Genomic DNA, 100,697 nt, shown 5'->3' with positions numbered 1-100,697 from the left:
AATCGTACTAAATTTAATTTGGGGCTTTGGGAAAGCAAGACCAAATCAGGTTTTTCATTATTAACATAAACCGAAGAGCTATCTACAATTAGAATCCTTTTACCTTGAAAACACAATACATTTTTTAAAGGCATAAATTTAGAATTACTACAATGCAACCCTCTACTATAATCTAAAATCAAATCTTTATTACCTACTGAGTCATGACTAAATAACTGGATTTGATTGCCTTTTTTCGCTCCAATTAAAGTCTGCTTACTATTAAAAATGACTAACTCTTCAACTTTATTGTTGTCCCATTTTGTATAAATAATTGCTATTTGAAGTAACATCAAAACAATCATAGCATTTCGAAAAGCAAACCATTTCAATTTGTAGATCCAATAAATAAAACTTAACAAAACCAAATAGGACAAAATAGTCATACTACTAGTAAAAGAAATATTTTGGATAATTCCATCTTCAATTTTCGCAATTAATGCGATATATTCATTCATCAAATGAATAATAAAAGAAAGAAATTTACCCAAAACTAAAGCAAATGGTTTAAAAATAAAATTTAAAACTAAAGTAATACTACCAAAAATTAATACCAAACTAGCTATTGGAATAACAATAATATTAGCTAATAAAAAAAGTAAAGGCAATTGATGAAAATAATATAAACTTAATGGTAAAACTCCAATTTGTGCTGCCAAAGAAACTAAAACTATATCTATAAAATAAACTCCAACTCTATTCTTAGTAAAATAAAACTTTTCATAATAAGGCTGAAATAACAAAATTGAAATTACTGCTGCATAACTCAATTGAAAACCTACATCGAAAATAAAATTAGGATTAAAAATCAATAAAACTAGTGCAGAAATTGCTACTGCATTGAAAATATTAGTCTGTTGATTAAAGTAATTACCGAAACTTATAAAACTAAACAACGTTACAGCTCTTGTTACTGAAGCTGGTAAACCTGTTACAAGTGCAAAAATCCATAATAACCCAAGAATTAAAAGCAATCGAACTCCTTTTCCATATTTAAATTTATCGATTGGTTTTAAAACAAAAGCTAAAAACAGATACAAAATACCAATATGCAATCCAGATATAGCTAAAATATGGACTACACCTGATTTTGAATAATTAGTAATAGTTTCCTTATCTATAAAATTTCGTTGTCCAAATAGCAATGCATCTATAATTGACTTTGTACTCGTATCAAAATGATGATAATCAAAACTAAAACTGAGCTTATCTCTTATTTTTTGTAAGTAATAATCAAAATTTTTGATTGTTCCAATACGTTGAATATCTCCTTCTTTACAAAAGACTTGATGATAAATATTTTGTTTTTGCAAATATTCTGAATAATCAAATTGATAGGGATTTGTTGCTTTTAAAGTGGGAAGTATTGGTTTATGAATCACTATTTTCTGACCAACTTGCAAAGCTTGATTTGTATTTGATTGATACAATAAAATTTTACCAAAACTAGATTCTAAATTACACTGTGAAACTTCAAATATATATTTCTTAAATTTAGTACTAGGTTTTAAAACAGTAGAAATACTTCCTACTATTATACTATTATCAATTTGAATTACATTTGAATAATGTTTTTTATAATGTGTGTCAATATGAAAATAATGAGATAACGCCCCAAAACAAATCATTAGCAAATAAGACACAATTCCAAAAGTGACATCTTGAAACCACTTCATTTTGGATCTAAAAAAAACTATTACAAATAGTACAAAAAAAGAGAAAAAAGAAAGATATAATAGTGCTATATCAAATTTTAAAAAATGATTTATTATGATCCCTAGTGCATATGAAGCAGTTAAGGTAATTACTGGAAACTTAAAAAACTTCATATCTTTGAATCAAATCAATACTTCAAAACTCTATTTATTTGGGCAAATGTTTTACCATAGTAAGCATCAGATGTTGAAGAAACAATAACTCCTTTCTTAGTAGACGAATGAATAAACTTGATTTCATTTGGTAAAACTTCTACAATTATACCTACATGATTAATTACTGTTTTCCCATTAGTTTTAAAAAAAATCAAATCTCCTGGTTGTGCTTCTCTTGTACTAATCATTTCTCCGTGTCTAGACATATCTATGGAAGTTCTTGGCAATGAAACATCATAATTCCCATAACTACTAAAAACAAGACCCGAACAATCCATGCCTGTTTTAGTTGTACCTCCAATTCTATATTTTACACCTAAATTTTCTAAAGCTAAATCAACAATTTCGTTTGCCAATGTATTTTCACTTTTTGAAACTCTTGTGTAAGTTGTGTTATCATATTCATTCTCATCTTCTTTATCGAAAGATTCATTTACAAGAGCACTTTGTTTTTGGTTAGTGTTCTTGTTTTTTGGATAAGAATAAACTCCTTTTTCAACAGCTTCCTTTTTAGAAGTAATAATATTCGATTGAGTTTTACAACTAATAATAGTAATAGTAAGAATAAGTAAACAGGTAATTTTTTTCAAAATAAAGCTTTTTTTGCGAAAATAAAGATTATTTCCTTATTGATGAAACAATTAATTGGGCTGTTTTTTCGCTGGCACCAACTCCTCCTAATTTTTCTTCTAAAATAGTATAATTTTCAATCATTTTCCCTCTTTCTTGACCAACAATAATTTTATTTAATTCTATTTTTAAATTTTTAGAATTAAACTCGTCTTGGATAAGCTCTGTCACTACTTCCTTATCCATAATTAAATTCACCAAGGAAATGTATTTTAAGGTAATAATTCGCTTTGCTATTTGATAAGACACCCAACTTCCTTTATAACAAACCACTTCAGGCACTTTGAATAATGCCGTTTCCAAAGTTGCTGTTCCTGAAGTTACTAACGCAGCATGAGAAACACTTAATAAATCATACGTTTTATTAGAAATAAAATGAACATTTTTCCTCTTTAAAAAAGGAGCATAAAATGAAAAATCTTGACTTGGTGCTCCTGCAATAACAAACTGATAATCTGGAAAATCTTTTACTATGGATAACATTCCAGATAGCATTTTTATAATTTCTTGTTTTCTACTTCCAGGTAATAAAGCAATAATAGGTTGATCACTTAATTTGTGCTCTGTCTTAAAAGCTTCTTTATCTACACCTTTTCTATTATGAATAGCGTCTATCAAAGGATGACCAACAAATTCAACAGGAAATTGATGCTTCTTTTCGTAAAAATCTTTCTCAAAAGGAAGGATAACATACATAAAATCAACATCTCTCTTAATTGCTTTTATTCTATTTTCTTTCCAAGCCCAAATTTGAGGTGAAATATAATAATGAGTTGGTATATTTCTCTCTTTAGCCCAAGTAGCAATTCGCATATTAAACCCAGGATAGTCGATAAAAACAATAACATCTGGGCTGAAGTTTTCAATATCTGCTTTACAAATTTTAATATTATTTAAAATTGTTTTCAAGTTTAAGACTACTTCTAAAAAACCCATGAAAGCCAAATCACGATAGTGCTTTACTAAAGTTCCTCCCACTTTTTGCATTAAATCACCACCCCAAAAACGAATTGTTGCTGTAGTATCTTCTTTGTAAATTGCCTTCATTAAGTTCGAACCATGCAAATCTCCTGAAGCTTCTCCTGCAATAATATAATATTTCATATATAAAATATAGATTTAGTCTCTCTAAAAATTAAACAAACTACAATCAATCAAAGTATCATTTGAAAAAGTTAAAATCCAAATTTTACTATAAACTTCTTCATTTAATTGGTTGAATTTTTCTTCCCCAATTAATTGATTAACTAACTTTGGAATCGAATTTGAATGTCCAACTATCACTGATGTTTTGCCTTGCTCTTTCTCTTGTAAATATTTTGCAAAAGCTAAATCTTTAGGATCATATTCTTCTATTTCAAGATTTTTATTCTCTGCCAATTTAGCTACAGTCATTTTCGTTCTTGTGTAAGGAGAAGAAAAAATTTTATCAATTTTTATATCTAAAAACATAAAACCTAATCGTTCAGCCCTTTTTTCACCTTCACTAGTTAGTTTAGGATCTTTAGTACCGTCAAGTACTTTTTCTGCATGACGTAACAAAATAATTTTAGTGACATTATTTTTTCCAATCTCAGTTTTTTTAATATCATTTTGAGCTGTTAAAAAAACAAAAGAAAACAAAAGAAAAGTTAATAATATATTCTTTTTCATTTTATAAAATTAAAGTGATAATAACTAATAAAAACATTGCTAAAACAACTCCTCTTGCCATAATATCTTTATTTTTCTTCAACAACAAAAAGAATATCAATAAATTTGGCACACAACCTAAGGTAATTACTTTGCCAATCATTCCAGCACTTTTCATAACCTTAAAACCCTCAATAAAACCTTGTTTTGTGAAGATTTGAAGTGCTATAAAAGTTCCCAAAAAAGCACCTAATAAACCAATAAGTAAGCCTATAAAAATATCTTTTTTCTGTATCATAAATCCCAAGAATTAAGTTTTTGTATTGCATGATGTGCCGTTAAGTCAAATTGAACTGGAACAACAGACACATAGCTGTTTTTTAAAGCCCATTCATCAGTATCTTCTCCTTTGTCTTGGTTAACAAATTCACCTGTCAACCAAAAATATTCTTTCCCTTGAGGATTTGTTCTTTTATCAAATTTTTCCACCCATGTGGCCTTAGCTTGTCTACAAATTTTAATCCCTTGAATGGATTTTTCATCCGTTTTAGGAAAATTCACATTTAAGACTACTCCATCTGGTAAACCATTTTGTAAAACGGCCATTGTAATTTCTTTTACATAATCCCTAATAGGTTCAAAATCTGTGCTCCATCCATAATCTAAGTGTGAAAATCCAATAGCTGGAATTCCTTCTATACCAGCTTCTACAGCTGCGCTCATAGTTCCAGAATAAATTACATTAATAGAAGAATTTGAACCATGATTAACACCTGACACACACAAATCTGGCTTGCGTTTTAAAATTTCATGTACTGCCATTTTAACACAATCCACAGGAGTTCCTGAACAACTGTACTCATGTTCTATTTCATTATCTAAATTAACTTTGTCAATATGCAAAGTATTATTAATTGTAATCGCATGTCCCATAGCACTTTGTGGACTATCCGGAGCAACAACGATCACTTCTCCAATCTCTTTCATGACACTTATTAAAAATCGAATTCCTGGAGCGACTATGCTGTCATCATTAGTCACCAAAATAAGCGGTTTCTTCATGTATTTTTTTTGCTAATTTAAAAAATTTAAATGGAAAGTAATATTTCCAAACTTAAAATTAAAAAATTTAGTTAAAGTGAAAAAAATGTTTTAAATTGCAGGTTAATGGCATGATTTTTTATGTACATTAGTAGAAATTTTTATTGATGACCCAAATTGTTGATTTTATGAAAAGAAATTATAAGGTTATTTTGCTAATAACTGCCTTATCCGCAGTTTTATGGAGTTTTATACCTACCAAAAAAACTGAAGATCCAGAGAAAGACAAATTACTTTTGGAGCTATTGACTTATGTGTTAGAAAAAGGACATTATAGCCCTGTAGAAATTAATGACACTTTTTCAAAAGAAGTATACGACAAGTACATAACTGGAATTGATCCCACTAAAAGATTCTTTTTAGCTAGTGATGTTAAAGAATTTGATCAGTACAAGCAAGTCATTGACGACATGATTAAAACAAAAGATTTATCATTCTTCTATCTGACTAATACTCGATTACTAAAAAGAATTTCAGAATCTAAATCGATTTATAAATCTTTATTAGCAAAACCTTTTGAGTTTTCAAGTGATGAAGTAATCGATACTAATTATGAAAATCAATCTTATGCTAAAAATGAAAAAGATCTAAAAGAAAGATGGCGTAAGCAATTAAAACTTTCTTTATTATCTACAATAACTGACAAACAAAAGTTAGAGCATAACAAAAAAGAAAAAGATCCTAATTACAAAGAGAAAAAGTTTGATGACATAGAGAAGGAAGCTCGTGAAAGTTCATTAAAATCATTGGATGAATACTTTGACTTTATTGAGAATGAATTAGACAGTAATGATTGGTATTCCATTTTTATTAATTCAATTGTAGAACAATTTGACCCACACACTTTCTATTTTTCACCAGAAGAAAAAGACAAGTTCGACATAAGTATGAGTGGTAAATTCGAAGGAATAGGTGCTCGATTACAAAAGAAAGAAAATGCTGTTGAAGTATCAGAGTTGATTTCTGGTGGACCAGCATGGAGAGCTAAAGAACTAGAAGCAGGAGACGTAATTCTTAAAGTAGCACAAGGAAATGGAGAACCCCTTGATATTGCTGGGATGAGATTAGATGATGTTGTCAAAAAAATTAAGGGAGCAAAAGGAACTGAAGTTCGTTTAACTGTTAAAAAAGTCGATGGTTCAATATCTGTAATCTCTATTATAAGAGATGAAGTAGAAACCGAAGAAACTTTTGCAAAGTCATCAGTTGTTGAAAAAGACGGATCAAAATATGGAATTATTTATTTACCTAAATTTTACATTAGTTTTGACAATAAAGATAATAGAGATGCTTTTAAAGATGTTGCTATAGAAATAGAAAAGCTTAAAGCACAAAATGTTCAAGGCATTGTAATGGATTTGCGAGGAAATGGTGGAGGCTCTTTGGAAACCGTTGTTAATATGACTGGTTTATTTATAGAACAAGGACCAGTTGTTCAAGTAAAATCTTCAGATAGAAAAAAAGATATTCTTTCTGATAAAGACCCTGGCGTACAATGGACAGGTCCATTAGTAGTAATGGTGGATAATTTTTCTGCATCAGCATCAGAAATTTTTGCAGCTGCAATACAAGATTACAAAAGAGGAATTATCATAGGTAGTAAACATACTTATGGAAAAGGAACAGTTCAAAATATAATTGATCTTAATCAATTTGTAAGAAGCAATTCTTTTGGAGATTTAGGTGCTTTAAAGACAACAACCCAAAAATTCTACAGAATTAATGGAGGCTCAACTCAAAGAGAAGGCGTTCTAAGTGATATTGTAATGCCAGACAGATTCGCTTATTTAGATATGGGTGAACGTGATGAAAAAAATGCTTTAGCTTGGGACAAAATTGATGCTGCTGACTATAATCCAATTTTTTCTGGATTTGAATCTATTATTTCTAAAAGTAATGAGAGAATTGCAGGTAATGACTATTTCAAACTAATTGACGAAAATGCTAAATGGATTTTTGAAAGAAAAGACGATAACACTTACGATTTAAATATCAATAAATTTAAACACAAGATGGAATCAAACGATTTGAAACTTAAAAAATTCAAATCATTATCAGAGTATAAAAACAATCTAACATTTACTTCTTTACCTGATGAAACAGCCTTATTTAAAACGGATTCAATTTTAAAAGAGAAAAGAATTCGTTGGCATGAAGAGTTAGGAAAAGACATCTATGTTGATGAAGCATTAAATGTTTTAAATGATTTAGATCTAATTGGACTTCGAAGTGTTGTTTACACTAGAAACAAAAAAGGGAAACTTGAAAAAATAGATTAAATTTCAATTTATTATAAATAAAAAAATGAGGTTAAAAACCTCATTTTTTTATTTATAATACTTAATTACCATCCCATATAATAATCAGAATTTATCCAAATAGGACGAACTAATCCATAATGTTCTTCAAGCATTTTTTCAGCTTCACAAAAAGCACCTTCAACCCAACCTTGTTGATCTGAATAAGCTTCTCCTACAATATGTATATTCTCTCCCAATAGTGGTTTACGCATATATGGCATAACATCTTTTACAGAAAAACCTGCTTTCCAAGCATGATATCCTGCCCCAAAAGGATTGTCTGTCCAGTCTTTAAAATAGGTCACATAAGGCTCAGGAATAACAACACTATCACCATGCAATTCTCTCAACTGACTCATTAATTCATTAACCATCAATTTTGAAGCTTGCACATCATCTAACTTCTTAAGTTCTTTTAAAGAAGCTGATTTAATATTTTTTACTTCAAATAAAACCTCATTATCCGATAATGCTTTCCAGAATGTTTCTGTTTCCATATCTCCATAACTACCTAAGAGCATCGAATTATTATTGGTTTCATCCGTTCCAAAATAATAACATTGACGCATTGGCAAATCGGTAATGGAATGCCCCGAATCGATTCCTAATGATTTCCACCAAGGCTTTTCAAAACCCATTAATATCTTAAAAGAAGGCTCTTTAATAACAGAGCGAATATTTTCATTCAGCTTTTGATGTTTGTTTACATTGAAAAAGAAATTATTCTGATTTAATAATTCTAATGACTTTCTAGGCATTGCTAAAATTATTGAATTGGCATAAACCTTCCATTCTATATTCCTTTTTAAATTTAAGAAAATCAACTCATATTTATGAGTATCACTATGTAAATGCTCATTGTTAAATGTCAATAATTTATTTTCAGACCAAATACAAGCTCCATTATTATCCATATAAGTGTTTGCCAAAGCATAAGCAATACTATCATACCCTTCCTTAATCGTTTTATAGACAGGATTATCTGAAAAATCTCCTATCATATACGGAAAAGCTTCAGCAGCATTCCAATTGATAGTGTTTGAATAATAGCCTCCAGCATTTGCTAAAAAAACATATCCTTCCTGAGAAACTTGATCTTTAATTAAATTCCAAAACCCTAAATCATTTACTTTTTGTTTATTGTAAGGAGAACTTTCAAAATTATATATCAATTTTGGCTTTATATCATCCCAATCTTCACTCGTTAGTTCAAAAGAATATACATATTCAGAACTTCCCTTAATTATTTTGCTCCCATACTTTTTAGCAACCCACGGATCTGCCATTAGAACTTCATAAATAATTTTATTAAATAATTGATCCGAACTAAAACCTAAATCATCTTCATTTAAATAAAATCTTGTTTTTAATTTCTCCCCTTTACTTTGCTCAACTTGCCATGCATTTTGTTTAAGTTCTTGCTTTCTCAAATACATCAATAAATCAGCAGGATTTCCCATTGGAAAATTAATAGGAGTCATATTAGCCTTTAAAACTTTTTTTCGTTTATCTATATTTTTTTCAGTCAAAGGACACCCTTCAATCAATGTTGTTACAATTTCCTGAGAAGTTAAATACCTCATGCCTCCTAATTCTCCCCAAAAATTCATTCCAGGCATAATAACCGATTCCAACCTTCCTCCTATTTTTGCATTCATATCGAACACATGAACATCTTTTGCTTCATATTTTTTATCTTCGGTCAGTCTAAATGCAGAATATAATCCTGAAGTTCCTGCTCCTATTATAGCAACTTCTAATTTTAAATCTGGAGTCATACCAGAATTTAATGGTGTATTTTTATTCATGTTTATAAAATTTTTTGTTTGTGTTTATTTCATTCTTTTAAAATAATTTCCTCCTAACTTAAAAGGAGTTATATCAAAATCTGTTTTTCCATCCAAAGCTAAATCTGATAAAATTTTACCAAGATATGGAGTAAATTTAGCAGCCCAACCTGTTACATAAATCACTATATTTTTATAATTAGGCACATAATTAGGAGCAAAATCAATTAGTAATTCTTTATTTGGAATAGTACTTAATGCTACTAAACATGTTGAAGTAAAATAAGGTTTTGGATCTAAACCAGTCATGTGCTTTTTAATCCAATCTGACGTATAAGCTAATTCATATTCGTTTGGAATTAAAGTACGTTCATTAGGTTTATTTAAAGATTTCATTACAAAATCTGGTGCAACTCTTATGTAATCTGGCTGATCCCAGTCTGTTTCTGGAAAACCATAAAATTGATTTCCATTAAAACCTTCTGCATTTTGGAAAACAAACCAAGTTGGATATTGAATAGTAGGATCTGTTTTTTTAAAATAAGCCGAAGACATATTCCAATAAGTTGCTTGTACATTAAATCCTAACAAATTAGTAGCACTATTCATAAATGGCCCTGGTGTAAGTGCAATTTTCTTTGCAATACTAATTCCTTTTGGTGTTTTTACTTGAAACAAATCACCTATTTCTTTAATTTCGATTACAGGAGACTCATCTTGTAATGTAGTATATTTATTCCTTACACATTCGTCATACAAAGTTTGTATAGTTGCTTTAAAATCAATACTAGCTCCATCTTTTTGAAACAAACCTGTATATTCTTTAGGTAAATTTTTAAAATGAAACCGTTTCTCTATTTCTTGAGCCGTTAAAGACTCATAAGGCACATTAAGTTCTTTCAATGCTTTTTCTGCTTCCGCTATATTACCTTCTGTAGAATGCACAGCTGGATCTCCAAACCATAACGTTCCTACTCTATCCAGAAGTGTTTTGCGAGTATACTTTTGTAATTCATCCCAATAAGGCTCTGAATCCAATGCCATTTGTACCATATATGTATCAGGATAAGGAATTCTAAATTGTCTTGAAATTCCTGCAGAACTCCCTAATTGGTTTTTAAATGTAAACTGTTCTAGAACTAGTGTTTTAGACCTTCTTTTATTTAAATGAAATGCTGTAGCAAGCCCCATAGCTCCACCACCTATTACAATTACATCATAATGATTTTCATTTGCTCCCATGTCTTTTCTTTATTTAACTCAAATTTCTAAATAAAAAATCACATGATATAGCGTAGAAATACCTGTTTTATCAGTTATTGCATTCTAATAAGGCCAATTTTTAATTTGCCACTTTGTAAAAAGAGTAGTAAATTCAATAGCTTTTTGTTTTTCTAATGTAACAGCTTCAGGGTTAAATGCTTCTAATTGAAGAATCATCTGTTGGTAGATTTCTTTAAGCTGAGTTGCTTTTTTAACGTTAATAATAGGGTTGTTTTTTGGATTAAAAGAAGTGATCCATTGTAATTCTTCCCAACTATTTTTTATACTTAATAAACAAATTTCGGTACCTTTTGTCTTTTCACCAATCCTACAATACAACTTACCTAACGCAAAGGCATATTGTTTAAAAGGTATTGTTTTATCTGGGAACGATATCATACACTTATCTAAAACCTGCTTAGCTTCCTTACTTTTACCTTCTTCAATTAAAGCTTGTGCAAGAAAATAATAATTCCTTCTCACTATAACTTGAATATATTCCTTACTTTCCGATTTAATAAATAAATCCTCATTATTTAAAGCTTTCAAAAAAATCTCATCCTTCAAAATACTATTCCCTTTTTCTACATCAACAATCTTGGGATTTAAATTTTTATTCGTTCTAGAAATTGGCACCAATTGTTCAACAAATCCTTTATGAATTAAATTATTTTGCAACCCAATATAATGTTCATTATTCCCGTTTACTAAAAAACAAATGGGTCTATCATTTATATTTTCTTGGATAAGACTTAACACTACTAAATCATTTAATTGATAAAAGTCTTTTGTATTTTTCCATATTATCTTAGAATTAAAACTAGCATTTAATTTATCTAAATTAATCGAAGAAAAAACTGTTTTTGTGGTATCAAGAGTAATAGAAAATACATTCCCAGGAATATAATGTTGTTGTTTCCCATTCCAGTTAATTTTAGTCTTTTCATCATTTAAAAATTGAAATAATGATTCTACATCAATAGGCTTATCTGTTTCATTCTTTAAAGGAAAAAGTTTAGGAGTTCCTTCTCTATAATTTCCCTTAAAAAAACTCATTTTAACTACACTTGAAGACAGACTCTCAAATTTTAATTTATCAATGTAAGAAGCTATATTTAATTGATCATAATTAATCACTCTAACGTCATTTCTAAAATTTTCAACTTCTTGTAAATACCATAAAGGAAAAGTAAAATTATCCCCATTAGTAATCAAAATTGTGTTTTGGGGACAAGAATTCAAATAGGATTTAGCCAAATCATGAATAAAAGTATCGTTACTTCTTTGATGATTATCCCAGTTTTTAGCTACTAATTGTAATGGAGAAAAAAGCATAACAACAATTAAAATAATAGCTATTCTTATTTTTTCGGATTTAATTTTACTTAACCATTCATTTAAAGTTATTACAGAAAGTCCAATCCAAATTGAAAAAACAATAAATGATCCTAAAAAAACATAATCACGCTCTCTTATTAAAATACTTTCCGGTAAAGGATTTAGATAAATAGTAATCCCAATACCAAAGGTTAGAAAAAATACAATTGTACTAATCAAATAGACTCTACTTTTTCTCAATGACCACAATCCAATTATTCCTAAAATAAAAGGTAGAAAATAATAAACATCATTACTTTTATCTTTATTGTATCGCTCTGGAATCACACTAGAATCTCCTATTCTGCTCTTATCTATAAAGTCAATTCCACTTTGCCAATTGCCATTAAGAATAGTTCCAGTTCCTTTTATTTCATTTTGTTTTCCAATGAAGTTCCAATACAAATATCTCAAGTACATCCAATCTACTTGATAATTTTTAAAAAAAATCAAATTCTCGCTAAAAGTAGGTTTCAACAATTCCATTTCCTTTCCCCTAACAGGATAAACAACTTTTTCCCCTTTAATTGTTACCCAATTTGAATATTCAGAAACACTAACTGGCTTTTGACTATACATTCTAGGAAAATACATATCAAATTCATGGGCATAATTTATCTTACTAAACTTACCATCATCTACAATTTCATATTTTCTTGAATCTGAGTTATAAGTATAGATTAAATCATTGTTTAAAAAAGGAAAATCTTTATCTAAAGGAGCATTAAAAACTTTTCCTTTGATTAAAGGAATATTATCAACACCAAACTGTTTGGCTTGGATGTATTTCAACAATTCATTAGTAGATTCCATTTGATTTGAAAAAGGAGTAATCGTATTATTTCTCATTATTGGCATCAAATAAGAACTAGTTCCTGTAGCAAAAAAAAGAACAGCTAATAAAAAGGTATTTAATGTCGTATTACCTTTTTTATAGGATTGAAATAAACCAACAAAAATAACTACTAAAAAAAGTACCATTAGAAAAATCAAACCAGAATTTACTGGCAAACTATAAGAATTAACCAGCCAAATATCAATTTTTGAGGCTATCTTTAAAAATCCCTGAATACCAAACGAGTAAACAAACAAGAATAGAAGAATACTACCACAAAAAGTTCCTAGAATATATTTCCAATCTAAACCTTTTCTTTTATGAATATATAAAATAGATAATGGAATTAAAATAGCTAAGTTTATCAAATGTACACCAATTGAAATTCCCATTATAAATACAATAAAAAGCAATAGTTTCCTACAATATATCGATGAATTTGATGTGTGCCATAAAAGCATCAAGTAAAATGATAACACTAGTAAGAAAGTAGATAAAGTATATACTTCAGCTTCAATTGATGCTGACCAAAAAGTATCTGAAAAAGCCAAGGTTAAAGCACTAATTATTCCTGAAATTAAGGCCACCAAAATATTATTAGAAGAAAGATTCAAAACTATTAATTTAACAATTTTATAAACAAATAGAATTGTCAAAGCTCCGAAAAAAGCTGAAATTAAATTAGACACCAATGCTGCCCATGAAACTGGAAAAAACAATAGTATAAAGTTACAAAGCAATGTATAAAAAGGAGCTCCAGGTGGATGTGAACTTTGTAAATGATAATTAGTTGTTACAAACTCACTACTGTCCCAAAAAGTAATTGTTTTAGAAACCGAAAAAGTATAAATTACAAATACAAATACAAAAAGTAATAGCTCTATTGCTTTTTCAATTTTTTTCATAGGAAACTCAAAATGATTTTAACGCAATATAATAGTTTTATCATTAAAAAAAAGAGCTTTTCATCGATTTAATTTTCATTTAATATAATAAAGTTAAATTTTTATTAAGAATTGTTTAGATTTGTTAAATTTAAAAAATGAGAAATATGAGAAAAAAACTACTATTTTCAGTTTTTTTGGGACTGTTAACGTTCAACTTTTTACAGGCTCAAACACTAAATGAAGTACAAGGAACAGGCTCTGGAATATCTATTACTTCGGGCGACTACAACACCATGTATGGTGATAGCACTGGAAGCTTTTTAACTAGTGGTTCTGGAAGTGTTTTAATCGGCTATCAAGCAGGTAGAAGTGTAACAACCAGCGAATTTCTAGCAATCGGTTATCAAGCTGGTTATTCAAATACTACTGGTTTTGATAATACCTTTATAGGTTGGCAAGCAGGATTTTCAAACCTTACGGGAGGAGACAACACATTTATTGGTGCGGAATCAGGAGAAAATGTCACTACTGGATATGACAATACTTTTGTAGGAGAAGAATCTGGTACAAATACTACAACAGGTTTTGAGAATGTATTTATAGGAGAAGATGCTGGTTATAGCAATACTACTGGACACAGAAATGTGTTTGTGGGAAACGAATCAGGAATTTCATCAGATGTAGGTTATAGAAATACAGGAATTGGAAATGAATCCTTAAGTGATGTCGATGATGGACACCACAATACAGCTGTAGGAGATTCTTCAGGAATAGATGTAGGAGACGGTATTTACAACACTTTTGTGGGAGCAGCATCTGGAGTTGCCACTGAATACGCAGATTATAATACTTTTATAGGAGCTCAATCTGGTTGGGATAATAACCGTACTAATAGTACTACAAACGCAAATCACAATACTTACGTTGGATATTCAGCTGGTTTTACAAACAGAGAGGGGCAATATAATGTAGGTATGGGATCACGTGCAGATTTTGATAATACAAATCGTTCAAACGATATTTTTATTGGTTATGATGCCACACCAAGTAACAACAATGTATTAATGATTGGTAACAGAGCTTTTGCTGATGGTCAATATACTATTTCGCTAGGCCATGATCATGATACCAGAGGAGATTATAGTATCGTTATGGGTAATGCTGCTGATGTTGAAGCTGCTGGAGATTATGTGGTTGCTATTGGTAATGCTATAGATGTAGACAATATGCAGGTAACCGCCTTAGGAAGTAACGTAGTGGCTCAAAATGATGGGGCTATTTTGTTAGGTTATGGTGCTTCTTCTACAGATCCAAGTGCTTTAAACCCAACGAACAATATTGCCATAGGTTATAATGCCAATGTACAAGGTTTTAATGCTGTAGCGATAGGTAACGCAGCAACCGCTGTAAATGACAATACTATGGTGTTAGGTGGTGCTACCAATCCATTAAGTGTAGGAATTGGAACAGATACTCCAAACTCGAATGCCTCTTTAGAATTAGCAGATACAAATAAAGGTTTTAAGATTAATAGCTTAACGAATGATCAACGCACTACACTTGGTAGTAGTCTAGGAGGATCTGATGAAGGGATGATTGTATATGATAATGAAGACAATAGAGTTTACACATGGACAGGTTCAGCTTGGTATAATCTAAGTGATGGCGATGATTTAGGAAACCATAGCGCTACAACAGCATTGGATATGAATAGTAAAAACATTGATGATGTAGGTAACATTTCTCTAAGAGATGATAAAATTATTACGCTTGATTCAGACGGCAACTCGAGTATATTTAAATTTCAAATAAAAGAAGTTGTTGGAGTTGAAACAGAAAATGCATACGGCCCTATTACATCAAGTGGGGGTAGTTTAAGATTCAACGCTCCTGATTATAGTAATTATGGTTTTACTTGGGGTGCAGAAGGTCAAGCTCCAATAGCAGCTTTAAATACTGAAGGTAAATTACAAATAGCAAACAGTTTAAATATTGCTGGAGCTTATGAATTCCCTATTGTAGATGGCACAACGTCTCAAGTACTGGTTACTGACGGCTCTGGAAATCTATCATGGGCTGACCAAACAGATAATCAAGAATTAAGTTTGTCAGGATCTACTTTAAGTATTTCTGGTGGTACAAATACAGTGGATTTATCTTCTTTAAGCGGAACAGACGCTCAAGATTTAACTTTAAGCGGTAATAATTTAACCTTAACTAATGATGCTACTTCAGTTGATTTAAGTGGCTATTTAGACAATACAGATAATCAAGAATTGGCTTTATCTGGTTCTACTTTAAGTATTTCTGGTGGTACAAACACAGTAGATTTATCTTCTTTAACTGGAACTGATGCCCAAGACTTAACACTTAGTGGTAACGATTTAACCTTAACTAACGATGCTACTTCAGTTGATTTAAGTGGTTATTTAGATAATACTGATAATCAAGAATTAGCTTTATCTGGCTCTACTTTAAGTATTTCTGGTGGAACTAATACAATTGACTTATCTTCTTTAAGCGGAACAGACGCTCAAGATTTAACTTTAAGCGGTAATAATTTAACCTTAACTAATGATGCTACTTCAGTTGATTTAAGTGGCTATTTAGACAATACAGATAATCAAGAATTGGCTTTATCTGGTTCTACTTTAAGTATTTCTGGTGGAACTAATACAATTGACTTATCTTCTTTAAGCGGAACAGATGCTCAAGATTTAACTTTAACTGGTAATATTTTAAGTTTAACAAATGATCCTTCAATTATAGATTTATCGGCTTATGTTAACACTGATTCTCAAAATCTTACTTCTGCTACTTTATCAGGAAACACTTTAACTATAGCTATTGAAAATGGAGCTTCAGTAAATGTAGACTTATCTCCTATTTTAAGTACATTGCAAACAGAAAACACAAACCAACAAACACAAATAAATGATATTTTAACTCGTTTAGATGCAATTGAAGCTTGTGCTTGTGGTGGAATATTGGCAGGCCCAACTCATAATGGTAACAAAGTATCAGGACCTATCTTATATCAAAATATTCCAAATCCATTTAATAGTACTTCGGTTATCAAATATTACCTTCCTTCAGAATCTGATAATGCAAAAATCATTTTTACAGACATGTTAGGTAAAATAATTGAAAAAGTAGACTTAAATGAAACAGGTGAAAAAGAGCTAAATATAAATACAAAAGGACTTGCAGCTGGTATTTATAATTATACTCTTTTTATAAATGGTAAAAAAATAGACAGTAAAAAAATGGTAATTAAATATTAATTTACAACCATAAAGCTATTATAGACTAAAAAGCTTCAGATTAATCTGAAGCTTTTTTTATTTTTACGTTATGAAAATAATCGAAATTGACAAACTAAATACCTTATTAATTCTAATTTCATTTGTATTAGCATATATATTCCCTTTTGAACTCTTTATAATTGTTTATGCTATTCTAGGTCCATTGCACTACTTTACTGAAATAAATTGGATAAAAGAAAAAAACTATTTTGTAACTAGTAAAAAGTGGATCTACTGTATTCTTATCTTTTCTCTACTTATTTCTTTACCTGGAATTTTGAAAACACCCCTATTTGAGTCTTTTAAAGAATTATTAATTATCAAAAGCTTAAGAAATAATCTACCCAAATTCAACAATCATTTCTTCTTATTAGCTTTATTTTTAGCCTTTAGCTTCCTGTTTTTTAAAAAAAGAAAACAACAAATTTTAATTTTTCTGCTAGGAGTGGTTGCTGCTTTATTAGTACATCAATATTCTTTATATCACATTATAATAGGTATTTTACTTCCTACAATTATCCATGTTTATGTTTTCACAATACTATTTATGTGGTATGGCAATTTAAATAAAAAAAGCACTTATAATTATCTCAATATAGGATTAATGATTAGTATACCGTTTATTTTAATCTTTATATCAATCGATAACAGTAGCTATCAATTTTCAGAAACTATGAAGTCTATATTTATTGATAATTTTTACAAACTAAACACCTCAATTTTAAATTTTCTTGGAGTTGAAACTAAAAACCAATTATTTTTCTATGAAATTGTAAATTTAAAAATTCAGATTTTTATAGCATTTGCTTATACGTATCATTACCTTAATTGGTTCTCCAAAACGACAGTTATTGGTTGGCATAAAAAGATTACCCAAAAGAAATCAATTTTAATACTTTTTTTATGGATACTATCTATAGGAATATATTTATATGACTACAATATTGGTCTTTCAATACTATTATTTTTAAGTTTACTGCACGTTATCATGGAGTTTCCCTTAAATATTTTATGTCTAAAAAAAATAATTCAATCAATCTTTAAACCAAACAAATTACTACAAAAAAAATAAGGCATCTTTTGCAGAAACCTTACTTTTTATTAAATTTTAATTGTCTATACAATTCTTTCTTTAACAGATATAGTTATTCTGAGAAGGAATGTAGCAACATACTTTTGCTCCGTTTACATAAATAAAACTTCCGTCACCACCACAACGCTTTTCTTCACGAATTGGTCCAATTATTCCTCCACTAATCTCTTTTTGTTCGTTTTTTGTTAACTCTTGTGCACCACTTAATTTTAAGATTTTTTTTAACATGATAAAGTTTTTTAAAAAATTATACTTATAGATTCAATCATTTTAAGACACTTGAATCTTATGTCTTTATTTAAAAAAATAAATTTGCTAATTGTAATTAATCAAAAATAAATCCCATTTAAAAAATAGAGTAACTTTTTTAACTAATCTAAGTGGTTTTAGAAGTAATAATTCTGCATCAAGTAATGTAAGTTATAATTAATAAAATTATTATAACGGACACTAAATTAGTATTATTTTCTCATTTAAAAAAATAAAAAATTAATCCAGCAATATCTTTTAACATAACAACAAAAAATGTTTAAAAATATAACAATTGTTCGTTGATTTGTTAAAAATCTTTAACTACTTTTGTTTTATTAAATTAATAAAAGCTATTGTTATAGCTTAGCTAGTAATGACTTAATTATGAAACCAGATTTATTTCAAGCTCCAGATTATTATCAGTTAGATGACTTATTAAATGAAGAGCATAAACTTGTTCGTGACTCAGCTCGTGCATGGGTTAAAAGAGAAGTTTCTCCAATAATAGAAGAATACGCTCAAAAAGCTGAATTTCCTAAGCAAATTGTAAAAGGATTAGCAGAAATAGGTGGTTTTGGTCCATATATTCCAGTTGAATATGGTGGTGCTGGTTTAGACCAAATTTCTTACGGACTTATCATGCAAGAAATCGAAAGAGGTGATAGTGGTGTTCGCTCTACATCTTCTGTACAATCTTCTTTAGTTATGTATCCTATTTGGAAATATGGTAATGAAGAACAACGCATGAAATATTTACCAAAATTAGCCACAGGAGAGTTCATTGGTTGTTTTGGACTTACAGAACCAGATCATGGATCAAACCCAGGTGGTATGACTACTAATTTTAAAGATATGGGAGACCATTATCTTTTAAATGGTGCCAAAATGTGGATTTCAAATGCGCCATTTGCTGACATTGCAGTAGTTTGGGCTAAAAACGAAGAAGGTCGTATTCATGGATTAATTGTAGAACGTGGTATGGAAGGTTTTACAACACCAGAAACACATAATAAATGGTCACTTCGTGCCTCTGCAACAGGAGAGTTAATTTTTGACAATGTTAAAGTACCTAAAGAAAATTTATTACCTAACAAATCTGGACTAGGTGCTCCTCTTGGATGCTTAGATTCAGCTCGTTATGGTATCGCTTGGGGTGCTATTGGCGCTGCTATGGATTGTTATGACACTGCTTTACGTTATGCAAAAGAGCGTATTCAATTTGATAAACCTATTGGCGCAACACAATTACAACAAAAAAAACTAGCAGAAATGATTACTGAAATCACTAAAGCTCAATTATTGACTTGGAGACTTGGTGTATTAAGAAATGAAGGTAGAGCAACTTCTGCCCAAATTTCTATGGCTAAAAGAAACAATGTTGACATGGCAATACATATTGCTAGAGAAGCCAGACAAATGCTAGGAGGAATGGGAATTACTGGTGAATACTCAATCATGAGACATATGATGAATTTAGAATCGGTTATTACCTATGAAGGTACTCACGATATCCATTTATTAATTACTGGAATGGATATTACAGGCTTAAATGCTTTTAAATAATAGAAGAATAAATAAAATTAATACAAAATGCTTCGTTATTTCGCGAAGCATTTTTAATTTTGGAACATTATTTGCAATCTATTATAAAATAGATCTCGTATATAATTTAAAATACTGTATTATGGAAACCCAAATTATTAACCACAGAATCTTACCTTTTAAAGAACAATTACTTCAACATTCTTTATACAACGAAATAAAAACTGTTGAAGATTTAAATTGTTTTCTGGAAAATCATGTTTTTGCTGTATGGGATTTTATGTCTTTATTAAAAGCCCTTCAAAACAAATTAACTTGTACAACTACTCCATGGCTTCCAGTAGGCAACCCAGAAATTCGTTATTTAATTAATGAAATAGTTGTTGCAGAAGAAACTGACATCGATCAAGAAGGAAATAGAAAAAGTCATTATGAGTTATATCTAGAAGCTATGAGTGCTCTAGGTGCAAATACATTACCTATTAGAAACTTTCTAGATGATGTTGAAACTACAAAAAATATTTTTGTTTCAATTAAACATAGTGAATTGCATCCAAATGTTAAAGAATTCTTAGATTTTACATTTAGAGTCATAGAAGAAGGTGATTCTCATCAAATTGCTGCTGTCTTTACTTTTGGTAGGGAAGATTTAATTCCAGAAATGTTTACAGCCATTTTAAAGCAATTCCAAGTAAACTTTCCAGGCAAAAACCTCTCTAAATTAATCTATTATTTTGAAAGACATATAGAGTTAGATGCTGATGAACACGGTCCAATGGCTATGAAAATGATTGAAGAGTTATGTGGTAAGGATGAGAAAAAATGGCAAGAAGTAGAAGACATCTCTACTTTGGCACTTCAAAAAAGAATCGGACTTTGGAATGCAATTGAAGAGACCATTCTAAAAAAAATGGAACTTATATAAATTTATTCCTAAATTTTATCTAAATAGATTACCAAATAAAAAGAACTGTAAAAAATACAGTTCTTTTTATATAAATATTAAAATACTGTATTAGCATTACCTAAAAGTACACTTGTAAAGAATCGCAACCAAACGGTTGAATTAATAAAGCTTAGCAATTCAACAAAAAATAACCTATTTTTGGGTAATTTCAATTTTATTTTTTGAAATATATTTTACAAATTCTAAATTATTGCTTGCTATGTCCTCTCAAGAGAGATTAAATAAAGCTTATAAAGAAGCAAAACGTATTTCATTTAGTAATATTGATAAATTCATTTTGTTTAGTGACTGTCATCGTGGAGACAGTAGTTTTGCAGATGATTTTGCGAATAATAGGAATATTTATTTTCATGCATTACAACATTACTTCAAAGAAGACTTTACATATATAGAATTAGGAGATGGTGATGAACTTTGGGAAAACATGTTTTTCAAAGATATATTTGAAGCCAATAAAAATGTATATCAATTACTACAACAATTCTTTTTTGAAAACCGTTTACAAATGATTTATGGCAATCATGATATGGTTTACCGCAATGAAAATGTTGTTAAGAAAAATTTATATGAATATTTTGATCAAAGAAAAGGAGAAAAAGTCCCTTTATTTCCCAATATAAAGTTTCATGAAGCTATAATTTTAGAAAACCTAGATAATAATAACCAAGAATTGTTTTTAACTCATGGACATCAGGCAGATTTTATGAATTACGTTGGTTGGAAAATTAATCGTTTTTTAGTTCGAATTCTTTGGAAACCTTTGCAAGTTTGGGGTATAAAAGACCCTACTAGTCCTGCAAAAAACTATGTTGAATTAATTAAAGTAGAAAAAAGAATAAAAAAATGGATTGCTCATAATAACAACAAAATAACCATCACTGGTCACACTCACAGACCAAGGTTCCCCAGTCCAATTGAAAATGCATTGCACTACTTTAATGACGGAAGCTGTGTACATCCTAGAAGTATTACAGGAATTGAAATAGTAAATGGAACCATCGCTTTAATCAAATGGTTTATAGACACTAAAGAAGATGGTACCCTACAAATTAAAAAGGAATTTTTAGAAGGACCTTGCCAATTAAAAGATTATAAAAATTAAAAAGGCTGCCTTAATTTACATTAAAAACAGCCTTCAACTAATAAAAAATAACGCAATTTATATAGTCTTCAAAATCCCTTTATCATATAGCAAAGGTTTCCATATTTTGTAGGTTGATCCAATCAAAATAATATTTGCTATCAATAAAGCAAATGTTTGAATCAATTCACCAATTTCATGACCTTCTAAAAACAAGTGAAATAAAAATATATTAACCGTTAATGGTAAAGCTATTATTGCTCCAATTCTTGAGAAAACTTGACTTACAAGTAAAATTCCAGCTAAAAACTCCATGATACCAAGAAATTGCCAAAAAAAACCTGATTGCTTCATTCCAAAAATATAATTTTTTATTTTTAAGACCTCTTCATTTGGAGCTACTTCTTCTCCTTTTTGTACTTTTTCAATAATCTCTGTTGGCTTAGAACTTGGCTTAAATTTACCTAAACTTCCATAAATCATAAATCCACCAACATATAGGTTTAAAATAAGAATTAAAATTTTTATTACTTTCATGTTATTTTAATATTTCATATTTAAAAACTGGATAACCTCTTTCCCCATTATCATTAGTTAAAGCTAAAAATATTAATTTATAAAAATTACCCTCAACATCTTTTAGAATATAAAAACGATCATCCTTTATACTAGGCAAAGAACTTGGGCCACCTCCATTTCTCCATGAAGAACCTATTATTCTTTGATCTGTTAATGAAATAGTAAATTTTGATTGATCAACATTGGATAATACAAAGTTTTCAAATTCTAATTCTGTTTGAGTAGCATCCGTTGCTAAAACTTCATAAACCTCTGTACCTCCTAACATGTTAGTAGAAACAAAATCAGAAAAATAATAAGTAATACTAGAAGTTCCAAATGGATAATAATTAGTAAAACCTGTAAAATTTAAATCCCATTGATTTTTCTTAGGTTGAACATTTACTGTTTGACCATTATTCAAGCTAACAAATACAAAATTATACTCGCTATCTTTTGAAATAGTAACAGACTGAGCAGTAGTAGCATCTAAATTAGCATATTGCAACACATAATCGTCTCCTTGCTTAGTAATTCTAATCTTCTTCCAACCACGAGCATCTCCATCTGTTGAAACCGAACCCACGGTTGGAGTTGCTGTCCCAACTTCATAACCTAAATTAACTAAATATACTTTGTTTTCTTCATTATTTGATGAAATTGCTGCAATTGCAGTTCCTTCTCCTTCTCCAGTACCTTGTAATATTCCAGTTGGATTATCGACATATCCCATAGTGGAATAAGTTGTATAACCAACAGCTACAGCTGCATCCTCACTTTGAACTTCTGAAATATCTGTTGAAGTAGTCTGCTTAACTGCCATTTTAATTGAACCGTTTATGATAACTCTGAAGTCACTACCTGTAGAAAAACCTAAATCCCATGAATCTCTTAAAATTGCTGTTTGTTGATTTGTACTTAAATCTATATAAACTTGGTTTTGTTGATTTGGCCCACCTAATGAAGGAGAAACTAAAGCTTCTTCTATAGGACTATTTACTTGTCCATCTGTATTTTCTGTACTAGAATCATCACTTGAACATGATGCGAAAAATAGTGCTATTAATGATAAAAAATAAAATTGTTTTTTCATGGTAAAAAATTATGGTTATTAAAAATTTAAATTATATGTTAGTTTAAAAAAGTAGCTTCTTCCGTAGGCTAATAAAACTTGAGAAGAGACTGCATGACCTGCTCCTTGATTTAAATTGGATTGATTTACATTATTTATATTTAGAAGATTTCTAGCTCCAATTGTTAGCTCTATTCTATCTTTATAAAATAATTTTCTAACAGATGTATCTAACCAACTATAAGGCTCAATTTCCGACAAAACATAACCATCTGTAGTTGATATATACTGTTGTGCTTTACCTGTAAATTTATAGTAAGTTGAAAAGGTAGTTTTCCATTTTGGAACTGTGTAAGATATGCTTGAATTCAAGTTAAAATTATATAAAAATTGATCGTCTGATGCAAATTCTAAATTTTCAATTTTTCTTGAAATTCCAGTTAAAGAGCCACCTAAAGAAAACTTCCAATTTTCTGATTGAATAGCATTCGTCAAGGCAAAATTTATACTTTTAAACTTACTTATATTAATGTATTCATAAATAGGAGTTGCTCCTTCAAAGCCTGTTAATGCACTTGTTATTCTATCATCAACATTAAGATAACTCACCATAAAGCTAGTTTTCAAATCTATTCCTGAAGTTAAATCAATTTGTTTTTTTATACTTGCTTCATAAGAAGTACTTGTCTCTGGAATTAAATCTTCATTTCCAATAAAATAATGTCCGTCAAAAATAATCTGACTATAAAGTTCGCTAAAAGTTGGTGTTCTATAAGATTTACCAATAGATGCTCTTAGTTCATATCTATTTGGCAGTAAAAGACGGTTCCCTAAAGAAATCGCATATTGATTTTCAAATAAAGATTGAACTGAATACCTTACACCTGGTCTGAAAGAAAAAGATTCTGATATTTTAATTTCAGAAATGGCAAAAAAATCAATATTATCAATATTCTTATAAACGTTTTTTTTCTGATTATCTTCTTCATCTACAATTGCAAAACCTCTATTTTTTACTGCTTCGTAGCCTAATTGAAAATCAACTTTTTTGTTTTTAAAAAAATTACTTAATGTTCCTATCGAATAGAGAATTTCCATAGATTGATCTTTTTGCTTTATAGTATTCGATTCAACATCATCTGAAATATTATATCGATATTCTTCAATTTCTCTTTTTTGATATTGATGTGAAAAGGAAATATTATAATTAAATTGATTAAATAATTTTCCAACGGCATTTAAGTGATGGTAAAATCTAGTGGAATAAAATCGTTCATCATCCCCATATTTGTAAGAGCCATACTGAGAATTAAAACCCGATTGAGCTGCAGTATCATAGAAATTTATCACTTCATCAAGCCACTCAAATTTATAGAATACTCTAAATTGATTTTTTTTGTAGGAAAGCAATACATTGTTCTGCCATTGTTCTTTTGGCAACCAATTATAACCTCTAGTTCCATCATTAATTGTATACTCTTTTCCGTTTCTATCTCCCAGAAAACCTCTGAAATCATTTCTATTTGAACCTATACTTACAAACCAATTGTCTGTTATATTATGGGAAATTTTAAGATTTTGAATATGTCTTCCTTCATCAAAAAAAGCAAATTCTTTTCCTACAGTTTCCTCTTGAACAGTTGCAATTATATTCCATTTCTCATTAGTTGATTTTTTTGTAATGATATTTAAAATGCCAGAAACAGCATTCGCACCATGCGTAACACCCATCGAGCCTTCAATAATTTCAATTTGCTGAATATCATTTAAGTTAATCTGAGAAAGGTCGGTGTTATTTCCTAGACCACCTTCGTTTACTAAAGGTATATTATCAACCAATATTTTAAAATATCCAGCATCTAAACCAAACATGGAAACTGTTGATTTTCCTGAGCTACTACTTGGTCTAACTGTAATATTTATGTACTGATTTAATATATCTCCCAGATTATTTGCCCCTAAATTAGCAATATCTTGTGCCGAAATTACCTTAACATTATGCACCGATTTTTTTAAAGATTGTGGTTCAATTTGTGCTGTAAGCACCACTTCTGTTAGTTCATTTACTTTTAAAGAATCTACATTTATTTCCTGTGAAAAAAACGGATTTGAAAAAATCATTAAAGGCAAAAGAAAAAGGAAATTTTTCATTATTTAGAATTAGTCTTAATAAATTTATTTTGCAAATATATGTGTTATTTTTATTTATTCTAAATTAATTTAATATTTTTGTACCAGAAATAATTTAACTAAAATCATTATTATGAAACAAGCGTTCGCAATCTTACTTGCATCTATCTCATTGTCTGCAACTTATTCACAAGACAAAAAAGAAGACATTCAATCCATTAAAAAAATGTGCGGTTGCTACGAAGTAGAATTTAATTTTACTGAGACTTTTCAGACATCTAAAGACACCACCCACAAACCATCACCAACTAAAAAAGATCATGGGTTAGAATGGGTAGAACTGGTTGAAGATTCTCCAAACAAATTAGTTTTACAACATTTATTAATTGTAAATGATGAAATGATTATTAAACATTGGAGACAAGATTGGCTATATGAAAACACCGAATTTTATCATTTTTTTAAAGATAAAACATGGAAATATGAAAAATTGAATCCAAAAGATGTTAAAGGACAATGGACTCAAAAAGTGTATCAAGTTGATGATAGTCCAAGATATGAAGGCACAGCTACTTGGATTCACAAAGACGGAAAAGACTATTGGATGAATGTTACTGATGCACCATTACCGAGAAGAGAACATACTATTAGAAAAGATTATAATGTATTAGAACGCAGAAACATTCATGAAATAACTAAATATGGTTGGTTACATGAGCAAGATAATAGAAAACTAGTTCGCGATGAAAAAGGGAATGATACAGAAGTTGCTCAGGAAAAAGGACTAGATTTATATGTAAAAGTAGCAGATTCTAAATGTGTTGCTGCTCAAAAATGGTGGAAAGAAAATGGAGCGCTTTGGAAAAACGTAAGAACAAAATGGCAAACAGTTTTTGATCAAGACAAAACTATTGAAATGGAAAAAAGTGTTAACAATAAACCTTTATTCTCTCACTTATTTGATTTAAAACCAACAGCAACTAAAGAAGAAACAGATAAAATTATTGATTCATTTGTAAAATAAAAATCATGTGTAAACATTTTAAATACTTAACAAAAAATAAAAATGGCTTTTTAGTTTATTGTGCTACTGCTAAAGCTTACCAACTTTCCTATAAAAATTTAAATTTTAATCTAACAGATTATGAACTGGATGGATTGGTTAAGTATTTAAAATCTATTGATTGTGATTATTGGGAAAAGGAATATCAAAACTCAATTTATGAGAAGAAAATTCCAATTCCTACTTTACAAAGTAACTTCATGATTTTATTAGAGAGAAATGAAGTTTATGAATTACTAAATTTACTTGATATAAATAAGAAAACAGGATTTATTTCATTTTCAGATATAAATTACCCCATACATTTAAACTAAAAAAAGCGAGATTTAAAAATCTCGCTTTTTTATTTATTGTTCTGGTGCTATTTCTATTTCAAGTCCATCTAAATCTTCTGTGAGATGAATTTGACAACCCAATCTACTGTTTTCTTTTACATGATAAGCTTCTGACAACATCGCTTCTTCATCGTCATTACGTTCTGATTTCAAAACATCATTCAAGACATAACACTGACAAGATGCACACATGGCCATTCCTCCACAAATACCAATGGTTCCCTCTTCAGCTAGTTCATATGAACGAATTAACTCCATCACATTCATATTCATGTCTGTTGGAGCTTGAACTTCGTGTAAAACACCGTTTCTGTCAGTTATTTTTATGGTAACGTCTGTCATTAGTCAATAGCTTTTACAACTGCTTTTTCCGCTTCTTTACGCGTTCCATCAAAACCATCCACACCAGAAACAGTTGTGTATTTTAGCACATATCTTTTACCAGGGTTTAATCTGTTATAAACACTTTGGCACATTAAAGTCGCTTCGTGAAAACCGCAAAGAATTAATTTCAATTTTCCAGGATAAGTATTCACATCTCCAATAGCATAAATCCCATCAATATTGGTTTGATAATCTAGCGCATTGTTTACTTTAATAGCATTTTTCTCAATTTCAAGTCCCCAATTTGCAATAGGACCTAATTTTGGAGTTAACCCAAATAAAGGAATAAAATAATCACACTCCACATTCATTCGAGCACCATTAATCTCTACATCTAAAGATTCTATTCTTTCACTTCCTTTAAAACCAACCACTTCGGCAGGAGTAATCAATTTTATTTTCTCTGCTGATTTTAATTCTTGTACTTTTTCTACAGAATCTAAAGCTCCTCTAAATTCATTCCTTCTGTGTACCAAAGTGACTGAATTAGCCACATTTGACAGAAAAATACTCCAATCTAAAGCAGAATCTCCTCCACCAGCTATTACAATGTTTTTTCCACGGTATTTTTCTGGATCTTTTACAAAATAATCTACACCACGGTCTTCTTTTTCGTAAAATTCAATATCTTTTAGTAATGGTTTTCTAGGCTCAAAAGTACCCAAACCTCCAGCAATAGCAATAGCTTTTGCTTTATGTTGCGTTCCTTCTTTTGTAATAACAATAAATGTTCCGTCTTCTTGTCTTTCTATAGTATTTGCTGTTTCTCCTAAAGTAAAACCAGGTTCAAATTGTTTTATTTGTTCCATTAAATTGGTGACCAAATCACCTGCTAATACTTCTGGGTATCCAGGAATATCAAATATGGGTTTTTTAGGATATAATTCAGCTAATTGACCACCAGGTTGTGGCAAAGCATCAATAATATGACATTTTAATTTTAATAGGCCTGCTTCAAAAACAGTAAAAAGCCCAGTAGGACCTGCTCCTATTATAAGTATATCTGTTTCAATCATTTTTTTTAAATAGGTAGTACAAAGGAATAATAAATAAAAGTCAAATTATATGATTTTTATCAGTTTTACCTTTTCATAATTAAGCAATATTTTCTACAGTTTCAATTTGTGGGACATATTTCTTAATTGTTGTCTCTACACCTGCTTTCATAGTACTTATACTTAAACTACAACTTGTACATGCTCCTTCTAAACGAACTTTAACATGTTTATCATCGATAACTTCGACTAATGAAATATCACCTCCATCAGAATTCAAAAAAGGACGAATCTCATTTAAAGCCTTTTCGATATTTAGTACAATTTCCTCTTTATTCATTTTTATTTTCCTTTAACAGCAGAACATCCTGCCATTGTAGTTATTTTTATCGCTTCAGTAGCAGGTAAATTATCATTTCTATTGACCGTTTCCTGTACTACATTTCTAGCTAAATCTTCAAATGCCTTCTCCAAAAGTGTAGCCGTCTGTAAAGCAGCTGGACGTCCATAATCTCCTGCTTCTCTAATACTTTGTACTAAAGGAATCTCTCCTAAAAATGGCACGTTTAAATCTGCTGCTAGATTTCTTGCTCCTTCTTTACCAAAGATATAATATTTATTGTTAGGTAATTCTTCTGGAGTAAAATAAGACATGTTTTCTATAATTCCTAAAACGGGCACATTAATACTCTCATTGGCAAACATAGAAACTCCTTTTTTAGCGTCTGCGAGTGCAACTGCTTGAGGTGTACTAACAACAACTGCACCAGTTATAGGCAATGATTGCATAATAGACAGATGAATATCACCAGTTCCAGGTGGTAAATCGATTAACATAAAGTCAATTTCTCCCCAATTGGCATCAAAAATCATTTGATTCAATGCTTTTGCAGCCATTGGACCTCTCCAAATAACAGCTTGATCTGGTTTGGTAAAAAACCCTATAGATAGAATCTCAACACCATAACTTTGAACGGGTTGCATTTTTGATTTACCCTCAATTTCAACCGAAATTGGTTTTTCATTTTCTACATCAAACATAATTGGCATAGATGGTCCGTAGATGTCAGCATCTAAAACACCTACCTTGAATCCCATATTTGCTAAAGTAACAGCTAAATTTGCAGTAATAGTTGATTTACCAACACCTCCTTTTCCTGAAGAAACTGCAATAATATTACTAATTCCAGGAATAGCTTTCCCTTTAATTTCATTAGGACTTTCAGGCTTTTGTGGAGCTTCAACTTTAATATTTACTTTAATTTTCGCTTTTTCATATACTTTTTCATGAATCACTTTCATGATATCTACTTCAGCTCTTTTTTTGATATGTAACGCTGGTGTAGCTAAAAGAACATCTACTACAACCTCATCTCCAAAAGTGATTACATTTTGAATAACACCACTTTCAACCATATTTTTCCCTTCACCAGCAACAGTTATCGTTTCTAAAGCTTTAAGGATTTCTTTTCTATCTAACTTCATCTCATTAAGAGTTTATTAATTTTGTATTCGATGCAACGCTTAAAAAAATAGAATAATTAATTACGTTCCATTTGAATCTCTTTCTTTTTCAAATTCTTATTAAGACTGAATTTGAATTGCAAAGATAGTTAGAAGTTTAAAAGTGTGAAAGCATTAAAGTTTAAAGTTTTCTTATAATTAAATAGTTCGAATTTATAGCTTTACCATTCATAAGTGATTGTACTGTATAAGATTGATTTTAACTGTTGCAAATTGAAGCTGAAACTTGTTTTTCAATAAGTTATACTCCGATTGTAACAATTGATTCTTAACTGTTGATAAAACAACAGCATCCATTTTTCCTGCCTCATATTTTGATTGAGCCGTTTTATAAGTTTTTTCCGAAAGCAAGTTAATAGTTACTAATTTGTCTTCTAATTGTATTAATTGTTCTTTCTTTTCCTGCTCAATTTTAACTTGTTGGTTAATTTTAATTTTCTCTTTCTCAACAACTAATTTTGATTTATCACTCTCAAGTTTTAATGCTTTTACATTTTTTGAATTACGAAATCCATTAAAAATAGGGATACTCAAAGCCAAACCCACTTGTTGATTTTTATTGTCCGTAAGTTGATTATTAAAACTATTTACAATTACATTTGGCTGATTTAAAGGTTTGTAATAAAAAGTTGAATAATTGTAAAAAGCACTTAACGAAGGTAAATTATTCCCTCTAGCTTGCTTTATTCTTTTTAAATCTTGTTTGTACTTTAAAGTGGCTAATTTTAAATTTGGATTATCCATTATATTCGCTATTTCTAATTCATTTGAATAAGGAAATAACTCTATATTCTCAACAGTTATAGTTTCACTATTTAAAAGTTGAAACAATTGCTTTTTTTGAATTTGCAATTCTTGTTTTGTTGTTAAAATTGTTGCCTGTTCTTGAGCTACATTCAGTTGCATATCATACAAATCGCTCTTTGGCTTGCTTCCTAAACTTTCTTCTTTTTGAACTCTATCTAGATTCTGCAGAGCATTTTTAAACTGTGCTTCCTGTATTTTTAATAACTCTTGACTGTATAACGCAGTAAAATAACTTTCCGCAATTTGCAGTTGGTATTCATTTTCCAGCACTTCTTTTTCTACATTAGCTAGTTCAATATTTAGCTTTGTAAGTTGTGAAGTTGCAATAGCATTAAAATCCAGCAAATTCATTCTAGCACCTAAAAAAAAGTTATCATATTGAATATTAGAACTTACTCTTCCATTAGTTGAAGGGTCAATAGTTGAACCAAAATTATAACTTTGATTCACATCAAAACTCACAGTTGGTAATAGCTTATTTACAATTGAATTATGACTTTTTTGAGTTCGCTTGATTTCAATTTGTTTGATTTTTATTTCCAAACTATTTTGCAAACCAACTTCAATACATTTTTCTAAAGTCCAAATTTCATTTTGCGAATTGGCACATATACTCCAAAAGAAAATAAAAGCGACAATCTTACTCATATTTTAAATATTTTAAAACATCAACTTTTGTAGCTAAATAAGCTCTTGAGAGCACTATTCCTAGGGTTAAAAACAACAAAACCACAAATCCTATTACAAATGGAATCCAAGAAATTGAAATTCGAAAAGCAAAATCTTCTAACCAAAGGTTTAACAAATAATAGGCAGGAAATAATGCTATTAAAAAACCAATGACACAAAATACTATATATTGCTTAGACAATTCTTTCAAAAGGACATTTGTTTCAGCTCCAAGTGTTTTTCGAATGGCTATTTCTTTCATTCGTCTCTGAATGGAATAACTAGCTAATGCAAATAGTCCGAAAAGAGCAATTAATATTACCACTATATTAAGTAGTGAAAATAAATTTTTCATTTTAATGAATTTTTGAAAAGTTCTCGCATAACTTTTATCTACAAAATCATAACTGAATGGATATTCTGTTTCCACATTTTTAACCCAAAATTTTTCAATATTTGTAATAGTTTGCTCCAAATTTTCTGGTTCCACTTTTACGTATATAGTATTCACATTTTGAAGCATCCAGTCTATCGTTTTAAAATGAAAGAAAGACATAGGTGGAATTTCAGCTTGCGGACCATATAAATGAAAATCTTTCACCACTCCAATGATTTTTAATTTATTTCCATTCCATTCAATTGTTTTACCAATAGGCTCTTTTTCATGCATCATTTTCAGAGTTGTTTCATTAATCATCATTGTGTTTATTGTATCTGATGCAAATTTTTCATTAAAAGACCTTCCTTGTACGATTTTTGTTTGCATCATTTCAAGCATACCAAAATCCACAGCCATATTTTGCCCTTGAATGGTAGCCTCTTTATATCTAAAACTTGAAGATGAAGTAGCTCCATTTCCAAATTTAAAAGCTCCTGTTGAGACTTGTTTTACTCCTTTAATTTTGGAAATCTCTTGTTTTATAGTATTGTATCTTGTGATTAATTTCTGTTGGTAATTTTTCTCTTTGTAATCATATGGATTTCTATAGGCAATTTCAAGAACTTGTTCTCCTTGAAATCCTAAATCTTTATCCAACATAAATTGCACTTGTTCATAAACAATATAAGAACCTACTATAAAAAAAGTAGCAATTGAAAATTGTAGAATTAGCATTCCGTTTCTTAACCATATTCCGCTTTTACTTCTGCCAAAATTTCCTTTTAAGACTTTTAACGTATCAAAATTAGATACATAAACAGCAGGGAAAATACCAGCAACAAGTACTGTAACTAAAAATATTAAAATAATTTGTACATAAAACTGACTGCCGTGAATAAGTAATTCTTTTTCTAAAAAAGCATTATAAAGAGGCAATGTTAATTCTACTATCACTAAAGAAATAATAATTGCAAAGAGCACCGTAATGACAGTCTCAAATAAAAATTGTTGAATAATATTATTTTTTGTTGCCCCAATAATCTTTCGCACTCCAACTTCCTTAGCTCTTTTAATTGCATTTGCAGTGGCTAGATTGACATAATTTACTATAGAAAGGAGTAAAATTAAAAAAGACAAACCTACTAAAATAAGGACCATTTGATAATTCCCATTTCCTTCAGGATAGCCATGTGCTTTTGAATGCAATCTTGCAGTAGCTAAGGGTTCTAAAACATTAGAAATAGTTCCATATAACTTGGTATATTCCTCTACTGAAATACCTTCGTCTGCCGCTTCTTTAGCAATTTTATATTTAAAAAACAATTGGTCTAATGCTTTTTCAACTTTAGCTTTTTGAGCAGGATCTTTAAGTTTTAGTAGCAATCCAAAATTAAAATTACCCCATTGATCTGCATTTGCTTCTAATTGTTTATCAATTATATTAGTAACAGCTTCTGGAGCAATTGATGACTTTTTATTGATTTTATAAACACCTCTTACTACCAAAGTTCTACCAGAATACAGCACTTGTTTTCCCATTGGTTCAGCGTTGCCAAATAAGCGTTGGGCAACTTCTTCTGAGAGTGCAATACTAGTATTGTCCACTAAAGCCGTTTTGCTGTTTCCTTTAGTAAATTCGAATGGAAAAAATTCAAAGAAATTCTTTTGCCCATCGAATATTTTTTCAATTAATTCTTTTTTCCCTTTGTAGGTTATCATTTCATTATAATACCAAGTGTTAAAGTAACAATGTGATTCTACCTCAGGTATTTCCTCTAAATATTGCTCTAAAGGACTTGCTGTATAACCCCAAATAATATCATTTCCTAAGTCACTAATCACCTGATGCACCTTATTCTTTTCAGGGTTCCATTCATTATAACTCTGCTCGTCATTCCAATATAAGGTTGCAAAAATTAAACCTGCAATTCCAATACTCAATCCTAAAATATTTAGAAAAGTAAATAACTTATTGTTTTTTATATGATAGATAAAAAGATTTGTCCAATTTTTTAACATAATGATTCGTTTTTTGATTTTTTACGTTGCGTTCCATAAAATTTGGCTTCACATCGATTGATGATTTTGATGCTTATTTGTTTTTAACTGAACCCGAAGAACTTTCTTCTTTTTTAACTGCTGATGGATTTCCAAAATATTCAATCGAAGCACTTGATGTAGCTTTTGCTTCAATTGATTTTGTAACTTTTATGGAAACATCAGCTGAAGAACTTGCTCCAATAATGGCTTCTTCAACCATAAAATCTTTTAAATTACAATCAGATGAACTACTTGCTTTTACTGAAATTTTTGTAGCTTTTCCTGATAAATTTACATCGCTTGAACTGCTTGACTCAATTGCAGCTGAAGTTGCATCAATTTTGCCTGTAAAATCTCCACTTGAAGAAGCGTCAATGGTTAAATTTGTACAATTGAAATTCCCTGAAATACTTCCTGAAGAACTAACTGCAATATCTAAATTTGAACTGGTATTGGTGTTTTCAATTTTAATATCAGCAGACGAACTTGCTTTAATTGCCTCTAAATTTGGTCCAGAAATCGTGATTTTTAGTACAGCAAATTCAACTCCGTTAATCCAGTTTACATTTTTACCTTTTGAACGTTTTTTACTGTTTTTTTCCTTTTTATAGTCTGATGTGTCTACAAAAAGCTTTAATGTTCCGTTTTCAGCTATTGCTTTTATATATTTTAAATTTTCTTTTTCGTCAGTTTCTACTTTTACACTTTTAGTATTCGAAACAGTGTAAAAAACTTCAATAGCATTTGACACTTGTAATTTAGAAAAATCACCTACTGTTCTATTTTCTGAAACTTGGGCAAATGAAATTAAACTAATTAAAAAAGCGGTTACCGTTACAATTATCTTTATCATGATTTTATTTTTTTAAGAAATTAATACATCCACGTTTTTACTATTGTTCTTCTCTGAAAGAATGATTCCGTCTTTCATGAAAATGGTTTTTTGAGAAAAAGAAGCGTCATAATTAGAATGGGTTACCATTAAAATAGTGGCTCCTTGAGCATGTAAATCGGTTAATAATTCCATTACTTCATTTCCATTTTTAGAATCTAAATTTCCTGTTGGCTCATCGGCTAAAATTATCTTTGGATCGTTGATTAATGCTCTTGCTACAGCAACACGCTGTTGTTGTCCTCCAGAAAGTTGTTGAGGATAGTGTTTCAATCGGTGCGAAATACCTAAACGCTCAGCCATAGCTTTCACTTTTATCTTTCTTTCAGAAGCCGCAATATTATTATAAATTAAAGGCAATTCTATATTGTCATAAACCGATAGTTCGTCTATAAGATTAAAATTTTGGAACACAAAACCAATATTTTGCTTTCTTACCTTTGATTTTTCTTGTTCTTTAATGCCTATCATTTCTTGATTTAGTAATTGATAACTTCCACCTGTTGCACTATCTAAAAGACCTACAATATTTAAAAGTGTTGATTTTCCACTTCCTGAAGGTCCCATGATAGTTACAAATTCTCCTTGATTGATTGTGATTGAAACCTCGTTTAGTGCTTTTGTTTCTACTTCTTCCGTTTGAAATACCTTTGTAAGGTTTTTAATTTCTATCATTTTTTAATAATTAGTCGTGAATAATTAGTGAATAATTTATTTTTCAATATTTAAAATTTGTACTTCATTGTAATCCTTATAAGTTGATGTAATGACCTTCTCGTCTTCTTTTAAACCTTCGATTACTTCATAATATAAAGGATTTTCTCTACCTAATTTAATGTTTCTTCTTTCTGCTTTGTTTCCGTTTACCACAAAAATCCATTTTCCTACTGTATCTTGGTAAAAACTCCCTTTTGACAGCAAAGTTGTTTTTGTTTTCTCAGAAAGGTTAATTCGTACCCCGAAAGACAATCCTTGGTTTAATTCTAAATTTTCATCTTTAACAAAGTTAATCTCTACAATAAAACGACCATTTTTCACTTCTGGAATCACTTTTCCAATTTGCACCTCAACCGTTTTTCCATTGAAATCTATTGTTCCTTTTTGACCAATAGCAACTCTGTCTAAATAAAATTCATCCACATCAGCCACCAATTTGTAACCTTGCATAACATCTATAGTTCCAATACTATTGCCTTGCGTGAAAGTCTTTCCTAAAATAGGTTCAAATGAAGACAATCGTCCTGAAAGTGGAGCTGTTATTAAAAAATTGTTTTTGTTTTTTCTCAAAATCGATAAACTTTGACTCATAATTCCAATAGACTGATTTAATTGTCCAATTTGAATTAAGTTGGCCTGTTTTTCTTTGGTCACACTTTGTTTTATAATACTCATTCTTTCTTTTTGAAAACGATAATTCTCTTGAGTCACTTTCCATTCATTTTTGGCAATAATTTCTTGTTCAAATAACTTTTGATTTAAGTTATATAAATTTTCAGCATCTAAATAATCATGTTCAATAGCAATTAAATCTTTTGCTAAGTTTAATTCTTGATTTCTTAAATCTAACTTAGCTTTGTTCAAGTTGTTAATTTGTTCTATAATTGACGTTTCTTGTTGCATATAAGTCAATTCTGTATTTGGATTATACAATCGAACTAAAGGTTGTCCTTTTGTTACCATATCTCCATTTTCAACAAAAATTTCTTGAACTGCTCCACCTTCAATAACATTGACCAACATGGAATGCAAAGGCGTTACTTTAGCTTGAAACAAAATAAAATCTTCAAAATAATCGTTTTCAACTTTTTTTATTGTTATTTCTGATTGTTTAACATTATATGTTCTCTTTTTAATCATACCACTGAAAATGAAATAACATAAGAGTAAAATTATTGGAATAACTAGAAGGAGCTTCTTTTTTTTATTATTTTTACGATTGATGATAGTGTCCATTATTGTATTTTTCTATTAATATGGGGAATTTCATGCCATCATTTTAATATTCACAAAACACTACATTTCAATTGATTGCAATTATTAAAAAACAACAACTGTCCGATTTTGAACACCTTTTGTACGAAACTGAACACTAGATGAAAAAAACACAAGCCGAAATTTTAGTTATTGATGACCAAGAAGACATCCTTTTCTCTGTAAGAATGTTGTTAAAGAAACATTTTGAGGTGATTCATACTCTAAATAATCCTAAAAATGTAATTCAACTTTTAGCTGATCATAACATTGATGTGGTTTTATTAGATATGAATTACCGTATCGGTTTTGAAGATGGGAAAGAAGGATTATATTTTCTAAAAGAGATAAAAAAATTAGCTCCAAAAACCATTGTTATTCTAATGACTGCATTTGGAAAAGTAGAAACTGCTGTGGAAGGATTAAAATCTGGTGCTTTTGATTATGTTTTAAAACCTTGGGATAATGATAAATTACTAAATACCGTAAAAAAAGCAGTAGAAGAATCTAGAAAATCAAAGACAAAAAAAAATCAAAATGATATTATTCCAAATTATTTCATAGGAGCTTCACAAAACATTAAAAAAGCATATGAACTAGCTGATAAAGTAGCCAAAACTGATGCAAATGTCCTTATTTTAGGTGAAAATGGGACTGGTAAATTTGTGTTAGCACATCATATTCATTTAGTTTCCAATCGAAAAACAAACCCTTTTGTACATGTTGATTTAGGTTCATTAAACGCTACTATTTTTGAAAGTGAATTATTTGGTTATGCCAAAGGAGCCTTTACTGATGCGAAAGTGGATACTCTAGGACGATTTGAAGCTGCTCAAAACGGAACCATTTTTCTAGATGAAATTGGTAATATTCCTATTCAACTTCAATCAAAATTATTGCAAGTTATTCAAACTAAAACAATCACAAGATTAGGAGAGTCTAAACCTAGACTTATAGATGTTCGCATTATAACAGCAACTAATTTAGATTTAAAACAAGCTGTTTCAAACAAGGACTTTCGAGAAGATTTATTTTATCGCATCAATACGATGGAAATTGTTTTGCCTCCATTACGAGAACGATTTTCAGACAAAATTCCATTAGCTCATTTTCTCTTAGACAAAATGAAAGTTAAATATGAGAAAGAAGAAGTTGTTTTTGACGAAAAAGCATTAGAACAAATAGAAAAACATGCTTGGAATGGGAACATTCGTGAAATGGAAAATCGAATTGAAAGAGCCATTATTTTATGTGAAAATAATACTATTAAAACGACTGATTTAGACTTAGAAATTATAAGCTCCTATAACGAAAATCAAGAGGAGTTACCCCTTTCTGATGTTGAAAAAATGACCATTGAAAAAGTATTGACAAAAAACGAATTTAATATCAGTAAATCAGCTGAAGAGTTAGGTTTATCTAGAGCCTCTTTGTATAGAAGAATAGAAAAATACAACATTACAACTCCTTAAAATGTTAGGATCAATTAAAATATACAATCAATTATTTATACGATTAGTTATTATTCTGATGGGGTTTGGATTTACCACTTACCTACTTCAAAAAGATCTATTCTACACTTCATTGTTTGTAGGATTATTAGTTTTATTATTAACAATAGAACTTTATACATATCTTAAAAATGCTTTTCAGTTTTATGACAAAACCATTCAGGCCATTCTACAAAGTGATTTTTCTGCTGATTTTTCCAAACACAAGTCATTTTCAAATTACAAAAATCTTTTTAAATTATACGAAACTTTAAAAAACAAACAAAATGAGCAAGTTTCTAAAGACATCATTTATCGTTCTATTTTAAACAATGTCGAAACTGGTATTTTAATTTTGCAAAAAGAAAATGAAGACTGGAATATCTTCTTTATGAATGATTATTTTTCCAGTCATTTTGAAGCTCCAAAAGTTAGCAAATGGTATTATTTAAAAAACCAATTGCCTTCACTTTGTAAAATAATTGAAGAACAAGGTTTTAGTGAAATAAAAACATCATTACAAATTAGAGTAAACAAGAGAGACAGTCAAACTTTTGTAATGCAATCTTCACGAACTAAAACTTACAATCAAGACTATTATGTGGTTTTATTGGATTCTATTCAAAAAGTAGTTGAGAAAAAAGAAAAAGAAGCTTGGATTAATTTGATGAAGGTAATTTCTCATGAATTATTGAATTCATTAACTCCTATTCGTTCACTTTCACAAAATTTAAAAGAATTAATCGACCAAGAGTCCCTTTCTACTGAAGATTTAGATGACATGAAACAAAGCGTTCAAACCATGTTACATCGTAGTGATCATCTGCAACAATTTGTTGAAAGCTATAGAAAATTAGCTATGTTGCCAACTCCTCAAAAAGAAAAAACAGAACTAAACGAAATTATAAATAATAGTTTAGAAATCATGCAACCCTTATTTAAAAAAGAAAATATTGCAATAACTAACACTATTGACTTTAAATATAGACTAAAAGTTGATAAATTACAGATGGAACAAGTACTTATTAATTTATTGACGAATAGTATTTATGCATTATCAAACAAAGAAAACAAACAAATTTTAATTACTGCTGAAACAAAAGAGAAAAGACTTTTCATCGCTATAACTGATACAGGAAATGGTGTAGAACCAGAAATTGAAAATAAAATATTTATGCCTTTTTTCACTACTCGAAAAGAAGGAGCAGGAATAGGGTTAACTTTATCTAAGAATATTATTGAAGCACATGGTGGTTATTTAACTTATCAAAATAAAGATAATAAAACTACATTTTTAATTTGTTTGACCGAATAAGTTTAAAAAACTAAAAATCTGGTTCCCAAAAATGCTTTTCAAGATCTACTATTTGGTTATCTACTACAGTTATTCCTTCATTTTCAAGCAATTGTTGCATCAAATTAGTTCCATCAAAATGATGTTTTCCAGAAAGCAAACCTTTCCTATTTACAACTCTATGTGCTGGCACGTTTTCCATATTATGACTTGCATTCATAGCATAGCCAACCATTCTCGCAGAACGAGCGGCTCCAATGGCTTTTGCAATAGCTCCATAAGAAGTTACTTTTCCTTCAGGAATTAAACGAACAACATCATATACTCGTTCGAAAAAATTTTCATTATGTGACTCTTTTGCTTTCAATTTTAAGAAGAAACCATTTTATAAATAGAGGAAATGGCAACAATACCTGTAATTGCCGCTATAATAAAATTAATGTTTTTGATTAAAAACCCAACTTTATTCTCAATTTTTTTAAAAATTGATACATAGATATGAAATACTAAAAGCGTTCCTAAACCTGCTCCAGCAACAAAAAAGAGATTTGAACTCGTTGAAAATTTAAAAATATATTTTGAAGACAAGGTTAAACTTGCAAAAACATAATAAGGAATCGCAAACATATTGAATGAGGATAAAATCATTCCATAAAGAAATCTATTCTTTTTATTTTCAATCGTCACTTCTGCTTTCTCTTTTTTAGGTTTAAGTCCATTATAAATAAAAACAAAAGTTAGTACAATAAATATTAGTACTGCAAATTTTTTTAAGTTTTCACTCACAACAGGATGACTATCTAAAAACTTAGCAAAATATAATCCTAAAAAACATTGTAAAACAACAATTAAACCTGCTCCGTAGCCAAATAAAAGACCTGCTTTTTTATTTTCATTTACACTAAGCTTTGCAACCATCATGTTCAGCATTCCTGGTGGAAGAATTCCGATAAAAGCGATTAAAAAACCTAATAGTAATGAGATTAAGTATTCCATTTATTATTTAATCTTAAATTGAATATAGGTAATTGGTTTATTTTGTTCTAGATATTGACTTTCATAAAATGTTTGAATTTTTATAACTTCATCTGGAGCTCCTTCATTTTTATACACATTATGGTTAGCATAAAGTACTTCATGACCTTCACCATGCAAAAGGCCTAATGTATAGCCATGCATAAATTCACTATCTGTTTTTAAATGCATCAAACCATTTGTCTTTAATATCTTTTTATATCGTTGCAAAAACTCAGTGTTTGTCATTCTATGTTTGGTACGTTTGTACTTAATTTGTGGATCAGGAAAAGTAATCCATATTTCATCTACTTCATTTTCATTAAAACAATGTTCGATAAGTTCAATTTGTGTTCTAACAAATGCTACATTATTCATTCCTCTTTCTTGAGCTGTTTTAGCTCCTCTCCAAAAACGAGCCCCTTTTATATCTATTCCAATGAAATTTTTATTAGTATATCGTTCCGCTAAACCTACAGAATATTCTCCTTTTCCACAACCTAATTCCAAGACTATAGGATTGTCATTCTTAAAAAATTCTTTATTCCATTTCCCTTTTAATGGAAAGTTGTCAGAAACCACTTCTTCTCTAGTTGGTTGAAATACGTTTGCAAAAGTTTCGTTTTCCTTAAATCGCTTCAGTTTATTTTTACTTCCCACTTTGATTATTTAATTTTTGGTAAAATTAATGAAATAAAGTTTTGATAATGATTGATTAACCTTAATTAAAGTTAAAATTTCTTTATTTGTGAGATATTTATTTTATTAATAATGACATTAAAGTGTTTTAATTCAATAGAATAACTAGTTTTTTTATCGTTATAAAATGAAAAAAAGAAAAGTAGAAGTAGTTGTTATCTCAGATGTTCATCTAGGAACTTATGGTTGTCATGCGAAAGAATTATTAGAATATCTCTCTTCAATTAAGCCCAAAACACTAATTTTAAATGGAGACATTATAGATATTTGGCAATTTAGAAAATCCTATTTCCCTGCTAGTCATCTTAAAGTAATCAAAAAAATAATCTCATTAAGTTCTAATGGAACAAAAGTATATTACTTAACGGGCAATCATGATGAGTTTTTGAGAAAATTTACTGATTTAAATCTTGGAAACTTACATTTATTAAACAAATTGGTTCTAGAATTAGACGGAAAAAAAGCTTGGATTTTTCATGGAGATGTTTTTGACTCTTCAATAACACATGCTAAATGGTTGGCAAAACTAGGTGGTTGGGGCTATGATATGTTAATTTTAATTAATCGTTTTTTAAACTGGATATTAGTAAAGTTAAAACGAGAACCTTATTCCCTTTCTAAAAAAATTAAGAACAATGTGAAATCAGCTGTAAAATTTATAACTAACTTTGAAAATGTATGTACCGAACTGGCTATTGAAAATAATTATGAATATGTGATCTGCGGACATATACATGAACCTAAAATGGAAACAATAACAAATTCTAAAGGTTCAACCATTTATCTTAACTCTGGAGATTGGATAGAAAACTTAACCGCTTTGGAATACAACAAAAAAAAGTGGAAACTTTATAAATACAAACCCGAAGTTCAATATAATAATGATGACTTATATTTTGATTATGAAAATCAATTAGCAGAACAATTTATATCTATAATAAAAAAATAATTTTAAAATCAGATGTCAAAAAAAATTCTTGTTGCCCCTCTTAATTGGGGATTAGGTCATGCTACAAGGTGTATCCCTATTATAAAAGCGCTAGAGAAAAATAGTTTCGAGCCCATTATTGCCTCTGACGGAGTAGCTCTTGAATTATTAAAAAAAGAATTTCCGCATTTGATTTCCATTATGCTCCCATCTTACAATGTTACCTATGCCGAAAAAGGGAGTAATTTTAAAATAAAATTGATTTCTCAAATTCCAGACATTATAAAAGCTATAAAGCAAGAAAAAAAAGTTACTAAAAAACTTATTGACAAATACCAAATTGAAGGAATAATTTCAGATAATAGATTAGGTGTTTTTTCAAAAGATGTCCCATCAGTATTTATTACCCACCAACTAAATGTTTTAACAGGTAATACCACATGGTTCACTACTAAATTACACCATCACTTTGTAAAAAAATTTACTGAATGTTGGGTTCCTGATAAAGAAAAAAGTCCAAATCTCTCTGGTGATTTAGGTCACTTAGAAGAACCCTTTAAAAATATTAAATATATTGGTCCTTTAAGTAGACTTTACAAAAAAACGAGCCCAAAAAAATATGATTTAATGATTATTCTCTCTGGTCCAGAACCTCAAAGAACACTATTAGAAGAAAAATTAATTACCGAACTAAAAGGATCTAAAGAAAAAACACTCTTTATAAAAGGTACAATTGAAAAAGAACAAAAAGTAACTGAAGAAAACAACATTACCTATTACAATTTCATGAATAGTGAACAGGTTGAAATAGCTTTTAATCAAAGTGACAAAATTTTATCCAGATCAGGCTACACTACTGTTATGGATTTAGCTCAACTTGGCAAAAAAGCTTTTTTTATCCCTACTCCAGGACAATATGAACAAGAGTATTTAGCAAAAAAATTCAAAAAAGAAGGCATTGCTCCATGTTGTAAACAAGAAGATTTTGAAATATCAAAATTAAACAAAATAGATTTATACAGAGGATTTAGCAATTACACAACTGATGTTAGTTGGAAAAAATTATTTTGTCTTTTCCAAAGTAAATGAAAACTCAGAACCAATTCCAAATTGACTTTCAATATAAATTTTTTCTTTATGCCCTTCTATTATATGTTTCACAATTGCAAGTCCTAAACCAGAACCTCCTTCACTTCTAGCTCCGCTTTTATCTACCCTATAGAATCGTTCAAAGAGTCTAGAAATATGCTGCTTTTCAATTCCCTCACCATTGTCTGTAACCCTTATAATTACTTTATTATTCACTAAGTCTTCAATGCTTACTTCCGTAGTTCCCCCTTGTTTTCCATATTTAATAGAATTCATAACTAAATTAGTAACTACTTGTTGAATTTTTTCTTGATCTGCAATAACTTTAATAGGTTTATATTTTGCATCAAAGGTTAAAGAAATATTCTTTTTAGAAGCTCTCATTTCTAACAGTTCAAATACATTTTGAATAACTTCAACAATATTAAATTCAGTAAGTTCTAAATTAAGATCACCTGTTTCTAATTTGGTAATCATATCTAAATCTTTCACTATATAAATAAGTCTTTCAACTCCTTTCTCAGCTCTTTGTAAGTATTTCTTTCGAATATTTTTATCGTCCATTGCTCCATCTAACAAGGTTAATAAATAACCTTGAACTGTAAATAATGGTGTCTTTAATTCATGAGACACATTTCCTAAAAACTCTCTTCGATATTCCTCCCGAATCTTTAAAGTTTCAATTTCTAATTTTTTATCTCTAGCAAATTTCTGAACTTCCCTTGTAAGAGTAGCCATGTCTGTAGTTACTGGCTGATTTCTGAAAGATGTAGTTTCTAAAAGAGAAACATCGTCATATATTTTTTTTACTCTTCTATAAATAAATCGTTCTACTCTATATTGTAATACGAAAAAAGAGAAAACATATAAAACACAAGCAAACCCAAATACAAACCAAGGGTTATTTTTTAGAAAAAAATGATTAAAAAGGAATAATACTCCAGAAGAAAAGAGAGTTATATAAGTCGCTGATTTAACAGCAAATTTATATGATTTTTTAAAATTAATGACCATTAAAACTCTACCTTATATCCTACTCCTTTAATTGTTTTAAAGAAATCATCACCAATTTTTTCTCTTAATTTACGAATATGAACATCTATCGTTCTTCCTCCTACAACTACTTCATTACCCCAGACTTTGTCTAAAATTTCTTCTCTTGTAAAAACTTTACCTGGTTTTGTTGCTAGCAAATAGAAAAGTTCAAATTCTTTTCTAGGAAGAACAATTTCTTCATCTTGACGAATGATTTTGTATTCTTCTCTATTAATTTCTATATCACCTAAGCGCAAAGTATCTGTTGCATTTGAATCGTCTTTTAATCTTCTTAAAAGAGCTTTTACTTTACTAACCAAAATTTTTGGTTTAATTGGTTTAGCTATGTAATCATCCGCACCTGCATCAAATCCAGCTACTTGAGAATAATCTTCAGAACGTGCTGTTAAAAAAGTAATTATTGTGTTTTCCAATTCTGGAAATTTTCTGATATTTTCACAAGCTTCAATACCATCCATCTCTGGCATCATGACATCCATAATAATTAATTGTGGAAGCTCCTTTTTTGCCTTAGTTATAGCCTCTTTACCATTAGTTGCTGTAACAATTTGATACCCTTCTTGAGACAAATTATATCCTACAATTTCTAAGATATCTGGTTCATCATCAACTAATAATATCTTAATTTCTTTTTTTTTCATAACAATTTTGCTTGTTTCTTAGTGGTAAAGGTAAAGATAATATAAAAAGATTCAAGCGCTTAACAATAATTTAATGAGTTTACATTTAATTAACTTTATAGAAACATTTTTATAATTTACAAGTAACAGTCTAATAACTTAGTTGGAGTTCCTTTGCACCAAAATTCAACAACACGATGAAACTACAATTTTTATTAGGCTTTTTATTTTTAACTACGTTAACCTTTTCTCAGAACGGAACAGTAAGCGGAGTTATAACAGATAAAGAATACAACAACGAACCATTGCCTTTTGCAAACGTACTTATTAAAGGAACAACAATAGGCTCATCAACTGATTATACTGGAAAATACTCTCTTTCTATAAAACCAGGAAGTTATGTTTTAGAAATAGGTTATTTAGGATACGAAACTAAAGAAATCCCATTTACCATAAAAGCTGGAGAAAAGAAAGTGATTAATTACACTTTAGCAGCAAGTGGAGTACAACTAGCAGACGTCGTTATCACTCATACAGTTACAAAAGAAAGTGAAACCGCTTTATTACAAGAACAACAAAAAGCTGTAGAAATTAAACAAGCAATTGGAGCTGAAGAAATCTCAAAAAAAGGAATTAGTGATGTAGCAGCTGCGGTTGCAAAAACAACTGGAATTTCAAAATCAGAAAGCTCAAGCGGAATATTCGTAAGAGGATTAGGTGACCGATATAATATGACTACATTGAATGGGCTTCCATTACCTTCAAACAATCCTTCCACAAAAAATATTTCTCTAGATTTATTCTCAACAGATATTGTAGAATATATTGGAATTGACAAAACATACAACTATAAAAACTATGGCGATTTTGCTGGAGCAAATGTTGATATAGTTTCTAAAAATTATACTGGTTCAGGAATGCTAGAAGTTGGAACTGGATTTAGTGTAAATTCAAATGCAATTCAACAAAATAAATTTTATTTACAAGACGGTCCAAATTTTACAGGATTTAGCAATACAAAAGAACCTTCAAACGGTTTATCTAATTATAATTTCTCTACAAGTTGGGATAAACAAGCTGCCACTCCTATCAATTCTTCTTATTATTTAAGAGGCGGAGATTCTTATTCAATAGGTGAAAATAGCAAATTTAGCTTCTTTATAAATGGATCATTCGATAATGCATATAGTTACAAAGAAGGCGTAAGAAGAGGGTCAATTACACAAGATGGAACAAAAGTTGTTGATTTATTTCAGAATTCATATAATTATTCAACTAACACGAATGGTCTATTAAATTTAGTCTATAAAGTAGACAACAAAAATTTATTTAAAGCTAATTCAATGTATATCAACTCTTCTAACCAAGATCATAGCGAATATACAGGAACATTAAACGTTTTTGACAGAGCTCCGAATGGAGGAGGTTTTTTGAGAAGATCTACATTTGACAGAACTAGTCTATGGGTAAATCAACTATTAGGTGAGCATAAATTATTTAATGAAAGAATTGATTTAAATTGGGGATTATCATATAACATGATGACTAATGTTATTCCAGATAGAATACAAAATACTTTCATACCAAGAAATGATGATGATCTATCTCAAGGTTTAGTCCCTTCAAACTACAATAAAGCAGACAACAACAGATATTATCAAGAAATGACTGATGATGAAGTAGCTGGAAACTTTGCAGTATCTTATAAATTCAAAAAAGATTCAGATGATATTTATAAAGGCAAGTTGATTGCTGGCTATAGTGGAAGATATAAAACAATTAATTTTGATGCTATTCAATACAACATGAAGCCAGTAAATGAAGTCACTCAACCAAATATAGACATAAATAATATTGATTCATATTTTAATCAAAACAACTACAACGCTGGTTTATTTACATTAAGTACTTTGTTTGGTGACGTTAACTCACCGAATGCCTACAAACCTCAGAATTATAATGGTCAACAAATAATTTCAGCAGGATATGGTGCTTTAGAGTATCAATTTACATCAAAATTATTTGTAAATGTAGCTTTCAGAGCTGAATATATCATCCAAGATATTGAATATTTTACAACTCTTATTCCTACCAAGACAAAAAAATTATTTGACACTATGGAATACTTGCCTTCTTTAGCTGCAAAATATGAATTAACAGAGAAGCAGAATATTAAACTAGCCGCTAGTAAGACTTATACATTACCACAATTTAAAGAAAGAGCTCCATTCTTATATGAAGAGGTAGGCCAAGCATATTTTGGTAATCCATACTTATATAATTCGACTGACTACAATTTTGATTTAAAATGGGAATATTTTCCTAAAAACGGTGAAGTAATTTCTATTACAGGTTTTGGTAAATACATCCAAAATCCTATAAATGAAACAACTGTTGCATCAGCTTCTAATGATATTTCTTGGATTAATTCTGGTGAAAGAGCAATTGGTTTTGGTGCTGAACTAGAGGTAAGAAAGTTTATTTATGAAATAGAGAATATTTCATCTGACACAGGAGAAAGTTTAAGTGCTGGATTAAATGTATCCTATTTACACACTAATCAAGATTTAGACAAAAATAAAGTTTTCAAAGAAACCAAAGGTTTTATAAACGCTTTCTTCACATATGACGAAAGTGCTCTAACAGGGGCGTCAGATTTATTAGCCAATGCTGATATTAGTTTCAACAAGAAAATGGCAAATGAAAAATCAATTACAGCAACATTTACTACTGGTTATTTTTCAGATAGAATCTATGCTTTAGGAACTAATTACAAAGGCAACATTGTTGATAAAGCAGTTGTAACTGCAGATTTTATCTTAAAATATAAATTAAATAAAAATTTAGGGATTGGTATAAGTGCTAAAAACTTAAATAATCCAACCGTCAAAAGGGTTCAAGAAACACAAGATGTAACTATTTCTGAATACAAAAAAGGTAGAAATTTTGGTTTTTCATTGAAGTATGAATTCTAAACAATAAATTAACAATTAATAAAGATTGGGCTGTTTTTCCATAAAGACAGCCCTTTTTTTATTAATAAACACATAACATTTACATAAAACTCTAGTAGCAATCTATACTTAAATTTGCTGTATTAAAATTAAAATAACACAATCTAAAATGAAAAAATTATTATTATCTGCTTTAACAATTGCAGCTTTAACACTATCATCTTGTTCAAGAGATAATGGAGATGATACAAACAATGTTGTAACTATTGATCCTTCTAATTTTCAAGGTACTCTAAAATCAGGACAAACGCTAACACTAGATCCATCAATAACTTACAAATTAACTGGACCATTTGTTGTTGAAAACGGTGCATCTGTTACATTTCCAGCTGGAACAAGAGTAGAAGCTTCTGGTGGAACTTCAGCTTATATTGCTATTTCTCAAGGAGCCTACATATATGTAAATGGTACTGCTAGCAATCCAGTTATTATGACAAGTGCTATTAGCTCACCAAGTCAAAGTGATTGGGGTGGATTAGTAATTTGTGGAAAAGCATATACAAACAAAGGAGGTTCTAATGGAGAGTCAGCTTTAGCAGAAGTATCTAACTTAACTTATGGTGGTTCAGACAATAATGACAGCTCAGGAGTAATTCGTTACTTAAGAGTTGAATATACTGGTGCCGCTTTCTCAAGTGATAAAGAATTTAATGGTGTTTCTTTATTCGCAGTAGGATCTGGAACAGTATTTGAAAACGTTGAAGCTTACATGAGTGGAGATGATGGAATAGAATTCTTTGGTGGAGCCGTTAATGCAAAAAACTTGGTAATTGTTAATGCACAAGATGACGGATTAGATTTCGCTGATGGATTTACTGGATCATTTGAAAATGTTTTTATAAAAGATATTGAAAAAGCAGGTGTAGAAGGTTCTAACAATGGAGACAACTTTGACGCAACACCTAGAACAAATGCAACTTTAAAAAACTTTACTATTTTAAAAGGTTCACTAGCTGGTTCAGAGCATGGAATGTATTTAAAAGAAGGAACTGGATATTGGAATTGTCAAAATATTTATATAGATGGTTTTACTAAAGGTTTAAAAATTAAAGACGCAACAACTGATGCTGTTTCTAATGCTAACATAGATAATAGTCATGTTCTTTTTAACCCAATTTATTTCGGAGCTTCTATCACTACTCAATCTGAATATGCAGGTACAAACACTTCTTACATAACAGTAGGTAGTAATACTGGAGCAGGAAGCAATCAAAATGCTCCTTCTTGGACAACTGGTTGGACTATAGGATTATAATTTTTCTATACTAAAAGTTAAAAATCCCTCAAAATGAGGGATTTTTTATTTGGCATTGTTATTGTATTATAAATTTTGATTATATTTACCCTGTAATAAAATAGTGCGAGTGATAAAAAAATACTTTTATATAATTCTTTTTAGTACCCTTTTGTTTTCTGTAGATGCTTTATCACAGAACACTAAAAGCAATCCAAGTACTAGCAAAACTCAAGAACTTTCAATTGAGGGACTAACTATTTACCCTAACCCTGTAAGTAATGGAAAAATCTACATCACTTCTAAATTAGGTTTAGAAAAGAAAGTAGAAATTTTTGATGTTTTAGGTAAAAAAGTATTTGAAGCCATAGTTACTACAAAAGAAGTAAACATTAGTGCTCTAAATACTGGAGTATATATCGTAAAAGTAAAAGAAGAAGAAGCTTCTGCCACTCGAAAACTAATTATCAATTAGTTACTAAAACCCCAATCTCTTATTTAACTATTATTTTACATACCTATTTTCATAAAAATGAAAATTGTTCATACATTTGTAGACATTTAAAAAACTTAAAAAAATGAAAAAAATTTACTTTTTATTTACCTTATTTATTTCCACAATTACTTTTTCTCAAAATCTAGCAATTAATGGTGATTTTGAAAATTTTACAACTGGAGTATTAGATACATGGACAAATGATCCAGGAATAACTATTGAAGAGGAAACAACTATTATATCAGAAGGTGTTAAATCTGGAAAATTCACAATCACAACTCAAACACAAGCAAATACAGATTTAAGACAAACAATAAATGTTATAGCTGGAACTACATATGATGTTTCAGTAGATATTTATGCTTTAGACAATGGAGCTAGAGCTAGACTATTTGTAGAGACATACCAAAATTATAGTGATGATTCCGTTTTAAATCAATGGCAAACATTAACATTTACTTATACAGCTACTACATCTGGACCAATTGACATCGGATTTAGATTTTATGACACCTCTGCTAATTGGATGGGATCATCAATTATGTATATCGATAATTTTCAATTCGTAGCACAATTAACACCTAGTTTAGCAATTACAAGTCCAACTGATGGATCAACAACTCCGAACACTGATATTGATGTAGCATTTAGTGTACAAAATTTTGCCGTAGCAAATCCAGGATCTGGAGATGGACACATTAGCTATACTGTTGATACTGGTTCAGCAACTGATAAATTTGACACTTCAGTTATTTCTTTAACTAGCTTATCTACAGGGGCACATACTATTTACATGGAACTTGTTGATGATTCTGGTACACCTATATCACCAGCAGTAAACTCAACAGTAAATTTTACAGTTAGTCCTTTTACAGTAGTCAATAACCTTGCTACATTAAGAGCTGATGTTATTGCAAATGGAGATGGCTTATTTTATGAAATTTCTAGTGAAGCAATTGTAACCTACACTAGAGCAGCAAGAAATCAGAAATACATTCAAGACGGAACAGCTGCTATTCTAGTTGATGATAATGCTGGAATCATATTAAACACTTTCAATGAAGGTGACGGAATGACAGGTCTTAAAGGACAAGCAATACTTTATAGTGGCGTTTTACAATTAGTGCCTTATGAAGACATTACTGCTTCTTCTACTGGAAACACAATCACTCCTGAAGTAGTAACAATCTCTGATATTACAGGAAATATTGAAGCTTATGAAAGTGAATTAGTGCAAATCAACGGAGCTACTTTTGCTGACGGAAATGGAGCTACAACTTTTGCTGTAAATACTAACTACGATATTTCTGACGGAACAACTATGGCATTTAGATCTATTTTTGCTGAAGCTAATTATGTAGTTAATACTGATTTAGTTCCAACGGGTGCTAACAACATAACAGTACTAGTTGCTGAATTTAATGGAACTCCTCAAGTTGTTGCTCGTGATTTAAGTGATTTAGCTTTATCAACAAAATCTTTTGATGCAATTGAAGGTTTAACTATGTATCCAAATCCATTATCTGGAAACACTTTAAACTTCTCTTCTACTGCTAATACTACCATGAATGTTCAAATTTACAACATGTTAGGTAAAGAAGTAGCTAAAGGAAATGTAATCAACAATTCATTCAACACAGGAAACTTAAACGCTGGAGTTTACATCGTTAAAGTAACCGAAGAGGGAAAAACTGCTACAAGAAAATTAGTAGTAAAATAATACTATTGTCATTCTGAATTTATTTCAGAATCTCAAAAAAGCATAAAAAGCACCAACTTATCGTTGGTGCTTTTTTATTTAGATATAATTAAAGTTCCCCTTTGAAACTTGGTTAAATCATCAATACATTTAATAGCTTCATACTTATTAAGCACATCTTCATGAATTAAATTAGAATCTAACTCAACTCTTTTACGATAATTTTCGCCAATAAAATCAACTACAGTAAGCTTATTTTTTTCACAAAGTTCTAAATAATAAACATAAGACAACCTATTAGTATATGCTATCGAATTTCCTGCCCAATAGTTCCAATATTTATCCGAAAACCTTAAAAAATTAAATTCAGAAATAGACTTGTCTTGAAAAAAACCTGGATTAGCAAAATGATCAATAAAATTTATGGTATGTACAGACAAACCGTCATCAACTAACCATTTACAAGTTTTTTCAAAAAGTGAATTTAAAATATCTGGATGTACATGCTCTAAAACAACTTGAGATGTTATATAATCAATTGATAAAACATGTTTTTCAATATCATCAAATTGATAAGGAGCTATATAAATTACATTTAAAAACTCAAAAAGTTCATTAAATGTTTCTTTACTTAGTATAACATCTATTAATTTGAGGATTTCATTTTTAGAATAAATACTCTTCGAAACGATTTCATTTAAAAAAACATCTTCATTTAAATATTTAGATTGTTTCTTAAAACTAGAGAAAATCAAATCTGATGTCACATCTACAGTAACAATTTTTTTAAACCCAAGTAGACGAAGTACAACCACCGAAATAGCAGAATAACCTGTACCTATTTCCAGAGCCACTCTATCCTTTTTAAGAAAATCAGATTTACAATAATCAAACTTACGAATACATTCATGACTTTGATAGCTAAAAACATTTTTGTGATATTCTTGACTTAAAGTAACTGGAATATGGTTTAATTTATCACCTAATAAACTTAAGGATAAAATTTTTTGTAATGTCGCTTTAATTTTCCAATTCATAATTCAAATATAACATGTAATTCTTCAAAAAATAATTATTTTTGTATAAATTAAAATCTATAAAATGAACTTTTCTTTTTCAACATTATTAATGTTCTTTATAAGTTATATTACTTATTCACAAATAAGCAGTCCTAATGGACAAGTTTCTTCAACAACCAATCCTTCAACAGAAAACATAGGAATTGGAACAACAACTCCCACAAGTAAGCTTGAAGTTAACGGAGACTTAAAAGCAAAAAAAGGAGATTTTTCTGGTAGAGAATTATCTGATGAAACATTCTCAAATTATGATGAAGGAATAAATGAAAGTATAATTTTTGCTGCAGGAAAAACTAACCCTATAAATTCTCAAAGAAGAATATTCAACATGTATGACATGTCAATGATAAGCCCATACAATATTAAAGCAGTAGGTTTTTTCATAAATGATAGACTTGGAAAAGAAAGATTTAATATAAATATATATGAAGGATCAACCACACTACTTACCTTATATGATCAATCACAAGGAGAATTTTTTAAAGTAAATGATTATGGTGATCAAAGAGGAGCTTATTTGCAAATTCCTAAATCAAATAGTAAAGTAATTATTGGTGGTTTTTCAAATGACCCAATAATGTCAACTCATAAGTTTGTTGTAAAAGGAAGTTCCTTGATTCAAGGAGACATACTAACTGATTCAAATATTGGAATTGGAACTTATAATTTTACTGATGGATCAGAAATTTATCGCTTATCAGTAAAAGGAAAGATTAGAGCAGAAGAAGTTAAAGTTTACAATACTTGGGCAGATTATGTTTTCAATAAAGATTACGATTTGCCTTCATTAAAAGAAGTTGAAAACCACATTAAAGAAAACGGTCATTTAATTAATGTTCCTAGCGCAAAAGAAGTAAAAGGAAATGGTTTAGAGTTAGGAGAAATGGCTAAAATTCAACAAGAAAAAATTGAAGAATTGACTTTGTATATAATTGAGCAGAACAAAATAAATGAGAAGCAAAATCAAGAAATTGAAGAATTAAAAGCTTTGGTGAAAAAATTACTAGAAAAAAGTAAATAATACATTTAAAAAAAATTAAAAGCACCAACACATATAGTTGGTGCTTTTTTTATTTTATACTTTTGCAAAGATTTCAATTTTAGTTAGCCAGAATATAATTTTTTGGTTTGTATTTACTTTCCTTGAAAAGGGCATCTAGAAATTGGAAATGTGATGTATAGCCCTGATAGGAACGGCATCCTTTGCTTTTTTCTTTAAAAAAGCAAAGATATAGTGGATAGCAGGTGTGCTTTTCAACCGAAGGTCTATTTTGTGCTCCTACAAATAAAATAGAATTTAATTAAAATGATTGCAACCGAAGATATATTTACCATTTCAAGTAAAAGAGATTTTGAAAAACTAGCCCTTAAAGTTTTTCGATATCAATTTGACAACAATAAAGTCTATAACGAATTTTGCTCTTTATTAGGAAAGGACAAATCCAATGTAAAAACGCTTGTAGAAATTCCTTTTTTACCTATTCAATTTTTTAAAAGCCATGAAATTATAAGTACTACAGAAAGTGTCCAAGAAACCTTTACCAGTAGTGGCACAACTGGAACGCAAACTAGTAAACATTTTGTAACGGATCTTTCTGTTTACGAACAAAGTTATCGCAAAGGGTTTTCTGAGTTTTATGGCAATATTGAAGATTATTGTATTTTAGCTTTACTTCCATCCTATTTAGAAAGAGAGGGTTCTTCTTTAATTTATATGGTTGATGATCTAATTCAAAGTAGTAATCATCCAGATTCGGGATTTTATTTGAATAATTATCAGGATTTGGTTACCAAATTAATTACATTAGACAAATCGGGTCAAAATGTAATTTTAATTGGTGTGACTTATGCTTTATTGGATTTAATTGAACTGCATCAATTTGAGTTAAAGAATACGATTATCATGGAAACAGGAGGAATGAAGGGGAAACGAAAAGAAATTATTCGTGAAGAATTACATAAAATTTTATGCCAAGGTTTTGGAGTTCCTGTCATTCATTCTGAATATGGCATGACCGAATTATTGTCGCAAGCTTATTCCTTAGGAAATGGTGTTTTTGAATGTCCACCGTGGATGCAAATTCTCACTAGAGACACAGAAGATGCTTTATCTTATGTTGATTACGGAAAAACGGGTGGAATTAACGTAATAGATTTAGCAAACATCAATTCATGCTCGTTTATTGCTACGCAAGATTTGGGTAAAAAAAATCCCAACCATTCTTTCGAAGTGTTGGGACGTTTTGATAATTCTGACATTAGAGGTTGTAATTTGATGGTTTTGTAAATTAAACCACTCTAATTACATAATAATTTTTCTTTCCTTTTTGTAATAATAGGAATTGATTATTAATTAAATCTTCATTAGTAATAACTCTATCCTCTTTTACTTTTGTTTTATTCAAAGAAACTGAATTTTGTTTTAATTCCCTTCTAGCATCGCTATTTGATGCTAAAAAATTAGTTTTTGTAGCCAAAGCAGCAACCATATCTAAACCTTCCTCAAAATCAGATTTAGAAATTTCTACCATTGGAATACCTTTAAAAATATTTAATAAATCAACTTCAGACATATTTATAAGTTCTGACATATCTTTACTAAAGAAAGCATTTGAAGCAAACACTGCTCTATCAAGCTCTTCTGGTGAATGTACTAATAGCATTAACTCTTCGGCTAAACGTTTTTGTAACACTCTTACATGAGGAGCTTCATTGTGCTCTGCAATTAATTTTTCAACAGTTTCTTGATCTAAAAATGTGAAGATTTTAATGTATTTTTCAGCATCAGCATCAGTCGCATTTAACCAAAATTGGTAAAAGGTATATGGCGTGGTTTTATCTGCATCTAACCACACATTTCCACCTTCAGATTTTCCAAACTTAGAACCATCTGCTTTTGTAATTAATGGTGTTGTTAAAGCATAAGCTTTTGAAACCTCATCATTCCCAACATTCATTCTGCGTACTAATTCTGTTCCCGTAGTAATATTTCCCCATTGGTCACTGCCTCCCATTTGCAATAAGCAATTGTATTCTTTATTTAAATGGTAAAAATCATACCCTTGAATCAATTGGTAGGTAAACTCTGTAAAACTCATACCTTCTGCACCATCATCACCACTTAAGCGTTTTTTTACAGAATCTTTAGACATCATATAATTCACTGTGATACGTTTTCCAACATCACGAGCGAAATCAATAAATGAAAAATCTTTCATCCAATCGTAATTATTAACTAATATAGGAGCATTTTCATCTTTAGCATCAAAATCTAAAAAACGAGATAAAACTCCTTTTATTCCATTAACATTGTGATTTAAAGTAGCTTCATCTAACAAATTACGCTCATTGGATTTCCCAGACGGATCACCTATCATTCCAGTTGCACCACCTACTAAAGCAATAGCTTTGTGTCCGAACCTTCTTAAGTGCATTAATAAAATAATTTGCACTAAACTTCCTATATGTAAAGAATCTGCTGTTGGATCAAAACCAATATAAGCTGTTGTAGCTTCTTTTAGTAATTGTTCTTCTGTTCCAGGCATCATATCGTGAAACAAGCCTCTCCAACGTAATTCTTCTACTAAATTCTTCATTTCTCTAATTAATTTTGACAAAGATAGTTTTTAGTTTAAAAGTTTAAAAGTTTAGGTCTTTAAAAGTTTATTCCAATCAAAGAATTTTTATCTTTACCTTATGGTATTAGTTACAGGTGCAACAGGATTAGTCGGCTCTCATTTACTTATTCAACTGCTTCAAGAGAATGAAACAGTAAAAGCCTTATATAGAGACAAGAAGAAAATTGAAGCTGTAAAAAATGTTTTTTTACATAAAGACAAATTAAACTTATTTGAAAAAATAAACTGGGTTCAAGGAGATATAACAAATATACCTTCTTTAGAAATTGCATTTGATACTATTAGAGAAGTTTACCATTGTGCTGCTTTAATTTCATTCGACCCAAGAGACGAAGAAAGGCTTAGAAAAACGAATATTGAAGGCACAGCCAATGTTGTAAATTGTTGTTTAGATTCTAAAATAGAGAAACTTTGCTATGTTAGCTCAATTGCTGCTTTAGGTGACGCTAAAGAAAATGAATCTATAATTAGCGAAGAAACGGAATGGAATCCTGAAAAATTACACAGTGATTATGCCATTTCTAAATATGGAGCAGAAATGGAAGTTTGGAGAGGACAACAAGAAGGCTTAAAAGTTATCATTGTGAATCCAGGAGTGATTTTTGGATTTGGCTTTCCTAAACAAGGTAGCAGTTTCTTTTTCAATTCGATAAAAAAAGGAGCTACATTTTATACAAAAGGAAAAACAGGTATTATAACTGTTGAAGATGTTGTCTCAATTATGTATTTACTAATGCAACAAAATAATAATGGTGAACATTTTACTCTTGTAGCTGAAAATGTAACATTTGAAACTATTTTATTTTGGATTGCAGATGCCATGCAATTAAAAAGACCATTCATTAATGCTAACAAAACACTAACTAATTTCGCTTGGAAAATAGATTGGTTACTGTCTAAATTATCAGGTAGAAAAAGAAAGTTCACTAAACAAACTGCAATAGCATCTCACAAAAAAAGTGAGTATAGTACCATTAAAATTAAAAAAAAGACAGAGTATTCCTTTACTAATATGAAAGAGTATCTTTATTATCTTTCAAGTTATTACCAGTAATTTTTTTTCTCTCTAAAGGTGGTTTTTCTGGTTTATTTCTAATTTCTTCAGCAACCAAAGTATCTATTTCTGTTTTTTCTTCTACTATTCTTTCAGTAACTTTTTTATACATTCTTTTATATTTTTTAAAATCAGATGCATAATAAAGTTGATTTTGATAATAAGTAGCACTATCAATACTGTATTTTAAATAAATATAATTTTTAATTCTAATTTGATTTTCTGTTAATCTATTAGGCAGATAAGCTTCTGCTGCTTGAAGTAAAGCAGTGTCATATAAAATATCTACCATAATATCTTCATCCAATAATTTATCTGGTTTAGGAACCGGACTTTCATTGCATGAGATAGAAGCCAGTAACAACAAAAAAACAATTTTCTTCATAATTATTCTCTTTCAAATAGCAACCTTTGAGCTGCTTTTACTTCTTTAATTCTCCCATTAGAATAAACCAATCTACCGTTAACAAATGTATGTGTAACCCTAGATTTAAAATTAGTCCCTTCAAAAGGAGACCAACCACAATGGTATAAAATATTTTCTTTTTTTACATTCCACGGCAAATGAGGGTTTACTATGGCCAAATCTGCATAATATCCTTCTTTTATAAAACCTCTTTTTTCTATTTTGAAAATTTTAGCAGGATTATGACACATTTTCTCTACTACTTTTTCAACAGAAATCTTCTCTCTATGAACAGCCTCAAACATAGCTACAACCGCATGTTGCACTAATGGTCCTCCTGAAGGACAACTCGTATAAGGATTGATCTTTTCTTCTAAAGTATGAGGAGCATGATCAGTTGCGATTACATCAATTCTATCGTCCAATAATGCATTCCATAATGCTTCTCTATCATCAACCGTTTTTACTGCAGGATTCCATTTTATTAAAGACCCTTTATTCTCATAATCTTCATTACTAAACCAAAGATGATGTACACATACTTCTGCTGTAATTTGCTTTTGTTCTAAAGGAATTTTATTGGTAAACAAATCCATTTCCTTAGCTGTTGACAAATGAAACACATGTAATCTTGCTCCTGTTTTCTTAGCTAAAGCAATTGCTTTCGAAGAAGACAAATAACAAGCCTCTGCGCTTCTAATTAAATGATGATACTTCATAGGGATATCATCATCATATTGCTCTTTATATTTCTCTAAATTGGCTTTTATAGTTCCTTCATCTTCACAATGAACTGCAATTAACATTTTGGTAGATGAAAATATTTTTTCAAGCACCTCTTGATTATCAACAAGCATATTACCAGTTGAAGAACCTAAAAACAATTTTATTCCAGCAACATTTCTAGGATTCGTTTTTAATACTTCTTCTAAATTATCATTGGTTCCACCCATCATGAAAGAATAATTCGCATAAGAAGTCTTGGCTGCAATCTTATATTTATCTTCTAATAACTCTTGTGTTATAGCATTTGGAATAGTATTAGGTTGCTCTATAAAAGAAGTAATTCCACCTGCTATAGCTGCTCTACTTTCTGTCTCAATCGTACCCTTGTGTGTTAACCCTGGTTCTCTAAAATGAACTTGATCATCTATTGCTCCAGGTATTAAATAACTCCCTTCTGCATCAATAATAATACAGTCAGATGATTTTAAACTTATTTGTTCTGCAATTTCTTTTATGAACTCGTTTTCAATTAACACATCTCCTTCAAAAACAACTCCTTCATTAACAATCTTTGCATTTTTAATTAAAAAAGTACTCATTATAATTTGTTAAAAATTTTTCTTATTCGTAATAATATCACTCCAAAAACAGCTTCCCTAATAATTGAACCACTCATTTTTGATTGTCCTTTTGTTCTATCTGTAAAAATTATAGGAACTTCAACAATTTTGAATTTTTGAACATAAGCCCTATACTTCATTTCTATTTGAAACGCATAACCTATGAACTTTATTCTGTCCAGATTAATTTTTTCTAAAACATTCTTTTTGTAACAAATAAATCCAGCTGTCGCGTCATGAATTTTCATACCAGTAATCCACTTCACATAAACAGAAGCAAAATAAGACATTAAGACCCTATTTAAAGGCCAATTAACCACATTTACTCCTGTTGAATATCTAGATCCGATAGCTACATCTGCATTTTCTGTCTGACAAGCATATAAAAGTTTTTCTAAATCATTAGGATTATGTGAAAAATCAGCATCCATTTCAAAAATAAAATCATAACCTTCATTTAAAGCCCATTTAAAGCCATGAACATAAGCAGTTCCTAATCCAGATTTTTTAGATCTAATTGAAAGAAATAAGTTGTCTTTAAATATCGATTGTAGTTCTTCAATTTTTTTTGAAGTTCCATCAGGTGAATTATCATCAACAATTAAAATATGAAAAGTAGTATTTAGTAAAAATATTGCCTTTATAATACTTTCAATATTTTCAATCTCATTATATGTAGGTATAACTACTAGTGCCTTCAATATTCTTTTATTTAATTTTCGAATACAAAAATAAACTATTTCTTAAGTTTATCTCTTAATAAATTTATAATAATTATTTGAAGTTAATTTTTGTAAATTTGCCACAAATGCAAGCAATACAATTTCACGAGAGAATTATTCACTTTAAAGACTGGGCAACAATTTTATTTGTCCTAAGTTCACTTATTATAGGAATAAACAAAAATGTATTCCAAGCTCGTTTTAATGAGTTCATTAAACTAGCTATATCAGATAAATATACCAAAATCTACAAAGACACTAGTAACTTGATGAGTGGATTTACAATCTCAATGTTTTTCGTTCAACTTTTTTCATTTGCTTTTTTTATTCTTTTATTATTAAAACAATTTAAATTTACAAAAAATAGCGAAGGAATTGTCTTTTTACAAATTTTTACTTTCATTGCTGTATTTATTTTATCAAAATATTTAATTGAGAAAATTATAGCTACTTCTTTTAAAATTGAAGAGTTCAGTGAACAATTTAATTTATTGAAAGTCAGCTACCGAACTTACTTTGGCTTCCTTCTTTTACCAATTAATGTAATACTTTACTATAATCCTGTTTTAAATAAAGACTGGATTTACTATGGAATCATAGCAATTATCATCATTATCAACTTAGCAACCTATTTTGTTGCTTTAAAAATGTATCAAAATTTAGTATTACGCAAAATATTTTATTTTATTTTATATCTTTGCACCCTTGAAATAGCACCTTACTATTTTATCTATTATTTTATTACAAAAAATTAGAACAAAGCGTATGTCAAATTTAAAAGTGAAAACAATTTTGGTTTCACAACCAGAGCCTAAAGTAGAGAATTCCCCCTATTTTGAGTTACAAAACAAACTTAAAGTTAAAGTTGACTTCAGAACCTTCATACACGTTGAAGGTGTTCCTGCAAAAGAAATTAGAGCTCAAAAAATAGATTTAAATAATTTTACTGCTATTATTTTAACAAGCAGAAATTCTGTAGATCATTTTTTTAGAGTTGCTGAAGAAATGCGTTTTAAAGTTCCAGAAGATTTGAGGTATTTTTGTCAATCTGAAGCTGTTGCTTTTTACCTGCAACGTTATGTGGTTTATAGAAAACGAAAAATTTATGTTGGTCAAAAGGATTTTGTTGATTTAGCTCCTTTAATTAAGAAGTACAAAGACGAAAAATTCTTATTACCAGCATCTGATCAGCTAAATTATGACATTCCTCAAACCTTAGATAGTTTGAAAATTTCTTGGACTCCTGCAATTTTTTACAAAACTGTAATGAGTGATTTATCTGATTTAAAAGACGTTTACTATGATGTTCTTGCATTCTTTAGTCCAACAGGAATAAAATCACTTTTCAAGAATTTTCCCGATTTTAAACAAAACAACACTCGTATAGCCGTTTTTGGTACAACTACACATAAAGAAGCTATAGATAGTGGTTTAAGAGTAGATATAATGGCTCCTTCTCCAGGAACACCGTCTATGACAGGTGCACTTGAAAAATACATAGTTGAAGTAAATAAAGGAAAATAACTTTATCAAACATAACAAAAAAAGGGTTCTAAATTATTTTAGAACCCTTTTTTAATAGTTAATTTTATTTTACAAAACTGGACCTGCTTTTACTAATTGCTGTCCTTCTGTGTTATCTGTATATTGTTCAAAGTTTTTAACGAATCTAGTCGCTAAATCTTTTGCTTTTTCTTCCCATTGACTTGAAACTTCGTAAGTATCTCTTGGGTCTAAAATAGCTGAGTTTACATCATGTAAAGAAACTGGTACTTCAAAATTAAAAACAGGAACAACTTTAGTTTCTACCTTTTCTATAGAACCGTCCAAAATAGCATCAATAATTGCTCTAGTATCTTTTATAGAAATACGTTTACCAGTTCCATTCCAACCTGTATTAACCATATATGCAGTTGCATTATGCTTTTCCATTTTTTTAACTAACTCCTCACCATATTTTGTAGGATGTAACGACAAAAATGCCTTACCAAAACAAGCTGAAAAAGTAGGTTGTGGTTCTGTCACTCCTCTTTCAGTTCCTGCTAATTTAGCAGTAAAACCAGACAAGAAATAATACTTTGTTTGCTCAGGCGTTAATTTAGAGACAGGAGGCATAACTCCAAAGGCATCTGCTGTTAAGAAAATCACTTTAGTTGCATGACCCGCTTTAGAAATTGGTTTTACAATATTATCTATATGATTAATTGGATAAGAGACACGCGTATTTTGCGTTACAGAGCCATCTTTGAAATCAATTTTCCCACTTGAATCAATAGTAACATTTTCTAATAAAGCATCTTTCTTGATAGCTTTATAAATATCTGGCTCATTTTCAGCACTTAAATCGATTGTTTTTGCATAACAACCTCCTTCAAAATTAAAAACACCATCATTATCCCATCCATGTTCATCATCCCCTATTAATTCTCTTTTTGGATCTGTAGAAAGCGTAGTTTTTCCTGTTCCTGATAGTCCAAAGAAAACTGCGACATCTCCATCTTTTCCTTTATTAGCAGAGCAATGCATAGAAGCAATTCCTTGTAATGGCAAATAATAATTCATCATGGAAAACATCCCTTTTTTCATTTCTCCACCATACCATGTTCCCCCTATTAATTGAATTTTTTCAGTTAAATTAAAAGCAACATAAACCTCTGAATTTAGATTGTATTTCTCATACTCTTTAAATGAAGTTTTTGAAGCATTCATCACTATAAAATCAGGCTCTCCAAAATTTTCTAATTCAGCCTCTGTTGGTCTAATAAACATATTTTTTACAAAATGTGCTTGCCAAGCCACTTCCATTATAAAACGAACCTTTAATCTAGTATCTTCATTGGCTCCACAGAAGGCATCAACAACGTAAAGCTTTTTTCCTGATAATTGATTGACTGTAGTTTCTTTAAGAGCATCCCATGTTGCTGTTGAAATAGGTTTGTTGTCATTTACTGCCTTATCAGAAGTCCACCAAATTGTATCTTTAGTAACATCATCTTTAACAATGTATTTATCTTTTGGAGAACGACCTGTAAATTCACCTGTCATAACATTAACAGCTCCAAGTTCTGACAATTGACCTCTTTCAAATCCTGATAGACCTTCACTCAATTCTTCTTTGTATAAAAAATCATATGAAGGGTTATAAATAATTTGTGAAGCATTTCTAATTCCATATTTTTCCAACGAAATCGTTTTCGTAATTTGGGCGTAGCTATTCATAAAAAATGAGTTATGTTGTGTATATTTTAAAGTGCAAAATTATAAATTTAATTTTAGAATGAAGAACTAAATCTTATTTTTTAGCAAAACGCAATAAAACATATAACTCCACGACGCAATTAGCAGTAATCCTCCTAAAGGTGTTAAAGGACCAATAATCTTTGTTTTTATTGAAGTAATTATACTTGTTGACAGTAAATAAATTGATCCCGAAAAAAGTATAACTCCAGCTAGTGCAAGATAAAAAACAATTATTTTCTCTTTAAATGTTAAGAAAGAAGTATTTACCACAAACAATAAAAACATGGCATGATATATTTGATAACGAACACCCACTTCAAAAGTAGCCAATTGTTCGGTTGAAATTATTTTCTTTAATCCATGTGCACCAAAAGCACCTAAGATAATACCAATTATTCCCATTAATAAAGCTGTTAAAAGGATTTTCTTTTCCATATTGTTTTTTTTGTAAAGATAAAAATATTGTATTTGTTCGCTTTGTAATTAAAAAAGTAATTTATTTTTTATAAATATAACAATTTAGTATCTTCGTGTGATATTTTTGTAAATTATAATAATGAGAAACATATTAGTGATTGGTGCTGGAAGGAGTGCTTCTTCCTTAATCAAATATTTATTAGACAAATCAAAAGAAGAACAATTACACATAACTATTGCTGATTTGTCTTTAGAGTTAGCTCAAAAGAAAACTAGCAATCACCCAAATGCAAAGCCAATTGCTTTTGATATTTTAAATCCGGAACAGAGAAAAGAAGAAATTCAGAAAGCAGATATCGTAGTATCGATGTTACCTGCTCATATGCATATTGAAGTGGCTAAAGATTGCCTTACCTATAAAAAACATATGGTAACAGCTTCTTATATAAGCCCTGCTATGCAAGAATTGGATGCCAAAGTTAAAGAAAATGGTTTGGTTTTCATGAATGAAATAGGTCTTGATCCTGGTATCGATCACATGAGCGCTATGAAAATCATAGACGAGATTAGAGAAAAAGGAGGTGAAATGATTTTATTCGAATCGTTTTGCGGTGGACTAGTTGCTCCTGAAAGCGATACCAATCTTTGGAATTATAAATTTACTTGGAATCCTAGAAATGTAGTTTTAGCTGGTCAAGGTGGTGCTGCCAAATTTATTCAAGAAGGCACTTACAAGTATATTCCATATAACAAATTATTTAGAAGAACTGAATTTTTAGAAGTAGAAAGCTTTGGTCGTTTTGAAGCTTATGCCAATAGAGATTCTCTGAAGTACAGAAGTGTTTATGGTTTAGATAATGCTTTAACTGTTTACAGAGGAACAATAAGAAGAGTAGGATATTCAAGGGCATGGGATATTTTAGTACAATTAGGAATGACAGATGATTCGTATACCATAGATAATTCTGAAGAGATGACCTATCGTGAATTTACGAATTCTTTTTTACCATATCATCCAACCGATACTGTTGAAATCAAATTAAGACATGCTCAAAAAATCGACCAAGACGATATTATTTGGGATAAACTTTTAGAATTAGATTTATTTAATGCAGATAAAAACGTAGGACTAAAAAAAGCTACTCCGGCACAAGTACTAGAAAAAATTTTATCAGAAAAATGGACTTTGCAACCTCATGACAAGGACATGATTGTGATGTACCATAAGTTTGGATACGTCATCAATAATGAGAAAAAACAAATAGATTCTACTATGGTTTGCATAGGTGATGATCAAACTTATACTGCAATGGCCAAAACAGTTGGCTTACCTGTTGCGATAGCTACTTTAAAAATATTAAACGGAGAAATTAAAACACCTGGAGTACAATTGCCTATTTCTAAAGAAATCTACACTCCTATATTAAAAGAACTAGAAGAGTACGGAGTTATTTTTAAGGAAATTCCCGTTGATTATTTGGGTTACAACCCTTTAAATGTAAGTAGTTAAAAAATAAAAGCATTACAAAATCCGAAATTTTAATTAATTTCGGATTTTTTGTTTATAAAAACTTATTTTTACACTAGTTCACTTACAAATAGAATTATTATGAAGATAAACCAGTTGCAAATTGAAATAGATGGGATTGATAAAGAAATATTAAGAGACTTAATGGAAGACGCAAGAAAACCTATTTTACAAATTGCAAAAAAAATAGGCATTTCTGGTGCTGCTATTCATCAAAGACTAAGAAAACTGGAACAAGCTGGTGTAATTTCTGGTTCAAAATTTACTGTTGACATTAAAGTATTAGGCTATTCCACAATGGCTTTTGTAGGTGTTTATTTGGACAAGGCTTCTAGTAATTCTGAAGCAGTAAGGGAATTAAAAAAAATTCCAGAAGTATTGGAATGTCATTACACAACGGGAAATTGGAGTATCTTAATTAAAATCATCTGTAAAGACAATGAACATTTAATGCAATTATTAAATAAAAAAATTCAAGCCATTAAAGGAGTTTCTAGAACAGAAACATTTATTTCACTAGATCAACAAATTGATAGACAAATACAATTATAAGTTAGAAGTTAAAAAAATAATGTATTGAAATAAAAATCCCAAATTCTTTCATTAGAATTTGGGATTGTTTTTATCTATATTTTAAACATAATTAATCTCGTGAGCCTAAAATTCTAAATGCCCAATATAAAAGTGAAGCTAAAGCTCCTAAAGCTGCAACTACATAAGTTCTCGCGGCCCATTTTAAAGAATCTTCTGCACCAGCATATTCTTGTTGACTCAACATATTTTTGCTTTTCAACCAAGCCAATGCTCTATTACTAGCATCATATTCTACTGGTAAAGTAATAAAACTAAAGGTTGTTGCTACAGCCATTAAAATTAAACCTGCAACAGCAACATAAAAACCGATACTCGTTTTAGCAGCATAACCTAAAATTAAGCCTCCCATAATTAACCATTGAGACATACTCGATGAAACATTTACCATAGGCACCATTTTAGAGCGCATAGTCAACCAACTATAAGCTTGGGCATGTTGTACAGCATGTCCACATTCATGAGCTGCAACAGCTGCTGAAGCTGCATTTCTTTGGTTGTAGACTGCTTCACTTAAATTTACAGTTTTGTTTACTGGATTGTAATGATCGGTTAATTGTCCTGGTGTGGAAATTACCTTTACATCATAAATTCCATTATCTGACAACATTTTTTCCGCAATTTCTGCTCCACTCATTCCATTTCTTAAATGAATTTTTGAATAGTGAGCAAACTTGCTTTTTAATCTTGCACTTACTAACCAACTAAAAAGAGCAATACCACCAATTAATATTAAATAGGTAAAATCCATAATATTTTTTTGTTTTTAAAACTTAAAGTTACAAAATAATCATCAAATTATATTCCACTTTTTCTTTGTGCCAATTTGACATTTTTACCTTCACAAAGTGATAAAGGCAATTAATTCCATTGCTTCATAAAACATTTATTACTTCATAGCCTTCATTTGCTTTCTTATTCAGAAATTGTTGCACATCTTTTGCCAACTCTTCCTTCATACTTTTAAAATCCGATTTTACAGTTAAAGTGTGTACTTCAAATTTTTTCATGTTTTACTTTTAATTATTATACGTAAAACATGAAAATGTTACAAAAATTAAAGATTAAAATTGTGCTTTTATGAGACGTTCTTAAGTTCTTTTCTCTTTTTTGCTTCTTCAAATAATTGTCTTCTTAAACCTTGTTCTCTTTCGATACAAACTCTTCTATACGACTCATATTCTTCTTCTACATCTTTTAGTACCGATTTAGAATGCTTAGTAACAGCATTAGCATTTTTAAATTTATAAAATAAAATTCCAGCAACAAATAAGGTGCCTAAAAACAAAGTCCACATTGTAACGGAGTAACTAGATTTACTTATAGATAATCCTAAAAAAGAAATATTAGCTTTTTCAGCAGTTAAAATCGCATTTGATTTTTTTAATTCTTGTATTTGATTTTGTAATCCTAAGATATTCTTCTTATTTTCTACAATTTCCTTTCTCAATAAATCTTGAGTATTTTGCTCATGCTCGATATATTTGTCTAATGAAGATTGAAAACCAAAAACTGCTCCTTTTTCAATTACTTTATAATTTTGATAACTAGATGATTTCGTGATTAAAGTGTTTAAATCTTCCGCTATTTTAGCATTCTTTTCCTGAGCGCTTACTGTTAGCAAATTAGTACAAAAAATAAATACTACTACAATTGAGTTTAGGGTTGTTTTTTTCATAGTTATTAGATAGATAGTTTATACAGCTGATTGCTTTTTATTTGATTTTAAATAAAAAGGAAAGCCATTTTGTTTTGTTTATATGAAATAAAGGATTAAAAACTGTTTTTATTGTATAAAAATCGCATTTTAACATTTCTATAAGATTTTTTTAGGACAAAAATCACATTTTAACAAGTAAAATGGAATAAAAAAAGAAATTATAACAAAAAAATCCCAAACACTGTGGTTTAAAACAGTATTTGAGATTTAGAGTTTTACTAGTAAAAGCCTATACAACTATCCTACTAAATTGATAATCTTTCCAGGAACAATAATTACTTTTTTAGGAATATTTCCTGCTAATTGCGCAATTGTTCTTTCATCTGCCATTACGATTTCTTCAATTTGTTTTGGAGTTAAGTCCAATGGTAATTTCAAGGTAAAACGCATTTTTCCATTGAATGAAACAGGATATTCTTTTTCACTTTCAACTAAATATTTTTCTTCAAAAATTGGGAAAGCTACCATTGCAATTGACCCTTCATGACCTAACGCACTCCATAATTCTTCTGCAATATGAGGAGCGTAAGGAGATAATATAATCGCTAATGGTTCTAAAATAGCTCTGTGATGGCATTTTAAAGTGGCTAATTCATTTACACAAATCATGAATTGAGAAACCGAAGTATTGAAGGAGAAATTCTCGATATCTTCCGTCACTTTTTTGATGGTTTTATGTAACGATTTATACATTTCAGCTGATGGTTCGTCATTGGTAACAATTAAACCATTATCATCAAAATACAATCGCCATAGTTTTTTAAGGAAACCATAAACACCAGTAATTCCAGCAGTATTCCAAGGTTTTGCTTGTTCCAATGGGCCCAAAAACATTTCATACAAACGCAACGTATCTGCACCATACTCATTACAAATCTCATCTGGATTAACTACGTTGTATTTTGATTTTGACATTTTTTCTACTTCTCGACCAACGATGTATTTTCCATCATTTCCAAAAATCAAATCCCCATTTAAACCTACAAAAACCGCATCTTTATAATCACTATAAAGAGAATTTTTTCTAAATTCTTCAATATTTAATTCATCTGATATGTTAACTAATGAAACATCAACGTGAATTGGACTAACAGTAAACAACAAACCTCCATAATTAAGTTCTAAATTATTTATGTTTTTTTCTTGAATAAAAGAAAGTACATTTTTTAATCTTTCATCATCTGATAATGATTGAAATTCATAAAATTCCATTCCATTATCTTCTTTAGGTAAAATAAAAACTGGTAGTGAACTTATTAATTTTTTAAATTCAATTTCCTCTTTCTCATTATAAGCAGAAAATCCTATCTCTAACCTATATACAAAAGCACTCATTCCCAAAATCATCCCTTGATTAATCAATTTCTTAAAAGGTTCTTCTGTGGGTGCGAAACCTCTATCTTTTAAGAATTTATTCCAAAAACGGGAATATAATAAATGTCCGGTTGCGTGTTCGCTTCCACCGATATATAAATCTACATTTTGCCAATAGTCTAAAGCTTCTTTGCTTGCAAATTCTTCTTCATTATGAGCATCCATATAACGCATCCAATACCAAGAAGAACCAGCCCAACCTGGCATAGTATTCAACTCCAGCGGAAATACTTTAACGTTATCTATTAACTCACAACTGACAACCGACAACTTTTCAACATCCCAAGCCCAAACCGTAGCATTTCCTAAAGGAGGTTGTCCATCTTCTGTTGGTAAATATTTTTCAACTTCTGGTAAAGCGATTGGCAAATGTTTTTTATCAATCATTTGTGGCAATCCGTTCACATAATACACTGGAAAGGGTTCACCCCAATATCTTTGTCTTGAAAAAACAGCATCACGCAAACGGTAATTGGTTTTTCCTTTACCTTGCTTTATTTTTTCTAAAGCTTCAATAGCTTTTTTTGTACCTTCTTTGTAGCCTAAACCATTTAAGAAATCAGAATCTACTAATTTAAAACCTTCTTTGGCTCCAAAAGCAGCTTCTGAGATATCTTGGTCGAAAATGTTTTTGATTTCAGGCATTCCTTTGGTTCCTTTGAAGAAATTCGCGAAAGCATAATCGCGTTCGTCACCACAAGGAACTGCCATAACTGCACCTGTTCCATAACCTGCTAACACATAATCGCCAATCCAAACTGGAATCGATTCTTTTGTAAAAGGATGTTCAGCATAAGCTCCAGTGAAAACACCAGAAATGGTTTTAACATCTGCCATTCTTTCTCTTTCAGAACGTTTTGCTGTTGCTTCTACATAAGCTTCTACCGCTGCTTTTTGCTCAGGAGTTGTGATTTTAGCTACCAAATCGTGTTCTGGTGCTAAAGTCATGAAAGTTACTCCAAAAATGGTATCTGGTCTTGTTGTGAAGACTTCGATTGTTGCAGGTTGTAGGTTGTAGGTTGTAGGTTGTACATTGAATGAAACCATTGCTCCTACACTTTTTCCAATCCAGTTTCTTTGTGATTCTTTTAGAGATTCTGTCCAATCAATTTCGTTTAAACCTTGTAACAAACGTTCTGCGTAAGCTGAAATTCGCATCGACCATTGGGTCATTTTTTTACGAATTACAGGATGTCCTCCTCTTTCTGAAACTCCATTTACGATTTCGTCATTAGCTAAAACGGTTCCTAAAGCTGGACACCAGTTTACTTCGGTTTCAGCTAAATAGGTTAATCTATATTGTAATAGGATTTTTTGTTGTTCTTCTGACGAAAAGGCATTCCATTCCTCTGCTGAAAAAGCAGTTATATTGTCATCACAAACTGCATTTACAGTATCATTGCCTTCTTTTTCAAAAATTGCAATTAAAGTTGAGATAGCTTCTGCTTTATTGGAATCATTGTTGTACCAAGATTCAAATAATTGAATAAAAATCCATTGCGTATGTTTGTAATAATCGGCATTTGAAGTGCGTACTTCTCTACTCCAATCAAATGAAAATCCGATTTTATCTAATTGCTCTCTATAACGAGTAATATTTTCTTTGGTCGTTTTATCTGGATGTTGTCCTGTTTGAATGGCATATTGTTCAGCAGGTAAACCAAAGGAATCATATCCTTGTGGATGCAATACATTAAATCCTTTATGTCTTTTAAAACGTGCCACAATATCTGAAGCAATATAACCCAGTGGATGTCCTACGTGCAATCCTGCTCCTGATGGATAAGGAAACATGTCTAAAACATAGTATTTTGGCTTGGTAGCATTATTAGTCGCTGCAAAAGTTTTGTTTTCTGCCCAATATTTTTGCCATTTGGCTTCGATTTCGTTGTGAAAGTATTTCATTCGTCTTTATTATTTTGCCTAAGGTCTCATGCTGTCGCAAGCTTAAGTCATTCGTCTTTATTATTTTACCTAAGGTCTAATTTTGCCTAATGCTTGAATTATTCCTTTTTATTTTGATTCCAAAAAAGCCAATGGTTTCCTTTTTAGCCCCGATTGTAATGGCATCCTTTTGTTTTTTTAAAGAAAAAAAGAAAAGATAGAATGGAAAGCGGGAAAATGGATTCCAATAATGCACTAGCCATTCGCTTCTTAAAAAAATCAGTTGCAAAAATACATTTTAAAACACTAAAGTTAAAACTTTGTTGTTATATTCTGTATAAACAAAATTTCTTTACTATTTTTACCTCATATTTCTAAATTTTATGGCATCTTCATTTGAAAATTATAACAAAAGACGTTTAATATCCTCTTACTTTTCGGTTGTGTTGAGTATTTTTTTGGTTTTGTTTTTACTGGGAACTTTAGGGTTGTTTGTAATTAATTCCAAAAAAATTACAAATGATTTTAAGGAGAATATTCCGATGACTGTTTTCTTTAAAAATGAAGCTAAAGACAGTGTCTTGAATGCTTTTGATACGCAATTGAAAAATTCTCGTTTCATTAAAGAATATGCTTTTGTGCATAAGGATAGTGCTGCCAAAAACAATGTAGATATCGTAGGAAAAGATTTTATGTCTTTTTTAGGTTTTAATCCGTTACAAAATTCGTTTGATATTAACCTAAAAGGAGTTTATGTAGTCGCTGATAGCATTAGAGCGATTGAGCATGATATTAAGAAAAACGAAATGGTTTCTGAAATTATTTATGACAAGCAATTAGTAGAATTAGTAAATGACAACATCAAACGAATTAGTTTTTGGATGTTGATTATCAGTGGCTTTTTAGCAATAATTGCTATGTTGCTTATCAATAGTTCGTTGCGTCTTTCCATTTATTCGCACCGTTTTACTATTAAAACCATGCAAATGGTTGGTGCTACTAAATCTTTCATCAGAAAACCTTTTATTATGAGAAGTATTAAATTAGGTTTAGCTGGTTCTTTTCTTGCTATATTAGCTCTTTTAGCTTTAATTTATTATGCTGATGAATTTTTACCAAGTTTAGGTTTGTTAAAAGATTACACTTCTCTAAGCATCGTTTTTGGAGGTGTTTTACTTATAGGTATCGTTATTACTTGGATTAGTACTTTCTTTGCCACCCAACGTTTTTTAAATTTAAGAACTGATGACCTTTATTAAGATTGTCAAAAAATAAATATAACTATTATGAAAAAAAATAACGAAAATAGTAATCCAGAATTTTTATTTGAAAAAGGAAATTACACTATCCTTTTAATTGGCTTAGCTGTAATAGCTTTAGGTTTTATCCTAATGAGTGGTGGTTCTAGTGACGATCCAAATGTTTGGAGTGAGGATATTTTTAGCTTTAGAAGAATTCGTCTAGCTCCAACAACTGTTTTAGCAGGTTTTGGAATTGTTATCTACTCTATTTTTAAGAAAAGTGCAAACTAATAAAAAAGAAAATACCCTTTATTCAGCGTAGGTGAATAAGGGTATTCCTCAATTTAATTTACAGTTGCCCTGAATTGTTTGTTTGTTTATTTGTTTGTTATGCAAAGTAAAGCCATTTAAATTTCCTTTATACCCCTGAAAAAAGGGGTTTGTCTTTTTTTCTCAGAAAAACCTATAAAAACAGACAAAAAAAACACCTCTTTTAGATGAACTAAAAAAGGTGTTACACAAAAAAATGTCCAACTAATTTTCTTTTAATTGCTCTAAAAAAGGGTTACTACATTTATTTACAAAGTTATTGTGAGTAAATTTTCTCTTTTTTTTAAAGTCTTTTTAATGTAAAAGAAAATACCCTTAATCAGCATAGGCAAATAAGGGTATTTCTTAATCTAATTTACAGTTGCCCTGAATTGTTTGTTTATTTGTTTGTCAAGTACAAAGTAAACGCATTTACAAAACTCCTGTACCCCTGAAAAAAGGGGTTTGTTATTTTTATTTTAAATTAAGTTAATTTTCATTGCATATTTTATAAGTCCAACAACATTTGTAGCTCCTGTTTTATACAATAAGTTTTTTCTATAACCTTCTACAGTATAACTAGATATATTTAAAATTTCTGCAATTTCACTTGTTGTTTTCTCTTCAATAATTAATTTCAAAACATCAATCTCTCTAGGAGTAATTTCGTTTACTTTTTCAGATTTTAATTTAAAATTCTTAATATAATCGTTATAAATATCAGCCTGAAAATAAGATTCTCCCTGAATTATTTTCTGAATAGCATTTAATAAATCGATACTTGAAACATTTTTATTTAGAAAGCCATTTACTTCAAGTTGTACCAATTTATGAATAGTTGCTTGATTGGCAAGACTACTTAAAACAAGAATTTTTGCTGGCAACCCTTGTTTTTTTATTGATTTAATTAAAAAAAAACCATCTTGATCAGGCAATTGCAAATCTGTAAGAATTAAATCTGGAGAAAATGTTTTTACAATTTGCAGGGCTTTTTCAACTGAAGTAACCTCAACCACTTCATATTTGTTCCTTAAAATTGATGCTATGCTTTCTGCAAAAACTTTATGATCGTCAACTATGATTATTTTATATGGCATTTTATAATGGTAGTTTTATATCTAATGTTGTTCCTTTTTCTGAAGACATTATATTGAATTTCCCTCCTAATATTTCTATTCTTTTTTCTATATTTTTTAATCCAATACCTAATTTGGAACTGTTTTTTGAAAACCCAATACCATTATCCTTAATTATCAGAAACAATTCTGTTTCTGATTGTATTATGTCTAATTGTATCTCAGTAGCATTAGCATGTTTTAATACATTATTAATAGCTTCTTGTAAAATTCTATAAATATTTAATAAAAATGAATCTTCTAAAGTATTAATTTTTTCATCAATTAATACATTCTTAGTCGTTTTTATTCCTTTTTTTTCAGCGATTAAGCAAAGACTATTTATTAATTGGGAAAACTCTATATCTAATATTTTATCGGAATGTAAATCGTGAGACCAATCTCTTACTTCGTTATAGAGTTTGTCTATTTTATCTACAATTGAATTTATATTTGTTGCATCGAGTGCATATTCATTTGTTAAAGACACTTTTAAAGCACCAATCTCATTAGCAATTCCATCATGTAGTTCTAAAGATAGTTTTGAACGTTCTTCAAGCTTGGCTTTTATCTTCTCCTTTATGATTTCTGTTCGTTGATTCTCTAGCATGGATTTTAATTGCTCTTCGTGAAGTAATTTTTGATTATTTCTAAGTTTTTTCTGTGTCTTTATTTTATTAAAATATAAAGCTATTAAAGCCAACAATAATAAAAGTAACATTACAAATCCTAGTACTAATAATGATTTTATTTTTTGCTCTTTTTGAATTATTTTCTCTTTTAAAGCTAATTCTTTCTTATTTTCTCTTAATTGAAATCTCGACTCTAAATCGATACCTAATTTCGCTTTTTCAACATTAAAAATACTATCATTAATTTTATTAAACTGTGCTAAACTTTCGTTTTCATTAATAAAATCTCCTTGATTAGAATAATAGTCTTTGTAAGCTAAATAAATATCTTTCAAAACTTGAACATCACCTTGATTAGCCTCAAGAGCTTTATCTAAATTGAATTTTACTAATCTTTCGTTCTTCTCAATTTTTGCTAAATGTGATAAATTCAAATAAGTACTAGAAAACAAGTTCAAGAAACCATTCTTTTTTTGATAATGTAAAGATTCATACAAACATTGATTTGAATTATCAATATCTCCTAATAATAAATAGACATAGCCTAACTTATTAAGATATAAAGAATATTCGTACTTCTCTTTTTCATTGAAAAGTGCAAATCCACTTAGTAAGTTTTCTTTAGCTGATAGATAATCTCTTTTTTTAAGTGCTATCTCACTTTTTCTAAGATAATAATCAAGTTCGGCAGCATTTCCTTTAATAAGGTTAAATGATTTATCAAAATATTCGTTCGATTTTTCAAGTTGATTTTTCCTCAAAAATAAGTCTCCCATAAGCATATACATTAAACCCTTTTGCTGAGGAAATTCTGCTTCATTTATCGTGAGTAAAGCCTGAGTTAGTTCTTCAATTATAACATTACTATCTACATAATTGGTTCCCCAATTTGCATAATCAATAACTGCTTGATAATAGAATTCTTTATTTAAAAATTTTTCTTTTGAAAATTGAAGTTGCTTTTGAAAAAAATAACGTGCAGAATCTACATTTCCAGAAAAATCATAAATATAGCCTAGATATCGATATGAAATTATTTTTTCATCGTTGGTTTCAGCTACTTCATGAAGCAAATAGGCTTCTTTTTTTGCTTTAACAGGAGAGTTAATATAAAGTTCGGCAACTTTTTCCTTAATAGTCTCAAATTCATTCCTTTTAGGATTTTGAGCTATTAAAGATTGAAATAATAAGATTAAAACAATACCAAAGTTAATTTTCATTAAAACTATTTCTTAATAAACGTTACAACATCAAATTTTTCCAAACTACAAAAAAACAACTAAAACTATTATAAAAAAACATATTTTTGTAAAATTATGAATACACTACAAGCTATTATTCTCGCTATTATAGAAGGAATAACTGAATTTTTACCAGTTTCCTCTACAGGTCATATGATTATTGCCTCTTCCTTTTTCGGAATTGCTGGTGATGATTTTACTAAACTTTTTACAATTGTTATACAGTTAGGAACCATACTTTCCGTAGTTGTTCTTTATTTTAAACGTTTTTTCCAAAGTATGGATTTCTATTTTAAGTTATTTGTAGCCTTTATCCCTGCGGTTGTATTTGGATTACTGTTAAATGACTTTATTGATAGTATGCTTGAAAGTCCAATAGTAGTTGCTATTTCATTAATTATTGGCGGAATACTACTTTTAAAAGTAGACGAATGGTTTGGTAATTCTGAAAATACCGAAATATCCTACTTAACAGCATTAAAGATTGGTTTTTTTCAATGTTTAGCCATGATTCCTGGTGTTTCTAGAAGTGGTGCTAGTATTGTAGGTGGAATGAGTCAAAAACTTTCTCGAACAACAGCTGCCGAATTTTCTTTTTTCCTTGCCATTCCTACAATGCTTGGAGCAACCGTAAAAAAATTATATGATTACTATAAAGCTGGTTTTGAACTAACCCAAGATCAAACCAACTTATTAATAATAGGAAACATAGTAGGTTTTGTTGTAGCCTTAATTGCAATTAAATCATTCATTGGGTATTTAACCAAACACGGATTTAAAATATTTGGTTATTACAGAATTCTTGCAGGTTTAGCCATCTTAATCATTCATTTTTTCATCAAAGAATTAACCATTATCTAAATGACAGCAGAAGATTTCCAAAATGGACTAGTGCTCTTAATTGATAAACCTTTAAAATGGTCCTCTTTTCAAGCCGTAAATAAATTAAAATATTTATTAAAAAATCACTACGGTTTACCAAAGAAATTCAAGATTGGTCATGCAGGTACTTTAGATCCTTTAGCTACAGGATTGCTTATAGTTTGTACTGGGAAATTCACAAAGACTATTACTGAAATTCAGGCTCAAGAAAAAGAATATACTGGTACGATTACAGTTGGTGCAACTACACCTTCCTACGATTTAGAAACTGAAATTAATGCTACTTTTCCAACTAGTCATCTTACAAACGAACTGATTCTAGAAACCACAAAACAATTTTTAGGAGAAATCGATCAAAAGCCTCCTGTTTTTTCTGCTATAAAGAAAGATGGAAAACGTTTATACGAACATGCCCGTGCTGGTGAAGAAGTAGAAATAAAAACCAGAAAAACAACTATCTACGAATTTGAAATTACTCGTATCGCTTTACCAGAAATTAATTTTAGAATAAAATGCAGTAAAGGAACCTACATTCGTTCCATTGCTTATGATTTTGGACTTGCTTTGCAATCAGGTGGCCATTTAACTGCTTTAAGAAGGACCAAAATTGGAAAATATTCCGTTGAAAATGCTGTTTCTCCTGAAGATTTTGAACAACACACTATACATGAAAACTAAAACTATTTTTATTTTACTTTTTATAAGCTATTTAGGCTACAGTCAAGATACGGATTCTATCAATACATCAAAGGTTGTTTCTTCAACTCAAAAAATAACATTTACTCAATTTGATTTAACCATTCCCTTTAAAGGAAACAAAAAAAGAGGAGAAACCTTTGCAGATGGCAGTACAAATGACAATTGGTTTATTCCAGACGGAGTTGGAGCAAAATTTGGTTACGGTCTGCATCATAACAAATGGATTGGAGTAAGTGTAAACAGTGGAATCGATTTTTATGCGAGTTACAAATTAATTGCCTTACCCGTTTTCACTAATTTCAGAATCAGCCCAAAAATTGGACAAGAAACAAGAATTACAGCTCAATACGGACTTGGTCAATCCTTTGCCATTGGAAGAGGAAATTTACAAGGAAGCTATCAAAAAGCAAGTATTGGTCTTGAAAATGGCGATGGCATTTGTTTGTTTATAGAAGGTAATTATCATGGCTATACTGTAGGCAATTATCTAGACAAAGTATACAATTTTTCTATTGGAATTTGTTTATTCAATTTCTAAAAGACGATTTTCTGCAATATTGTCGCATTTGGTTAGTATTTAAAAAATCTTAGACACCCCTTTTTCTGGGGGTTAAAATTTAAGAAGGAACGCTTTTATTTGTATAAAACTAACCTTCTAAAACACTGAGCATATGAGAAACAAGACCTTTACTCGGAGAGCGCTCATTCGTAAATTATTTTTAAATTCTGAGTTCGATAGTACCCAAACAGATCCCTTATTTGAAAAATATTCCCGAAAAGTATTCAACGGTAGGAAATATCTTGCTCAAGAAAAAAATTCCAAACAAAAACCAAAAACAAATGCAGAATTAGAGCGCGTTAATCCTGTTACATCTGGTTTAGAACTATATACAGGTCCATGGACTGACAGACAAGCAATACATTTATTAAAACGAACTGGTTTTGGTTTCAAAAAGACAGATTTAGACACTATTGCTAATTTGTCTATGTCTCAAGCTGTGGATTTGATTTTGAATATTGATTTTACACCACCTTCACCACCTATAAACAATTATGAACTAGACGAGCCAGATGAAAATGGTTTACCCTATGGAGAAGATTGGACCATTGATCCATTTGTAGATGCTGAAACAGGAAATACTACAGACAGAAAACGAATGAATAGCTTAACTTCATGGATGACCAATTTAGCTATAAAACAAGATATCACTATTAGAGAAAAAATGGTCTTATTTTGGTATCATTTTATTCCTGTTGATTTTGATTTCATTAAAGCGAGTTCAAACCAATATATTTCTGGTAATACGGCTAGAGTATGTTATCAATACATTCAAAACTTAAGAGACTATTCTGGTGGAAATTTTAAAACTTTGATAAGAAGTATTGCTACTCAACCTGCAATGATGTATTATTTGAACAATCAAGCCAATACAAAAACAGCTCCTGATGAAAATTTTGCGCGCGAAATTATGGAGTTATTCACTTTAGGAAAAGGATCCAATAGTCAATATTCACAACCTGATGTAATTGAAGCTGCAAAAGTATTAACAGGTTGGAGAGTACAAAATTTAAACACCTCTAATCCAACTACAGATTTTGTAGCTAACAAACACGATGAAACCGACAAACAGTTTTCTCCCTTTTTCAACAATACAACTATTCCAAATAATGGAGCATTAGAACTTGATGCTTTCATTGATATGATCTTTGCTAAATCTGAAGTGGTTTCACAATATATCTGTAGAAGATTATATCGTTTTTTTGTGTATTATGATATTGATCCCTACATAGAAGCAAACATAATTGAACCATTAGCACAACATTTTATAGCTAACAATTGGGAAATTATGCCTGTTTTAGAAAAACTTTTCAAAAGTCAGCATTTTTACGACATGGCAAATCGAGGGGTTTATATTAAATCACCATTAGATTTGTTTATTGGTTTTATAAGGACCTTTTCTATCGAGACAGACGTTTCTGATCCTACAAATTACAATGCTCAATATTATTTATGGGAACGATTAGACAGACTATTATCTGATATGGGTCAAAGCATGGGAAGCATTCCTAATGTTGCTGGTTGGCAAGCTTTTTATCAAAATCCTTCCTTTCATGAATATTGGATTAACTCCAACACCATTCAGAAACGATTTGCTTATCTCGACTATACTTTTTACGGCATAACATTAACTAAAAATGGATTAACAACTAAAATAAAAGCAGATACCTTACAATTTGTTTCTCAATTTCCAAATTCCACTTGCTTGGATCCTAATTTATTAGTTGATGAATGTATCAAATACCTTTTGCCAGTTGATTTAAGTATGGAACAAAAAAATATAATAAAGACACAGAATTTACTTTCTGGTCAAGCAACTGATTATTATTGGACACAAGCATGGAATAATTACACGCAAGATCCATCCGATGAAACCAAAAAATCAGCTGTAACCTCTCGTTTAAACAGTTTGTTTTTAACAATTATTCAATTAGCTGAATTTCAATTAATGTAATCTGAGGAAAATGAAAAGAAGAAAATTTATACAAACGTCCGCTTTAGTTGCTACACCATTATTATTTAATAAAATTCCTGTTTTAGCCTCTTCTCAATTAGAGAGTAGCAATTTACAAACCCTAGCAAATGCCGCAATCAATTGTGGCAAGATCCTTGTCATTGTACAAATGAGTGGTGGAAATGATGGTTTAAATACTGTTTTTCCACGAGATAAATGGACTGAGCTATCTAACGCAAGACCAAATATTCTAATTGATGAAAGCGAAGTTTTAGCTTTGAACAACAATCCAACTACTGGTTTGCACCCTTCTATGGTTGAAATGCAAGAACTATATAATTTAGGAGAATTAATGATTGTACAAGGAGTATCTTATCCTAATCCTAGTTATAGTCATTTTAGGGCTACTGACATTTGGTTTACTGGATCTCAAAGTAACGAAACATTAGATACAGGATGGATTGGAAGAGCTTTGGATTCTATTTATCCCAATTATCCTGAAGCCTATCCAAATAGTGACATGAGAGATCCTTTAGCAGTACAAATTGGCTCTACTTTACCTTTTTCTTTACAAGGACCAAATATAAATATGGGATACAGTGCTCCAGATCCTAATGATTTACTAAATGTCATTAATGAAACTACTGATCCAGCACCCAATACCGATTATGGCTTAGAACTTACTTTCTTGCGATTAATGAAAGATCAAAGTAATGCTTACAAAGAAACCATACAAACCGCATACAACGTTCCACAAGAGCAAACTACTGAATATCCTGATAACAAGTTAGCAGCACAACTAAAAATTGTTGCTCGATTAATTAATGGAGGTTTACAGACGCCTATTTACATTGTCAATCATCATAAAAGTTTTGATACACATGAAAATCAAATCATGGAATCAGACAGAAAACTGGGAAGACAACCAGAAAATTTATCTATCTTATCAGGAGCAATTGGTGCTTTTCAAGCTGATTTAAAACAAATGGGTAAAGAAGATAGAGTAACAGGCATGACTTTTAGCGAATTTGGACGAAGAATAAAAAGCAATGACAGCTTAGGAACCGATCATGGTTCTAGTGCTCCAGTCATCTTTTTTGGAAGTTCTTTAAATACTGGTGTTGCCAATGTCATCGGAACGGATCATCCTGTTTCTGGAATGATTGGCTCCTCACCTGATTTACCACAAAATGCAGCAGTAAACCAACAAGTTCCCATGCAATTTGATTTCAGACAACTTTATGCTACCATTATGAAAGACTGGCTATGTATGACAGACGAACAATCCTCATCCGTTTTAGGTTCCAGTTTTGAAACTTTACCTATTTTTAAAAATGGTTCATTCAACCCACCAGTCAATAATGATTTTATTTTGCTTTTTCCGAATCCAATTGTAAATAATCAAATCAATGTTGCCTTCAAAAAATTTATTAACACTGAAATTGAAGTCACTATTCATTCAATAGCAGGCAAACTAATTTATGCCGAAAAAGTATTTGTTTTAGGCGACACTTTAAACATATCACCAAAAACGATTCTTGCAAAAGGAACTTATATATTAGAAATAAAATACAACATAGCATTGCTTCAAAAGAAGTTCTTAGTGTAATATTTCTTGATTTTTTTTATTAGCATTTATAATATGATTCCTCAAAAGTTGCATTAATTCTTCTTGAGTGGTTAATCCTTTGTCTTGTAAATACCATTTTTGCAAATCAATTTTAATAGGTTCATCTACTACTCCATATTGTGCTTTGTAGTCAGCTATTAATTTTCTTGCTGGTTCTGGTCTTGGTCCCCAATCAGCCACAACCTCTTTAGTATTCGCATCTAAAATAATTAATTTAGGTATAGATTGGCTACCATTGGTCAAAAACAAATCCATTAAATCTTTATTAGCATCACGTAATACAATTCTTAAATCAATCGCATTCGATAATTCAGCCATTTTATTCATAATGGGTAATAATTGAGCGGCATCACCACACCAACCTTCAGAAATTACCAGCCAAATGAATTCCTTTTTCAGTTGTTTTAAGTCTGAAGCGATTGACTCTTCAACAACAATAGTTTTATCCAAACGCTTTATTCTAGTTTCATTTAATTGTGAATAATGCAACAAAGCTTCACTTTGATTATTTCCTGTAGATCTACCTTCTTCAATCAATTTTGTTACCAATGCTTTGTATTCTTCATATGCAAAAGAGCCTAAAAGAGCCTTTTCTATTATATTTTTCATATTACTCTATTTTATTTTACAAATTTAAAGCTAAATTTGAACATTATATGTTAGTTAAGTTACATATGGACTTTAAATCAAAAGAAATAGGAATTGCTTTATCTGGTGGTGGTTCAAAAGGAATTGCTCACGCGGGTGCATTACAGTTTTTAGACGAGCAAGGCATTAAACCCAGTATTATTTCTGGTTCGAGTGCTGGTGCCATTATTGCTGCTATGTATGCTTTTGGAAAAACACCACAAGAAATCTTGACTTTTTTTCAATCCATCTATTTTTTTAATTGGAAACACTTTACTCTAAAAAAACCAGGTATAATTGATTCCGATTCTTTTAAAATCTATTTCAATACTATTTTTGGGGAAACCAAAATAGGTGATTTGCCGATTCCAGTAAAAATTACAGCCACTGATTTAGTAAAAGGAAAGTTAAAAATTTTTAGTGATGATACTAAAATCACAGATGCCGTTCTAGCCTCTGCTTCATTCCCTGGAATGTTAACGCCTTATGAGGTAAATAAAAAATTATATAGTGATGGTGGTATTTTAAATCATTTTCCAACCGATTTACTTCAAGGAAACTGCGATTGTATAATAGGTGTTTATGTAAGTCCAATTCAAAATATAGAAGCCAAAGACTTAACTTCAATAAAAGCTGTTACAACCAGAGCATTTAATTTACTTTCTGCTCAAGGTAACTATCAAAAATTTAGTTTGTGCGATTGGGTGATTGAACCAAAAGACTTAGCCAATTATAGCACATTTGAAACCAACAAGACAAAAATGAAGACCATTTTTGAAATAGGATACACCGAAGCTAAAAATAGTTTTGAAGAAATAAAAGCATAATTACACCAACATTTTTTTTCTGTAGATATATATTTATATTTGCATCATAAAAACAAACAACCTGATGAAATACAAAAGAATTCTTCTAAAACTTAGCGGTGAAGCATTAATGGGCGATAGACAATATGGAATTGACCCAAAACGTTTAGCAGAATATGCGCAAGAAATTAAAGAAATTCATAGTAAAGGAATTGAAATTGCTGTCGTTATAGGTGGAGGAAATATTTTTAGAGGTGTTGCAGGAGCTAGTAACGGAATGGATCGCGTTCAAGGAGATTATATGGGCATGCTTGCCACAGTTATCAATGGAATGGCTTTACAAGGAGCATTAGAAGACGCTGGTATGCAGACACGTTTACAAACAGCATTAAAAATAGAAGCTATTGCTGAACCATATATTAAAAGACGTGCAACAAGACACTTAGAAAAAGGAAGAATTGTTATTTTTGGCGCAGGAACAGGAAATCCATACTTTACAACAGATACAGCTGCTGTATTAAGGGGAGTTGAAGTGCATGCAGATGTAATTCTAAAAGGTACTCGTGTAGACGGTGTTTATACTGCTGATCCTGAAAAAGATGTCAATGCGGTAAAATTTGATTATATCTCTTTTGAAGATGTATTAGCCAAAGGATTAAATGTAATGGATACAACTGCTTTTACTCTAAGTCAAGAAAATAAATTACCAATTATCATTTTTGACATGAATAAAAAAGGAAATTTATTAAAAGTTTGTGAAGGACAAACCGTAGGAACAACAGTAACGATATAAGTATAAGGTACGATTTTTGAAGTACAAAAAAATAAAAAGAATTAAGTGCAAAAAATCAAAGTATTAAGATAGTTAAAATCTAAAAAAATGACTGAAGAAATTAATTTTATAATAGACAGTGCTAAAGAATCTATGGAAGGTTCTATTGCCCACTTAGAAAAAGAATTTTTAAACATTAGAGCTGGTAAAGCATCTCCACAAATGTTAGGTGGTGTTTTTGTAGATTATTATGGCTCACAAACTCCCTTGTCTCAGGTTGCAAACATTAATGCTCCAGATGCAAGAACATTAACCGTTACTCCATGGGAAAAAAATATGCTTCAACCTATAGAAAAAGCAATTATGATTGCTAACCTTGGGTTAAACCCAATGAATAATGGAGAAAACATCATTATAAACATCCCTGCTTTAACAGAAGAAAGAAGACGTGATTTAGTAAAACAAGCCAAATCTGAAGCTGAAGATGCAAAAATAGGTATTCGTAATGCTCGTAAAGATGCCAATACCGATATTAAAAAAGAAGAGAAAAACGGAACTTCTGAAGATATTTGCAAGAAAGCTGAAGATGACGTTCAAAAATTAACAGATGCTTATATCAAAAAAATTGATGATCATTTAGTAGTAAAAGAGGCTGAAATTATGAAAGTGTAAATTTTTTACCTTTTTATAAAATAAAAAAATCCCGATTTATATCGGGATTTTTTTATTTCAAATGTTAATCATTATTAAATGTTATTTCAATACGTTATAATTTTATGTAAGTTTGTAATATCATCAAATCATTTTTAATGAGATACATCCTTTTATGGTTTGTTTTACTAAGTACTGCTATTTCATTTGGTCAAAACAAAATCAAAGCACAAGTAATAGATATCGATAGTAGAGTTCCACTAGCATTTTGTAAAGTGGAATACTTAAACAAAACCATTACTACAAACTGGGAAGGAAAATTTGAATTAGAAATTAAAGCTTACGATAAACCTTTAGTCATCACATATAAAGGCTACCAAACAAAAAATGTATATGTTTCTAGAGAGCAAGAAATAGTCATTATTAAAATGGCTATAGATATAAATACTTTTGAAAAAGTTGAAATTTATACTGATAATAAAGTAAATAAAATTCTAAAAAAAGTAATCGAAAATAAAAAGCTAAACCAACCTGAAAAAGCTTTGGAAAGTTTTCAATATAAAAACTACGAAAGTTTACTAGTTACAGCTAATCCAGATTCTATATCAAGTAAAATTGAACCTATTTATAAAAAAACGCTTTTTGGTAAAAGAAAAATTGAATTAGACTCTACAAATTACAAATTCAAAAAACTAATAGAAAAAAATCATTTGTATCAAACTGAAAAGGTAAATCTTATTCAGTATACTAAAAAAGGATATAAAGAAACAGTTATAGCTACCAGAATGGCTGGGTTTAAAGAACCTTTATATGAGTATTTAGGTCTTAACTTATTTTCGTATTCGGTTTATGAAAATCCTTTTGAAATAATGGAAACACCTGTAAGAAATCCTATTTCAAATTATGGGCGTCACTTATATAATTTCTATATGATTGATTCCTTAAATATTCAAAACAGAAAAACATATAAAATCTTCTTCCAACCTAAAAAGCTTAAATCGAGTAGACTGAGAGGTCTCTTATATATAGACGCAGAAACTTTTGCTATAGCCAAAGCCTATTACAGGATTTACGGTATAGTACATATTAATGCCGACTATACCTTTGATTATCAAGAAAAAGAAAACCTTTGGTTTCCCAAAAAAAGAAAAATTACTGTTTTAAAAGGAAACAACGCAGATGACATTAAAATTTTAGGAAATACAATCAAATTTAGTTCGTCATTAGATCCAACTCCAAATACCAATGCCACTGACCAAGTTTACTTAATTATCGAATCAACCCCTTTTGACATTGAATTAGATAAAAGAGTAACACTTCAAAAAGATGGAATTAAAATTTCAATTGAAAAAGATGGCTTAAAAAGAGAAGATAGTTATTGGAAAAAATTTGCAAAAGACACTATCGATAAAAGAAGATTAAGAACTTACACCTCTCTAGATAGTTTATCGGAATCTAAAAACTTAGAAAGAAAGATTTTTCTTGGAAAAAAAATATTAAATGGCTATTATCCAATTAGCTATGTAGATGTAGATTTAAGAAGTTTAGTGAAATACAATAATTTTGAAGGATTCCGATTAGGATTTGGAGGTGTCACCAATGATAAATTATCTGAAAATTATAAAATAGCTTTTTATGGTGCTTATGGTATAAAAGATGAGGGGTTTAAATTTGGAATAACTCCTTCTTATTTAATAGAGCCTCAGTCTGAAACTTGGGTAAGTGCTTCTTACACTGATGATTTAAATGAAATTTCTCAAATCTCCTTCGCAACTGACCCTAGACGTTTTAAAATATACGATCCTAGACCTATTAACATTTCAACTTTTTATCAAAATAGAGCTGCTTCTATTTTTGCTGAAAGTAAATTTTTCCCAAAGACAGATGCCTATTTTTCATTATCGACAAATAAAATCAATCCAAAATTTGATTATACATTTGTAAATAATGATGTTACCTATAAAGAATATACGATTACGGCCGCTCAACTTGCTATTCAATGGAATCCGTATAGTAATTTTATGCAAACTCCAAAAAGTAGAATTGAAATAGAAAAAAGACATCCGAAATTTTCTTTTCAAGCAACTCAAACTATTCCAGGAATCTTTGGCAATGATTTTAATTTTACCAAAATAGATTTCAAAACGTTTTATGAAGTTTCTTATCTATCTGGACAATCAAGTTCTGTGCTTTTTCAAACAGGTATTGCTTTTGGAGATGTTCCTCTAACTCATTTATACAGTTTACAACCTAATAATCTGAATAGAGATGCACTCTTACAAAGAATAACATTTGCTGGTAAAAACAGTTTTGAAACCATGTATTTCAACGAATTTTTCTCAGACAAATATGTCACTTTGCAGTTAAAACATACCCTCAATAGAATTCGATTAGGATATCGCATTAATCCAGAATTTTCATTTGTTACTCGTTTTGCTTGGGGAAAAATAAATGAGGATAATACTCATATGGGATTACCTTTTAGCTCATTAGAAAAAGGCTTTTTTGAAAGCGGAATAGAATGCAATAAACTTTTCAGAGGTCTAGGTCTAACCGCGTTTTATAGATATGGACCAAATCAATTACCTACTTTCGAAGATAATATAGCTGTAAAAATTTCTTACTTTATCGATTTAGGTTTTTAAAATTTCCTTAAATCTTTTCATTGTTCCCTAAGTAATTGAGTAAGAATCATTACCTTTGCGCTCTAATTTTTCCGATGATGATTAAATGGTTAACGACCAGTTTTTGGGATTTTATTGCTACCAAAATATTACGAAATAGAATAGGACTTTTAGTTGCTTTAGTGCTCTTTACTTTTTTTATGGCATTTCAGTGGCAAAATATCCGATTAACTTACACAGAAGCAAACATACTTCCTAAAGATAATGAAATTTCAATTCAATACGACCTCTTTTTAGAGAAATTTGGAGAAGAAGGAAACCTTATTGTCATTGGTTTTAATGACGACTCTTTTTTCACAGAAAAAAATGTAAAACTCTGGGAAAACTTTATTAATGAAATAAAAAAAGATAAAGCTGTTGATTTAACCTTATCAATTAGTGATTTAAAAGTACTTAAAAAAGATACCTTAAATCAAAAATTCAATTTAGTTCCATTTGTTAATAACGAATTACTATCTGATGCTTATTTAAAAGAGAAAAAAGAAGAATTATTCGACAACTTGCCTTTTTATGAAAACATGCTCTTTAATAAAAAGTCTGGAGCAGTCCGTTTTGCCATCTATATAAACAAAGACATAGTAAACACACCAGAAAGAAAGAAATTTGTAAATAAATACTTAAGCGAAGAAAGAATAGAAACTTTTGAGAAAGCTTCAGGTATTGATTTAAAAATTTCAGGAATGCCTTACATAAGAACACTTAATTCTCAAAGTATTCTTAGTGAAATTGGTCTTTTCGTTGGTGCAGCCTTAGGAATTACATCCTTACTTTTCTTCTTTTTCTTTAGAAGCTTTAGAGCAACATTAATTTCTATGATTATTGTAATCATAGCAGTAATGTGGTCGTTTGGAACTATTGGCCTACTAAATTATGAAATAACTGTTCTAACGGCAATTATACCTCCTTTAATCATTGTAATCGGCATACCAAATTGTATTTTCTTAATCAATAAATACCAACAAGAAATTAAAAAACACGGAAATAAAGCCAAATCTTTACAACGTGTAATCTCAAGAGTAGGTAATGCTACTTTAATGACCAACCTAACTACTGCTGCAGGTTTTGCAACATTTATAATTACAGATAGTGATTTACTAAAAGAATTTGGTATTATAGCTTCACTAAATATTATATTTTTATTCTTTTTAAGTTTAATAATTATACCTATTCTTTATAGCTACATGCCTTTACCAAAAGACAAGCATTTAGCACACTTAGAGAAAAATTATATTCAGTTTTTTATTGATTGGATATTGATAACCATTAAGAAAAAAACCATTGCCATCTACTCCGTTGCCATTGGATTATTAATCTTTGGAATCATTGGAATTAATAAAATGAAAATATCCGGAAGTGTTATAGAAGATATGCCGAAAAATACTGGCTTTTTTGAAGATATTCGTTTCTACGAAAAAGAATTTGATGGTGTAATGCCACTTGAAATAATGATAGACACTAAGCGCCCTAAAGGCGCCTTAAAATCAGCTACATTAAAAAGAATAAACGAACTTCAAGAAACTATAGAAGAAATTCCTGAGCTTTCAAAACCTGTTTCCCTAGTAAATTTATTAAAATACGCTAAGCAAACATATTACAACGGTAATCCAAAGTATTATGAACTTCCTACCAAACAAGAAGAAGCCTTTATACTTTCATACATAAAAAAATCTACAGGCAAAGGAAAAGAAAACCTTTTAAAAAGCTATGTAGACAGTACAGGTCAATTTGTTCGAATCACTACTTTTATGAGAGACATTGGAACAGATAAAATGAAACGTACCGAAGAACGATTAGCACAAAAAATAGACAAGCTTTTCCCAAAAGAAAAATATACTGTTTCAATCACAGGAAAAGCCTATATTTTTGAAAAAGGAACTCATTATCTGGTTCGTAATTTAGTAATATCTTTATTGTTTGCCATTTTTCTTATTTCTTTATTAATGGCTTACTTATTTCGATCTTTTAAAATGATCATTATATCATTGTTACCCAATATACTTCCTCTAATTATTACTGCTGGACTAATGGGCTTTTTAGGAGTGCCTATTAAACCATCTACTATATTAGTTTTTAGTATTGCTTTTGGTATTTCGGTTGATGATACCATACATTTCTTGGCTAAATATAGACAAGAATTGATTGCCAATAATTGGCGAATAAAAAAATCCGTTTACAATACCGTTAAGGATGCTGGTGTAAGTATGCTTTATACTTCTGTAGTGTTATTTTTTGGATTTTCGGTATTTACCCTTTCTAGTTTTGGTGGAACTATTGCTTTAGGTGGGTTAGTAGCAACAACATTACTCTTTGCAATGCTATCCAATTTGATTTTTTTACCAGCTTTGTTACTTTCTTTAGAAAAATCAATAGCTAATGAACAAGAATTTACAAAACCAACAATAGATATTTTAGCAGAAGATAAAGAAGATATTGAAACTAAAAACGAATAATTTTATATTTGCATATTAAATTTTTACAAAATGAAACATATTAAAGTCATAGACCTATTAAACAATACTAAAACGTTACAAGAAGTAACTGCCAAAGGCTGGGTAAGAACTTTTAGAAACAATCAGTTTATTGCCTTAAATGATGGGTCAACTATAAATAATATTCAATGTGTTATTGATTTTGAAAACACTCCAGAAGAAACATTAAAAAGAATCACTACTAGTGCTGCTATTTCTGTAACAGGTACTTTACAAGAAAGTCAAGGAAAAGGACAAACAGTAGAAATACAAGTTTCAAAAATTGAAATTTTAGGAGACAGTGATGCTGAAAAATATCCAATACAATTAAGAAATCGTCCTAGTCTTGAGTTCCTAAGAGAACAAGCGCATCTAAGAGTAAGAACAAATACATTCAGTGCAGTTATGAGAGTACGTTCAGTATTATCATTTGCTGTTCACCAATATTTTCAAGAAAAAGGTTTTGTATATGTAAACACACCTATTATTACAGGCTCAGATGCAGAAGGAGCTGGAGAAATGTTTAAAGTAACCGCTTTGCCTTTTGATGGAACTCCAAGAAACGAAGAAGGAAAGGTAGATTACAAAGAAGATTTCTTTGGTAAAGAAACCAACCTTACTGTTTCTGGTCAGCTTGAAGCTGAAACTTATGCTATGGCTTTAGGTCAAGTATATACTTTTGGGCCAACCTTTAGAGCAGAAAACTCGAATACTTCTAGACATTTAGCTGAATTTTGGATGATTGAACCAGAAGTAGCATTTAATGATTTAGCTGCTAATATGGATTTGGCTGAAGATTTTATAAAATATGTTATAAAATATACTATTGACAAATGTGAAGATGATTTAAAATTCCTAGAAGGAAGACTTTTAGAGGAAGAAAAATCAAAACCACAAACAGAACGTAGTGAAATGAGTTTATTACAAAAATTGAATTTTGTTTTAGAAAATAATTTCAAACGAGTATCTTACACAGAAGCTATTGACATTTTAAAAAGTAGTAAACCAAATAAAAATAAAAAATTCAATTATATCATCGAAGAATGGGGAGCCGATCTTCAAAGTGAACACGAAAGATTTTTAGTTGAAAAACACTTTAAATGTCCTGTTATTTTATTTGATTACCCAGCAAATATTAAAGCATTTTACATGCGTTTAAATGAGAATACAGAACCTGGAAAAGAAACTGTTAGAGCCATGGATATTCTTTTTCCAGGAATTGGTGAAATTGTTGGTGGTTCTCAAAGAGAAGAACGTTTAGATGTCTTAATTGAAAAAATGAAAGCACTTGGTATTGAAGAGGAAGAATTGTGGTGGTATTTAGACACAAGACGTTTCGGTTCTGCAGTACACTCTGGTTTTGGATTAGGATTTGAAAGATTGGTACTATTTGTTACAGGAATGACTAACATTCGTGATGTAATTCCTTTCCCAAGAACACCTCAAAACGCAGAATTTTAATATTCCTTATTTAATCGTTTAGTTGTATATTTGTTTATTAGACTAAACGATTAATAGTTTTTACGATCCCCATTTACAATGTTAAAACAAAGTTTACAATTCAAATTATCTCAAAAATTATCTCCTCAACAAATACAGTTGATGAAGTTAATTCAATTACCTACGCAAGCATTTGAACAACGTCTTCAAGAAGAATTAGTTGAAAATCCTGCACTAGAAAATGGTAAAGAAGAAAATTTGGAATATGATGAATACGATGATGTTTCAAATAATGATGATTATGACGATTATGAAGGTGAAAGAATTGAAGCTGAAGATATCAATATCGACGAATATTTAAGTAACGACGAGACACCCGATTACAAATATCAAGCAAATAATTATAGTGATGACGATGAAGACAACAGTATGCCTTTTATTGCAGGGGTAACTTTTCATCAAGATTTACTAAATCAATTGAATACGTTTATCCTTAGTGATGAAGAAAGAGATATTGCTGAATTTTTAGTTGGTAGTATTGACGATATGGGATATATCAGAAGAACTATCCAAGACACTGTAGACGACTTAGCTTTTACGCAAGGTATATATACTGATGAAAAAACAGTAACTAGAATTCTTGGAATAGTTCAAGAACTTGAGCCTTCTGGAGTTGCTGCCAGAGATTTACAAGAATGTTTATTATTACAATTAAAACACAAAACCCCTACCGATTCCATTGAATTAGCTATAGATGTTATCAAAAATCAATTTGATGCTTTTTCAAAAAAACATTATGACAAATTGCTTTTAAAGTATGAGATTTCTAAAGATCAGTTAAGAAAAGTAATCGATGAAATTGAAAAATTAAACCCTAAGCCAGGTGGCGCTTATGATGGCAATCAAAAACCTATAGAACATGTAGTTCCAGATTTTACCATAAAAATTGTTGATGGTGAATTAGAACTTTTACTAAACGGAAGAAATGCTCCCGAACTACATGTCTCAAAGGACTATCAAGAAATGCTACAAAGCTATAAAGTCACTTCTGAAAAATCCAATGCTCAAAAAGATGCAGTTCAATTTATCAAACAAAAATTAGATTCAGCAAAATGGTTTATTGATGCCATTAGACAACGTCAAGAAACACTTTATATCACTATGAATGCTATCATGTACTATCAAGAAGAGTACTTCTTAGATGGAGATGAAACCAAATTAAAACCAATGATCTTAAAAGACATTGCTGACCTAATTGGTCTAGATATTTCTACCATATCAAGAGTTGCTAATAGCAAATATGTTGACACTCCATATGGCACGAAATTAATTAAAGATTTCTTTAGCGAAGCTATGAAAAATGATCAAGGAGAAGATGTATCAACTATAGAAATTAAAAAAATACTAGAAGTAGTTATTAGTGAAGAAGATAAGAAAAAACCACTTCCTGATGATAAATTAGCTGAAATTTTAAAAGAAAAAGGATACCCTATTGCCAGAAGAACTGTTGCAAAATATAGAGAACAATTAGATATTCCTGTTGCAAGGTTGAGAAAAAAAATATAAATCACTAAAAAATGGATTTAAAAAAAATTCTACCTTTTTTCTCATACATTTATCATCCTATATTCATTTCTGTTTACGGTACCATTTTTTATTTTTTAGTTTCTAAAATGTACACCTATCCAACTTTGTTTTATATGACACTTTTACAAGTTGGGATTTTAACCTTACTATTACCCTTATCATTATATTATTTATTCTTTTCTATAGGACTAGTTAACTCATTTACAGAAGCTAGCTTAAAAGAACGCAAAATCCCAATAATAATTCAAGCTATCTTATTATTTATACTAATAAAATTTAGCTCTTCATTTGACAATATTCCTGAATTATACTATTTCTTTTTTGGAGGATTTTTAAGCTCTCTACTTGCATTTATTGCAGTATCACTTAAATTTAAAGCCAGTTTACACATGATTGCTATTTGTTTATTAGCAACATTTATCTACGCTATCAGTCTACATTTACAATTACCTTTAAAAAACAGTATAGCTTTTATTATTGTTTCAGTAGGCTTTGTTGCATCATCTCGACTACACATGAAGTCACACACACCTATCGAACTCATTATTGGTAGTTTTATTGGAATACTCTCTCAGGTTTCTTTTTGGTACTTTTGGTTATAAAATATAAAAGATAAAACCCACGTTAAAAGAATTCAATTCTAAATCCCTACTTTCCATCTTAACATTGTCAAAATTAGATTTCAAACCATAATAAGCGTATAAATTTATAGTATTATAACCAACACTCAAATAGGGACCATATTGAAGTTTTGTAAGTTCGTTGCTATTTTTTATATTATAACTTTCAGTGTTAGATTCAAAAATACTTTTGCTAGCAAACAAATAACTAACCTTAAAACCGGTATAAATTCTCCAAAATTTATGACTCTCATAACTTGCATTTCTCCAGCGAATTTCTAGAGGTAACTCAACATAATGCAGTCTAAGTTTACTTTTGTTATAGGAATCATCTATACTATATACATTAGATTCTGACGACTCTAAATTAGCAATTTTTAAATTATGTTTAATATCATTATAAGAATAACCTAGACCTAAACCTATTGCCCAATCCCTATTCTTTGAAAAAGGAATATCTCTTAAAAAACCAAAAGTTAGACCTGAAGAAAAGGAATATTGAGAATATCCACTAGGAGTATTTCTTAACAAATTATAGGTCACTGAAAAATAAAACTGATCTTCTCTAAAAAGTGAATCTGTGGGGATTTTTCTTTCATTCTCTTGCGAATAAGAAAGAAAAACAATTAGTAAATTAATTAATAGGAGAATCCTACTCATTCTATAAAGAATTAAAAATTATTTTATAAAATTAATAAAAAAAGGCACGCAATGCGTGCCTTTTATATATTTAAATGAAAAGATTAACTAATCTAAAGGATTCCCTTTATTTGTAGTATAGTTGACCTTTAATTGTTCAACTTTACGTAATTCAGTTTTGATATCTTGTATCAAACCCATTCTTACTTCTTTATCAATTTTTAAAGAAGCTGTTAAATATTTCTCAGCTTCAGAATTTCTCTCAGCTCTTTCTGTAATAACAAAACTTCTAATATCTGAAACAGATGAAATTTTATCATTTAACTGTATACGATCTGAAGTACCTAAAGAAGCATAACCTTGTTTTGGTTTACCTACATAAATATACATAAGATATTCTTTCTTGTGTAATTTTGCAGTTTGATCTGCTTTAGGCAATCTGTTCTCAATCATCAAATCACTATCTTTCATTGTAGTAGCAGTCATAAAGAAGAACAAAAGCATAAATACAATATCAGGTAATGATGCTGTAGAAATTCCAGGCGTACCAGCTGATTTTTTCTTTTTAAATTTAGACATAGTTTCTAAAACTTAAAGGGTTATTAGTTCTTTTTAGGTTCTGCTTCTGAAAGTCTCATAGGATATAAATCTTGAATTAATTTAACCTTTGGTTGCAACTCTTCTACTAAACCTTCTTGTGCTTTTGATGCTGGATCATTGGCTACATACTCAATTTCAGTATATTTTTTATTAAAACGTCTCATACTCTCTCTATCTCTTAAAAAATAGTAAGCGGCTACAAGTTCATTTTGAACAGCAATATACGTTTGATAAGTTGTTTGACCGTCATTCATTAAAGAGATAACTGCATCATCTGGTCCATCAGATGAATTTGGATCTTTCTTTCCTAAACAATAAGCACACTCTTGCTTACCATTATTATCTAAAAATTCAATAGCAGCTTGTCTTAAATCTTTAATATCCATTGGTTTTTCATTAACTAAAAGTTGATTATCCCTGTTCACAAGAACACGCATAATATTTCTTTCATTAATAGGTGGTACTGGTGGATTTTCTTCATATCTAGGCAATAATCTATTGATTCCCTGATCAACTCCAATGGTAGTTGTGACCAAGAAGAAGATTAAAAGAAGGAAAGCAATATCTGCCATAGAACCAGCATTTACCTCTGGTGCTTCTCTTTTTGCCATAATTATTTTTTAATTTTAGTGAATCCAGACCATACCATTGTTCCAATTGCAACAACTGTAAGGATATAAAAAGCATTTAATCCTGCTCCAACTAATTTTGTTGTTGAGCTAGAGTAAACTTCTCCATTAGCTTTAACTTCACCTCCATTTGCTAAAAGGTAAGAAACCAACATTACTGCTGCAAATAAAGCAACTGAAATTAAAGTCTTTTTTAAATTATCTTTGTCGGAAAACAAATTCTTTAAAACATATATCAATACAATACCAATGCAAACTGCAAGTACAATGTAAGATAAATAAATTAAAGGTGTAATCCATTTATTTTCTGCGCCATCTTCACTAGCTGCCATAAGTAATCCTAAAAACAGAATACCTAATACGGCAATGACAATAGCTGCAATTTTTGTTAACTTGTGTAAATTCATGAGAATTGTCTTTTTTTAGTTATTATTTACTGTAATCAGACAAGATGTCAATTAAGCTAATTGATGCATCTTCCATATCATTAACGATAGAATCGATTTTAGCGATAATATAGTTATAGAATATCTGTAAAATAATAGCTACTATAAGACCGAATACAGTTGTTAATAAGGCAACTTTAATACCTCCAGCTACTAATGATGGCTCCATAGATCCAGCAGACTGAATTTGGTCAAACGCCTCAATCATACCGATTACAGTTCCCATGAATCCTAACATCGGTGCTAATGCGATGAATAAAGATATCCAAGAAACGTTTTTCTCTAATTGTCCCATTTGTACTCCTCCGTAAGCTACAACAGCTTTCTCAGCAGAATCAATTCCATGAGATTGTCTGTCTAAACCTTGATAGAAGATAGATGCAACTGGACCAGAAGTATTTCTACAAACTTCTTTAGCAGCTTCTACACCACCCGACTTTAAAGCATCTTCTACGTCAGAAATTAATTTTTTAGAGTTTGTAGTAGAAAGGTTTAAATAAATAATTCTTTCAATAGCAATTGCTAATCCTAAAATCAAACAGATTAATACAATTCCCATAAATCCAGGACCACCTTCAATAAAACGTTGTTTCATTTTTTGAGTAAAAGTAGCTTCGTCATCATTTGTGGTAATAACCTCTTCGACAACTTCTTCGTCAGATGACACTGCTTCATCAGATGATACTGCTTCATCAGTTGCTACATCAACTTGTTCAGTAGCCATTGCAGTACTATCTGCATCAGTAGATTCTTGAGCTTGAATGTTACCAAAAGTCATAAGCCCTGTGATTGCTAAAATAGAAAATAATCTTTTCATCGCTTTTGTTCTTAATTTAATTAGTTAATTGGGTTAAATGTATAAAATTATTTATGAAATTAAAAATATTTTATTCCTGCGGAGAGGAAGGGATTCGAACCCTCGATGCCCTTTAGGGGCATACATACTTTCCAGGCATGCTCCTTCGACCTCTCGGACACCTCTCCATTGCTAATACTTCGATTTCAAGGGCGCTAAATAACGTAAAAATTCTCAGGTATAAAAATTTTAGTGTCATTTTTTACTATATTTCTCCTCTTAAGCTAGTTTCAAAAATTGTTTTGAACACTTTATGAGATACTTTTTGACCTAATAAATACATCAACTTTGTAATTGCTGCTTCTGTTGTAATATCATGTCCAGAAATAACTCCAATATCTTTTAACTGCGTACTCGTTTCATATTGCCCCATCGATACAGCTCCTCCACTACACTGTGTCACATTGATAACGTGAATATTCTTTTTTATTGCTTGTTCTAAATTGTTTATAAACCATTTCTCTGTTGGTGCATTTCCAGAACCATAGGTTTCTAAAACTATACCTTTAAGACTTTTTATATTTATAATTGCTTCAATAACTTCTTCAGTAATTCCAGGAAAAACTTTTAAAATAACTACATTTTGATCAAAACCAAGATTAACTTTCAATGTTTTATTTCCTTGATTTCTAATTATTGCTTCTTTATTTACTTTTAAATGCACACCCGACTCAGCTAATTCTGGAAAATTTGGAGATGCAAACGCATTAAAATGCTCAGCGCTAATCTTTGTAGTTCTATTTCCTCTATATAGTTTGTATTCAAAATACAAGCAAACCTCTTGTATAACTGATTTTCCCTTTTCCTTAAGAGAAGCAATTTGTATAGCTGTAATTAAATTCTCCTTCGCATCTGTTCTTAAGTCACCTATAGGAAGTTGAGACCCAGTAAAAACAACTGGTTTTGTAAGATTTTCAAGCATAAAACTCAATGCTGAAGCACTATAGGACATCGTGTCTGAACCATGTAAAACAACAAAACCATCAAATTTTGTGAAATTTTCTTGTATTATAGTCGCAATTTGTTGCCAATATTTAACGTTCATATTTGAAGAATCTATTGGTTCCTCAAATGAAATGGTATCAATTTCGCAATCAAGCAACTTAATTTCAGGGATTTTATTGAGCAATTTTTTAAAATTAAATGCTTTTAAAGCACCTGAAACAGCATTTTTCACCATACCAATAGTTCCACCAGTGTAGATTAATAAAATAGTTGGCTTATTTGGCATTGTGATACTTCATTTTATTAACAACAGGATTAGCATACATAGCTAAAAAACCGTCTCTAAGGGTAATATTATCAGTATCAATTCTCATTTCAAAACGTCTTTGAAATAATTGTTTTTCTTCTAAAGTGTAATATTCAATAAACTTTTCAGTATTATTTAAAATATCATAAGCAATATAATTTGTAGGCCATAATTTGTAATTTTGAAGAATAGAATCATCAATAACATTTGCTAAAGCTTGAATTTGCTTATTTGTATTATCATAATTAGTTTTAATTATGTCTAATTCATGTTCAATAATATCACCAACATGAATATGAATGTGTTTTTTTTGACCAATTATACCACTTAACAAAGTAATAAAATCTTCATTTTTCTCCTTTATATAAACCTCATCTTTAGCTTGAGCCAATAATTGAGGCATTTTTAAAGCATCAGTAGGGTCATATTCGTAGGAAATAGATACTGGAACAATTTTCAATTTTTTAAAAAAATCAGTTACATTATTCTCATCTGACGCCATAGCTACCATCTTCAAAACTCCTTGGTGTGTAGCATCATTACCATCTTTTGTACGTCCTTCTCTTTGCGCTATCCAAACAGAACGGTTCTCTTTTGATAAGAGATGATACATATATTCTGACATCTGTCTAGAACTTTGTAATAATTCTCTAGGCGTAAGACCTCTTTGTACTAAAAAATTCCTATTTAATTTAGACAATTTGGACACAAAATCCTTCTTAACTAGATTATCTCCAATAGCTGATGCTGTCATTACCAAACCATGATCAAACAAAGAAACGTTCAATAAAGATGTATCTAAAATAATATCTCTATGATTTGAAATAAACAAATAGGGTGTATGAGTTTCTAATTTTTCAAAACCAGATGTTGTCAATCCATCTGAACTTTTCTCAAGCACTTTCTGAATGGATTGGTACACAAAATTGATTTGAAAATCACGAATAGAATGTGTCTTTTTTAATTGTTCCCTCCAAACTTCATCAGCAACTTCCGGAAAGGTAAAATTCATCATTGCTTTCATCATAGGATGATTTAATGAAGAACACAAGGCTTCATTTACTTCAGAATCATAATAAGGGCGAATGCTATCGAATTTTGACATATTAATAAAAATCAATACACAAAAGAACAAAAAAAATAATTAATGAAGATGAATTCATCGTTAAATTCCGAAAATTGCTTGTGAATTTGCTGTCGTTATTCTTGCAATTTCTTCAATTGAAACTTGATAAATTTCCGCTAACTTTTGGGCAACCAGCAAAGTATAACTACTTTCATTTCTTTTTCCGCGATAAGGAACAGGAGCTAAATAGGGTGAATCTGTTTCTAAAACAATATGTTTCAAATCAATTTCTCTTAAGAATTGATCAATTTTTCCATTTTTAAAGGTAGCTACTCCTCCTATTCCTAATTTCATTCCTAAAGAGATGGCTTTTTGTGCTTGACCCAAATCTCCAGTAAAACAATGAAAAATACCAAATAAATCAGTTGCTTTTTCACTTTCTAAAACTTCAAAAACTTCATCAAAAGCATCACGACAATGAATATTTATCCCTAACTTATATTGCTTTGCCAATTGAATTTGATATTGAAAAGCCTGTTGTTGTTCTTTCAGAAAAGTCTTATCCCAATACAAATCAATCCCAATTTCTCCTACAGCATAAAATTTTTTTGAAGCCAATTCTTTTTCCACATGTGCCAATTCTTCTAAATAATTTTCCTTCACATAAGTAGGATGCAAACCCATCATTAAAAAAACATTGTCAGGATATTGTTGTTCCAAATCATACATTTTTTGGGTACAACTAGAATCTATTGAGGGTAAAAAGAAACGAGAAACACCTGCATTCATAGCTCGTTGTATCATTTCATCTCTATCTTGGTCAAATTCTTCACTATATAAATGGGTATGCGTATCGGTAAAATTTAATAAACTATTCAAAACTTTTTTATTTAGGCTACAAAAGTAAAATCTTTATTGGTTATAAACCAAAAAAGCCACTGAATGTTCAGTAGCTTTTAATTTTTACTCTTTTACTCTTTCTTATAGCTTCTTGATAATCTCCTGTGCTTTATCATAATCTTCAGCTTCATCTGATAGTGTTTCTAATATTATTTTTGCTTCATCATACTTTTTTTGTTTTAAGTTTGACAAACCTAAATACCATATTGCTTTCTCTTTGTATATTGAATTACCTTCTTTTATAAGTTGCAAAATCACTTCCGCTTTATCAAATTGATTGGTTTCAATTAATGCAATAGCATAAAAAAGATGCTCTTCTCCTCCAAAATCTTTTTGATCTATTTTTTCAAAAAAACCTATTGCTTTTTGATAGTCTTTTGCATTAAAGGCTTCTTCAGCTTCTTTTAAAGTATTATTTCCTTCACTTCTTTCCGTAAAATAAGCTTTTTCATGTTCTTTATAATCATTATATTCTGGTGTTCCATTTTGCATGAAAAACCATATCGAAATAAAAATGACTATTGTTGCCGCAATCGCAAACCATTTTGAATTTATTGGTATCACCTTGGTTTTACCCAAATTAGCTTCTTTACTGCTATATTGCTTTGAAATAAGACTCAAATTATTTTTAAAGTCTACTGTTTCATTAGAAAATTTAATTTTAAGAAACTGATTTGCTTCTTTATATAACTCAAAACTTTCTTTTAAATCTGTATCGTTTTGAATTTGGTTCTCAAAATTCAATTTTTCCTCTACAGTCATTTCATTTTGCAAATACTGTTCAAATACTATGTACACTTCTTCTTGCATCTTATTGATTTTTTAAAGATTGATAGTGAACCGATTCATGAATTAACTTTGTTAATTGTCCTGTACAAAGTGATTTCTTCTTTCTTACATAAGCGTAAGTTACCTTTAACTTTGTGGCTACTTCTTCCATGGTTTTAGTTACAAAACTCAATTTCAGTACCTCTTGACATTTTTCTCCTAATTTTTGAAACATTTCTTCAAATAAAGCTTGTTTTTCAGTAAAAATTTCGGTTTGAAACAGCATTTCTTGGAGCGATTCATCTTTAGATACATTATCATCTTGTAATGTTACCTCTTTATTAGAAGATTTTTTTAACTCATTTAACCAACGCCTTTTACAAAGCAAGAAAAAATAAGCATCAAATGGACACGTTAATTCTAAATTATTCTCTTTTGCTTGTTTATAAATAGTTATTAAAACTTCTTGAACAACATCTTGAGAGCTGTCTTCATCTCCACTATTCATTTTAATATGGTGTATCACTTTTGGAACAAATTTTTTATAAATGGTATTAATAATATTAGAATCATTATTCTTTAAACCTTCTATATACAATTGATCTTCATGCATTTTTTTTTCACTCATATCTACTTATTTGTTAGCTAAGATATAAAGATAGCAATTGATTCTAAAAAATGAAGGGTAACAATTATTTTCTTTAATTGATATGATAGTATAAATAAATTTTAAAAAAGAATAGTTCTTGAAAAAAGGTAACAATTCTAAAACAAAGTTGATATACTACAAAATAGCTATAAATTAAAAAACTTAGAAATCATGAAAAAATTAAATCTATTAAAAAAGAGAACAAACTTGTTATTAAAAATCTCCTTCTTATTCAGTTTAACCGCAATACTATTTATAAGTTGTGTAAAAAATGACGACAACGATTGTGATGGAAATTGCGACCCTAGACCAACAGCAGTTGAATTTGGTGCCATAAAAGAAGATGCTTTAAATGGAATTACACAAAATTTTCAATTAGATGTGGCCAATGGAACTACTACTTTTACTTCTGTAAATGGAGTTGAAATTGACATCAATCCAAACTGCATTACTTTAAATGGAAATGCAATTACAGGAACTATTGCAATTAAATATATTGAAGTATTTGATGGAGGAAACATGCTAGTAACGGACAAGACTACTATGGGAATGTTGCCAACTG

At 29.9% G+C, this 100,697-nt stretch carries 90 protein-coding genes and 1 tRNA gene (1 of these 91 only partly in view); 39 read left to right on the top strand and 52 right to left on the bottom strand.

What is annotated here, in order from left to right; translation table 11 throughout:
- The 6 genes from FIA58_RS15410 to surE form a co-directional block, all read right to left on the bottom strand.
- Positions 1 to 1,715: ComEC/Rec2 family competence protein (locus FIA58_RS15410; RefSeq protein WP_243754687.1), on the bottom strand; the 1,715-nt coding region annotated here is incomplete at its 3' end.
- 167 nt (positions 1,716 to 1,882) lie between these two features.
- Positions 1,883 to 2,500, bottom strand: coding sequence for a C40 family peptidase (locus FIA58_RS21495; protein WP_243754686.1), 618 nt, complete (start codon positions 2,498 to 2,500; stop codon positions 1,883 to 1,885).
- 28 nt (positions 2,501 to 2,528) lie between these two features.
- Complete coding sequence (gene lpxB, locus FIA58_RS15400; protein ID WP_140963383.1) at positions 2,529 to 3,644, bottom strand: lipid-A-disaccharide synthase; 1,116 nt, start codon at positions 3,642 to 3,644, stop codon at positions 2,529 to 2,531.
- A 24-nt stretch (positions 3,645 to 3,668) separates the two neighbouring features.
- Positions 3,669 to 4,193, bottom strand: a complete 525-nt coding sequence (locus tag FIA58_RS15395; protein WP_140963382.1) for a SixA phosphatase family protein — start codon at positions 4,191 to 4,193, stop codon at positions 3,669 to 3,671.
- Between the two features lies 1 nt (position 4,194).
- The gene (locus FIA58_RS15390; protein WP_208022820.1) at positions 4,195 to 4,470 is read right to left on the bottom strand and encodes a hypothetical protein; all 276 of its coding nucleotides are present in this window, start codon (positions 4,468 to 4,470) and stop codon (positions 4,195 to 4,197) included.
- The gene (surE, locus tag FIA58_RS15385) at positions 4,467 to 5,234 is read right to left on the bottom strand and encodes a 5'/3'-nucleotidase SurE (RefSeq protein ID WP_140963381.1); all 768 of its coding nucleotides are present in this window, start codon (positions 5,232 to 5,234) and stop codon (positions 4,467 to 4,469) included. The genes FIA58_RS15390 and surE overlap by 4 nt, the downstream gene beginning before the upstream one ends.
- A gap of 146 nt (positions 5,235 to 5,380) precedes the next feature.
- Here surE and FIA58_RS15380 point away from each other — a divergent pair, with 146 nt between their 5' ends.
- Positions 5,381 to 7,552, top strand: coding sequence for a carboxy terminal-processing peptidase (locus FIA58_RS15380; RefSeq protein ID WP_140963380.1), 2,172 nt, complete (start codon positions 5,381 to 5,383; stop codon positions 7,550 to 7,552).
- A 65-nt stretch (positions 7,553 to 7,617) separates the two neighbouring features.
- Here the strand turns inward: FIA58_RS15380 and FIA58_RS15375 are convergent, their stop codons facing one another.
- The 3 genes from FIA58_RS15375 to FIA58_RS15365 all read right to left on the bottom strand — a co-directional run bounded on the left by FIA58_RS15375 (position 7,618) and on the right by FIA58_RS15365 (position 13,740).
- Positions 7,618 to 9,381, bottom strand: a complete 1,764-nt coding sequence (locus tag FIA58_RS15375) for a flavin monoamine oxidase family protein (protein WP_140963379.1) — start codon at positions 9,379 to 9,381, stop codon at positions 7,618 to 7,620.
- A 24-nt stretch (positions 9,382 to 9,405) separates the two neighbouring features.
- Complete coding sequence (locus tag FIA58_RS15370) at positions 9,406 to 10,602, bottom strand: FAD-dependent oxidoreductase (RefSeq protein ID WP_140963378.1); 1,197 nt, start codon at positions 10,600 to 10,602, stop codon at positions 9,406 to 9,408.
- Between the two features lie 84 nt (positions 10,603 to 10,686).
- On the bottom strand, positions 10,687 to 13,740 hold the full coding sequence (locus FIA58_RS15365) for a glycosyltransferase family 117 protein (RefSeq protein WP_140963377.1): 3,054 nt from the start codon (positions 13,738 to 13,740) through the stop codon (positions 10,687 to 10,689).
- 146 nt (positions 13,741 to 13,886) lie between these two features.
- Here FIA58_RS15365 and FIA58_RS15360 point away from each other — a divergent pair, with 146 nt between their 5' ends.
- Together FIA58_RS15360 and FIA58_RS15355 are read left to right on the top strand one after the other, a co-directional pair.
- Positions 13,887 to 17,006, top strand: coding sequence for a T9SS type A sorting domain-containing protein (locus FIA58_RS15360; RefSeq protein ID WP_165928933.1), 3,120 nt, complete (start codon positions 13,887 to 13,889; stop codon positions 17,004 to 17,006).
- A gap of 70 nt (positions 17,007 to 17,076) precedes the next feature.
- Positions 17,077 to 18,099, top strand: coding sequence for a hypothetical protein (locus FIA58_RS15355; protein ID WP_140963375.1), 1,023 nt, complete (start codon positions 17,077 to 17,079; stop codon positions 18,097 to 18,099).
- Positions 18,100 to 18,159: 60 nt separating this feature from the next.
- On the opposite strand, the gene FIA58_RS15350 is transcribed toward FIA58_RS15355, so the two are convergent.
- Positions 18,160 to 18,348, bottom strand: a complete 189-nt coding sequence (locus FIA58_RS15350) for a hypothetical protein (protein WP_140963374.1) — start codon at positions 18,346 to 18,348, stop codon at positions 18,160 to 18,162.
- A 408-nt stretch (positions 18,349 to 18,756) separates the two neighbouring features.
- Between FIA58_RS15350 and FIA58_RS15345 the strand changes: the two genes are divergently transcribed.
- The 3 genes from FIA58_RS15345 to FIA58_RS15335 all read left to right on the top strand — a co-directional run bounded on the left by FIA58_RS15345 (position 18,757) and on the right by FIA58_RS15335 (position 21,983).
- Entirely contained in the window at positions 18,757 to 19,935 is a 1,179-nt protein-coding gene (locus FIA58_RS15345; RefSeq protein WP_140963373.1) for an acyl-CoA dehydrogenase family protein, read from the top strand.
- A gap of 121 nt (positions 19,936 to 20,056) precedes the next feature.
- The gene (locus tag FIA58_RS15340; protein WP_140963372.1) at positions 20,057 to 20,839 is read left to right on the top strand and encodes a DUF3050 domain-containing protein; all 783 of its coding nucleotides are present in this window, start codon (positions 20,057 to 20,059) and stop codon (positions 20,837 to 20,839) included.
- Positions 20,840 to 21,080: 241 nt separating this feature from the next.
- Positions 21,081 to 21,983: a metallophosphoesterase gene (locus FIA58_RS15335; RefSeq protein WP_140963371.1), complete on the top strand. Its 903-nt coding sequence runs from the start codon at positions 21,081 to 21,083 to the stop codon at positions 21,981 to 21,983.
- Between the two features lie 57 nt (positions 21,984 to 22,040).
- Here FIA58_RS15335 and FIA58_RS15330 read toward each other — a convergent pair whose 3' ends face one another.
- Genes FIA58_RS15330 through FIA58_RS15320 form a run of 3 tightly spaced genes read right to left on the bottom strand, consistent with a single transcriptional unit; the run spans position 22,041 to position 25,743 of the window.
- The gene (locus tag FIA58_RS15330) at positions 22,041 to 22,499 is read right to left on the bottom strand and encodes a DoxX family protein (protein WP_140963370.1); all 459 of its coding nucleotides are present in this window, start codon (positions 22,497 to 22,499) and stop codon (positions 22,041 to 22,043) included.
- 1 nt (position 22,500) lies between these two features.
- Positions 22,501 to 23,613 carry an HmuY family protein gene (locus FIA58_RS15325; RefSeq protein WP_140963369.1) on the bottom strand — a complete coding sequence of 371 codons (1,113 nt, stop codon included), beginning with the start codon at positions 23,611 to 23,613 and terminating at the stop codon, positions 22,501 to 22,503.
- 18 nt (positions 23,614 to 23,631) lie between these two features.
- Positions 23,632 to 25,743: a TonB-dependent receptor plug domain-containing protein gene (locus FIA58_RS15320; RefSeq protein WP_140963368.1), complete on the bottom strand. Its 2,112-nt coding sequence runs from the start codon at positions 25,741 to 25,743 to the stop codon at positions 23,632 to 23,634.
- A 112-nt stretch (positions 25,744 to 25,855) separates the two neighbouring features.
- Between FIA58_RS15320 and FIA58_RS15315 the strand changes: the two genes are divergently transcribed.
- Positions 25,856 to 26,746 carry a DUF6607 family protein gene (locus tag FIA58_RS15315; protein ID WP_140963367.1) on the top strand — a complete coding sequence of 297 codons (891 nt, stop codon included), beginning with the start codon at positions 25,856 to 25,858 and terminating at the stop codon, positions 26,744 to 26,746.
- Positions 26,747 to 26,751: 5 nt separating this feature from the next.
- Positions 26,752 to 27,099 carry a DUF6686 family protein gene (locus FIA58_RS15310; protein ID WP_140963366.1) on the top strand — a complete coding sequence of 116 codons (348 nt, stop codon included), beginning with the start codon at positions 26,752 to 26,754 and terminating at the stop codon, positions 27,097 to 27,099.
- Between the two features lie 33 nt (positions 27,100 to 27,132).
- Here the strand turns inward: FIA58_RS15310 and FIA58_RS15305 are convergent, their stop codons facing one another.
- The 9 genes from FIA58_RS15305 to FIA58_RS15265 form a co-directional block, all read right to left on the bottom strand.
- On the bottom strand, positions 27,133 to 27,462 hold the full coding sequence (locus tag FIA58_RS15305) for a 2Fe-2S iron-sulfur cluster-binding family protein (RefSeq protein ID WP_140963365.1): 330 nt from the start codon (positions 27,460 to 27,462) through the stop codon (positions 27,133 to 27,135).
- A complete protein-coding gene (locus tag FIA58_RS15300) occupies positions 27,462 to 28,520 on the bottom strand; it encodes an NAD(P)/FAD-dependent oxidoreductase (RefSeq protein WP_140963364.1) in 1,059 nt (352 codons plus the stop codon). Before FIA58_RS15300 ends, FIA58_RS15305 begins: the two co-directional genes overlap by 1 nt.
- 79 nt (positions 28,521 to 28,599) lie before the next feature.
- Entirely contained in the window at positions 28,600 to 28,839 is a 240-nt protein-coding gene (locus tag FIA58_RS15295; RefSeq protein ID WP_140963363.1) for a NifU family protein, read from the bottom strand.
- 2 nt (positions 28,840 to 28,841) lie between these two features.
- Positions 28,842 to 29,984, bottom strand: coding sequence for an Mrp/NBP35 family ATP-binding protein (locus FIA58_RS15290; protein ID WP_140963362.1), 1,143 nt, complete (start codon positions 29,982 to 29,984; stop codon positions 28,842 to 28,844).
- Between the two features lie 207 nt (positions 29,985 to 30,191).
- The gene (locus FIA58_RS15285) at positions 30,192 to 31,478 is read right to left on the bottom strand and encodes a TolC family protein (protein ID WP_140963361.1); all 1,287 of its coding nucleotides are present in this window, start codon (positions 31,476 to 31,478) and stop codon (positions 30,192 to 30,194) included.
- Positions 31,471 to 33,897: an ABC transporter permease gene (locus FIA58_RS15280; protein WP_140963360.1), complete on the bottom strand. Its 2,427-nt coding sequence runs from the start codon at positions 33,895 to 33,897 to the stop codon at positions 31,471 to 31,473. The genes FIA58_RS15285 and FIA58_RS15280 overlap by 8 nt, the downstream gene beginning before the upstream one ends.
- A gap of 73 nt (positions 33,898 to 33,970) precedes the next feature.
- Positions 33,971 to 34,771: a head GIN domain-containing protein gene (locus FIA58_RS15275; RefSeq protein ID WP_140963359.1), complete on the bottom strand. Its 801-nt coding sequence runs from the start codon at positions 34,769 to 34,771 to the stop codon at positions 33,971 to 33,973.
- A gap of 12 nt (positions 34,772 to 34,783) precedes the next feature.
- Complete coding sequence (locus FIA58_RS15270) at positions 34,784 to 35,485, bottom strand: ABC transporter ATP-binding protein (RefSeq protein WP_140963358.1); 702 nt, start codon at positions 35,483 to 35,485, stop codon at positions 34,784 to 34,786.
- Positions 35,486 to 35,521: 36 nt separating this feature from the next.
- Complete coding sequence (locus FIA58_RS15265) at positions 35,522 to 36,667, bottom strand: efflux RND transporter periplasmic adaptor subunit (RefSeq protein ID WP_317167917.1); 1,146 nt, start codon at positions 36,665 to 36,667, stop codon at positions 35,522 to 35,524.
- 236 nt (positions 36,668 to 36,903) lie between these two features.
- Here FIA58_RS15265 and FIA58_RS15260 point away from each other — a divergent pair, with 236 nt between their 5' ends.
- Both FIA58_RS15260 and FIA58_RS15255 read left to right on the top strand, forming a co-directional pair.
- Entirely contained in the window at positions 36,904 to 38,253 is a 1,350-nt protein-coding gene (locus FIA58_RS15260; protein ID WP_140963356.1) for a sigma-54-dependent transcriptional regulator, read from the top strand.
- 1 nt (position 38,254) lies between these two features.
- Complete coding sequence (locus tag FIA58_RS15255) at positions 38,255 to 39,586, top strand: sensor histidine kinase (RefSeq protein ID WP_140963355.1); 1,332 nt, start codon at positions 38,255 to 38,257, stop codon at positions 39,584 to 39,586.
- 10 nt (positions 39,587 to 39,596) lie between these two features.
- Here FIA58_RS15255 and FIA58_RS15250 read toward each other — a convergent pair whose 3' ends face one another.
- The 3 genes from FIA58_RS15250 to trmB are packed head-to-tail and all read right to left on the bottom strand — an operon-like array spanning position 39,597 to position 41,239.
- Positions 39,597 to 39,932 carry an MGMT family protein gene (locus tag FIA58_RS15250; RefSeq protein WP_140963354.1) on the bottom strand — a complete coding sequence of 112 codons (336 nt, stop codon included), beginning with the start codon at positions 39,930 to 39,932 and terminating at the stop codon, positions 39,597 to 39,599.
- A 2-nt stretch (positions 39,933 to 39,934) separates the two neighbouring features.
- Complete coding sequence (locus FIA58_RS15245) at positions 39,935 to 40,561, bottom strand: LysE family transporter (RefSeq protein ID WP_140963353.1); 627 nt, start codon at positions 40,559 to 40,561, stop codon at positions 39,935 to 39,937.
- Positions 40,562 to 40,564: 3 nt separating this feature from the next.
- Complete coding sequence (trmB, locus tag FIA58_RS15240; protein ID WP_140963352.1) at positions 40,565 to 41,239, bottom strand: tRNA (guanosine(46)-N7)-methyltransferase TrmB; 675 nt, start codon at positions 41,237 to 41,239, stop codon at positions 40,565 to 40,567.
- Positions 41,240 to 41,405: 166 nt separating this feature from the next.
- Here trmB and FIA58_RS15235 point away from each other — a divergent pair, with 166 nt between their 5' ends.
- Together FIA58_RS15235 and FIA58_RS15230 are read left to right on the top strand one after the other, a co-directional pair.
- Entirely contained in the window at positions 41,406 to 42,227 is an 822-nt protein-coding gene (locus FIA58_RS15235; protein WP_140963351.1) for a UDP-2,3-diacylglucosamine diphosphatase, read from the top strand.
- Between the two features lie 12 nt (positions 42,228 to 42,239).
- Positions 42,240 to 43,295: a glycosyltransferase gene (locus tag FIA58_RS15230; RefSeq protein WP_140963350.1), complete on the top strand. Its 1,056-nt coding sequence runs from the start codon at positions 42,240 to 42,242 to the stop codon at positions 43,293 to 43,295.
- On the opposite strand, the gene FIA58_RS15225 is transcribed toward FIA58_RS15230, so the two are convergent.
- Complete coding sequence (locus FIA58_RS15225; protein ID WP_140963349.1) at positions 43,269 to 44,309, bottom strand: sensor histidine kinase; 1,041 nt, start codon at positions 44,307 to 44,309, stop codon at positions 43,269 to 43,271. The genes FIA58_RS15230 and FIA58_RS15225 overlap by 27 nt on opposite strands.
- Positions 44,309 to 44,992 carry a response regulator transcription factor gene (locus tag FIA58_RS15220; RefSeq protein ID WP_140963348.1) on the bottom strand — a complete coding sequence of 228 codons (684 nt, stop codon included), beginning with the start codon at positions 44,990 to 44,992 and terminating at the stop codon, positions 44,309 to 44,311. Before FIA58_RS15220 ends, FIA58_RS15225 begins: the two co-directional genes overlap by 1 nt.
- 176 nt (positions 44,993 to 45,168) lie before the next feature.
- Between FIA58_RS15220 and FIA58_RS15215 the strand changes: the two genes are divergently transcribed.
- The 4 genes from FIA58_RS15215 (at position 45,169) to FIA58_RS15200 (ending at position 51,435) form a co-directional block, all read left to right on the top strand.
- Positions 45,169 to 47,946, top strand: coding sequence for a TonB-dependent receptor (locus tag FIA58_RS15215; RefSeq protein WP_140963347.1), 2,778 nt, complete (start codon positions 45,169 to 45,171; stop codon positions 47,944 to 47,946).
- A 148-nt stretch (positions 47,947 to 48,094) separates the two neighbouring features.
- Entirely contained in the window at positions 48,095 to 49,240 is a 1,146-nt protein-coding gene (locus FIA58_RS15210; protein WP_140963346.1) for a hypothetical protein, read from the top strand.
- Positions 49,241 to 49,349: 109 nt separating this feature from the next.
- Positions 49,350 to 49,694, top strand: a complete 345-nt coding sequence (locus tag FIA58_RS15205) for a T9SS type A sorting domain-containing protein (RefSeq protein ID WP_140963345.1) — start codon at positions 49,350 to 49,352, stop codon at positions 49,692 to 49,694.
- A 103-nt stretch (positions 49,695 to 49,797) separates the two neighbouring features.
- The gene (locus FIA58_RS15200) at positions 49,798 to 51,435 is read left to right on the top strand and encodes a T9SS type A sorting domain-containing protein (RefSeq protein WP_140963344.1); all 1,638 of its coding nucleotides are present in this window, start codon (positions 49,798 to 49,800) and stop codon (positions 51,433 to 51,435) included.
- A gap of 74 nt (positions 51,436 to 51,509) precedes the next feature.
- Here the strand turns inward: FIA58_RS15200 and FIA58_RS15195 are convergent, their stop codons facing one another.
- Positions 51,510 to 52,451, bottom strand: coding sequence for a hypothetical protein (locus FIA58_RS15195; protein WP_140963343.1), 942 nt, complete (start codon positions 52,449 to 52,451; stop codon positions 51,510 to 51,512).
- Positions 52,452 to 52,515: 64 nt separating this feature from the next.
- Here FIA58_RS15195 and FIA58_RS15190 point away from each other — a divergent pair, with 64 nt between their 5' ends.
- A complete protein-coding gene (locus tag FIA58_RS15190; RefSeq protein ID WP_140963342.1) occupies positions 52,516 to 53,514 on the top strand; it encodes a hypothetical protein in 999 nt (332 codons plus the stop codon).
- A 285-nt stretch (positions 53,515 to 53,799) separates the two neighbouring features.
- The gene (locus FIA58_RS15185; RefSeq protein WP_140963341.1) at positions 53,800 to 54,780 is read left to right on the top strand and encodes a LuxE/PaaK family acyltransferase; all 981 of its coding nucleotides are present in this window, start codon (positions 53,800 to 53,802) and stop codon (positions 54,778 to 54,780) included.
- Between the two features lies 1 nt (position 54,781).
- Here the strand turns inward: FIA58_RS15185 and tyrS are convergent, their stop codons facing one another.
- The gene (gene tyrS / locus FIA58_RS15180) at positions 54,782 to 56,089 is read right to left on the bottom strand and encodes a tyrosine--tRNA ligase (protein WP_140963340.1); all 1,308 of its coding nucleotides are present in this window, start codon (positions 56,087 to 56,089) and stop codon (positions 54,782 to 54,784) included.
- A gap of 100 nt (positions 56,090 to 56,189) precedes the next feature.
- Here tyrS and FIA58_RS15175 point away from each other — a divergent pair, with 100 nt between their 5' ends.
- Complete coding sequence (locus tag FIA58_RS15175; RefSeq protein WP_140963339.1) at positions 56,190 to 57,185, top strand: NAD-dependent epimerase/dehydratase family protein; 996 nt, start codon at positions 56,190 to 56,192, stop codon at positions 57,183 to 57,185.
- Here FIA58_RS15175 and FIA58_RS15170 read toward each other — a convergent pair.
- From FIA58_RS15170 to FIA58_RS15160, 3 genes are read right to left on the bottom strand one after another with little or no spacing between them, the layout of a single operon-like run.
- Positions 57,139 to 57,570, bottom strand: coding sequence for a DUF4296 domain-containing protein (locus FIA58_RS15170; protein WP_140963338.1), 432 nt, complete (start codon positions 57,568 to 57,570; stop codon positions 57,139 to 57,141). The two genes, FIA58_RS15175 and FIA58_RS15170, sit on opposite strands and share 47 nt — an antisense overlap.
- A gap of 2 nt (positions 57,571 to 57,572) precedes the next feature.
- A complete protein-coding gene (locus FIA58_RS15165) occupies positions 57,573 to 58,916 on the bottom strand; it encodes a dihydroorotase (protein WP_140963337.1) in 1,344 nt (447 codons plus the stop codon).
- Positions 58,916 to 59,641, bottom strand: coding sequence for a polyprenol monophosphomannose synthase (locus FIA58_RS15160; RefSeq protein WP_140963336.1), 726 nt, complete (start codon positions 59,639 to 59,641; stop codon positions 58,916 to 58,918). The genes FIA58_RS15165 and FIA58_RS15160 overlap by 1 nt, the downstream gene beginning before the upstream one ends.
- A 104-nt stretch (positions 59,642 to 59,745) precedes the next feature.
- Between FIA58_RS15160 and FIA58_RS15155 the strand changes: the two genes are divergently transcribed.
- Together FIA58_RS15155 and FIA58_RS15150 are read left to right on the top strand one after the other, a co-directional pair.
- Entirely contained in the window at positions 59,746 to 60,414 is a 669-nt protein-coding gene (locus FIA58_RS15155; RefSeq protein ID WP_140963335.1) for a DUF4271 domain-containing protein, read from the top strand.
- Positions 60,415 to 60,424: 10 nt separating this feature from the next.
- Positions 60,425 to 61,183 carry a uroporphyrinogen-III synthase gene (locus tag FIA58_RS15150; protein WP_140963334.1) on the top strand — a complete coding sequence of 253 codons (759 nt, stop codon included), beginning with the start codon at positions 60,425 to 60,427 and terminating at the stop codon, positions 61,181 to 61,183.
- Positions 61,184 to 61,252: 69 nt separating this feature from the next.
- Here the strand turns inward: FIA58_RS15150 and pckA are convergent, their stop codons facing one another.
- Both pckA and FIA58_RS15140 read right to left on the bottom strand, forming a co-directional pair.
- Complete coding sequence (pckA, locus tag FIA58_RS15145) at positions 61,253 to 62,878, bottom strand: phosphoenolpyruvate carboxykinase (ATP) (protein ID WP_140963333.1); 1,626 nt, start codon at positions 62,876 to 62,878, stop codon at positions 61,253 to 61,255.
- A 66-nt stretch (positions 62,879 to 62,944) separates the two neighbouring features.
- Positions 62,945 to 63,334 carry a DUF423 domain-containing protein gene (locus FIA58_RS15140; protein WP_140963332.1) on the bottom strand — a complete coding sequence of 130 codons (390 nt, stop codon included), beginning with the start codon at positions 63,332 to 63,334 and terminating at the stop codon, positions 62,945 to 62,947.
- Between the two features lie 121 nt (positions 63,335 to 63,455).
- Here FIA58_RS15140 and FIA58_RS15135 point away from each other — a divergent pair, with 121 nt between their 5' ends.
- Both FIA58_RS15135 and FIA58_RS15130 read left to right on the top strand, forming a co-directional pair.
- On the top strand, positions 63,456 to 64,826 hold the full coding sequence (locus FIA58_RS15135; protein ID WP_140963331.1) for a saccharopine dehydrogenase family protein: 1,371 nt from the start codon (positions 63,456 to 63,458) through the stop codon (positions 64,824 to 64,826).
- A gap of 99 nt (positions 64,827 to 64,925) precedes the next feature.
- Entirely contained in the window at positions 64,926 to 65,396 is a 471-nt protein-coding gene (locus tag FIA58_RS15130; protein ID WP_140963330.1) for an Lrp/AsnC family transcriptional regulator, read from the top strand.
- 91 nt (positions 65,397 to 65,487) lie between these two features.
- On the opposite strand, the gene FIA58_RS15125 is transcribed toward FIA58_RS15130, so the two are convergent.
- From FIA58_RS15125 to FIA58_RS15115, 4 genes are all read right to left on the bottom strand, one after another.
- Positions 65,488 to 66,186, bottom strand: a complete 699-nt coding sequence (locus FIA58_RS15125; RefSeq protein WP_140963329.1) for a zinc metallopeptidase — start codon at positions 66,184 to 66,186, stop codon at positions 65,488 to 65,490.
- Positions 66,187 to 66,310: 124 nt separating this feature from the next.
- Positions 66,311 to 66,445 carry a hypothetical protein gene (locus FIA58_RS21675; protein ID WP_262887686.1) on the bottom strand — a complete coding sequence of 45 codons (135 nt, stop codon included), beginning with the start codon at positions 66,443 to 66,445 and terminating at the stop codon, positions 66,311 to 66,313.
- 68 nt (positions 66,446 to 66,513) lie between these two features.
- Positions 66,514 to 67,113, bottom strand: coding sequence for a hypothetical protein (locus FIA58_RS15120; RefSeq protein WP_140963328.1), 600 nt, complete (start codon positions 67,111 to 67,113; stop codon positions 66,514 to 66,516).
- 279 nt (positions 67,114 to 67,392) lie between these two features.
- A complete protein-coding gene (locus tag FIA58_RS15115; RefSeq protein WP_140963327.1) occupies positions 67,393 to 70,434 on the bottom strand; it encodes a leucine--tRNA ligase in 3,042 nt (1,013 codons plus the stop codon).
- A 362-nt stretch (positions 70,435 to 70,796) separates the two neighbouring features.
- On the opposite strand from FIA58_RS15115, the gene FIA58_RS15110 reads away from it, so the two are divergent.
- Positions 70,797 to 71,672, top strand: coding sequence for a cell division protein FtsX (locus FIA58_RS15110; protein WP_140963326.1), 876 nt, complete (start codon positions 70,797 to 70,799; stop codon positions 71,670 to 71,672).
- A 27-nt stretch (positions 71,673 to 71,699) separates the two neighbouring features.
- On the top strand, positions 71,700 to 71,945 hold the full coding sequence (locus FIA58_RS15105; protein ID WP_140963325.1) for a DUF3098 domain-containing protein: 246 nt from the start codon (positions 71,700 to 71,702) through the stop codon (positions 71,943 to 71,945).
- Between the two features lie 497 nt (positions 71,946 to 72,442).
- On the opposite strand, the gene FIA58_RS15100 is transcribed toward FIA58_RS15105, so the two are convergent.
- The gene (locus FIA58_RS15100) at positions 72,443 to 73,060 is read right to left on the bottom strand and encodes a response regulator transcription factor (RefSeq protein WP_140963324.1); all 618 of its coding nucleotides are present in this window, start codon (positions 73,058 to 73,060) and stop codon (positions 72,443 to 72,445) included.
- A 1-nt stretch (position 73,061) separates the two neighbouring features.
- Positions 73,062 to 74,930 carry an ATP-binding protein gene (locus tag FIA58_RS15095; RefSeq protein ID WP_140963323.1) on the bottom strand — a complete coding sequence of 623 codons (1,869 nt, stop codon included), beginning with the start codon at positions 74,928 to 74,930 and terminating at the stop codon, positions 73,062 to 73,064.
- 96 nt (positions 74,931 to 75,026) lie between these two features.
- Between FIA58_RS15095 and FIA58_RS15090 the strand changes: the two genes are divergently transcribed.
- The 5 genes from FIA58_RS15090 (at position 75,027) to FIA58_RS15070 (ending at position 80,654) form a co-directional block, all read left to right on the top strand.
- Entirely contained in the window at positions 75,027 to 75,812 is a 786-nt protein-coding gene (locus FIA58_RS15090; RefSeq protein WP_140963322.1) for an undecaprenyl-diphosphate phosphatase, read from the top strand.
- On the top strand, positions 75,813 to 76,511 hold the full coding sequence (truB, locus tag FIA58_RS15085; RefSeq protein ID WP_140963321.1) for a tRNA pseudouridine(55) synthase TruB: 699 nt from the start codon (positions 75,813 to 75,815) through the stop codon (positions 76,509 to 76,511).
- On the top strand, positions 76,501 to 77,070 hold the full coding sequence (locus FIA58_RS15080; protein WP_140963320.1) for a hypothetical protein: 570 nt from the start codon (positions 76,501 to 76,503) through the stop codon (positions 77,068 to 77,070). Before truB ends, FIA58_RS15080 begins: the two co-directional genes overlap by 11 nt.
- Positions 77,071 to 77,203: 133 nt before the next feature.
- A complete protein-coding gene (locus tag FIA58_RS15075; RefSeq protein ID WP_140963319.1) occupies positions 77,204 to 79,045 on the top strand; it encodes a DUF1800 domain-containing protein in 1,842 nt (613 codons plus the stop codon).
- Between the two features lie 10 nt (positions 79,046 to 79,055).
- Positions 79,056 to 80,654, top strand: a complete 1,599-nt coding sequence (locus FIA58_RS15070) for a DUF1501 domain-containing protein (RefSeq protein ID WP_140963318.1) — start codon at positions 79,056 to 79,058, stop codon at positions 80,652 to 80,654.
- Here FIA58_RS15070 and FIA58_RS15065 read toward each other — a convergent pair.
- On the bottom strand, positions 80,646 to 81,284 hold the full coding sequence (locus FIA58_RS15065) for a thioredoxin family protein (RefSeq protein ID WP_140963317.1): 639 nt from the start codon (positions 81,282 to 81,284) through the stop codon (positions 80,646 to 80,648). The two genes, FIA58_RS15070 and FIA58_RS15065, sit on opposite strands and share 9 nt — an antisense overlap.
- Before the next feature lie 47 nt (positions 81,285 to 81,331).
- Here FIA58_RS15065 and FIA58_RS15060 point away from each other — a divergent pair, with 47 nt between their 5' ends.
- The 8 genes from FIA58_RS15060 (at position 81,332) to FIA58_RS15025 (ending at position 92,312) form a co-directional block, all read left to right on the top strand.
- Positions 81,332 to 82,129, top strand: coding sequence for a patatin-like phospholipase family protein (locus FIA58_RS15060; RefSeq protein WP_394352429.1), 798 nt, complete (start codon positions 81,332 to 81,334; stop codon positions 82,127 to 82,129).
- A 64-nt stretch (positions 82,130 to 82,193) separates the two neighbouring features.
- Positions 82,194 to 82,901, top strand: a complete 708-nt coding sequence (gene pyrH / locus FIA58_RS15055; RefSeq protein WP_140963316.1) for a UMP kinase — start codon at positions 82,194 to 82,196, stop codon at positions 82,899 to 82,901.
- 87 nt (positions 82,902 to 82,988) lie between these two features.
- Positions 82,989 to 83,552 (top strand): ribosome recycling factor, encoded by a 564-nt coding sequence (frr, locus tag FIA58_RS15050; protein ID WP_140963315.1) that lies wholly within the window; start codon positions 82,989 to 82,991, stop codon positions 83,550 to 83,552.
- A 137-nt stretch (positions 83,553 to 83,689) separates the two neighbouring features.
- Entirely contained in the window at positions 83,690 to 86,176 is a 2,487-nt protein-coding gene (locus FIA58_RS15045; RefSeq protein ID WP_140963314.1) for a DUF5686 family protein, read from the top strand.
- 77 nt (positions 86,177 to 86,253) lie between these two features.
- Entirely contained in the window at positions 86,254 to 88,665 is a 2,412-nt protein-coding gene (locus FIA58_RS15040) for an efflux RND transporter permease subunit (protein WP_140963387.1), read from the top strand.
- Positions 88,666 to 88,695: 30 nt separating this feature from the next.
- Entirely contained in the window at positions 88,696 to 90,144 is a 1,449-nt protein-coding gene (gene asnS / locus FIA58_RS15035; RefSeq protein ID WP_140963313.1) for an asparagine--tRNA ligase, read from the top strand.
- Positions 90,145 to 90,222: 78 nt separating this feature from the next.
- A complete protein-coding gene (gene rpoN, locus FIA58_RS15030) occupies positions 90,223 to 91,689 on the top strand; it encodes an RNA polymerase factor sigma-54 (protein WP_140963312.1) in 1,467 nt (488 codons plus the stop codon).
- An 11-nt stretch (positions 91,690 to 91,700) separates the two neighbouring features.
- On the top strand, positions 91,701 to 92,312 hold the full coding sequence (locus FIA58_RS15025; RefSeq protein WP_140963311.1) for a hypothetical protein: 612 nt from the start codon (positions 91,701 to 91,703) through the stop codon (positions 92,310 to 92,312).
- On the opposite strand, the gene FIA58_RS15020 is transcribed toward FIA58_RS15025, so the two are convergent.
- The 11 genes from FIA58_RS15020 to FIA58_RS14970 form a co-directional block, all read right to left on the bottom strand.
- Positions 92,307 to 92,990, bottom strand: a complete 684-nt coding sequence (locus FIA58_RS15020; protein ID WP_140963310.1) for a porin family protein — start codon at positions 92,988 to 92,990, stop codon at positions 92,307 to 92,309. The genes FIA58_RS15025 and FIA58_RS15020 overlap by 6 nt on opposite strands.
- An 87-nt stretch (positions 92,991 to 93,077) precedes the next feature.
- A complete protein-coding gene (locus FIA58_RS15015) occupies positions 93,078 to 93,548 on the bottom strand; it encodes an ExbD/TolR family protein (protein ID WP_140963309.1) in 471 nt (156 codons plus the stop codon).
- 23 nt (positions 93,549 to 93,571) lie between these two features.
- Positions 93,572 to 94,180, bottom strand: coding sequence for an ExbD/TolR family protein (locus FIA58_RS15010; RefSeq protein WP_140963308.1), 609 nt, complete (start codon positions 94,178 to 94,180; stop codon positions 93,572 to 93,574).
- A 2-nt stretch (positions 94,181 to 94,182) separates the two neighbouring features.
- Complete coding sequence (locus FIA58_RS15005) at positions 94,183 to 94,605, bottom strand: hypothetical protein (protein WP_140963307.1); 423 nt, start codon at positions 94,603 to 94,605, stop codon at positions 94,183 to 94,185.
- A gap of 22 nt (positions 94,606 to 94,627) precedes the next feature.
- Positions 94,628 to 95,461: a MotA/TolQ/ExbB proton channel family protein gene (locus tag FIA58_RS15000; protein WP_140963306.1), complete on the bottom strand. Its 834-nt coding sequence runs from the start codon at positions 95,459 to 95,461 to the stop codon at positions 94,628 to 94,630.
- A 79-nt stretch (positions 95,462 to 95,540) separates the two neighbouring features.
- Positions 95,541 to 95,628 (bottom strand) — tRNA-Ser (locus FIA58_RS14995).
- Positions 95,629 to 95,705: 77 nt separating this feature from the next.
- Entirely contained in the window at positions 95,706 to 96,731 is a 1,026-nt protein-coding gene (locus FIA58_RS14990; protein ID WP_140963305.1) for an asparaginase, read from the bottom strand.
- A complete protein-coding gene (locus FIA58_RS14985; protein ID WP_140963304.1) occupies positions 96,721 to 97,857 on the bottom strand; it encodes a 1-acyl-sn-glycerol-3-phosphate acyltransferase in 1,137 nt (378 codons plus the stop codon). Before FIA58_RS14985 ends, FIA58_RS14990 begins: the two co-directional genes overlap by 11 nt.
- Before the next feature lie 60 nt (positions 97,858 to 97,917).
- Positions 97,918 to 98,697, bottom strand: coding sequence for a TatD family hydrolase (locus FIA58_RS14980; protein ID WP_140963303.1), 780 nt, complete (start codon positions 98,695 to 98,697; stop codon positions 97,918 to 97,920).
- 102 nt (positions 98,698 to 98,799) lie between these two features.
- Positions 98,800 to 99,528 (bottom strand): tetratricopeptide repeat protein, encoded by a 729-nt coding sequence (locus FIA58_RS14975; protein WP_140963302.1) that lies wholly within the window; start codon positions 99,526 to 99,528, stop codon positions 98,800 to 98,802.
- Between the two features lies 1 nt (position 99,529).
- Positions 99,530 to 100,114: an RNA polymerase sigma factor gene (locus FIA58_RS14970; RefSeq protein ID WP_140963301.1), complete on the bottom strand. Its 585-nt coding sequence runs from the start codon at positions 100,112 to 100,114 to the stop codon at positions 99,530 to 99,532.
- Between the two features lie 192 nt (positions 100,115 to 100,306).
- Here FIA58_RS14970 and FIA58_RS14965 point away from each other — a divergent pair, with 192 nt between their 5' ends.
- Positions 100,307 to 100,697, top strand: the beginning of a protein-coding gene (locus FIA58_RS14965; protein WP_243754685.1) for a hypothetical protein. 635 nt of this gene lie beyond the right edge of the window; only the first 391 of its 1,026 coding nucleotides appear in the window; its start codon is at positions 100,307 to 100,309; the stop codon falls past the right edge of the window.

The sequence above is a fragment of the Flavobacterium jejuense genome, assembly GCF_006491595.2.
GTDB lineage: Bacteria > Bacteroidota > Bacteroidia > Flavobacteriales > Flavobacteriaceae > Flavobacterium > Flavobacterium jejuense.
The sequence above is the reverse complement of the archived record's forward strand: the minus strand, read 5'-3'. Positions and strand labels throughout refer to the sequence as shown.

Bases quoted from the DNA above. Each gene is read 5' to 3' on its own strand.
- lpxB (WP_140963383.1), bottom strand. From the start codon at position 3,644: ATGAAATATTATATTATTGCAGGAGAAGCTTCAGGAGATTTGCATGGT.
- FIA58_RS15395 (WP_140963382.1), bottom strand. From the start codon at position 4,193: ATGAAAAAGAATATATTATTAACTTTTCTTTTGTTTTCTTTTGTTTTT.
- FIA58_RS15390 (WP_208022820.1), bottom strand. From the start codon at position 4,470: ATGATACAGAAAAAAGATATTTTTATAGGCTTACTTATTGGTTTATTA.
- surE (WP_140963381.1), bottom strand. From the start codon at position 5,234: ATGAAGAAACCGCTTATTTTGGTGACTAATGATGACAGCATAGTCGCT.
- FIA58_RS15380 (WP_140963380.1), top strand. From the start codon at position 5,381: ATGACCCAAATTGTTGATTTTATGAAAAGAAATTATAAGGTTATTTTG.
- FIA58_RS15375 (WP_140963379.1), bottom strand. From the start codon at position 9,381: ATGAATAAAAATACACCATTAAATTCTGGTATGACTCCAGATTTAAAA.
- FIA58_RS15370 (WP_140963378.1), bottom strand. From the start codon at position 10,602: ATGGGAGCAAATGAAAATCATTATGATGTAATTGTAATAGGTGGTGGA.
- FIA58_RS15365 (WP_140963377.1), bottom strand. From the start codon at position 13,740: ATGAAAAAAATTGAAAAAGCAATAGAGCTATTACTTTTTGTATTTGTA.
- FIA58_RS15360 (WP_165928933.1), top strand. From the start codon at position 13,887: ATGAGAAAAAAACTACTATTTTCAGTTTTTTTGGGACTGTTAACGTTC.
- FIA58_RS15355 (WP_140963375.1), top strand. From the start codon at position 17,077: ATGAAAATAATCGAAATTGACAAACTAAATACCTTATTAATTCTAATT.
- FIA58_RS15350 (WP_140963374.1), bottom strand. From the start codon at position 18,348: ATGTTAAAAAAAATCTTAAAATTAAGTGGTGCACAAGAGTTAACAAAA.
- FIA58_RS15345 (WP_140963373.1), top strand. From the start codon at position 18,757: ATGAAACCAGATTTATTTCAAGCTCCAGATTATTATCAGTTAGATGAC.
- FIA58_RS15340 (WP_140963372.1), top strand. From the start codon at position 20,057: ATGGAAACCCAAATTATTAACCACAGAATCTTACCTTTTAAAGAACAA.
- FIA58_RS15335 (WP_140963371.1), top strand. From the start codon at position 21,081: ATGTCCTCTCAAGAGAGATTAAATAAAGCTTATAAAGAAGCAAAACGT.
- FIA58_RS15330 (WP_140963370.1), bottom strand. From the start codon at position 22,499: ATGAAAGTAATAAAAATTTTAATTCTTATTTTAAACCTATATGTTGGT.
- FIA58_RS15325 (WP_140963369.1), bottom strand. From the start codon at position 23,613: ATGAAAAAACAATTTTATTTTTTATCATTAATAGCACTATTTTTCGCA.
- FIA58_RS15320 (WP_140963368.1), bottom strand. From the start codon at position 25,743: ATGAAAAATTTCCTTTTTCTTTTGCCTTTAATGATTTTTTCAAATCCG.
- FIA58_RS15315 (WP_140963367.1), top strand. From the start codon at position 25,856: ATGAAACAAGCGTTCGCAATCTTACTTGCATCTATCTCATTGTCTGCA.
- FIA58_RS15310 (WP_140963366.1), top strand. From the start codon at position 26,752: ATGTGTAAACATTTTAAATACTTAACAAAAAATAAAAATGGCTTTTTA.
- FIA58_RS15305 (WP_140963365.1), bottom strand. From the start codon at position 27,462: ATGACAGACGTTACCATAAAAATAACTGACAGAAACGGTGTTTTACAC.
- FIA58_RS15300 (WP_140963364.1), bottom strand. From the start codon at position 28,520: ATGATTGAAACAGATATACTTATAATAGGAGCAGGTCCTACTGGGCTT.
- FIA58_RS15295 (WP_140963363.1), bottom strand. From the start codon at position 28,839: ATGAATAAAGAGGAAATTGTACTAAATATCGAAAAGGCTTTAAATGAG.
- FIA58_RS15290 (WP_140963362.1), bottom strand. From the start codon at position 29,984: ATGAAGTTAGATAGAAAAGAAATCCTTAAAGCTTTAGAAACGATAACT.
- FIA58_RS15285 (WP_140963361.1), bottom strand. From the start codon at position 31,478: ATGAGTAAGATTGTCGCTTTTATTTTCTTTTGGAGTATATGTGCCAAT.
- FIA58_RS15280 (WP_140963360.1), bottom strand. From the start codon at position 33,897: ATGTTAAAAAATTGGACAAATCTTTTTATCTATCATATAAAAAACAAT.
- FIA58_RS15275 (WP_140963359.1), bottom strand. From the start codon at position 34,771: ATGATAAAGATAATTGTAACGGTAACCGCTTTTTTAATTAGTTTAATT.
- FIA58_RS15270 (WP_140963358.1), bottom strand. From the start codon at position 35,485: ATGATAGAAATTAAAAACCTTACAAAGGTATTTCAAACGGAAGAAGTA.
- FIA58_RS15265 (WP_317167917.1), bottom strand. From the start codon at position 36,667: ATGATTAAAAAGAGAACATATAATGTTAAACAATCAGAAATAACAATA.
- FIA58_RS15260 (WP_140963356.1), top strand. From the start codon at position 36,904: ATGAAAAAAACACAAGCCGAAATTTTAGTTATTGATGACCAAGAAGAC.
- FIA58_RS15255 (WP_140963355.1), top strand. From the start codon at position 38,255: ATGTTAGGATCAATTAAAATATACAATCAATTATTTATACGATTAGTT.
- FIA58_RS15245 (WP_140963353.1), bottom strand. From the start codon at position 40,561: ATGGAATACTTAATCTCATTACTATTAGGTTTTTTAATCGCTTTTATC.
- FIA58_RS15235 (WP_140963351.1), top strand. From the start codon at position 41,406: ATGAAAAAAAGAAAAGTAGAAGTAGTTGTTATCTCAGATGTTCATCTA.
- FIA58_RS15230 (WP_140963350.1), top strand. From the start codon at position 42,240: ATGTCAAAAAAAATTCTTGTTGCCCCTCTTAATTGGGGATTAGGTCAT.
- FIA58_RS15225 (WP_140963349.1), bottom strand. From the start codon at position 44,309: ATGGTCATTAATTTTAAAAAATCATATAAATTTGCTGTTAAATCAGCG.
- FIA58_RS15220 (WP_140963348.1), bottom strand. From the start codon at position 44,992: ATGAAAAAAAAAGAAATTAAGATATTATTAGTTGATGATGAACCAGAT.
- FIA58_RS15215 (WP_140963347.1), top strand. From the start codon at position 45,169: ATGAAACTACAATTTTTATTAGGCTTTTTATTTTTAACTACGTTAACC.
- FIA58_RS15210 (WP_140963346.1), top strand. From the start codon at position 48,095: ATGAAAAAATTATTATTATCTGCTTTAACAATTGCAGCTTTAACACTA.
- FIA58_RS15200 (WP_140963344.1), top strand. From the start codon at position 49,798: ATGAAAAAAATTTACTTTTTATTTACCTTATTTATTTCCACAATTACT.
- FIA58_RS15195 (WP_140963343.1), bottom strand. From the start codon at position 52,451: ATGAATTGGAAAATTAAAGCGACATTACAAAAAATTTTATCCTTAAGT.
- FIA58_RS15190 (WP_140963342.1), top strand. From the start codon at position 52,516: ATGAACTTTTCTTTTTCAACATTATTAATGTTCTTTATAAGTTATATT.
- FIA58_RS15185 (WP_140963341.1), top strand. From the start codon at position 53,800: ATGATTGCAACCGAAGATATATTTACCATTTCAAGTAAAAGAGATTTT.
- tyrS (WP_140963340.1), bottom strand. From the start codon at position 56,089: ATGAAGAATTTAGTAGAAGAATTACGTTGGAGAGGCTTGTTTCACGAT.
- FIA58_RS15175 (WP_140963339.1), top strand. From the start codon at position 56,190: ATGGTATTAGTTACAGGTGCAACAGGATTAGTCGGCTCTCATTTACTT.
- FIA58_RS15170 (WP_140963338.1), bottom strand. From the start codon at position 57,570: ATGAAGAAAATTGTTTTTTTGTTGTTACTGGCTTCTATCTCATGCAAT.
- FIA58_RS15165 (WP_140963337.1), bottom strand. From the start codon at position 58,916: ATGAGTACTTTTTTAATTAAAAATGCAAAGATTGTTAATGAAGGAGTT.
- FIA58_RS15155 (WP_140963335.1), top strand. From the start codon at position 59,746: ATGCAAGCAATACAATTTCACGAGAGAATTATTCACTTTAAAGACTGG.
- FIA58_RS15150 (WP_140963334.1), top strand. From the start codon at position 60,425: ATGTCAAATTTAAAAGTGAAAACAATTTTGGTTTCACAACCAGAGCCT.
- pckA (WP_140963333.1), bottom strand. From the start codon at position 62,878: ATGAATAGCTACGCCCAAATTACGAAAACGATTTCGTTGGAAAAATAT.
- FIA58_RS15140 (WP_140963332.1), bottom strand. From the start codon at position 63,334: ATGGAAAAGAAAATCCTTTTAACAGCTTTATTAATGGGAATAATTGGT.
- FIA58_RS15135 (WP_140963331.1), top strand. From the start codon at position 63,456: ATGAGAAACATATTAGTGATTGGTGCTGGAAGGAGTGCTTCTTCCTTA.
- FIA58_RS15130 (WP_140963330.1), top strand. From the start codon at position 64,926: ATGAAGATAAACCAGTTGCAAATTGAAATAGATGGGATTGATAAAGAA.
- FIA58_RS15125 (WP_140963329.1), bottom strand. From the start codon at position 66,186: ATGGATTTTACCTATTTAATATTAATTGGTGGTATTGCTCTTTTTAGT.
- FIA58_RS21675 (WP_262887686.1), bottom strand. From the start codon at position 66,445: ATGAAAAAATTTGAAGTACACACTTTAACTGTAAAATCGGATTTTAAA.
- FIA58_RS15120 (WP_140963328.1), bottom strand. From the start codon at position 67,113: ATGAAAAAAACAACCCTAAACTCAATTGTAGTAGTATTTATTTTTTGT.
- FIA58_RS15115 (WP_140963327.1), bottom strand. From the start codon at position 70,434: ATGAAATACTTTCACAACGAAATCGAAGCCAAATGGCAAAAATATTGG.
- FIA58_RS15110 (WP_140963326.1), top strand. From the start codon at position 70,797: ATGGCATCTTCATTTGAAAATTATAACAAAAGACGTTTAATATCCTCT.
- FIA58_RS15105 (WP_140963325.1), top strand. From the start codon at position 71,700: ATGAAAAAAAATAACGAAAATAGTAATCCAGAATTTTTATTTGAAAAA.
- FIA58_RS15100 (WP_140963324.1), bottom strand. From the start codon at position 73,060: ATGCCATATAAAATAATCATAGTTGACGATCATAAAGTTTTTGCAGAA.
- FIA58_RS15095 (WP_140963323.1), bottom strand. From the start codon at position 74,930: ATGAAAATTAACTTTGGTATTGTTTTAATCTTATTATTTCAATCTTTA.
- FIA58_RS15090 (WP_140963322.1), top strand. From the start codon at position 75,027: ATGAATACACTACAAGCTATTATTCTCGCTATTATAGAAGGAATAACT.
- truB (WP_140963321.1), top strand. From the start codon at position 75,813: ATGACAGCAGAAGATTTCCAAAATGGACTAGTGCTCTTAATTGATAAA.
- FIA58_RS15080 (WP_140963320.1), top strand. From the start codon at position 76,501: ATGAAAACTAAAACTATTTTTATTTTACTTTTTATAAGCTATTTAGGC.
- FIA58_RS15075 (WP_140963319.1), top strand. From the start codon at position 77,204: ATGAGAAACAAGACCTTTACTCGGAGAGCGCTCATTCGTAAATTATTT.
- FIA58_RS15070 (WP_140963318.1), top strand. From the start codon at position 79,056: ATGAAAAGAAGAAAATTTATACAAACGTCCGCTTTAGTTGCTACACCA.
- FIA58_RS15065 (WP_140963317.1), bottom strand. From the start codon at position 81,284: ATGAAAAATATAATAGAAAAGGCTCTTTTAGGCTCTTTTGCATATGAA.
- FIA58_RS15060 (WP_394352429.1), top strand. From the start codon at position 81,332: ATGTTAGTTAAGTTACATATGGACTTTAAATCAAAAGAAATAGGAATT.
- pyrH (WP_140963316.1), top strand. From the start codon at position 82,194: ATGAAATACAAAAGAATTCTTCTAAAACTTAGCGGTGAAGCATTAATG.
- frr (WP_140963315.1), top strand. From the start codon at position 82,989: ATGACTGAAGAAATTAATTTTATAATAGACAGTGCTAAAGAATCTATG.
- FIA58_RS15045 (WP_140963314.1), top strand. From the start codon at position 83,690: ATGAGATACATCCTTTTATGGTTTGTTTTACTAAGTACTGCTATTTCA.
- FIA58_RS15040 (WP_140963387.1), top strand. From the start codon at position 86,254: ATGATTAAATGGTTAACGACCAGTTTTTGGGATTTTATTGCTACCAAA.
- asnS (WP_140963313.1), top strand. From the start codon at position 88,696: ATGAAACATATTAAAGTCATAGACCTATTAAACAATACTAAAACGTTA.
- rpoN (WP_140963312.1), top strand. From the start codon at position 90,223: ATGTTAAAACAAAGTTTACAATTCAAATTATCTCAAAAATTATCTCCT.
- FIA58_RS15025 (WP_140963311.1), top strand. From the start codon at position 91,701: ATGGATTTAAAAAAAATTCTACCTTTTTTCTCATACATTTATCATCCT.
- FIA58_RS15020 (WP_140963310.1), bottom strand. From the start codon at position 92,990: ATGAGTAGGATTCTCCTATTAATTAATTTACTAATTGTTTTTCTTTCT.
- FIA58_RS15015 (WP_140963309.1), bottom strand. From the start codon at position 93,548: ATGTCTAAATTTAAAAAGAAAAAATCAGCTGGTACGCCTGGAATTTCT.
- FIA58_RS15010 (WP_140963308.1), bottom strand. From the start codon at position 94,180: ATGGCAAAAAGAGAAGCACCAGAGGTAAATGCTGGTTCTATGGCAGAT.
- FIA58_RS15005 (WP_140963307.1), bottom strand. From the start codon at position 94,605: ATGAATTTACACAAGTTAACAAAAATTGCAGCTATTGTCATTGCCGTA.
- FIA58_RS15000 (WP_140963306.1), bottom strand. From the start codon at position 95,461: ATGAAAAGATTATTTTCTATTTTAGCAATCACAGGGCTTATGACTTTT.
- FIA58_RS14990 (WP_140963305.1), bottom strand. From the start codon at position 96,731: ATGCCAAATAAGCCAACTATTTTATTAATCTACACTGGTGGAACTATT.
- FIA58_RS14985 (WP_140963304.1), bottom strand. From the start codon at position 97,857: ATGTCAAAATTCGATAGCATTCGCCCTTATTATGATTCTGAAGTAAAT.
- FIA58_RS14975 (WP_140963302.1), bottom strand. From the start codon at position 99,528: ATGCAAGAAGAAGTGTACATAGTATTTGAACAGTATTTGCAAAATGAA.
- FIA58_RS14970 (WP_140963301.1), bottom strand. From the start codon at position 100,114: ATGAGTGAAAAAAAAATGCATGAAGATCAATTGTATATAGAAGGTTTA.